Here is a 112,623-nt window from a genome sequence, read left to right as displayed (position 1 = left end):
GCTGCCTCCGGCCGAGGTCGAGTACGTGGAGAAGCAGCCCACCCTGGAGGACGTCTTCTTCGCCATAGTCGGCGGCGACGGTGCCGCCGCAGGCAACGGCACGAGCAGCGAGGACAAGCGATGACCAGCCACTTCTTCAGCGACACCGGCGTCCTGACCGGGCGTTCCCTGACCCACATCCTGCGCAGCATGGACACTATCCTCACCACCGCGGTCACCCCGATCGCGATGATGCTGATGTTCGTCTACGTCTTCGGGGGTGCGATCGAGACCGGCACGGACAGCTACGTCAACTACCTGCTGCCCGGCATCCTGATCATCACCGTCGCCTCAGGCATCGCCTACACCGCGTTCCGGCTCTTCATGGACATGCAGGGCGGGATCTTCGAGCGGTTCCAGTCGATGCCCATCGCCCGGTCGTCGGTCCTGTGGGCGCACGTGCTGACCTCGATGGTCGCCAACCTCGTCTCGATCGCCGTCGTGATCCTGGTCGCGCTCCTGATGGGCTTCCGATCCGGCGCGGGCCTCCCGGCCTGGCTCGCCGTCGCGGGCATCCTTGTCCTGTTCACGCTCGCGCTGACCTGGCTCGCCGTCATCCCCGGGCTCACCGCGAAGTCCGTCGACGGCGCGAGCTTCTTCTCCTACCCGCTCATCTTCCTGCCCTTCCTCAGCTCGGCCTTCGTGCCGACCGAGACCATGCCCGGCCCTGTGGGGTGGTTCGCCGAGAACCAGCCCGTCACCTCCATCGTCGACACGATCCGCGCCCTCCTGGCCCAGCAGCCGGTCGGTACCGACATCTGGGTCGCCCTGGGCTGGTGCGTCGGCATCCTCGTGGTCACGTACTACTTCGCCATGGCCGCCTACCGCCGCAACATCTCGTAGGGCACGCTGAACAGCATGCTGACGATCGGCCAGGTGGCGTCGTACGCCGGGGTGACGGTGCGCGCGGTGCGGCACTATCACCAGATCGGGCTGCTTCCGGAGCCGGAGCGGGACCACTCCGGCTACCGGTCGTACGACGCCGCCACGCTGGTCCGGCTGATCCGGATCCGTACCCTCGCCGAGGCCGGAGTACCCCTGGCCAGGGTGCAGGAGCTGCTCGACGCCTCCCTGGAGGAGTTCGCCCGCGCCGTCGAGGAGATCGACACGGAGCTGCGCGCCGAGATGCGGCGGCTGCGGGAGCACCGCAAGCGGATCGCCAGGCTGGCGGCCGGCGAGAGCCTCGCGCTCCCGCAGAGCGTCCTGGACTATCTCGACCGGCTGCGTGGCCTCGGGGTCGAGGAGCAGTACATCGTGCTCGAGCGGGACGCCTGGATCATGATGGCCGCCCGCATACCGGACGAGATCGATGCCGTGATGGCGATGAAGCACAGGCAGCTTGACGACCCCGACATGGTGCAGCTCTACAAGCTGATCACCGAGGCCCTCCACTGGCCGGCCGACGACTCGCGGATCGTCGAGCTCGTCGACGTCATGGAGCGGCTCGCGCGTCGGGCCATCGAGGCCGGCGAGGTGGTCGGGGCCGACGACGACGGCCTCGACCAGCCGTTCGTGGACCTGCTGGACGCGCTGCCGGCCGAGTCGCCGGGCGGCAGGCGGGTCATCGAGCTGCTGGAGGAGCGCGGCTGGACGGGCTGGACCCGGATCGAGCAGGTGCCGCAGAGGTAGCCCGTGGCAGAATTGCCCGGTGCAGATCGGGATGATCGGGACGCTCGAGGTGCGCTTGGACGACGGCGTCCTCGCCGAGGTGCCTGGCTCGCGGCTGCGGGCGCTCCTGATCGCCCTTGCGCTCGACGCCGGCCGCACGGTCCAGAAGGCGACGCTCGTCGACTGGATCTGGGGCGAGCAGCCGCCGTCCGACGCGACGAATGCCCTGCAGCGCCTGGTCTCCCGCCTGCGGAAGGTGCTGCCGGACGGCTCGATCGAGGGACAGCCGAGCGGCTACCGGCTGCTGCTGGCTCCCGACGCCGTCGACGCGCTGCGGTTCGAGCGTCTCGTGGACCGGGCGCGCGCCGCCGACGGTCCACGGCGGGTGCAGCTGTTGCGCGAGGCGCTGCTGCTGTGGCGCGGGAAGGCCATGCAGGACGTCGACCTGGAGGGCAGCGCGGCGTTCGACGCAGCGGTCACCCGGCTCGAAGGGCTGCACCTGACCGCCCTGGAGGACCGCTTCGACGCGGAGATCAGCCTGGGCCACGGTGCCGACCTGGTCCCGGACCTGACGGATCTGGTAGCAGCCCACCCGCTGCGCGAACGGCTCGTCGCCGCCCTGATGCGGGGGCTCGCCGCCGCCGGCCGCGACACGGACGCGCTGCTCGTCTACCAGCGCACGGGAGCGGCCCTGGCCGACGGGCTCGGCGTCGACCCCTCGCCCGAGCTGTCCGCGCTGCACGTCGCGCTGCTGCGCGGCGAGGTCGGACGGCGGGACGAGAGCCGGAGAACCAACCTGCGTGCCGAGCTGACCAGCTACGTCGGCAAGGAGGCCGACGTCGCAGCGGTCCGCGCCATGGTCGGCGAGCACCGGCTGACCACCCTGACCGGGCCGGGTGGTGCGGGGAAGACCAGGCTGGCCACGGAGGCCGCCCGCACGCTGGTCGACGACCTCCCGGACGGCGTCTGGCTGGTCGAGCTCGCGGTCGTCGGCAGCGACGGCGACGTCCCCCAGGCGGCGCTCGCCGGCCTCGGCCTGCGGGACACGCTGCTCGGCGAGGCGACGGACCTGGAACCGGTCGAACGGCTCGTCGCCGCGCTCCGTGAGCGGGAGATGGTCCTGGTCCTGGACAACTGCGAGCACGTCATTGAGCAGGCAGCGGCGTTCGCCCACCGCCTCCTCGGGGAGTGCCGGCGGCTGCGGATCCTGGCGACGAGCAGGGAGCCGCTCGGCATCACCGGCGAGGCGCTGTGGCCGGTGCTCCCGCTGGACCTGCCGGCGCCGGACGCCGATCTCGGTGAGATCGAGTCCGCACCGGCCGTCCGGCTGCTGCGCGAGCGGGCGAGGGCGGCCCGCCAGGACCTCGCGGTCGATGCCGCGACGCTGGCGACCATGGCCCGCATCTGCCGGTTGCTGGACGGGATGCCCCTGGCGATCGAGCTGGCCGCGACCCGGCTGCGCACGATGTCCGTCGACCAGCTCGCCGACCGGCTCGACGACAGGTTCCGGGTGCTGACCGGCGGCAGCCGCACCGCGCTGCCCCGGCATCGCACGCTGCGCGCGATGGTCGACTGGAGCTGGGAGCTGCTGACCGACGCCGAACGAACGGTCCTGCGCAGGCTGTCGGTGTTCGTCGGCGGGGCGAGCCTGGACGCGGCCGAGCGGGTCTGTGCCGGCGAGGCTGCCGGGGAGGAACAGGTGCTCGACCTGCTCACGGCCCTGACCGAGAAGTCGCTGCTGATCGCCGACACCGACGCTGACGGCAGCCCGCGCTACCGGATGCTCGGCACGATCAAGGAGTACGCGGCACAACGCCTCGCGGAGGCGGGCGAGTCGGACCTGGCCCGCCGGGCGCACCTGGACTGGTTCGTCGAGCTGACCGAGAGCACCGAGCCGCAGCTGCGCCGGCCCGAGCAGCTGCAAGGGCTCACCACGCTCGCGGGCGAGCACGACAACATCGGCGCCGCGATGCGCGGTGCGGTCGCAGCGGGCGAGGCGCGCGCCGCGATGCGGCTCGCGGCCGGGGCCGGCTGGTACTGGTGGCTCAGCGGGCACAAGACCGAGGGCCTTGAGCTCATCACCGCGGCCGCCGAGCTGCCCGGCGAGGTCGACGACCGGACCCGGGCCGCCGTCTACTCGCTCGTCGTGATGTTCGCGAGCTCCGGGCGCGCCGCCGACGAGCGGCAGGCAGCGGACTGGATCCACAAGGCCTACGAGATCAGCCTGCGCGACGGACCCCACAGCCCGCTGCTGGGGCTGGTCGTACCCCTGGAGCGCATGCTGCAGGGGTACGATCCCCTGAGCGCGTGGGAGTCGGTGCTGGACAACGACGACCCCTGGGCGCGGGCGCTGGGCCGGCTGCAGCTCGGCAAGATGCGGGTGGTGCTCGGCCGTCCCGGACAGGACGCCGACGCCTACCTCGAGCAGGCGCTCGCCGAGTTCCGGGCGCTGGGTGAGCGGTTCGGGATCTCCTTCGCCCTGACCGAGCTGGCGGACCGGGTAGCGACGCGCGGCGACTTCGCCGCGGCATCCGGGTACTACGAGCAGGCGGTGGCGGTAGTGGCCGAGGTCGGCGCCGTCGAGGACGTCATCCGGATGCGGTCGGGGCAGGCGCGGCTGTACCGGCTGCTGGGCGACGAGGACGCGAGCGCTGCGGCGATAGCCGAGGCCGCGCGGCTCGCGGAGCGGGTCACGTGGCCGGAGGCGCTGGTGGAGGTGGCCCTTGCCAAGGCGGAGCTCGCACGGTGGGCCGGCGACGTCGAGGAGGCTCGACGGCAGCTCGATCTCGTGCTGACGCGGCTGGGCGACGGGGCGGCGAATCTCAGCGCGGTGACGCACCACCAGCTCGGCTACCTCGCCGAAGACCTCGGCGAGGCCCGCGCGCATCGAGCCGCGGCCTGCCGGGCCGCCGCCGAGGCGGGGTACGCGCCGATGCTCGCGCAGAGCCTCGTCGGGCTCGCGGACCTCGCGCTGCGGTTCGGGCGCCCCGAGGAGGCCGCACGGCTGCTCGGGGCCGGAACCGAGGTGCGCGGGCTGCCGGACCGAGCCGACCCGGACCTGGCCCGGATCGAGAAGGTGGCGCGGAGTCGCCTCGGCTCCGACGGGTTCGCCGAGGCGGCACGGGTGGGTGCGCAGACGGGCTGGGAGCGGCTGGTCGCGGTACTGCTAGATGAGGCCAAGGATCAGGGCCAGGGTGCCGAACGTCGACAGCAGGAGGGTCGTGCCGACGTGCATCCCGATCGACAGGCGGAGGTCCCGCTTCTTCCAGACGAACCAGGGCCCGGGGAAGAAGAAGATGACGCGGGACAGGAACACCCACGGTGACCAGAGGTGGTACAGCGAGAAGAGGACGGTGCTGAGCACCGGGGCCCATGCGCCCAGGTGCTCCAGCCGGGGCATCAGGAACCCACGGAAGTAGTACTCCTCGATGAGCGGGAGCGAGAACCCGGTGAAGGGGATGGACGCTGCCAGGACGATGATCATGACCGTGCGGCTGTTCCCGTCGAGGTAGGTGGTGGCGCTCGCGCCGACGTCGTCGAACGGGAGCCACGTGAAGAACGCCTCGAAGACGACGGCGTCCAGGGCGGTGAGCGCGCTCGAGACCGCGACGAACCACACGATGAGCCCCGCGACCATCGCCACGAGCCTGCCGCGCGGCACGGGCTTGTCCAGGTAGCCCAGCACGCCACGCAGCGAGTACCGCCCGGTCCGGCGTCGGCCCAGCCAGAGCAGGCCGAGCTGGAGCGGGAAGAGCACGACGGTCAGCGCGATCGCCCAGCCCAGGAACGACGGGAGGTCGAGGGCCCGGACCAGAGGCTGGGCGAGGGCGAGGTAGACGGCGACGATCAGGACGCCGGGTACGAGGTGGAGCGCTATGGACAGCGGCAGCGAATGGCGGTCGGCGAGCAGCAGATCGACCATCCGGTTCGATCGGGTCTCTGGTGCGGAGGCTGCGAGGCCTTGTGTGTTCTCCATGCCGGAGATGTTCGCCCGGTCCGCGGACACCGTCCTGACACGGCGCTGACACGGCCGCCGGCACCGCCTCCGAGGCAAAGTTGAGATCGATAATGGTTATCACTACTGTCACGGCGTGACCGCACGCGCACCCGCCTCTGTGGCGCCGACGGAAGACGTGCAGCGCGCCGCCGGCGCGGCGGGGCTCGACGACCCCGGCGTCGGCCTGCCGCTCGGGCTGGACACACCCGTCGGTGAGCACGGCACGGGCCTGTCCGGCGGGCAGCGCGCCCGCGTCGCGATCGCCAGGGCGCTCCTGCGCGAGCCGCGGGTCCTCGTGCTCGACGAGGCGACCGCCTCGCTCGACCACGAGGCGGACACCGCGATCATGGACCTGCTGAACCGCTCGCGCGACCGTGCGGTCCTGCTCATCGCGCACCGGCCTGCCACCATCGCCCGGGCCGATCGCCAGGTCGCGCTGCGCCAGTGGTCGTCCGCTCCGCGGGCCTGAACCCGCGGCCGAGGTCGGGTCAGGACTCAGGCGCTCACGAAGCGGGCACGTCGAACCTCGCCGTGGCCCTCAGCAGACCGCTGACGTCACCGCGCACCTCCCGGGGAGCCGCCCCACGCGTGAACACGACGGCTGGACCCGGCGCCGTCCGGCCCACGGCGGTCCCGCCGACGTGCGCGGCGCCGTCCTCGACAAGGAGCCAGGTTCCTTCGCGGAGGCCGAGCACGGTCACGTCGTTGACCTCGAGAAACTCGGCCAGGCGCTGCTCGCGGGTCTCGCCGGCATGGGTGCTGGCGGGGTCCGCGTCGACGAAGTGCGCGTTGAGCTGGAACGGCACCAGGCCCAGCGCGTCGAACGACGCCGGCTGCGTGATCGGCATGTCGTTCGTCGTGCGGATGGTCGGGCTCGCGATGGCCGTGCCGGCGCTCGCGCCCATGTAGGGCAGCCCGTCGCGGACGCGCGTCGCGAGCGTGCCGAGCAGGCCGAGGCGTTGCAACGTGTCCAGCAGGCGGAAGGTGTTCCCGCCGCCGACGAACACGGCCTCGGCCTGCTCGACGGCGGCCCGGGGGTCGGCGGCGTCGTGCAGCCCGCTCACCCGGACGCCGCGGGGCGCGAGGACCGCTGCGACCTTCGCGATGTAGGCGTCGTGGTCGGCCAGCGCGTAGGGGACGAACGTGACGGTCGCGCCGTCGAGGAAGCCGAGCGCGGCGTCCAAGGCATGTTCCAGGTAGCCGCCGGCGTGGTTGGTGGAGTTGGACAGGAGCAGCAGCCGCATCGTGCCTACTTTCTGACGAGGGGAGCCGGGACCGTCTCAGAGGTGAGAGTAGTTTTTACCGACGTCTTGCCGGCATCCTGTGCACCGGCCCCACAGCTCGATGCGCGGCTCGATGTCGCTGAAGCCCTGCTGCGTCGCGACGGCGCGGAACCAGGGCGCGAGCTCGGCCGCCGGAACGGTGGCCGCTGTGCGGCATCCCGTGCAGACGAGGTACGGTCCGGCCGCCTCCGGGGGCCGCAGGCGGTAGGCCTGCCCGGTCGCGGGCAGATGGACGACCTCGACCGACCCGGAGTCCGCCAGCATCGTGAGCGTCCGGTACACCGTCGACAGGCTCGCTCGCTGCTTCCGGTCCGCCAGGGCGAGATAGATCTCGTTCGCCGTGCGAAACCGATCGCTCGTCGCCAGCTCTCGCTGGACCAGTGAGCGTGGTGATGACCGGCGGGTGTGCGCCGGCTCGCTCATCGCACCGTGGCGCTCGGTGGGCCGAGGAGTGCGCGGCGCCCCGCTCTGAAAGTGATCCTCATCAGGCGTAGTGAACCAGATCTGAGAATCATTCTCAATAGCGGGATGGTGATCGACTGTGCCGAGCTGCTCGTGTCGAGACGCATCCGGTGCGGGTGAACTTGTAGGGCTCGCTCTTGATAATGGTTCTCACTACTGCTTCACTCCTCGCGTGCATGAGAATCGTTCTCATTTGTCCGCGTTCGGGCGTGCACCGAGATGGAGGAATCAGATGATGATCGAGCGAAAGAGCGGGCGTCGGATCGCCACGGTGCTGGTCACGATGGGTGCGACCGCTGCCATGGCAGGGGCCCTCGCGGCACCGGCGGCCGCTGCCGACCGCACCTCTGGTCATTTCGACGTCGCCGCTGAGGTCGAGTGCGATGCGTTCGGCGGGGTGACCGACGTCGCGGTGCACGTGCACGAGCACGTCGGTGGCACCGAGGTGGAGCTGCCCGCGGGTGACTGGCTGACCTTCACCGGCACCACCGGACCCGAGGTCGGCTTCACGGTCGAGCCGGGTGCGTCGTGCGGCAGCCTCGACGTCGAGTTCGAGCCGAACGTGCTCGCCGCGTCGAGCACGGGCGGACGGGTTACGGGCTCGGGCGGCGCGGGCAGCTTCACGGCCACCAGGACGGCCGCCTCCGGCGGTCTTGTGCTGGACGGTTCCGGGCACGAGGACCTCGCGTGGTCCTTCAGCCGCACCGGGACCTACCGGCTGACGTTCGACGTGAGCGTCAACGGCGGTGCGTCCGTGCTGTCCGAGACGCTTCCGCTCAAGCGCTCCTGACCTGGGCGGGGAGGGCGGCCGTACCGCCCTCCCCGCACTACCCGGGCCTTGTTGGACAGGTCCGCACCGAGATACCCGCACCGAGATACCCGCACCGAGAGGAACGCCCTTCGTGGTCAGAACGTCCGTACCGGGTCGCCGCGCCGCGGCTGCCGCGCTTGCCGTAGGGCTCGTCGCGGCAGGTATGCCTGTCGCAGCATCCGCCACGGCCTGGTCGGCGATGGCCGGCACCGAGAGCGAACCCTCCGCCCGCACGGTCCTCGACGAGGGCAACGCGTTCGTGAACGCCCTGCTCGTGGACGGCGAGCCGGTGATCGACGTCGGCTGGTCCGCCGAGGTCGGTCCCGCCACGATCTCCGACCGGTACGCCCCGGACGACGTGGTCGTCTCGGTGCCGCGGCCCATCGCCCTCACGACTCCGGACGACGCGGGGCTGGCGCCGCTCGGTCCGCCCGGCACGCCGCTGTGGGCCACGAGCCAGGACTTCCCGACGCTCGGTTACGCGGGGACCGACGTCGTGCCGCGCCTGAACAACTACGGCCTGCCGCGCGACCAGGTCGCCCGGAACGGCGTCGCATGGGAGATCACCGGGGTGCGCGGGGGCGGGCTGGTCGCGATCGGCGGCCCCGTCCCGATGCCCGACGTGCCCATGAGCCGCGTCTGGTACGCCGGGCACGGGCTGCGCTCCGACGTCACCTGGACGCCGAGCACGACGAGCATCTCGCCGCCGCAGGCTCAGGGCTGGCTGTTCTCGGAGCTGGGCCTGCACTGCCTGGACCTGCGGGTCTCGGTGACGGGTACCGACGGACAGGTCCGGACCTCGCCGACGGTGACGGTGCGCGTGGCCGTCGGGAACGTGCCCGACGCTGCGACCGCCGAGTGCGGCGCTCCCGTCGACCCCGACGTCCCGGTGCTCCCGCCCGACGGCCCTGACCCCGACCCCGACCCCGACCCCGGCACCCCGGACCCGGACGACCTGACCGACCCGCGGAACAACGTGCTGCTGCCCGCCGCGCACTCCGACCTGTCCCTGCGGCCCGGCTCCGACGAGCTGCGCCTGCTGGTGCGTGAGTCCCACGGCAACACGCTCAGCTGGTACGACCCGGCGACGCTCGTGGTCCATGTACCCGACGCGGCACGCGTCACCGTGCCGGAGCCGACGGCGTCCGCCGACTCGACGTTCCTCGCGCCGGCGGGTTCGGTGATCCACCGGCTGCCCAAGGTGCCGAAGGCCGGCCTGCCGTGGCTCGGCGTCTCCTCCGAGACGTTCAGCGCGCAGGACTACGAGAGCCTGCCGATGCTGCGGCTGGAGAGCGTGACCGACGCGGACGGCGGCCCGCCGCCCGGCGAGTTCTTCCTGGGCGCCGACGAGGACCACGTCCGCTCCGGAGCGGCCCCCTGGTTCTCCACCCGGCAGGGTCTGCCCCAGGCCCACCCGGCGCTCGCGCCCGCGCTCGCGCACCAGCACCTGAGCTGGGACTTCACCGCCCCGGGCACGTACTGCGTGCGGCTCACCTCCACCGCCGCGGCCGCCCAGGGCGGCGTGCGGGACGACGACGCCGTGCTCACCTTCGTGGTCGGCGGCACTACCTACGATCCGACGTCGGCGCCCACCTGCATGCAGCGCGATGTCGACCGGGCGCGCAGCCATGACGACACCCCGGAGGATGCGGTTCCGGGCGAGGTGACGCGCGTCCCCGCCCCGGAGGAGCAGGGGAGGGCGTCCTTCGCCGCGCTCGCACCGCGCCTGGCGGACGGCGACCTGCGTGCCGACCTGGTGACCGGGGACCTGCGCGGACACGGCGTCCGCCACGACCCGGCGGACGTGGTGCTCGCGACGGGCACCACCTCGCGCGGCCTGCACGTCGAACGCCTGCTCGAGAACTGGCGCGACGCCGAGCAGGAGTACGTGGACGGGTACCAGCTGGGGCCGGGTTCGGGCCTGCTCAACGCGGTGGACCTCGACCTGGCGCACCTCGACCGGGACGCGTGGCGCGGGGACCTGACCTGGACGCTCGACCGGGCGACGGGCCCCGGCGGGTTCCTCGTGGTCGACGACCAGCAGGCCCTCGTGGCTGGGCACAAGGGGGCGCTGCTCAGCACCGTTCCGGGTTACGAGGCGGCGGGCTCGACGGTCAGCCCCGGCGGGGTGCACCTGCTGCGCTGGGTCTTCACGGAGCCCGGCCGGTACTGCGTGACGACGACGCTCGCGGGTACCACGGCTGCCGGGACCGCGACGGCGGCGACCACCACGCTGACGATCGCGGCCGGCGTCGACCCGGCAGGGGTGGAGCCGTGCCCGCCCGGCGGCGACCCCGGCGATCCGGGCCCGGGCGACCCCGGCGATCCAGGTGACCCTGGTGATCCGGACGGCTGGCCCGTCACGGACCGTACGGTCCTGCGCAGCGGCCACGTCGACCTCCTGGCCCGCATCACCGACGCCGGCCTCACCACGGTGGTGCGCGACGACGCCGCTGTCCCGTCCGAGGAGCACGACCCGTCCGACGTCGCGTTCGCGGTGCCGGACGGCGCGGGCGTCGTCGTACCCGACGACGAGCGGTACGCCTTCCTGGGCGAACCCGGCGACCGGATCTGGGTGCTGCCCGAGACCCCGACCCCGGACCTCGTCTGGCCGGGCTGGAACCTCGACGTGGCGGACGGCGTCGCCGCGGACGCCGTCCGCTGGGCGCTGCTCTCCGTTGACGGGCCCGGCGAGTTCGTGCTCTTCGACTCCGGCGGTGACGGCTTCGGCGCGCCCCGCGTGCTGCTCGGCTCCGGCACGGACCGGCTCGACTACGCACAGCACGCGCATGGCTCCTGGGCGTTCGACGTCGCCGGGGTGTACTGCCTGGACGTCTCGCAGACGGCGCTCGACGGCGACGGCCCGACTGCCGCGACCGACACGATGACCGACACGTTGACCGACACGTTGACCGACAGAGCGACCCTGCTCTTCGCCGTCGGCGTGGACGCTCGCCGCGTGACGGAGGAGCACTGCGGCCTCACCGCCGAGGAGTTCGACGCGGGCCCGAACGGGCCCGGCCCGAGTCCCAGTCCCAGTCCGAGCCCCGGACCGGACGGTCCGGGCGGTGACGACGACCCGGCGCCCCCACCCGGCGCCTCGCCGACCGGGAACGAAGGGACACCCCCGACCGCCGCTGCGCCGGACGGCGGGCACCTCGCGGCGACCGGATTCAGCGCCGGCACGGTCGTGCTGCTCGCGATCGCGCTCGTCGGAGCGGGCCTCGTGCTGGTCGGATTCCGGCGCTGGTCACGAGCGCGGCACCGCCCGCTGGCCGGGTGAAATGCCACATTCGTGCTTGATAACGATTCTCAGTACTGGTTCACTGCGATCCGTGACTGAGAATCGTTCTCATAAATTCGGAGCCCTGGCGGCCGCCGTCGCGCTGCTCAGCGCGTTGATCGTCCCCGCGCTCGGCCCGACGGCGCTCGCCGCTGGGCCGGCGTCCGCCGCGGTGCCCGACCGCCAGTTCGTCCTCGACCGCGGCCACGTCGACGGCTTCGAGACCACGTACGACGCCGGCACGGGCAAGCTGGTCCTGTCCGTCCGGGACGACACCCGGATCTACGACGGCGGGCCCGTCTTCCGGACCCCCGGGTCGACGACGTTCGCCTACGAGGACGCGCAGAGCCAGGTCACGCTCCCCGCGGCCGAGGGCGGCTGGGCCTTCCTCGGCGAGTACGGCGGAGCCACCGTATGGCTCGGCTCGCAGACCGGCGACGACCAGGCGTACAGCCCCTGGGTCGGCTGGAGCACCGAGCGGCTCCTGGACTCGCTGGCCGGGACCGGGATCACTCCCGCCTCGGGCCAGCCGGTGTCGCTCGACGTCGCCGTCGACGGACCGGGTGACGTGTTCACCTTCCAGAACGACTCGTTCGGCCAGCCGGTCAACCGGTACGTGGACACGACGACGTCGGACGGCGGGACCATCCCCGTGGCGGCGAACGCGCACGTGCACAGCAACTGGGTGTTCACCGCAGAGGGTGACTACACGCTCACGGTGACGCCGTCGCTCGCGACGTCGGACGGCGCAACGGTGACCGGGGACGCCGCGACCTACCACGTGCGGGTCGGCGAGCGGCCGGAGCCGACTCCGTCTCCGACGCCCACCCCGACGCCGACGCCCACACCCACGCCCAGCGCGACCCCCACACCCACGCCGACTCCCAGCCCGACGCCGACCCCCACACCGACGCCGAAGCCCACGCCCAGCCCGACGCCGACCGGCCCGGGCACCGCCCCGGACCAGGACCGCCGGTTCGTGCTGGACCACGGGCACGTCGACGCGTTCGAGACCAGGTACGACGCCGCGTCCGGGCGCCTTGCCCTGTCGGTCAAGGACGACAGCCGCATCCACGCCGACCGCACCGTCTACCGCTCGCCGTCGAACGTGACGCTGGCCTACGAGGACCCACGCGGCCAGGTGGAGCTGCCCGAGGCGACGGGTGCCTGGGCGTTCCTCGGTGAGCACGGCGGCAGGACCGCCTGGCTCGGTTCCCAGACGGGCAGCGACCAGGAGTACCTGCCGTGGGCCGGCTGGAGCACCGAACGGCTGCTTCCGTCGCTCGCGGGAACGGGGATCACACCCGCCGCGGGCAGCCCGGTATCCCTGGTCGTGAAGGTCACCGGCCCTGGCGACGTCTTCACGTTCCAGAACAACTCGTTCGGACAGCCGGTCAACCGGTACATCGACACCAGGGCGTCCGACGGCGGGAAGATCCCCGTGGCCGCGAACGCGCACGTGCACACCAACTGGGTGTTCACGGCGGCGGGCGACTACCGCCTGAAGGTGACCCCGCGCCTGCGGACGTCCGACGGCCGCACGATCACCGGGCCCGCCGTCGACTACCACTTCCGTGCTGGAGCTGAGCAGACCGACGACCCCGACGGCGACGGCCCCGGCAAGGGCCCGGGCACCGATCCAGGCACCGGTCCGGACAATGATCCGGACAACAACCCGGACAACAACCCGGGCGACGACCCGAGCGACGGCGGCGATCCCGGCAACGGCCCCGGAGCCGGCGGGACCGGTCAGGGCGACCCCCAGTGCGTCGCCCAGCCGGTCACCAGCGAGGTGAGCACCCCCTCCGTTGGCGGTATCGAGTCCGGTCACTTCGACTTCGGCTCGATGGTGGAGGACGGCAAGCTCGTCGCCCAGGTCAAGGACGACCGCGAGCAGCCGTCGTCCTGGGTCGACCCGGCGTCGCTCACCTTCAAGCTGAGCAAGGCCGCCGAGGACAAGGTTCCGGCGGGCAGCGAGTTCGCGTTCCTCGGCACGGCCGGCTCGACCATCTGGTCGGTCGGTCAGGTCCAGGAGTCCGGCGTGCCGTGGATCGGCTGGAACACCCAGCACCCCAGCCTGATCGAGGCAGCGGACGGCCCGGTCACCTTCATGCTCGACGGCGTCGACGGGCCCGGCGAGCTCGGGGTGTACGCGACGGGCACGTTCGGGGGAGTGGGGGCCAAGAACTTCGGCACCCTGGAGGGTTTCCCGAGGTCCATGTCCGTGCCGCTCAACCAGCACGTGCACGCCAACTGGGCGTTCACGAAGCCCGGCGTCTACTCGGTGACCATGACGCAGTCGGTCCCGCTCAAGAGCGGTGGCACGGCCTCGGACGCGGCGACGCTGAAGTTCTCCGTCGGTGACACCGCGGGGACCACCACGAGGACGACCTACGTGGGGCGGACGTCGTCGGGCGAGGAGTGCGAGCTCAGCGCCGCGCAGCAGGCAGCCCTGGCGAGCACCGGTGCGAGCGTGTTCCAGCCGCTGGCGCTGGCGGGTCTCCTGATGCTGGTCGGTGGGACGCTCGTCGTCGTCGCGCAGCGGCGTCGCCGGGCATGACCACGACCTCACGAAGGCGGGCCGCCGCGGTCGGCATGATCGCGGCGGGCTCGCTGGTTCTCGCCGGCTGCGCCGGCAGTGCCGGCGCAGCCGACGACGGCCGGCTCCACGTGGTGACCACCACCGCGATCCTTGCCGACCTGGTGCGGAACGTCGCCGGCGACTCGGTGGACGTCACCTCGATAGTGCCGCCCACCGGCGACCCGCACTCCTACGACCCGACGCTGCGGGACGTGCGCGACGTCGTCTACGCCGACGTGGCCTTCAGCAACTACCTGCTGCTGGAGGACCACTCGGTGGTCACGACCCTGGACGCGAACCTGCCGGACGGCGCCCCGAACATCTCCCTGGCGGAGTCGGCAACGAAGTACGCCGCCGAGGTGATCCCGCTGGTCGAGAACGTCAACCTGGACACCATCTGGCTGGGCCTGCGGGTCAGCGGAACGGGCGAGGAGCTCGGGGCGACGCGGGCCTCCGAGGTGCGCCTGCGCGCGACGGACGTCGAGGGGCCGGGCCGCCTGGCCGGGTACCTGACGGAGACGTTCGGCCAGCCGCGGGTGTACTTCGACTCGGGCGACGGGTTCGACGCCGCCGACGGGTACGCCCGGGACACAGCGACCCTGCCCACCGACGCGCACACGCACATGAGCTGGGCGTTCACCGAACCGGGCATCTACCGGGTAGCGATGGGGTCCGACCTGGTGGTCGAGCCCGGCGGGGACCCGGTGCCGCTGGCGGAGACGACAGTGACCTTCGCCGTCGGGGTGGACCCGCACTCGGTACCCGGGATGACGGGCGCTCGGGTGCTCGACGGCGGCCATGCGGACGTCGCGGTGGACCTCGACGACGGGGCGATCGTGCTGCAGGCCGACACGCCGGTAGGCGAGGAACCCACGGACGGCCGGGACGAGCACGACCCGCAGCACGCCCACGTCGAGGTGCTCGACCCTGCCGACACGGTGGTCTCGGTGCCGAGCAAGGCGCTCGCCCCGGTGCCCGCCCAGCCCGGCTTCGGGTTCCTGGGTAGGCCGGGGGAGCAGATCTACCTGCTGCCGCAGGCGGTCCTCGGCAAGCACGTGCACGGCGAGATCGACCCGCACCTGTGGCAGGACGTGCGCAACGCGCAGGCGTACGTCGAGGTCATCCGCGACACCCTGGCCGCTGCCGCACCCGACCAGGCGGCCGAGTTCCGGGCGAACGCCGAGGCCTACCTGGCCGAGCTGCGCGAGACGGACGCCTACGTGGAGCGCACCATCGCGGAGATCCCCCGCTCGCGCAGGCACCTGGTGACCACGCACGACGCGTTCGCCTACCTCGGCAGGGCCTACGACGTCGACATCGCGGGCTTCGTCACGCCGAACCCAACCGCCGAGCCCAGCGTGGCCGACCGGATCAAGCTCACCCGGACGGTCCAGGCGCTGGACGTTCCGGCGGTGTTCCTGGAGCCGAACCTCGCGGCCCGGTCCACCGTGCTCACCGAGGTGGCGCACGAGAACGACCTGCAGGTCTGCGAGATCTACTCCGACGCGTTCGACGACCGCGTCACGACCTACGTCGAGCTGATGCGCGCCAACGCGGACAGCCTCCGGCGGTGCCTGACATGAAGGAGTACCCATGACATCCCGGACCACGCGGATGACCTCCCGAACCACGCGGCGCCGCAGGGCGGTCGCGTACACGGCGGTGCTGATTGCCGGACTGACCCTCGCCGTCGCGCCGGTCGCCCTGGCCGACGCCTCGTCCGCCGGCTCGGACGACGCCGGGCTCCAGCAGACGGTCGAGCCGGACGAGGAGGTAGTCACCGAGGACGCGGTGGTGACCGACGGGCACGTCGACGTCGGACCGCGGTTCCTGGATGGTGAGTGGACCATGCTCGCGCGCGACGACCGCGAGGTCCCGTCCGTCTGGCGCGACCCCGAACGCACAGTGCTGCACCTCGGCGACCCCGCGGTACTGCCCGCACCCGAGGGACCGGACTACGAGTTCCTCGGCGTCGAGCCGGGCACGCCGCTGTACGTCGTGCCGCAGACGCAGGCGCCCGACGTGGTCTGGCTGGGCTGGAACACGCAGGACCCCGAGGTCGTGGACGAGATCGAGCAGGGGGCGACGCTGCGGCTCGACGGCCTGGACGGCCCCGGCGAGCTGTTCGTGTTCCTGCAGGAGGGTGTGTCCGGACCGCCGAACGTGCTGTGGAACTCCGCCGAATCCCTCCCGCAGGAGCTGTGGATGGAGGTCAACACCCACGTCCACGCCAACTGGGTCTTCACCGAGCCGGGTATCTACCGGCTGGACGTGACCATGCTGGCCGACCTGGCCGACGGGACCCAGGCCGAGGACCAGAGCACCCTCGTGTTCGCCGTCGGGGAGGACACTGATCCGGCCGAGGCGCTGGACGTGGTGGCCGATGCGGCGTCCGACGAGCCGACGGCGGACGCCAGCGCGTCGCCCGACGACTCGCCGTCCGAGGCCACGGCCCCGGCGGCGACGGACGCGCCCGAGGCGAGTGCACCGTCGTCCGACAGTGGCTCCGCCGCGCTGATCTGGGGAGCGGCGGCAGCCGGTGTGGTGCTGCTCCTGGTGGTCGTCGCCCGGGTCGTCGGTGCCCGCAGGGCGCGTGCCGCGGTCGAGCGCGACGCCGGGGACGAGTCGTGACCGCGACGGTCGCGGGCGACACGAGCACCTCGGCTCGGCCCACGGCTCCAGCGGTGCTGGAGGTGCACGATCTCGCCGTCGTCCTCGGTGGCAGGCCCGTGCTGAAGGATGTCCGGCTCGCGGTCGCCGAGGGCGAGCTGCTCGGTCTGGTCGGTCCGAACGGGGCGGGCAAGACGACCCTGCTGCGGGCCGTGCTGGGGCTCGTGCCGTCGTCCGGCCGGATCAGCATCGCGGGCCAGGACGTGCATCGTGGGCGCAAGCGCACCCGGTCTGCCTCGGTGACGCGCTCGATCGGCTACGTGCCCCAGCGGCACGAGTTCGCCTGGGACTTCCCGGTCACCGTCGAGGAGGCCGTGCTGACCGGGCGGGTCACCCGTATCGGGTGGCTGCGCGGAGCCCGGACGGAGGACTACCGGGAGGTGCGGAGGGCCTTGGACCGCGTCGAGATGACGCACCTGCGCAAGCGGCCCGTCGGCGAGCTGTCGGGGGGTCAGCGCCAACGGGTCCTGGTTGCCCGCGCACTCGCCCTCGATCCTCGGATCCTGCTGCTCGACGAGCCGTTCACGGGCCTGGACGTACCCACCCAGGAGCACCTGACCGAGCTGTTCCGCGAGCTGGCGGACGAGGAGCGAGCGGTGATCATGACGAACCACGACCTGGTCGGCGCTGTCCATGCCTGCGACCGGCTCTGCCTGCTGAACCGGACCGTCGTCGCGTCCGGCACCCCGGCGGAGCTGGCGGGTCCGGAGCCGTGGATGAGGGCGTTCGGGGTCTCGGCGGGCTCACCGCTGCTCACGGCGATCGCGCAGGTGGCCCAGGGCCGGACCACCGACTCGTCGGCAGGGGGTGAGCGCTCATGATCTCGCCCGTCGACTTCGTCAACGACCTGCTCAACCCCGACCTCGCGTTCCTGCCCAAGGCGCTGCTCATGGCGGTGCTCTCCAGCGTGGTGTGCGGCGTCGTCGGCACCCACGTGGTGCTGCGCGGCATGGCCTTCATCGGCGACGCCGTGGCGCACGCGGTGTTCCCCGGCCTCGCGATCGCCTTCGTGCTGCAGGGTTCGCTCGTGCTCGGCGGTGCCATCGCGGGCATCACGACGGCGCTCCTGGTCGCGCTGTTCTCCCAGAACCGCCGGCTGCGCGAGGACTCCGTGATCGGCGTCTTCTTCGTCGCCGCGTTCGCGCTCGGGATAGTGATCATCTCGGCCGCCCCTGGCTACGCGGGGTCCTTGCAGGACTTCCTGTTCGGGTCGATCGTCGGCATCCCCGACGAGAACGTGCTGATCGCCGTCATCGTCGGGCTCGTCCTGATGGCCGTGCTGTTCGCGTTCCACAAGGAGCTCGTCGCGGTCAGCCTCGACCGGGAGACCTCGCGTGCGCTCGGACTGCCGGTGATGCGGCTCGACCTGCTGCTCTACGTGGTGGTCGCGGCCGCCATCGTGATCTCGGTGCAGACCATCGGCAACGTGCTGGTCCTGGCGCTGCTGGTCACGCCCGCCGCCGCGGCCCGGTTCCTGACCGACCGGCTCGGCCCGATGATGCTGCTCGGCCCGACCATCGGCGGCGGCTCGGCCCTGGTCGGCCTGTACCTGTCGTGGAGCCTGGACCTGCCCGTCGGCGGCACGATCGTGCTCGTCGCCACCGCGGTGTTCCTGCTCGCGTGGCTGCTCGCGCCCCGGCACGGGGTGCTGACCCGCGCCCTGGTGCGGCGCGACGACGAGCCGGAGCGCGCGGCGTCTCCCGTGACGGCACCTCAGCCTCGTTGAGTGCTGGGTTTTTGCGCCTTCCGGCCACCCTGGAGCGCAGAAACCCAGCACTCAACGGGTGAGCCTGACCGGCGTCGCGCTCCGGCCGTTCTACTCTGCCCTGCATGCCCCACGCCGCTCTCCCTGGCCTGTCGTTCACCGCGATCGACTTCGAGACCGCCAACCCGAAGCGGGCCTCGGTCTGTGCCGTCGGGGTCGTCAAGGTGCGGGACGGCGTCGTCGTCGACACGCTGGAGACCCTGGTCCAGCCGCCGCCCGGCCACGAGTCGTTCGGCAACTTCAACGTGGCGGTCCACGGGATCACCGCATGGGACGTGATGGGCGCGCCCACCTGGGACGTCGTCTACCCGAAGGTCGCGGAGTTCGCCGGCGGGGACGCACTCGTCGCGCACAACGCGTCCTTCGACCGCTCGGTGCTGACACAGGCGAGCGCTGTGCACGGGATCGCCGTGCCGCGCTCGCAGTGGCTGTGCACACGCGACACGGCGCGGTCGGTGCTGGACCTCCCGTCCTACAAGCTGCCCGACGTCTCGCGGGCGCTGAACATCGCCGCGCACTCGCACCACGACGCCGGAGCGGACGCGCGGCAGTGTGCACTGGTGCTCATCGAGCTGTGCCGACGGCTCGGCCCGAGCTGGGCGGGTCAGCTCGGGCAGCACCTTCGGACGTGGTGAGCCGGCGCGTCGGGTAGCCGGGCGCCGCCCAGGGCAACCTTTCGCCCAGACTCTCCGTAGTGGATGGCATGAGGCAGGAGAGCGGGGCGACCGTGAGCGAGTTGGGGACGAGCATGCCGCCGGACGACGACGGGGCGCACGACGTGCGGGTCGAGGTGTCGCGCGACCGGGACGCGGAGTTCACCGCCTTCGTCCGGGACTCCGGCGCGTACCTCCAGCGCACCGCGTACCTGCTGTGCGGGGACCGACACCGCGCCGAGGAACTGGTCCAGTCGACGTTCGAGCGGGTCTACCGCACCTGGGCCAAGGTGCGCCCGGGGACGGAGCGGGCCTACGCCCGCCAGATCCTGGTCAACCTGCGGATCGACGGCTGGCGGCACGGCCGGCGGGAGTTCTTCCCGGGCGACGACAAGCTTCCCGTCGGCGCGACGCCGGACCATGCGGGTCGCCTGGTGCTGCGGGACGAGCTGGTCCGAGGGCTGGCCCAGCTACCGGTCAACCAGCGCAAGGTCGTCGTCCTGCGGCATCTGCTGGACCTGCCCGAGGCGGACGTCGCCCGCGAGCTCGGCATCGCCGTCGGCACGGTGAAGGCGGCGAACTCCCGTGGACTGGCCCGGCTGCGCGACACGCTCAGGGCGAGCGCGGAGGCCGTCGAGCCGCCCGAGCTCGACGAGAGCGTCGTGCTCGACCGGAGCCGCGCCGCACTGCGGCGGCGCCGGACCGGGCAGGCGGTGGGCGCTGCATGCGTGACCCTCCTGCTGGCACTCGGGGTGCTGACCCGCGGCCCGGTAGAGCTGCCCTGGGTCGGGCCCGTGGTGCTGCCCGGCGGCCAGCTCATCACGTCGCTGTTCGACGTGGGACCCACCGACGCGCTGGGACCCGACCGCGGGCCGGGAAACACGCCACTGGAGTGCCCAGGGCAGCTGCCCGGCCCGCCGCCGACCCGTGCCGCCGAGCCCGGTGACGACGTCGGCCCGCTCGATGACCCCGTCATCGTCGACGCCGCCGATACCCGCCCTCTGACCTGCCACGACGTCAACATCGAGGCGGTAACGGGCGGATCCATCGACGGTTTGGGCCTGGCGGTCACCGATCGCGATGAACCGCTGCCCGAGCCCCACGGGATCTCGGAGACGGGCAAGATCTGGCACTTCAGCACCGCGGAGCTCCTCGACGACGACGACGAGACCGATGCCGCCCACATCCAGACGAGGACCTGGGCAGGCGACGGGTCGAGCTCCGCGAGCAGCCTGACGCACTACCAGGGCAGGAGGACGTTCCCGACCGACCTGGCGGTGACCGGGGATCGTGTGGTCTGGAGCGAGCGCGCGGCGGAGGAAACGTCGCCCCGCAGGAGCTTCCTCCGCACGCTGAACGCCTCCGGCGACGGCGTCACCACCCTGATCGATCCTCTGGTCAGCACCGAGGAGCGGCTGTGGCTCCTCGCCACCACCCAGGACCGCGCCCTATGGACCGCCGGGGTCACCGACGACGAAACCCGCTTGTTCGCCATCTCGCACGACGGCGGAAACACGCCGACGCAGCTCGCGGTGGGAGTCACGGCGCTCGCGGCGGACGGCGACGAGGGAGTCGCCGCCGTCCTGGTCCCTGGTAGCGGCCCGATCCGCGTGACGGTGATCCGGCTGTTCGACGATCTGGTGGGCGGGGGCGACTTTGGCACCGATCTCTTCGAGATCGAGCACGACTCGTCGGCCGAGGTCACCCAGATCGCCATCTCGGACGACGTCATCGCGTGGACGGTCGTGCCCGTCGGCGGTGGATCCGGTGCCCTGTACGTCCACGACCGGCTTGGTGACGGCGACAGCGTCGTGCAGCTCCCCGACGGCATCGTCACGGACCTCCGCGCGTCGGGCAGCCTGGTCTCGTGGACCAGCAGCACCGACACCGCGGACGAGAGCCCGGCGGACGTGTCGTACCTGTACCGCGCGACGGCGTCAGCCTCCGGCTACGACGGCCCCGACCTCGCGCGCTTCCCGGGCGGATCGGTGACGGCGAGCTTGGCCGGCGACCGCACCGCCTGGCTCGAGAGTGCCGTGCCGCGCCAGTGGCTCGTGGAGGGCGCGATCGTCCCGGTCCTGGAGCGTGGTTGAGCCGGCTTCGCCCATGGAACCGGAGCCCGAGCCCCAGCCCGGCTCCGGTTCCAACCCGAGTCCGGGCCCAGCCCCGGATCGGGTCCCGACCCGAGTCGGAACCCAGGCCTCTACCCTGAGCGGAGCCTACGACGGAAGCCCGGTTTTGGGCCCGCTTGAAGCAGGTGAAGTCCGGATCGGGCTCAGGAGACGCGCAGCGTGGGGCCTTCGACGTCCACCGGCCCGTGCGCGGCCGGATGCTCGATCTGCAGGTTCACGGTGCTGCGCGACGTCGGGATCACAGCGAGCTGGGCCTCGTCGCCGCTGGTGTTGATGGCGCGCACGTGCAGATGCCCGTCCTTGAGCTTGAGCGCGAACTGGTGGGCCCCGGAGACGAAGCGCACCTCGCTGTCGTCGCTGATCACGGTGGGGCTCGAGGGCAAGGTCTTCGGCATGTGTACAGCATGCCTCGCGTGGCAAGGAACGCTCGCTGACGCCCACCGTGTGACACGTGCGGGAGCTCTTGCGGTCAGGGGTTTGGCCTACGTGCTCGCGGGCGGGAGCGTGTCGAGGGTCTCCGTCCACGGGAAGTCGTCCGCTGCGTCGTCGCCCGACTCGTGCGGCTCGCTCGGGCCGATCACGACGTGCACACCCCACTCCTTGAGGGTGGCCAGGCTTCCCTGGTAGGTCGGGTGGTTGGCGAACCGGACGCTGAGGTAGGGCGCGACGGTGATGGGGACGCCGCGGCCGACCTGTTCGGCCAGACGCGTCAGGACATAGGTGTCGGCGATGCCCAGGGCCCACTTCGTGACCGTGTTGTAGGTGGCCGGGGCCACGATCACGGCGTCGGGGTCCGGGAGCGAGTACCCGACGGCGGTGTGGAAGTCGGTCCGCACCGGACGGCCCAGGACCGCAGCGATCTGTGCCACCGCCTCGGGGAAGCTGCGCGCCGCCTGATCGGTGGCGAGGACGTGCACGTCCCAGCCCCGTTCGAGAGCCAGTGGCAGAAGCCGTGTCGGCACGTGCCGGATCGCGCCGGCACCGGCCACGACGACGTACAGCACAGGTGAGCTCACGATCCCGAGGTTACTGGTGGCGGTGGATATCGATGTGGACGGCAACCCGTGCGCCCGCCACACTGCACAGTGAACGCTCCCGTCCCGGTCAAGATCCAGGGACCACTCCAGTGCCCTCGAGGAGAGGTTCACGGCCGCGCGTCTCGCACGCGTCGAGGCGGCCAAGGATGAGCCTTGACCTGACGATCCTCGCTACGGCAATCGACGCGTCCGACGACGAGATTCGTGTACAGGCCTTGCGGTGCTCCGCGTGGCTGGGCCATCCGGACGGCGACCTCGACGCGCGCATCGTCGCGTTCTACGAGGAACTCCGGGAGGTGTACCCGGATAGCGGCCCGGCACCGCGCCGGGAGGAAAGCCCATGGGCGGACTCACCGCTGGGTACCGGAATCGACCACGTGACCGTCAGTCTGCGACACGGCGAGACGAGCAATGCCATCGCCACGATCCTTGACTTGGCAGCCCGCCACGATCTTGTGGCTTTCGATCCGCAGGACGAAACGGTGATCGGTCCGCCTGCCAGGCATCACGACTCGCCACGGACTTAGTCGAACGTGGGCGTCAGGTGGTCCCGCGGATCACCAGCTCGGCAGGCAGTAGCGACCGTTCCACCGGTGTGCCGAGCAGCAGTCCGTCGACCTGGTCGATGGCGAGCTGGCCCATCCGGCGTTTGTCGATGTGCAGGGTGGTGAGCGGCGGGTCGAGCAGTTCCCCAAAACTGAGGCCGTCGAAGCCGAGCAGAGCGCAGTCCTGCGGCATCGTGAGACCCAGACGCCGGGCTGCACGGTGGGCGCCGATGGCGACGATGTCGTTGTATGCGAACACCGCGGTGAGCTCAGGGTGCGTCGAGCGCAGCTCCGCGAAGGCTTCCTCTCCGCTGGCCACTGATTCCGTGCTCGTGGTGATCCACGTCTGATCGACCGGCAGGCCGAGTTCCTCCATCGCCGCCAGGAAACAGTCCCGCCGGCTCAGCCCGTACTCCCACGGGCAATCGATCATGCCGATCCTCTGGTGGCCACGATCGACGAGATGTTGGATGCCTTGCCGCACGCCGGTCTCGATGTCGACGTCGACCACGCCGTGACTCGTCTGCTGATGGCGGTCCATGAAGACGAGGGGCACGCCCTCGAGATAGGGAGCCAGCTCGGCGTCGGAGTAGCTCAAGAAGCCGATCAGGGCGTCGACCTGACGACCCAACGAGCGCACCAGTGCCAGCTCACCGTCACGATCGTTCTGGGTGCTACCGACGACGACCTGCCACCCCCTCTTCTCCGCCGCTTCGATCACACCGGCCATGACCTCGGGGTAGAACGGGTTGACCACGTCCTGGACGATCAGGCCCACCGTGGTGGTGTCCGGCCGGACCAGCCCGCGCGCGAACCGGCTGGGCCGATACCGCAGCTCACGAGCCGCGTCGAGCACGCGCCGTCTGGTCTCGGGATCGATCTCGCCCTTGTCGTTGATGGCCCGCGACACGGTCTGATGCGAGACGCCTGCCGCCTGGGCGACGTCCTTGAGAGTGACTCGCCGAGGAGGCCCTGACCCGGCCGGATCGGCTGCACCGTGCTGCTGCTTCGTCATGATGACTCGAATCGTAGTCGCCGGGTGACTGTGCATCACCCGGGCACCGTTGACGCCGTCCGGGTCTTCTGAGAGGCTTCGTTAGCGCTCACGTTAACGTTAACGTGATCGCTAACGGAGTCATAGTCCTTGATTCGGAGGTTTCAGCCATGGACCTGTTCGCCGGATGGTTCGCCGTCCACGTGTCGAGCGATGACGCCAGATCAGCGCTGCCGCACGCCCCTGTCCAGCCGGACCGCCGCGGTCGGCGGCTCGACACCGTTCGGAGCAGGTCGGCCACCGCACTGCGGTCTCTGGCCGAGCGCCTCGATCCGTACCAGGAGTGCCCTGTCCCGCATGCGACGACCTAGGGCCAGCGAGACCCGGTGATCACCGCCTCGACGGTCCCCAGAACGCACGGAAGCCCAGGTCAGAGACCACCTCTGACCTGGGCTTCCCCACAGCTCGCGCGTAATCTCTCGAACGCCCGACCTTCGGCTACGAGTTCGGGGTCACGACGAGTGTCCAGCGCAGGTAGGGGTCGGGCAGCGCGGGTGCGAGGAGCTTGGCGGCCGCACCGTCGCCGTCGTCCTCCCCGGGCATTCCCAGGGTGAGCATGTTGAACCGGTTGGTGACCACATAGCCGCCCGACTCGGTGCGGGTGAGGGCCCAGTGCTGCTGGAAGGCACGTTCCTCGGCGGCCGTGCCGACGTCCGCCCCCGACGCGCGCTCGGTCCCGACGAGAGTGAGCAGGTCCCGCGTCTCGAGGTTCACGACGCACCAGTAGTTGTCCTCCGCCTTGCGCAGGATCCAGTGCTGCGCCGGCGAGGCCTCGGTGGCGGCCTGGACGACGCCGTCGGGCGTGGCCGTGAGCGACAGCCCCGACCCGACGTTGTCGAACCGGACTCGGCGTCCGACCAGGGGATGGCGCCGACGGACCGGCTTGCGCCTGCGCCCGCCGATCTTGACGCCGTTGACGTTCGAGTAGCCGCCGGCACCGGCCAGCGCCTCGAACTTCACGTAGGCGACGTCGCGCGGCGTCCACTCCAGGGTCTTGGGTCGCGGGTTCGCGCCCCATGCGGCGACGGCGACCTCCTCGTAGTGGACGCCGTCCGTGGACACCGACACGCGCGCCTGGGTGATGTCGCCGTCGGTGCTGTTGGTGCGACGCCACTGCTTGGGGAGGTATTGAAAGGTGCTGATGTTGCTCCACGTGCCGCCCAGATCCAGGATCAGCGAGGCAGGCAGGGCGAGGCCTTCCGTGCCGGGCCAGGTGGACCAGCAGGTCTCGAAGTCCCGGTCCCCTCGCCCGTCGATCGCGTGGTACGGCGGTTCGGGAGCCCGGTAGGCCGTCGCGTGAGCGGCGACCGGGACGACGGGCCACTCCACCTTGGCGGGCTGTTCCGGTAGTGGCGGCCGGCTCGCGTCGGGCGCCCAGGCGCTGCCGACCTCGGCCAGCCGGTTCACGATGTTGTCGTCGAGCCGCCCGTCACGGTTCGGCGGGCAGTTGAGCAGGAACGAGGTGTACTTCGGTTCGAGGTCGGCGAGATGCCCGGTGATGTCCGCGACCGACATGACCGGCGACGTCGGCGTGCTGGGGTGCCAGAACCAGCCGTTGCTGATGGTCTGGCCCTGGAGGCCGGCGTCGGTGTTGCCGGCAGGCGCCCGGATCCCCAGCGGCTCCTCCCAGAAGATCATGTCGCCGAGCCACGGCTGGGTCACTGCGCAGATGTCGGTGAGCAGGCAGTCGGGCTGGAGCTCCTTGACCAGCTCGTGGATCCGCCGGTAGTCCACCTGCTGCATGCCCATCTGCCAGGTGTAGCCGTCGGTCATCAGGACGTCGATCGGGCCGTATCCGGTGAGCAGCTCCGTGATCTGGCCGAGGATCACGTCCATGTCGGCAGGCTCGACGGACTTGGTCTGGTCCGAGACGTGTCCGCCGAAGGACTGGATCGGCTCGGTGCGGTCCCAGATCGAGAAGTAGAACCCGACGCGCAGTCCCTCGGCACGGAACGCGTCCACGTACTGCTGCACGACGTCGTTCCGGTAGCCGCTGTGCATGACGTTCTGGGTGCCGTAGGCGGTCGGCCACAGGGAGAACCCGTCGTGATGCTTCGTGGTCAGCACCGCGTACTCCATGCCGGCGGCCTTCGCCGCACCGGCCCACTGGGCGCAGTCCACGCTCGGCGGCGCGAACACGGTGGGGGACTGGTTGGGCGCCGCCCACTCCTCGTCCGTGTAGGTGCCCAGGCTGTAGTGGATGAACATGCCGAAGCGCATGTCGACGAAGCGGGAGAGGAGATCCTGCATGTCGTCGCTCGGTTGGTGGGCGGCCATGGCCGATGGCGCGCCGGACGCGGGCGCCGGGCTCAGGTGCGGCAGCGCCGCCGCACCGGTAGCGGCGGCGCTGGCCGTGGCGATGAACTGGCGGCGAGACAGCGGGGCGGCGGACGACGACATTGTGACCCTCCCGAGGGATACGACCGTGGTGTGAGCCACATCGTGATGATCCGCCGGGGGCTATGTCAAGTAATACGTCCTACCTTTAATCAGATCTTCGGCCGTCGGGACCCAAAGCGCCCGTCAGTACAGGCCGTCCAGCAGCAGATTGATCCGATGTTCGCGAACTCGCGACGCCGCAGGCTACGCGGTCCGAGGGTGCGGGTAGTCCGCCTTGCGATCCTGGAAGCTCAGGATGCTCGGGTTCTGGATCACGCCGTCGTGGATCTCGATCGCACGGGAGATGGTGAGGTCCTCCGCCCATGCGGCAGGTCCTTCCATGACCGTGCGCAGGAACGGCAGGGTCGCCTCGCTGATCTCCCAGGTGGCGGAGTTCCAGAGGTACGAAGGGCTGTGGTCGACGGCGTAGTAGTCCACGTCTCGGCCTACCTTGAACATCGGCTCGTCGAACGTGGTGGGCCTCGCCCAGTCGAAGCCCATGCCTTCGTCGCACGAGACGTCGATGATCAGCCCTCCTGCGGTGAACCGCTCCAGGTCCTCGGTCCGCAGGTAGGTCAGCGGCGCGGCGACGTCCTGGAGTGTGCAGTTGACGACGATGTCGTGCGAGGCCAGGAACTCCGGGAGCAGGACGTTGCCGGTCTTCGTGAGGACCTCGCTGAGGTGGGTGGGGCCCTCGTCGGTGTTGAGCTGGGTGATGTGTGCGGTGTGGATCGGGGACCCGACCGCCGCGACACCACGCTGTGTGAGGACCTGGATGTCGTGGATCCCGTGCGCCTTGAGCGCGGTGACGGCACCGCGTGCCGTGGCGCCGAAACCGATGACGACCGCGCTGAGCCGCGGCCCGTAGTCGCCGGTCGAACCGACCAGGCTCAGTGCGTGCAGCACGGAGCAGTAGCCGGCGAGCTCGTTGTTCTTGTGGAACACGTGCAGGCTGAAGTCGCCCCCGCGGGTCCAGTGGTTCATCGCCTCGAAGGCGATCAGCGTGAGCCGGCTGTCGATCGCCGTCTGCGTCATTCCGGCGTCCTGCACGCAGTGCGGCCACCCCCACAGGACGCGGCCCTCGGGGATCGCTTCGACGTCGGCCGCCTGGGGCTTCGGCAGCAGCAGGACGTCAGCGGACCGGAGTACCTCGGAGCGTTCCGCGACCCGGCCCACGCGCGACTCGAGGTAACCGGGTTCCAGCCGGAAGTCGGCGCCGTAGCCACGCTCGACGACCATCCGGGCGCGCAGGTCCGGGTCGATCAGGTCGAGGTGATGGGGGTGTATCGGCAGTCGCCGCTCGTTCTCCATCGAGGAGTTCGCGAGCAGCCCGAGGGTGAGCAGATCGCCGCTCGGTGATGAGCTGCTCGACGACGTGGTCGGGACAGCAGGGGAAGGCTGAGTGGCGTCGGAAATCGTGATTCCCATCATTGGGGAACTGAGGCCAGTTCCTTCCTCGACTGTACGCCGATCTCTCGCGAGCCATGACCAATGGGGTTGCTGGGGTCACGTTATGGTCTTCTTGCAGGCGGAATGTGGGATTGCCCACGGAAAAGCTGTACAGCCCGCGGGGCAGTGTGCTGGGGTGGCCGGTTTACGGCCTCCCACCTGGACTGCCGGCACGGCCTCTTCCCAGGAACGACCAGTCTGAGAGACTGCGCTCATGGAGACGCCGGCATCGTGAGAGACCCTGACGAGGGCGTAACTTCAGCTGGCGTCATTCGCACCGGAGCGCGACGCGACCGTGTGCCGTCGGTCTTCGAGCCGATCCTGTCTGCCGCAGTAGCTGCCGTGGGCGATGCCGCCGCGACGCTCTACGTCTACGGGTCGGTCGCTAACGGGACCGCCCGCCCGGGAGCCTCGGACGTCGACCTGCTGTCCGTGAACTACCCGCACTCGGCCGAGCTGAGCGCCAACCTCACCCGCCGATTTCCGATGGCCTGCCGGTATGTCGAGGTCGCTGCGATGACGTCGGCCGACCTCCAGGGCGATACCGATGAGGCCCACGGAATCCGTGTCTTTCTGCGGCACTACTGCGTCCATCTGACGGGAACGGACGTGTCTGCCGGTCTGCCCGTTTTTCGCGCCGACGCTCGCGCGGCGCGGGGCTTCAACGGCGACCTCGGCCGGCACTGGCGCACGTGGCAGGAGCAGCTGGTGACTGCCGGAACGGACATCGGCGTTCTCGGTAGGCGAGTAGCGCGCAAAACCCTTCTCGCCGTCGCCGGGATGGTCAGCGTGCACGACAAGACCTGGACTACCGATCGCCTGCATGCTGCCGATCGTTGGAGCGAGATCGAGCCCGCACTGGGCGCCCATCTCGCGCAGCTGTGGTCCTGGGCGGACGGTGCGCAGCTACCCGCTCTTGGCACTCTGGCAAGCATGGTGGCCGACGGCGGCCCTGTCGCCACCGTCGTCCAGCAGTTCGACGCAGTCGCCGGGCTCTGGACCAGTTCTCACAGGTAGCCGCCGTCACAACCCCGGCCGGTCGCGGCACCGCGGGCTCACTGAGCAGGCGGTGCCGCGGGCTATTGCGCCGCCATGGGGAGCTGTCAGTCGTAGTCCCAGGGAAAATCAGCGTGCCACCAGCGGTGGTAGTGGTCGAGCTGCGCTGGGAACTTCGTCAGGATACGTCGGTCGAGCTCGTGAACGAGGTCTCTCAGCTCTCGTGCGGGGCCGCGTGGCAGGCGGTGCATCATTCGCTCAAGGAGGTCGCGATCGTCGAACGGGCTGCCACAACACCCCGGTTCTCCGCAGCCATAGCCCGGCTTGCCCCATGGCCGATGGTCGCGGGCTTTGCGGTCCCATCTCCGAAGAGCGGCGAAGACTTCACCGGGTGTGGTCTCGTCGAGCCGTATTGCTGCGTGCGTCGAGCCTGAGAGCCGACCGTCTTTGACAGACCGCAATGGGACGGGGCCCGGTCGGTACTTGGGGAGTCGACGTGCGGCGTGCTGCCGCACCTGAATGGGGCGCCTACGCGGCATATCCCTTCGTGTTGGTCATGCCGCAGATCCTAGCTGGGCCGAGCTACCCAACGGACAGCTCACCAGGTTCGCCGATGCGAACGAAGCCTGCTCACATTCTTCGTTCTGTGGACGTCAAGGAGAATCGGGCCCGCGACCGTCGAACGTTCCGAGTGGTCCGAGGTCGGCGCCATCGATCTGGCTTGCGGTCGATCGAGCAAGACCGACCAGCTCGGCCATAGGCACGACGGCGCGGCTGGTGGCCTCGAGGTCCTTGTGAGCTTCTCTGGTCCAGAGCGGCGGGAAGAAGTTCAGGCCGCGGTCACCACTCAGACCGCGGGTCTCGGCGTCCCACCCGTTCCACCGAAGCCCGTCCGTGAAGTCGGTCAGGCCGCCGTCGAGTACCCAAGCGAGCCAAGCGGAGTGCCCGCCCTCGAGCCGCTCCCATTGGATTGTGTCGGGAGCAAGGTAGATCATCTCGCCAGGCCTTCCCGGTCGGGCGACGGCCTCAGGATCGTGCCCGTTGAGTACATAGGTACCGCCGAGGACATCATGGGCGACAACGAGTCCGTGTGCGGGGAACCAAGAGTCCTCGGGTGCCGGCGGGAAGTCGTTCACCGCGGCCAGGCTGGGCATCCGGCCGGGCTCGTCCAACGACGGGCTTCCGTAGATGCGCAACCAACCGTTGTCGATCAGGAGTCCGCCGGTGTGGACGACGATGGCGCCGAGATAGGACCTGGTAGTGACCTGGAGCTGTTCGAGCGTGCGACGGCCGATCGCTTCGTCAGGGGCGATAACCTCGACGGTGACCGACGCCCCCCTGACCAGGCGTTGTAGCTCTGGCCAGGCTGGTTCCGGCGTCGCGGTCAGGTTCTCGAACAGTCGCACAGGCTGGATCGTAGCCCCGTTGAGGTGATCGAGGGCCGGCTCAGGCGGCGTGGGCGTCGAGCCGCACCGGCATGAGGAGTACGACGGCGTCAGGTCCGTGCACAGCGGCGAGCCGGATGGCGTCGCGCTCACTGACTGTCAGCCGCAGATCGGCGTCGCCGAACGAGCGGACGGCGTCAGTGAGGTATTTGCGGTCGAAGGCGACGGTGCGGGGCGCGTCGCCGATGCGGACCTCGGAGGGGTCGAGGTCGATCGTGACCAGGTCGTCGCGGGGCCCAGCGTTCAACCCACTCCCGGCCTCGGCCCGTATGACCTGTTCCAGCAGGTCAGATGCCGTCACGGCAACGCCGGCGGCGACCGGCGACTGCCCGCGCGTGCCCTCGGGATGGGATTCGTGCGCAACGAGGAGCGCCCGGTAGTCGGGGTAGATCGCGTCGATCGGCGTGCCGTCCAGGCCGCCGAGCGTGACGCGACCAGGGGCTAGTGACACGCTGACTCGTGGCGTCTCTGAGCGATCAAGGAAGGCGTCCACGACGGTGACCGGCGCGATGACGCGCACCGGCGGGCCCTCCACGCCTGTCACTGGCAAGGCACTGACGGCCAGTCGGTGGCGATCGGTGGCGACGAGTCGGAGGGTGGCGTCGTCGACGTCGAACAGCACGCCACGCAGTGCGCGCCATGAGGAGTGATCTCCGACAGCGCGCCGGACGGAGCGGAGCGCGGCACGCAGCTCGGCGGCGTCGACCGTGAGGCTGGTGGTTGCCGCGAGGAGCTCACGCACGTCGGCGAGACGAGCGGTCGCCGTGGCGAGCTCGGCCTCCAGGCGACGGTGGTGGGCATCGACGACCCGTCGGGCGGTGATGGGATCGGTAGTCGTGACGCGGCAGATGTCGGCTACCGGCATGCCGGTCTGGCGCATCTGGGCGACGAGGCTGGCCCGTCCTACCTGGTCCGGCGTGTACCAGCGGTAGCCGGTGACCGGGTCTACATGCGCGGGCCGGAGCACGCCTGCGGCGTCGTAGTAACGCAGGGCGCTGACAGGCAGACCCGAGGCGCGTGAGAACGCGCCGACGGTCAGCATCGTTGCGTGGTGCACGGCTACAGCATGGACCCTCGACCAGGTCGAGGGTCCAGACGAGGTCACAGCGACGCCTGTTCGCGGGCCGCCGCACGGAGCCGGGTGGCGGCCACGGCACACGCCCCGAGCGCTGCGGCGCAGCAGTACAAGGCGGCCCCTGGGGAAGCCTGTTCGGCGAGGGCGCCGAGCAGGTTGTTCGAGACCACAACAGGCGCGAGCTGCGCGAGTGTGGTCCATGCCTGGACCCGTGCCAGGTGCGTGCGTGGCGCGCTGCCCAGCACGAAAGGCCCAAGGTGCGCGACGGCGACACCCGTGCCGGCCCCGACGACGACGGCCGCGCCAGCGGCCAAGGCCATCGTGCTCCCGGCTCCGAACGGGACAAGTGCCACGCCTCCCGCCGCTGCGGCCAGCCCCAGCGCCACGGCCCGCCCGGTCCGCCGCGCTGTCCCGGCCCGGGCAACGACGAGCGCGGCGCCGATCGACCCTGCCGCCTGAGCGCCGACAACGATCCCTGTCGTTCCTGCGTCCCATCCGGCCGCCCGCCCGAGAAGCGGCACGAGCAGCGACGACACGGGCAGCACGACGGCGGCCACGGCGCCGGTCAGTACGAGCGCCCCCGCCAGGCCGCGCGTACGGGCGACGACGCGGGCGCCATCGGACAGGGAACGCCAGAGCGGTCCCGTAGACGGGTCGACGTGGCGCCTGGGCCGGAGCACTGCCAGGACGACGAGCACCACGGCAAAGCAGACCGCGTTGGCGACCGCGACAACGGGCAGGCCGACCGTGACGACCAGGATTCCGCCGAGCGGCGCGCCGGCAAGCAGCACCGCCTGGCCCAGGCCTTGCCGCAGGGCCATCGCGTGCGGGAGTGCGGCGTCGTCCACCAGGAGGCGGGGCATCGAGCCCAGTGCGGGCAGGGAGAATGCCGAGACCACACCGGATGCCAGGCCTGCGGCGGCAAGGAGCCACGGCGTCGGACCGGTGGCTTGCAGGCTGGCAGCGAGGGCGAGACAGACCATGACCATGGCTGACTCGGTACACAGGAGCAGCCGCCGGGCGCCGACGCGGTCGGCGACGGAGCCGCCTACTAGCACCAGGAGAAGCCGAGGCAGGCCGGACGCGGTAAGCACGAGCGCCGCGACCTGGCCGCCATGTGCTGCTGCGGCCCAGCCCAGGGCGAACCAGAGGACTGAGTTGCCCAGCTGGCTGAGCGTGCTCGCGGCGAGGAAGACGAGCCAGGCGCGGGGGAGCGGAGTAGACATGCCCGTGACCCTGAGGGGTCGACCGGGTCGAGGGTCAACGGCAGCGCGGCGACGGGCGAGGCTGTGGCCTCGCCCGCCGCGTACGGCGTCAGGCAGGGATCACGAGGTCGTGATCGCCCAGACCTGGTTGGTGCTGCCGGTGTTGCAGGTGATCTGCTTCAGGCGGGCGCTGTTGGCAGTGGATGCGCCCAGGACCTCGATGCACTTGCCCGAGTTCCGGTTCTTGAACTGGTGGTCGCTGCCCACGCTGATGCGCTCCCACTGCTGGTTGGCGCCCGCGTTGCAGGTGTACTGCGTGATGCTCGCGCCGTCGGCCGTGGACGCGCCGGGGACCTCGATGCACTTGCCGGAGTGCTGGGCGACGAGGTTGTAGTAGCCGTTGCCGAGGTCGTTCAGCGCGATGCGCTGGTTCGTCCCGGTGCCGCAGGTGTACTGGGCGACCTCGGCCGAGTTCGACATCGAGGCGGTGACGACGTCCATGCACTTGCCGGAGTGCTTGGCGGCGATCGTGCCGACGCGGGACCCGGAGCCGGTGCCCCCGCTGGGGTTCACGTTGTCGCCCATGGCATACCGGTACTGGTTGCCGCCCGAGTAGTTGCGGATCGTCAGGTCGAGCGCCGTGCCGCTCCCGCTCTTGACGTACATGGAGTACCAGTCGTAGCCGATGCTGCCGAGCTTGCCGCCGGCGGCCGGCCAGTACACGCCACCCATGGAGTTGTCGCGCATGACCTGCGCGACCGCCCGCAGGTACCGGACCATGTTGTTGGTGCTGCCGCTGTCGTTGTAGTTCAGGCCGCTGTTCATCGCGGAGCCGAACTCGGTCACGATGGCGCGCGACGCACAGTTCCCCAGGCGGGTCGTGATGTGCGACCGCCAGGCGTCGTAGGTCATGGCGCCGTACATGAACGTGTACGTGTGGAACGACAGCAGGGTGCCGTTGAAGCGCGAGTCGTTGCAGACGTCGCGCAGGTCCTGGCTGTAGCCGGTGCCGCCGATCAGGACCCGGCCGTCGGGGGCGTTGCTGTGCGAGCTGAGCCAGGCAGCGGCCGTGTCACGCCATGCGGTCGAGGTGTAGCCGTGCGGCTCGTTCATCGGCTCGAAGTAGACGAGGCTGTTCGAGGCGTACTGGGACAGGACCGTGTCCCACATGGAGTTCCAGGCGGCGGTGTTCGTGACCCTGCCGCCGGAGGCGGCGCCGTCCTCCCAGTAAGCGACGATGACCTTCCACCCGCGGGCAGTGGCCGCGTCGATCGTGCCGCGGTAGGCACCCCACCAGGCTGTGCCGACCGTGTGGGTGTTGACGGGCAGGCGGACCGTGTTGACGCCGAGCGTCGACCCCATGTCGCCGTAGAGCGCGTTGGCCTTGGCCCGCACGGTGTCGTAGCTGTCCGACGACGAGAGCCCGTCGAGCACCAGCGGGCTCGTCGAGAAGTTGTCACCGGCGACCCCCCAGTTCATGCCGCGGAACTGGGAGGTGGCCGCGGCTGCGGGAGCGCTGCTCGCGACGGCGGTGAACGGCAGGAGAGTCAGGGTCAACAGGGCGGCAGCCAGGCGAGCCCGGGGCCGCCTGGCGCGTGGAGAGGTTCTGCGGAGTGTCGTCACGGTTCAACCCATCTCGCGCTTCATTGCGCGTGTTCGTCGATGAACTGGCAGAGGGCTTCGATGCTGATCGTTTCCGAGGTCAGCATCGCCGTAAGAGTCCCACCCGAACAGTAGGTGGTCAAGAGTGGGTTGTAAACGATCAGAAACGATCAGCCTGCTTGTCGCTTGGACTAGTCGAACGTTCCGAGCGGTCCGAGGTCGGTGCCATCGATCTCGTCTGCAGTCGACCGAGTAAGTCCGACCAGTTCGGCCATCGGTACGGCAGCGCGGCAGGTGCGCCGAGGTCTTCGTGAGCTTTCTGGCCCAGAGCGGCGGGAGGAAGTTCAGGCCGCGGTCAGCCCGGCGCCCCCTCATGGTTGTGTCGCCTTCGGAGGCGATGACCGAACCGTCAGAGTGCGGGACACGGTGTCGGGCGGGACAACGTCGACGGTCCGGTGCAACCACGGGTCCCGACGTTACGAAGGCCCGCCGAGCAGTCGACAGATCCCGATGTCGAGGACGGCAAGATTCGGCATCTCGCGGCCGTCCCACCACGCGATCTGCTCGACCTCGCTGTTGGCCACGAACGGTGTCGTTCCGCTCAAGCTGGCGACGTAGACAGCGGCGTACTCGAAACGGCGGTCCGGCATCAGCCGAAACGTCGCCACGCCGGAATACTCAACCTCGGGAGCAGGCTGTCCGGTTTCTTCGACGAATTCGCGGATCGCTGCCTGACGCGGGGTCTCGCCCGGGTCGATCATGCCGCCGGGCAGTTCCCAGAGCTTTCGCCACCGGTTGAACACGAGCAAGGTGCAGTCGTCGTGGCGAGCGACCACCAGCGCCAACGGGAGAGGGATCCCGGGATCCAGGCAGTCAAGTTCATCCTCTGATCCGCATTTGAATTCGACGAGTTCGTTGCGCTGAGCGTCAGTGATGAGCGGTGAGGGCACAGCCAAAGGTTCTACTGCCGTGACGGTCCTCGCAACGAGATTTCGGCCCTCCGGCGACCCTCGTCTGAATGAACGCTGTTGTCGTGGATCTTCGGACGGGGATCCCGGCCAGGACGTTGGGCGTCTGCGTCCTCACGGTCACATAGTGGGCAGCCACTCCCAGGGCGGGCACCGCCTTTCGCCGGGGACCGGTACTCAGCTGCTGCCGTCCTCGCCATGAGAGGGTGTCCGCCGCAGCCAGTACCACCCGATGACGACGCACACGAGACCGTTGAGCACCCCGACGACGACGTCGCTCGGGTAGTGCATCCCCCGGTACAGCCGGGAGTAGACGACGAGCAGGGGCAGCAGGAACAGCACGACGGTTACGCCCACGCGCAGCCACGTGCGCTCGATCCGCTGGGCCATCAGCGCCAGCGACAGGTAGAGCGCTATCGAGGCGCCGGAGTGCCCGCTCGGGAAGCTCGACGTCGGTGGCGCGTGGTCGAGCTGCTCCACCTCGGGGCGTTCGGCGCTCACGACGAGCGCCGCCAGCATGAAGACCGCGGCCTGGACGGCGACGGCGATCGCCGGGACCACTGCGTACCACCACTGCCCGGTACGCCACCAGACGACGCCGGACACGACCAGGCAGATCCCGATGATCGTCTCGGTGGTCCCCATCACGCCCCACACCTCGGTGAGGGTGTTGAAGGTCGCCGTGCGCTGCTCGACGAACCATTCGTTGACCGCGTTCTCCCGCTCCTTGAGCCCCGCGAGCGGGCCGGCGAGCAGGAGGCCGAGCCCTACTACGATCACCCACCACGCCACTGCCGGAATTCCTACACGCAGCCCCAGGGCTCGTCGCACCTCGGGACTTCCGGGTGGTGATGTGTCGTCCGCCCACCGCTCGAGGTCAAGCATCAGGAGTCCGGACCGGGCTCGGGGCGCGGCGTCGGCCAGTGCCGGTAGGCGAGGTACGAGGACAGCACAAAACCGACCCCGAAGAGGATGCCGGCCACCACGTCGGAGGGGTAGTGCACGCCGAGCATGACCCGGTCGACCGCTGTGGCGACCGTGAGCACCGCGGCCCCGACCACCGCAGCGGCCCGCAGGACCCGAGATCTGAGCGACGGCCACACGAGCACCACAAGCGCCGTCATCATTGCCGCGGTGTTCGCGGCGTGCCCCGACGGGAACGAGTAGCCGGCCGCGCTCTCCACCGGATGGTCCAGCACGGGCCGCGCGCGGTGCACGACCACCTTCAGCAGGTTGGACAGTCCCCAGGCGGTGAGGATCGTCGAGAGCGCCCACCAGGTGCGCGTGGCGTTGCCGGTGCGCCACCAGTAGCCGAGGCAGATCGCGGCGACGGGCACGAGCAGATGGATGGCAAGGAAGGCCCACTGCCAGAGGATGAGCGCGCGCAGCAGCTCGGGGTGCTGGGCGGCGAGCGCGGCACCCTCCGTCACGGCGCGCTCGTCGAGCTGGACGAGCGGCGGCCACTGCTCGCGCACGAGCAGTGCGATGACGATGAGGGCGACGCCGGTCGCGATGCCGGTCAGCGCGGCGCGTAGGAGGCGACGGGCGCGGCCTGTGGGCGGTCGCGGTGGCGTGGCGGTCTGCGGGTCGTGGCCGGGACTTCGGTGCAAAACGGGCCTCATGCCGACACGCTGCCACAGGGCGGCGCCACTAGCCCGTCGTTACCCGGACGCTCGATCAGGAAACGTGGATCGTGGCGTGCACGGAGACCTTGAAGCCGTACCCATTGGTGCCCGCGATCTCGAGCACGTGGGTACCGGCAGCCAGGGGCTGGATCATCGCCCAGACACCCACCACGTACCTGGATGCGGGCCAAAAGTTCTGCGTGACGGGATTGCCCAGTGCCCCTCGGATCCGTACCTTGCTGGTCGCTGCCCGTATGGTGTCGAGATCCTGGCCGTCAACGCGGACCGTGCCCCAAGCGTGCTCCATATGGGACAGCGCGAGCGGCGCAGGGCTCCACATGCAGAACGCTGGTCCGAAAAGCGGCCGCCCCAGCGGCACGTTGAACTCACGTTGGGCCGCGCCACCCATCGTTCCACCAAGGAACCAGACATCTGCGGGCTGTTTGCGGCCCGCGTCCTCGCCGCTCTCGTCCAGCAGAGGGCTGTTCACGACGCTTGTCCCGGCTACCCACTTCATCCACCGAGCTGCGAACTCTTCAGCACGGGCGGTCGCCTCGACATCGATCATGCGGCAGATGCTACTGCCCCGGCTCGCACCCTTTGCACCGTATGCGACGACGGCTAGGGCGTAGGTTCCCGAGGAAGCCTCCTGGTGCTGAGGCACCGCAGCAGCCAGCCTATGGACACCCGCTGGCAGAAGGGGGCGTCATGCCTCTGAGCGCCACTCCGCCCGGTAGTCCGAATGATCGGCGTACACCTCGGCGTGGGCCTTGACCGCGATCATGAGCCCGGCGAACAGGTCCCGGACGCCGGTCGCTTCAACGCCGTCCCCGCTGTCCGGCGACTGTGTCAGGAACTTCCCAAGCTCCTCGAACGCCTCCACGATTGTCCGCTTGGCTGCACACTCGGCGAGTGCCCGCACTGGGGACCAGCGGGCCATATGCCGCGAGTCAATTCGGACCTCTTCGATGTCGATTCCTCCTCGCACAGTCACCACATCACCGGTCGGGGTGCGCGCGACGATGGCTTCGAGGTCCTCGTCGAACTCCCAGAGGCCGGAGTCTGGCGCGTAGTCCAGCGCGGCCTGCGCCGCCGCCTCGTCCTCGGCGATACGGGCCAGTACGAACTCGGTGATGATCATGCCGCGGATCCTTCCATGTGGCCCGGGTCTCGTGCCGCGCGAGGAGAGGGAGCGCGTCGGCGACCATGCCACGACCACCGTTTGTGCCGCTCCCCGCGCGTACGCGCGTCTGGGGCAAGCAGAGACCGAGCCGGTCCGCCAAAGGAACCGCGAACAGCCAAACCTCGGCAACGTGGCGTAAGTCAATCGGCGTCGCCGTCGACCACCTCGGTGCGCAACCGGGTACTGACACGACGGGTAGGCAACGGATAGCTCCCCACCCAGCCGCAAGATCAATGAGGGAACGGCTACAGGCCACTCAGGGGCAGTTCGAACCCGGCCGGGCCGCCACCAGTGACGCTGCGCCACTGAGCGCGACGTCGGCCCTCGTCGCCACGCGGATAGGGCAGCCCTGCCTCTAGCGCGGCGGTCTCGATCGCGCGCATCGTGATGCCCACGCCGGACGGAATCGGTGCGTGCCTGACCCAGCGGCCGTCCTGGAGGGTCCACGCCTCACAGCGGCACAGGTCCGGTCCGACGCCGTGCCAAACCCGCAGCACGACCGGCCCGGGAGCGGTCCGCTCGGCGGTGGCGATCTGCGCGGCCAGCGGGGAGAGCGAACCGTCCACAGCAGGAACAAGAGAGGCCAGGACAGGCAGGGCACCGGCTTGGTTGATGGTGCCGGTGGTTTCGTCGGCGGCGCTGCGGACGATCGGTGGCGCGTGCCCCATCGCGACTGAGCGTTCCGCCCAGGTCAGCATGTCTAGGTCGTTGACGCCGTCGCCGACAGCCACCGTTCGATCCGCAGGGATGCCCAGGTGGGTTCGGACGACGTCGAGCGCGGCGGCCTTGTTCACGCCGGCGGCGGTGATGTCGAGCCAGTCCGCCCGTTGCGGGGCCACCGTGACCCCCGTGGCGCGTAGGGCGTCGGTACAGCGGCGGAGATCAGGGGCGGTGAGCGCGATCCGGGTCGCAGGCTCTGCCATCAGATCGGGCAGCAGAACAGCCTTCTGCTGCCCGTTGAGTTCACCTGGTTCAAATGGGCTGCTGGTGCGCCAGCCCCACCCGACCTCCTCGATCGCCACTCGCACGCTCGGCGCCACGTCCAAGGCGCGTCGGATGACTGGTGCGGGATCGAACATTCGGGCCTCGACGATGTCGTAGCCAGACGGCGCGGACGGGTCCAGGTGAACGGTCAGAGCACCGTTGGAGCACACCGCCCACCCGGTGGTGAGACCCAGCCGGGTAGCGATCGGCAGCAGCCCGGCCAACGACCTGCCCGTGGCGAGCACAACCTCGTGGCCGGCCGCACGAACCAGGTCCAGCGTCTCGACCGTCCCGGGTGGAATCCGTCGCTCGCTGTCTATCAGCGTGCCGTCAATGTCCAACGCCACCAGCAGGCTCGTGGCGGTGACGGCCGCCGTCGCTGCCTGCGTCCTGAGGGCTGTGTTTCGCATGCTCCCAGTACGCCAGGCATACGTCGGGAGCGGGAGGAGTTCGGTGTCCGGGGAGAAGGGTTCGGTGTCCGGAACTTGGTGTCAGGCGGACTGTTCGGCCAGAGCAAGGGTGCGGCGGTACTCGCTGCTCCAGCCCGCTGCCGTCCACTCGTCCGGCAGTGCGTCCAGCCCAGATCGGAGGTTGTCGACGGCGTCCAAGTCATTCCCGAGGGCGTGGTGCACCAGGCCGAGGGGTAGCTGTAGCCACGTCGGCGTCAGCCAATAGGTCGACGGTGCTGTTTCATCGCGTTCGGAGGAAGCGATCAGGTCTTCTGCAGTACTGATCATGTTGGTCGCTGCGGAGGTCTCACCCAACATGGCCATGCCGTGCGCTGCCTGGATCGCGGAGTCCGCACGGTGCAGGTCGCCGGTCCCCGGGGTTTCGTACGCAGCTTGGAAGTGGCGGGCGATGCCGCGAGGATTTCGGCGACGGCGCTCCACGTACCCGCGGTAGTTCTTCGCCTGGGACGACAACGTCGCGTCGCCGATCTCGTCAGCCATCGCCACAGCCCGTCGCAAGGTCTGGACTGCCTGAGCGTCAAGGCGTGTCTGTGCGTACAGCCACCCGAGGAACTGGGTCCACTCTGCGGCCAAGCGACGGACCTCGACAGCGTGAGGCCCTGTTGCGTGTTTTGCGAGGGCCTCGACCGCGGAGCACTGCGCCGCGGTCGAGGAGACGATCATCTGCGGGTCGACGACGTCGTCGAGATGACGTTGTGCGGCAAGGACGGCGGCCAGGGCGGCAACGGTCGCGGCGTCCACGCGAGAGGGCTGCTCGGTCACCTTCGAGAGCTCTGCGGCGTGCTCGTCGGTCACAGTCGACTGAACCACCATCGCGGCCAGGACACCGCCAGCCTCGAGGACGTCGTCGAGGTGGGCCGCCATGTCGGCGCTCGGGCGCATGCGTCCGTTCTCCAGCTCCGACACCGTGGACTTGCCGATGAACGACGCCCGGGCCAGGTCGCGCAACGACATGCCACGCTCGGTGCGAAGCCGGCGCAACGTCTGTGCGAATCTCGGGTCGACCACGCGCATGATCACTCCTGCTGTGTCTCGTTCTGCACCCACTCCAGGTACTTCTGGTGTCCGCCGATCACGGGCGTCACCAGAACCTCCGGGACATCGTAGGAGTGCTCACGCACGATGTACTCGGTGAGCCGGTCAGCGAGGGCGGCGGTGGTCTTGAACGTGACGCGCCATTCCTTGTCCTTCTGTACCGCGCCGTCCCACCGGTACACGCTCGTGACCGGGCCCTCGGCCTGCGCGCATGCCGCGAGCCGCGCCTCGACGGCAGACGAGGCGAGAGCCTCGGCCTCCTCCACAGCACCAAACGTTGTGGCCACCTGCACGAACTCGACGTCGACCGGGTTGCTCGCCATGCGATGAGCGTACCGGCGACCTCCCGCCGGGGCGCCTCGCTCTGCGCGGTGCGCCTAGACGTCGGGTTTCGCCGCGATCGCTAGTGAGGTCCTCAGCTGGATCAGTCACCCCTGGGTACTGAATTAGGCATCGGTGTCAGCGATGTTTCGCCGATACTCATGCCATGGCCCAAGCCTTCGAGCCCAGCGCAGGCGATCCGAAAGAGGGAACTGCTGCGCGGGTTGCTGGCGTCCGCTCGGAGATCCCGGAATATCGATGGTCCCAGGTGATCGAGGCTTCGTTGCGCGAAGCGGCGAGTCGGGTAGCCCCGTCGCTGTCGACCAAGCAGTACGACGACGTCGTTGACCTCCTCGACCACGGAGAGCCAGGCATCGCGCTCGAGTCGTTGTGCAGCCATCTGTACGAGGACGACATCGTGGTCGACGACGCGGTCCGCTGGCAGATCGCGAATGCCGGGAACCTGATGGGAATGAACCCACTGTTGTGGGAACGTCTCACGCCGGCCCCGTGGCCCGAGGTCGACGCCGACACCTGGTGGACTTTGACGACCGGAGAGCCAGACGACATCGAGCACCTGTCAGTCTTGCGGCACGAGTTGGAGCAAGAGATCGGCGTAGGCCATGTCCTTTATGGCGAACCGTTCGACGTGCTCGCGCGATTCGTGGGGGCCGACGAGGTTCTCCTCCGGTTGACCAGTGGTCGATTCGCGATCGTCCATCCGACGTGGAGTCGGAGGCTGGAGCCGCCGCAGTGGCCCGTTGTGGTGGTGTGTGCGGACGTTGACGCGGCGCAGATCGAGGTTGATCGCATCGGGCGGTGAGTCGGGCCGCCCCGGGAGAGGCGGGTCGCGGGCGGAGCGTTCCTGGCAGGATGCGTTCGCGTGAGGACCTCACCCCCGCCGTCGGACATCACCGCCATCCTTCCCGAACTGCACCGCCTGACGAAGAGTTCATGGTCGTATGGCGCCGCTCGGGCGACGTCGACGACGTCCTGACCGACGTGCCGCACCCCGGTGAGGACCAGATCTTCCTGGACGGCTACGTCCCGGTCCCGTGTGTACTCGCTGCGGAGCAAGTCACCGAGTTCCCTCCTGCATGGGTACTCGGACGAGCCTTCCATGACCAGGTCACGCGACGTGATGACGAGCTGGGAACCAGCTACGACTCGGTGCGGTCGTTCGCCGACGGGTCCAAGGTCGGCGGATGGCCGGCAGACAGCGACGTCGGAGGCCCGTACTTCGACGCCTTTGCGTGCGCCTGCGGTAATCCGTTGAGCACGCTTCTCAGCCTGGCTAGCACTGAAGTTGCCCATACCCATCGGACGACCGCGACGACCTACCTGGTGCCGCCGGCCGACGAACCGCGCGGCCCCGAGTGTGGCGAGCCGACTGGGCTGGTCCTCGGTAATTGGACCAACCTGCAGCTCTTCTACTGTGCCGTTTCCTGGGACCACCCGGTCCAGCGCTTCGTCATGTAGTGGTACCGGAATGCAGTGACGGCATGGTCAAGGGGACCCAGCCCCGTGGCCACGGGCCTGCTGCACAGATCGGTGACAGGGCGAGGTCGGCGCACAGTGGAGGATCAGCCGATCCCGCGGTGCGTCGTCGACCGTATACGACGCCGCCGGCGCGAAACGCCATCCCGGCCCGGAACAGTTGTGGTCCAGAATGGGTGGCGATGACATCGCGCACCCCGTCCGCCCGGCAGCGTCTCTACGAGGCTGCGACCCGCTGGTCCTTCGACCGAGGTGTCGACAATGCGTTTCTGGTCGAGGCCGCCACAGCCGCTCTCGTTTCGGGTGTCGACTCGCCCACCCTTCGTGAGCTCGCCGGCGCTCCGCGTCACGTGGACACCGAGGACATGCGTGTGTTGCTCGATTCTGCCCTTCGAGAGCTGATGCTGCCGAGCCCACGCGGGATCGCGCTCTCGGATGTTGTGGCGGACGACGGCACGGTGGTTTCGCGCATGCCTGCCGAGACGATCCGGTTCGAGGTGGTGGCAGCCGACGTGCATGACGACTTCCAGGTGCTGGTCTTCGTCGACGATGTGGAGATGACGAGCCGTGCTGCGGGTGCCGGCATGGGGCCGGGCAGCTTGTTCGTTCCGGAGAACCGGCTGGTCGCGTCCACCGAACCGCGTGTCGTGCCGATCGCTCGATGCGAGTGCGGCGAGTACGGGTGCGGAGTCACCGATGTCCGGATCCTGCGTCAGGGCAACGCGGTGCACTGGGACTGGCTGCATGAGACGCCCATGGATCACGGCGTGACGTTCCGTGCCGACCAGTACGACGCTGCGGTCGCCCGCGTCGCTGCCGACCACTCCTGGGAACGCCCGCAGGACACCGCCCGGCGCCAGATCTTGACCGCCGCCGACAAGGAACGGCTGCGCGCCGAGGGCTTGACGCTGCGATCGTGTTATCCCGTCCACGACGACCCGTCGACCTACCGGGTCGCGCTACAGACCGTCGACAACGTCTACCAGGTGTTCTTGGACTTTCCGCTGGACGGGCGGGAGCCGACGGCAATCGTCCCCGACGCGCTTCGAGCACTGGGTGAGCCACCATCGAGCTGGTCCGCGCAGTTCCGCGCGATACCGGCCGCAGTCAAGGAGCGACCTGCCATCGCCGGCCGGCGCTGGACGAGGGCGGACCTCGGCTGGTCACGGCGGAGGAAGTGATCGCCGAGCCACACGAGGTAGGGGCGGACGCCGGTCATCGTCCCGCCGTTGGACGACTGCACGGTCACGTAGCGCACGGGGGAGTCTCGCACGGCGACGTTGTCCGAGCACTACCTTTCTGCGCGGGGATACCGAGCCCTGCGGGTGACGTCGATTCGAGAGCCGTTACAGGCTGACGTAGCTGTCGGTGAAGAACCCGTCGCGACGTGCGCGGCTGGGGGAGAAGTAAATGCGGACGTCGAAGCGTTCGTCGATCACCACGACGGCTTGTCGGCCACGGTCGAGGTCGCGTAGCACCAGTCCTCCCAGGCTCAGCGCGCTGGACGGGCCACCGTCCTCCGGACGCCGTTCGGGCCACCAGAAGGTCTCGATCTGAGTGATCGTGCGCGGACCACGTCGGCGCCAGTGGCGAGTGACGTGCCAGATTCGGGCGAGCTGCAGGTGGTTGGGCATGAGCGGCTCGGCCCGGATCCCGAGGCCGGCGCTGCTTCCGCCCTGTTCCCAGATCACTGACCAGGTCGAGCCGTCGTCGAGGTCGAGCTCCAGTCCATGCCCGACGACGTCGCGGTCGCCCTCGTGCCAGTACGGCACTTCGTGCTCGTAGTCCAGGTCGGCGTAGCGCACCGCCCTGATCGCCCTGCCTGTCAGTACCTGCCGGAGGGCGTCTGTAACCATGGCGGCGTCAGCGCCGTTCGTGACCCAGGCCGTCCAACGGAGCAACGGGCGCGCCCACGCGGCCGGTGGTGGCTCCTGACCCGCGAGGCCGGCGGCCTCGTACATCCGGCGGGCACACATGCGACAGTCGGAGCGCCCACGGCCGTCGAACGGGTGCCGGTAGATTTCGATCAGGTCTGGGGACAAGCCACAAAACGTGCTGCCGTCATCGGTGATGCCGTGGTCTCCACCCAGATGTTCGGGTTCAACGATGAGCCGCGCGGCTGTCGTCCAGGGGCCGTCGGCGTCCATGATCACTTGTACGCTCCCTCAGTCCGATCGCAGGCGGTGAGCCGGAGAGTACAGGGCTTGGCCGGTGCAAGTCCGCGCCGCATGCGTCCAGCAGGTTCGATCATGATGTACAACGAAACGAGGTCATCCAGTGACAATTGAGGAACTGCGGTCGGAGTTGCGGCGCAGGAAGGTACCAGGGTTCGCGTACAGCATCGGGCGCGACGAGAACGAGACCTTCTGTCTTGTCCAGGAGCCTGACGGCTGGCACATCTTCTACAGCGAACGAGGCATCAGGAGCTCTGAGAGGGTGCTTGCGTCAGAGTCGGCGGCCTGTGAGGAACTCGTACGGAGGGTGCTCGGCGATAGTGTCGTCCAAAGCTGGATGGACGAGCACAGCACGTGAGCCATCGTGGGCCGGCCAGCGCCGCTTCCAGCCCTCCAGAATGCACGAAGCCCAGGTCAGAAACACTCTCTGACCTGGGCTTCCGTACTCTGAGCGGGCGACGGGAATCGAACCCGCGTAATTAGTTTGGAAGACTAGAGCTCTACCATTGAGCTACGCCCGCACGGCCGCGCTTGATGCGCGGTGCGGGGAACACACTAGCAAACCTCGCCGGGGGTTCCACCCCGCACCCGCCGCGCTCACCCCTTCACCGAGCCTGACGCGAGCCTCGCCAGGACGTCCTGCTGCAGCGCCGTGTATGGATGGTCGTGACCACCGTCCCGGCTGGTGGTCCGCGCCTCGACCCTCGGCGACGGCTGACCGGCCGGTTCGCCCTCGAGTGAATGTCAACGGACGACGCTGCATCTCCAGCTCGCTTCGTACGCTTCCGCGAGCGGTCCCGGTTCGGGCGGGACCGGTGTGTTGACCATCATCGTCGTCATCCCCGCCAACTGGACGAAGGCTCTCAGGTTCTTGAGCGGGACATCCTTGCTCTCAGCGCTGCTGGCCACGAGCTCCCACGAGGACTTGGCGCCCTTCACGGCCTTGCGGAAGTCGGCGACATAGGCCTGTGCCTCACGTGTCGGTGGTTCGGGAAGATCGCTGAGCAGGTCGAGCCGGGTGTCGTACAGGTCGGCCGCCGTCTGGGCGAGCTCAGCGAGGGCCGCGCGGTTGTCCGCACGGACAACAGTGGGGTCGATGATCTCCATGGGCTCGCCGGGGCTCATCGAGATGCACGCAAGCGTCATCCATTCGACAAGGTCGATGGCGTCATGCGACGAGCTGCTGTCCGGAGCAGGGGGCGCGGGGCTGTCCGACGTCGAAGACGGGTCTGACGAACTGGTCACCGCCCCTGAAGGTGCCGCGTCCGACGGGGCGGACGCCGAGCAGGCTGCTGGCAGCACGGCTAGGACGACGGCGGTAAGGGCTGCTGTGCATCGCGAGTCGAGCTTCATGGCGCCTCCGGTCATGAGTGCGCGGAAGTCCCCGCATCGATGCAGTGAACACGCAGGTCGCCGGGAGGGGTCCCGGTGGAACGAGCCGGCCGTGCGACTGCCGCACTGAGCGCCAACCGGCCCGGCCCGGAGACCTTTGCGCGGCGCCCCTGAGCGACGTACGATCTGTACATCATGTACAGGAGGCGATCGACGTGACACCCACCGAATTCCAGACCGCAACCGAGGCCCGTGCAAAGTTCAAGGATGTCCTGGATTCTGCGGAGTCGGGCGTGACCGTCACGATCCGTCGCGACTCGGCGCGCTCGTCTGTCGTGGACACGGAGCGGCTGCGCCACACGCTGGCGATGCTCGTGGTCCCGGACACCCAGGTGTTCAGCGAAGACGGGGAGTGGGGAGCGTTCGTTCCCGGAGTGCCGTCGGTGTCCGCCACCGGTGACACGCTCGACGAGCTGCTGGACGATCTCGTCGTCGCCTCGCGCGATTACGCCAAGGCCTGGAACGACCGCCTTCGGCGCGCACAGAACCATGTAGAGAACTGGGGCTTCGTGCAGGTGGTCATGTTGTCCGACGACGATCAGCTACGCACCTGGTTGGGGGCATGACGCCACCGCCACCGGGGCTGCCTCCGGTCACCCGCACTGCTCACAAGGATTTCTGCGAGGCGGAGCGCTGGAACCTGGTCACGGACGCCCGTGGCCGGGCTGTGGCGCATCACGTCACCTACGAGTTCCCGCACCCGGACGGGCGGTTGCTCCGCACCCGGATCTCACGGCCTGTCAAGCCTCAGCCCTATGGCCCCAGCATGGCCGCGCACATCCTCCGTGCCCAGCTCGAGGTGAGCCCAGAGGAGTTCTGGGCGTGCGTGAACGACGGCGTCCTGCCCCAGCGTGGAAAGCCGGAGGCGCCCAAGGAGGCGATCCCCATGGGGTTGCTGCGCGTCCTGCGAGAGGACCTGCATCTGGACGAGGACAAGCTCAAGTCGTTGACCAAGGAACGAGCCATAGCGCTCGTCAACGAGTACTGGTCGCAGGCCGGCGGCGAGTGATCCGCAGGGCCGGTGCCGAATCGGCACCGCCCCGCAGGTTCGAACTCTCAGGGCGCAGGAACCAGCACGTCCCGCACCAGCGCGTCCAGCTGCGCATCCGCGTCGAGGAACTGACGCAACGTCCGCCGCGCCGGACCAAACCCAGCAAACTCCTCAGGCGCCAGCCCATCAGGCTCATAAGCGGCCCGGAAGTCCGGCAGCGCTCGCGTGAGCAAGTCGAGGATCTCCGGATCCACAGGAACATCGATACGAGACGGCAGCGCAAGAGAGTTCCGGTTGATCGAGTCCTGCCACTCGAACGGCGGCGAGATCACGAGGTCACCGCCCACCAGCTCCGACAGGTGCAGGTGCGTCCGGAACGCCGCAGACAGCACCCGGGTGCGATAGCCCCGCTCCTGGAAGATCCGGTACGCATTCTTCAGAGCAGCCACCCCCGCCCAGTCGAGCACGCCCGGCGGCACCAGCAGACCCTCACGCGCCGCGACGATCTTGAGCCAGTCGTCGAGCCGGCCACCCATGATCGTCGCGACAGCCCCCATCTCCTCGACCGGCAGACCCTCGCGCTCACGGCGATCGAGTCCACGCTCGACGGCCTCGGCCACGGCCACCGCCTGCGCCACGGTGAACGACACCGTCGCGTTCACGCTGATGCCGCGGTAGGTCACTTCCTCGATCGCCTCGACACCCACCTGCGTCGCCGGGATCTTCACGATGATGTTCGGCGCCAGCCCTGCGAACTGCTCCGCCTGGCGCACCAGGGCACCGGCGTCCCGGTGCAGGCGCGGGTCGGTCTGGATCGAGAGCCGCCCGTTCCGGCCGCCGGACTCCTCGAAGGCCGGCAGCAGCAGGCGGGCCGCCTCGACGCTCAGCTCCTCGACCACCAGCCAGCCGAGCTCCGACTCCGTGGCGGTGGGCCGGTCCTCGGCGAGCGCGCCCAGCCGGGCCGTCCAGCGCGGCAGGTCCGCCTTGATCGCGGCGAGCGCGATCACCGGGTTGCACGTCGCGCCGACGGCGCCCCAGGCGATCGCGCGGCCGAGCTGCACCGGGTCTGCCGAGTCGTTCCACAGGGCGGTCTGCGGGTGCTCCCGCGTCATGCGCGCCAGGGGGGTCTCCCCGTCGGCGCCGTCGGGTGTGGCGGTGTCGAGCGTTTGGGTCACGAGATCCTCCGGAGGCGTAGGCCGACAGTGCGCGTCCGCACCCGAGCCCGCGTCGTCGCAGGGTTCGGCGTGACTCCATTCGACAGTGCGTCCAGGCAACCTGTCAACCGAATGTCAGGACAAATGAGCGCGAATATGAGACCGGCCGCGGAACAACCGGCCGGTCAGCTCGCGAACAGCATGGTGTCGAACATGTACCGGGACGCACGGTAGATGTGCTGCCCGAACTCGATGCCCTTGCCGTTGTCGTCGTACGCCGTGCGCTCCATCGTCAGCAGCGCCGCCCGCGGCTTCTCGCCGAGCGTGCGGGCCTCGGCCGCCGTCGCCGAGCGCGCACCGATGCGCTGCCGTGCGACCTTGGGCTTGGCACCCCGCGAACGCAGCAGGTCGTACAGCCCGCTCGCCGCGAGCTCGTCGACGGTCGGGGCGATGTCCAGCGGAACGTAGTTGGTGAGCACGGCCAGCGGCTCGCCGTCGGCCATGCGCAGACGGCGGATCATGACCACCTCGGTGCCCTCCGGCAGCTCGAGCGCCTCCGCGACCTCGGCGCTCGCCGACACGGTCCGGTGCTCGAGCACCTCGGTGCTGGGCTTGCGGCCGGTCTTCGTCAGGTCGTCGTGCAGGCTCGTCAGCTCGACGGGCCGGCGCACGCGCGCGGGGGCCACGTGTGTGCCGACCCCGCGCTGGCGTACCAGGCGTCCGCGCTCGACCAGGTCCTGCAGCGCCTGGCGTGCGGTGGGTCGCGAGATGCCGAGGCGCGCCGCCAGTGCCACCTCGTTCTCGAGGAACTCGCCGGGCTGCAGCCGCCCGTCCTCGATCGCTGCGTCGATAGCGGTGGCAACCTGGTGGTACAGGGGCACCGGGCTCGACCGGTCGAGGTCGATGCGCAGCGTCTGGGGCACGGAGGGCCTCCTCGTTGGGGTCATCTTGTCGAACGAGAGTCTAGCCGTCGGTGGTACTGAGGACGGGATGTTCAAATGTCAGGACAAAGCATTGACAGGAGAGCGCGTCGGAGGCAGGGTCAAGGTACCTGCCGCACGAGCTGGTGCGCGCGGTTCCGCGATGATGGGGACGACGATGGTGATGGGAATGGGGACGAGGCCGCATGACACGACGCGTTGACGCCTGGGCGCCGGACGTGCTGGCGATCGGCCGCATCGGGGTCGACCTGTACCCGCTGCAGAGCGGCGTCGGGCTGGAGGACGTGCAGTCCTTCGGCAAGTTCCTCGGGGGCAGCCCGACGAACGTCGCGGTCGCCTCCGCCCGGCTCGGCTATGCCACCGCCCTCGTCACCGGCGTGGGGGAGGACCCCTTCGGCCGGTACGCGCGCCGCGAGCTCCGCGGGTTCGGTGTCGACGACCAGTACGTCGTCGTCGTGCCCGAGCTGCACACCCCCGTCACGTTCTGCGAGATCTTCCCGCCCGACGACTTCCCGCTCTGGTTCTACCGGTCGCCGTCCGCCCCCGATCTGCGGATCACACCGGAGGACGTCGACATCGACGCCGTCCGCTCGGCGCGCCTGTTCTGGCTCACCAGCACCGGCCTGAGCCAGGAGCCCAGCCGCTCGGCGCACCTCGCGGCCCTCGAAGCGCGCGGCCGGTCCGGCCACACGGTGCTCGACCTGGACTACCGCTCCATGTTCTGGCCCGACGCCGAGACGGCGCGCGAGCAGATCCGCGCCGCACTGCCGCACGTGACGATCGCCGTGGGCAACCGGGAGGAGTGCTTCGTCGCCGTCGGCGAGAAGGATCCCGACCGGGCCGCCGACGCGCTGCTCGCCGCCGGCGTCGAGCTGGCGGTCGTCAAGCAGGGTCCGCGCGGGGTGCTGGCCAAGACCCGCGACGAACGGGTGGTCGTGCCGCCGGTCGCCGTCGACGTCGTTAACGGGCTCGGCGCGGGGGACGGGTTCGGCGGGTCGCTGTGCCACGGGCTGCTGCAGGGCTGGTCGCTCGAGCGGACGCTGCGGTTCGCCAACGCCGCCGGCGCGATCGTCGCCGCCCGGCTGGAGTGCGCGGCGTCGATGCCGACGGTCGCCGAGGTCGAGTACCTGCTGGCCACGGGCCGGGTGCCGGAGCAGCGGACCGATGCCCCTATCGAGATCCGCGAGCGTGCGACCGCGCCGTCGGCCGACACGGGCGACGCCGTCGCCGCTCACGAGGCATCCGCCGAGAGCGCCGCGCGGCCCGCCCTGAGCGTCGACGCCGTCGCCGAGCTGCGGCTGAGCGACCCGCGCGCGCTGCGCGAGCGGCTCTTCTCCCGGCCACGGCATCCGGGTTCGGTCCCGGGCGAGCGGTTCCTCGTCATCGCCGCCGACCATCCGGCGCGCGGCGCCGTGGCGGTGGGGGGCGACCCCATGGCGATGGCGGACCGGCGCGACCTCCTGCGCCGGACGGCGATCGCGCTGGGCCGGCCGGGCGTCGGGGGCTTCCTCGGCACCGCCGACCTCGTCGAGGAGCTCGCCGCGATGGGCGCGCTGGACGGCAAGCTGGTCTACGGGTCGATGAACCGCGGGGGCCTTGCGGGCTCGTCGTTCGAGCTGGACGACCGCTTCACCGGCTACGACGCGCGCGGCATCGCCGAGGCGGGTCTGGACGGCGGCAAGATGCTGCTGCGCATCGACCCGCAGGACCCCGCATCCGTCGTCACGCTGGAGGCGAGTGCCCGCGCCGTCGACGAGCTCGCCGACCGCGGCCTGGTCGCGATGGTCGAGCCGTTCATCTCCCGCCGGGTCGAGGGGCGCGTGCGCAACGACCTGACTCCCGACGCGGTGATGCGGTCCATCGCCATCGCGTCCGGCCTGGGCCGCACGTCGGCCTACACGTGGCTCAAGCTGCCCGTCGTGGCGGACATGGAGCGGGTCCTTGCGGCGTCCACCCTGCCAGCGCTCATCCTCGGCGGGGAGGTCAGCGGGGACCAGGATGCCGCCATGGCCGGCTGGGCCAAGGCCCTCGCCCTGCCGACGGTACGCGGCCTGGTGATCGGCAGGTCCCTGCTGTACCCGCCGGGCGGCGACGTCGCGGCGGCCGTCGACGACGCGGTGCGCCTGCTGTGACCGACGCCGTTCCGAACCTGCCTCCCGCGAACCACTCAGCCGTGAAGGAAACCTCTGTGAACGATCTGATCCTCCGAGCGAGCGTCCCCGACGCACGCACCGGCGGCGCCGTCGCCGAGGTCACGCCCGAGCGGGCCGGCTGGGGCTACAGCGGCCTTCTGGTCCACGAGATCGCCCCGGACGGGCACCTCGACCTGGAGCTCACCGCCGACGAGGCGGTCGTCGTACCGCTGCGCGGCAGCCTGCGCCTGGACGTGACCGACCCCGGCGGCGAGCGGCACGACCTGCGGCTCACCGGCCGCGCGAGCGTCTTCGCCGGCCCGGCGGACATCGCCTACCTGCCGGTCGGCTCGACGGTGACGCTGCGGCCCGACGGCGGGGACGTGCCCGACGGCGGAGGCACCCGCGTAGCCATCGGCACCGCACGCGCCGGCCGGGCGCTCCCCGTGCAGGTGCTGCGGGCGAGCGAGGTGCCGGTCGACCTGCGCGGCGCGGGCCGGGCCAGCCGCCAGGTGCACAACTACACGATCGGCACCGCCATCGACGTCGACCGCATCCTGGTGTGCGAGGTGCTGACCCCGGGCGGCAACTGGTCCAGCTACCCGCCGCACAAGCACGACGCGCACAGCGACGTCCCCGGTCACGAGGAACGTGAGCTGGAGGAGATCTACTACTTCGAGGTGGCCGACGGACCGTCCGGCCCGGGGCTCGCGCACCACCAGGTCTACGGCACGGCGGACCGGCCGATCGACGTCCTGGCCGAGGTCCGCACGGGCGACACGGTGCTGGTCCCGCACGGGTACCACGGGCCGTCCGCGGCGGCCCCCGGCTACGACCTGTACTACCTCAATGTCATGGCAGGCCCGGCAGACGACGGCACCTGGCTGTCCGTCGACGACCCGGCCCACCACTGGGTGCGCGAGACGTGGGCGTCGGAGCCCGTCGACCCGCGCCTCCCGCTCGGCGCGAGCCCCGCCCCCGCACCCACCACAACCCCGACCACGGAACTCACCGAGGAGCCCACGTGAGCAGTACGACCCCGACCCCGGCCCCGACCCCGGACGCCGAAACCGCCACCGTCCGCCTCACCGTCGGCCAGGCCCTGGTCCGCTTCCTCGCGCACCAGCACACCGAGCGCGACGGCGTGACGCAGCGGCTGTTCGCCGGCGCGTTCGGCATCTTCGGGCACGGCAACGTCGCGGGGTTCGGGCAGGGGCTGCTGCAGGCGCACGTCGAGGCCGCCGAGTCCGGCGTGCCGGTCGGCGAGACCGGACCCGACGAGCTGCCGTACCTGCTGGCCCGCAACGAGCAGGGGATGGTGCACGCCGCCGTCGGCTACGCCCGTACCAAGGAGCGGCTGCAGACCTTCGCGTGCACCGCGTCGATCGGCCCCGGCTCGACCAACATGATCACCGGCGCGGCGCTCGCGACCATCGACCGGATCCCCGTGCTGCTGCTGCCCTCCGACGTCTTCGCGAACCGGCTCCCGGACCCGGTGCTGCAGCAGCTCGAGCACCCCGGCGGCCCCGACGTCACGGTCAACGACGCCTTCCGCCCGGTGTCGCGGTACTTCGACCGGATCTGGCGGCCCGAGCAGCTCCTGTCGAGCGCGCCCGCCGCGATGCGCGTGCTGACCGACCCGGCCGAGACCGGCGCCGTCACCATCTGCCTCCCGCAGGACGTCCAGGCAGAGGCCTACGACTGGCCCGTCGAGTTCTTCCGCGACCGCGTGTGGCACGTCGCGCGCCCGGTCCCGGAGCCCGCCGCGCTGGCACGCGCCGTCGAGATCATCCGCTCCGCGAAGCGGCCGCTCGTGGTCGCGGGCGGCGGCGTCGTCTACTCCGAGGCGAGCGAGGCGCTGCGCGCCTTCGCCACCGCGACCGGCATCCCCGTCGCCGACACGCAGGCCGGCAAGGGCGCCATCAACTGGGACCACCCGCTCGCCGTCGGGGGAGTGGGCGCCACGGGCAACGACGCCGCCAACGCGCTCGCGGCCACCGCCGACGTCGTCATCGGCGTGGGCACCCGCTACACGGACTTCACGACGGCGAGCCACACCGCCTTCCGCGACCCGGGCGTGCGGTTCGTCAACGTCAACGTCGCCGCCTTCGACGCCGCCAAGCACTCGGCGGAGATGCTGGTCGCCGACGCCCGCGAGGGGCTCACCGCGCTCACCGACCTGCTCGCCGGGCACCGTACGGACGCCGAGTACCGCGCCGAGGTCACGCGGCGCGTGGCCGACTGGCAGGAAATCACCGAACGCTGCTACCACCTGGGCCACGGCCCGCTGCCCGCGCAGACCGAGATCTTCGGGGCGCTCAACGAGCTGATGAGCGACGAGGACATCCTCATCAACGCCGCCGGCTCGATGCCGGGGGACCTGCAGGCGCTGTGGCGGGCGCGGACGCCGTCGCAGTACCACCTGGAGTACGGCTACTCCTGTATGGGCTACGAGATCCCCGCGGCCATGGGCGCGAAGCTGGCGGCGCCCGACCGTGAGGTGGTGGCGATCGTCGGGGACGGCACGTACCAGATGCTCCCGCAGGAGCTCGCGACCATCGTCTCCGAACGCATCAAGGTGATAGTGGTGCTGCTGCAGAACCACGGGTTCGCCTCGATCGGGGCGCTCTCGGAGTCGCGTGGCTCGCAGCGCTTCGGCACCAGGTACCAGATGCGCAACCCCGAGACCGGTCTGCTCGACGGCGACGACGTACCCCTCGACCTGGTGCGCAACGCCGAGAGCTTCGGCGTCGACGTGCTGGTCGCCAAGAGCGTCGAGGACTTCCGCGCGGCCTTCCGCACCGCCGTCGCCTCCGACGCCGCGACCCTCATCCACGTCGAGACCGACCTGTACGGGCCCAACCCGCCGGGTTCGAGCTGGTGGGACGTGCCGGTGAGCGAGGTCTCCACCCTGTCCAGCACCCGTACCGCGCTCGCCGAGTACGAGGCGGGCGGCGCGGCGCAGCGGCACTACCTGTGACGCCCCGACCCGCCGGCACGGCCCGCCCCATCGATCCGGCCGCCCCGACAGACCCCACCCAGCACGAGCGAGGTATCTGATGTCCCTGATCACCCACTGGATCCACGGCAAGCCGGTCGACCCGTCCGGCGAGCGCACCCAGCCCGTCTTCAACCCCGCGACGGGCGCCGAGATCGCGCGCCTCGGGCTGGGCACGGCCGCCGACGTCGACCGCGCGGTCGCCTCGGCTGCCGAGGCCTTCGAGACCTGGTCGCGGTACCCGCTCGGCAAGCGTGCCGCGGTGCTGTTCCGGTTCCGCGAGCTGCTCGCCGCGAACACCGACGAGCTGGCGCGCCTGGTCAGCCGGGAGCACGGCAAGGTCGTCTCGGACGCCGCGGGCGAGGTGGGCCGCGGCCTCGAGGTCGTGGAGTTCGCCTGCGGCCTGCCGCACCTGCTCAAGGGCGAGTACTCGGACCAGGCCGCCACGGGCGTCGACGTCTTCTCGTTCCGGGAGCCGCTCGGGGTGGTCGCGGGTATCACGCCGTTCAACTTCCCCGTCATGGTGCCGCTGTGGATGAGCCCCATGGCGATCGCCACCGGCAACACGTTCGTGCTCAAGCCCTCCGAGCGCGACCCGTCGGCCTCGCTGTTCCTGGCCGACCTGTGGCAGAAGGCCGGTCTGCCCGACGGCGTGTTCAACGTGGTCCAGGGCGACAAGGAGGTAGTGGACGCGATCCTGCACCACGACGACGTCGCGGCCGTCTCGTTCGTCGGCTCGACCCCCATCGCCAAGTACATCCACGCCACGGCGTCGGCGCAGGGCAAGCGCGTCCAGGCGCTCGGCGGCGCCAAGAACCACGGAGTGGTGCTGGCCGACGCCGACCTCGACGACGCGGTGAACCACCTGACCGCCGCTGCCTTCGGCGCGGCGGGCGAACGCTGCATGGCGATCTCCGTAGCGGTCGTCGAGGACTCGGTGGCCGACGCGCTCGTCGAGAAGCTCGCCGCCAAGGCCCGCGCGGTCAAGGTGACGGCAGGCGACCAGCCGGGCGCCGACATGGGCCCTGTCATCACCGCGGCCGCGAAGGAGCGCATCGAGGGCCTCATCGGCTCGGCCGAGCGCGACGGCGCAGAACTCGTGGTCGACGGCCGCGGCCACACCGTGCCGGGCTACGAGAACGGCTTCTTCGTCGGCCCGACCGTCATCGACCGCGTCGCACCGGAGCATGAGGTCTACCGCGAGGAGGTCTTCGGGCCGGTCATCGACGTCGTGCGCGTGTCCGGCCTGGCCGAGGCGATCGACGTGATCAACGCGAACCCCTACGGCAACGGCACTGCCGTCTTCACGAGCTCGGGCGAGTCCGCCCGCACGTTCCAGCGCGGCGTGAAGGTGGGCATGATCGGCGTCAACGTGCCGATCCCCGTCCCGGTCGCCTGGCACTCGTTCGGCGGGTGGAAGGACTCCCTGTTCGGCGAGAGCCACGTCTACGGCCCCGAGGGCATCAAGTTCTACACGCGCGGCAAGGTCGTCACGCAGCGGTGGCCGCACCGCGAGCAGCGCGCCGACGCCTCGTTCCACTTCTCCGGCGACTCCCAGAAGTAAGGTTTGACCGGTAGTAAGTATGTCTTGACATGGGCTCTCGCAGCGGTAGCGTGGGTCACTCAGATCCTTCACAACGACGTGACCCAAGGAGCCCAGACGTGAACAGAACACCCCTCGCCCGTGCGCTCGCCCTCGGTGGCGCACTGGCGCTGTTCCTCACCGCATGTTCGGAGGGCGGCAGGCAGCAGGAGGACGACGCCGCTCCCGCTGCCGCCGCCGAGAAGACCATGACCGCGGTGATGGTCACCCACGCCGCACCGGGTGACACGTTCTGGGACATCGCCCGCCGCGGTGCGGAGGCAGCGGCCGAACGGTACGGCGTCGACCTGCAGTACTCGGGCGACCCCGACGCCGCCCGCCAGAGCCAGCTCGCCCAGCAGGCGGTGGACCAGGGGACGGACGGGCTGGCGCTGACCTTCTCCAAGGGCGAGGCGCTCCAGGGCGTCACGCAGAACGCCGTCGACGCGGACATCCCCGTCGTCGGCTTCAACGGCGGCATGGAGGACGCGCTCGACTACGGCGCGTTCACGTTCATCGGCCAGGACGACGGGCTCGCCGGCGAGGCGCTCGGCGACCTGCTCACCGAGCAGGACTTCACGCACCCGATCTGCGTGATCCACGAGCAGGGCAACGTGGGCCTGGAGGCGCGCTGTGCCGGCGTCAAGGAGAAGCTGCCCGACACCGAGACGCTCTACGTGCAGGGCACCGACATGACGCAGGTGAGCTCGACGGTCACCGCCAAGCTCCAGTCCACCGCGGACGCCGACGTCGTCATCGGCCTCGGCGCACCCTTCACGCTCACCATCGTCGACGCGGTGGCGGAGACCGGGTCGGAGGCGAAGGTCGCCTCGTTCGACCTGAACGCCGACCTCGCGCAGGCGGTGGCCGACGGCGAGGTGCTCGCCACGGTCGACCAGCAGCCCTACCTGCAGGGCTACCTGGCCATCGAGTCGCTCTGGCTGCAGCACAACGGCGGCTTTGTGCTCGGCGGCGGCCAGCCCGTCTTCACCGGCCCGGCGATCATCGACAAGGACAACGCCGCCGACGTCCTCGCGGGTGCCAAGGACGGCATCCGCTGATGGTCGCGGAAGCCACGCCCGCGCAGGAGGCGGCAGCACCACCGCCTCCGGCCGACGAGCGCGTAGTGCGCCGCTCGCCGGTCGCGCGGCTGCTCGTGCGGCCCGAGATGGGCGCCGTCGTCGGCGCGGTCGCGGTGTTCGCGTTCTTCGCGACCGTCGCCCCGGTGTTCACGCAGCTCTCGTCCGTCGCGACGGTGCTGTACGGGGCGTCGACGATCGGCATCATGGCGGTCGGCGTCTCGCTGCTCATGATCGGTGGCGAGTTCGACCTGTCCACGGGCGTCGCCGTCGTGTTCTCGGCGCTGACCGCCGCCCAGTTCTCGTGGTTCCTCGGCACGAACGTGTGGGTCGGCGTCGGCGTGGCCCTCGTCGTGTCGCTCGGGCTCGGGTTCCTCAACGGCTACCTGCTGATCGTGACCAGGCTGCCCTCGTTCATCGTCACGCTCGCGACCTTCCTGATGATCACCGGCGTCAACCTCGGCGTGACGCGGCTCGTGGCGGGCGGGGTCTCCAGCCCGTCGATCGCGGCGATGGACGGGTTCGAGTCGGCACGCGCGATCTTCGCCGCCAAGATCAGCTTCCTCGGCGTGCGCTGGGACGTGACTGTGGTGTTCTGGCTGGCCCTCGTCGTGATCGCGACCCATCTGCTGGTCCGCACCCGCGTCGGCAACTGGATCTTCGCCGCGGGCGGGGACGAGCTGGCGGCGTCCGCGGTGGGCGTCCCCGTCGTCCGCACCAAGATCGGCCTGTTCATGGGCGTCGGACTGTGTGCCTGGCTGCTCGGCATGCACAACCTGTTCGCGTTCGGCACCGTGCAGTCCGGCGAGGGCGTGGGCAACGAGTTCCTCTACATCATCGCCGCGGTGATCGGCGGCTGCCTGCTGACCGGCGGCTACGGCTCGGCGGTCGGCGGCGCCCTCGGCGCGCTCATCTTCGGCATGGTCAACAAGGGCATCGTCTACGCGCAGTGGAACCCCGACTGGTTCAAGTTCTTCCTCGGCCTCATGCTGCTCGTAGCCACTATCGTCAACCTCGTCGTCAAGAAGCGGGCGGAGCAGCGATGAGCACCACCAGCGGCGGCTCCCTCGTCCGGATGCGCGGGGTAGGCAAGCGGTACGGCAACATCCTCGCGCTGCAGGACGTCGACCTCGACGTCGAGGCCGGCAGCGTCACCTGCGTGCTCGGCGACAACGGGGCGGGCAAGTCCACGCTCATCAAGATCATCGCCGGCCGCCACCAGCACTCCGACGGCGTCCTGGAGATCCACGGCGAGGAGCGCACGCTCGGCTCACCGCGCGAGGCCCTCGACCTCGGCATCGCCGCCGTCTACCAGGACCTCGCGGTCGTCCCGCTCATGCCCGTGTGGCGCAACTTCTTCCTCGGCTCCGAGCTGACCAAGGGGCGAGGCCCGGCCCGCATCCTCGACGTCAAGCAGATGCAGCGCATCACCAAGCAGGAGCTGCTCGACATGGGCATCGACCTGCGGGACGTGAACCAGCCGATCCACCAGCTCTCTGGCGGGGAGCGGCAGTGCGTGGCGATCGCGCGCGCCGTCCACTTCGGCGCCCGGGTGCTCATCCTCGACGAACCCACCGCGGCCCTCGGCGTCAAGCAGTCGGGTGTGGTGCTGCGCTACGTGGTGCGGGCGCGCGACCGGGGGCTCGGCGTCGTCTTCATCACCCACAACCCCCACCACGCGTACCCCGTCGGCGACCGGTTCCTGCTGCTCAAGCGCGGCCGCCCGCTCGGGTACTACGCGAAGAAGGACGTGACGCTCGACGAGCTGACGTCGCAGATGGCAGGCGGCGCCGAGCTCGCGGAGCTGGCACACGAGCTGGAGCAGACAGGCGGCGACAGCTCGCTCATCGCCGACGTCCGGGCCGCGGAGGCGTGACCCAAACCTTGACCCGAGGCCTGACCCAAGAAATGAACCAAGGAGAAACCATGCGCATCGCGCTCATCGGCGCCGGACGGATCGGCGCCGTCCACGCCCGCTCGATCGCCGCGTCACCCGACGCCGAGCTCGTGCTCGTCGCGGACCCGGTCGACGGCGCCGCGGCGCGCCTCGCCTCTGCCCACGGCGCGGCGGCCACCACCGAGGTCGGCGACGTGTTCGCCGACGACACGGTGGACGCCGTGGTGGTCGCATCCCCGACCGCCCACCACGTCGAGCAGATCCTCGCGAGCGTCGAGGCGGGCAAGGCGGTACTCGCCGAGAAGCCCGTGGACCTCGACCTGGCCCGCGCCGACCGGTGCCTGGCTGAGGTCGGCGACCGCGCGCACCGCGTCATGCTCGGCTTCAACCGGCGGTACGACGCGGGCTTCGCGGAGATCCGCCGCCGTGTGGCCGCCGGCGAGATCGGCGACCTCGAACAGCTCACGATCATCAGCCGCGACCCCGCCGCGCCGCCCGTCGGCTACCTCGCGGGGTCGGGCGGCATCTTCCGCGACATGACCATCCACGACCTCGACATGGCGCGGTTCTTCCTCGGCGACATCGTCGCCGTCCAGGCGGTCCCGCAGCGCCTGGACCCCGCCTTCGCGGAGATCGACGACTACGACGCCGCGATCGTCACCCTCACCGCCGCCTCCGGCGCCGTGGCGACGATCATCAACAGCCGGCACTGTGCGGCCGGGTACGACCAGCGGCTCGAGGCGTTCGGCCCGCGCGGCGCGCTGCGCGCGGAGAACCACACGGCGACGTCGGTGGTGCTGGACGCCGCGGGATCCTCTGGCGCCCGCGGCCCGTACCTCGACTTCTTCCTCGAGCGGTACGCCGCGGCGTACACGAGCGAGCTCGCGGCCTTCGTGGCCGCCATCCGCGAGGGCTCCGCACCGACGCCGTCGCTGCTCGACGGACGCCAGGCGCTGGCGCTCGCCGACGCAGCGACCGAGTCCGCCCGCACGGGCCGCAGCGTCGCCCCCGCCCCGGTGCCGTCGCCGGCGTCGTCGGCCGCCGTCTGACCCCTGCCGGACCCCATACCCCACCCCGGACGAGAGAGAACGAGATGACCAGCGAGACGACGTCCTCCGGCGCTCCCACCAGCAAGGCGCGCAACACCGACCCGCGGTTCAGCAAGCTCACCGTCGGCGTCTGCCCCGATCAGTGGGGCGTGTGGTTCCCCGACGACGAGAAGCAGATCCCCTGGGAGAAGGCGCTGGCCGAGATGGCCGAGGCCGGCTTCGAGTACATGGAGACAGGCCCGTACGGCTACTTCCCGACCGACCCGAAGCGCCTGCAGAAGGTGATGGACGACAACGGCTTCACGGTCGTCGCAGGAACCGGCTGGGGCGTGCTGCACAAGGCCGAGGCCTGGGCCGAGACCGAGAAGACCTTCCGAGCCATCGCGGAGACCCACGCGGCCGTCGGCGCGGAGTACATAGTCCACCTGCCCCCGCTGTTCCGCGACGACAAGACCTGGGAGTGGACCGACGACCGCGTGCTGACGCCGGACGCCTGGAAGCTCTACACCGAGAACGCCAACCGGCTCGGCCAGATCCTCAAGGACGAGTACGGGCTGAAGATGGTGCTCCACCCGCACGGGGACAGCCACATCGAGACGCCGGAGGACATCGCGCGCGTGTTCGACGCGACCGACCCCGACTACGTCAACCTGTGCCTCGACACCGGCCACATCGTCTACGGCGGAGGAGACCCGCTGGAGATGATTCGTACCTACCCCGACCGCATCTCCTACGTGCACATCAAGGCCTTCGACGTCGAGCTCACCGAGCAGGCGCACAAGGAGGACTGGCCCTTCGGCGAGGCCGTCGCGCGCGGCGCGTCGGTCCGGCCCCCGGCGGGCGCCCCCGACATGAAGTCGCTCGTCGCCGCGCTGGCCGGCCTGGACAAGGACCTGTACGTCGTCACCGAGCAGGACCTGTACCCGTGCGACCCGCGGCTGCCGCTGCCGAACGCCGTCATGACCCGCCAGTACCTGGCGTCGTGCGGCCTGGGCCTGCTCTGACAGGGCTGGAGATACCGACGTGACGGGACGACGGCGGATCGGCGTCGGGCTCATCTCCGCAGGCTGGATGGGCGCCGTCCACTCGCACGCCTACCGGGCGCTGGGGGAGCGGTACCCGGAGCTCGACGTCGACGTCGTCCCCGTCATCGTCGCCGACACCTCCGCGCCGAACGCCGAGGCGGCGCGACGCCGCTTCGGCTACCGGGAGACGACCGCCGACTACCACGACGTGCTCGCCCACCCCGAGGTCGACGTCGTGTCGATCTGCAGCCCCAACTACCTGCACCGCGAGCATGCGCTCGCGGCCGCGGCGGCCGGCAAGCCGTTCTGGGTGGAGAAGCCCATGGGCACCTCCGTCGGGCAGTCCCAGGACATCGCCGACGCCGCGCGGGACGCCGGGCTGGTCACCGCTGTCGGGTTCAACTACCGGCATGCGCCGGCGGTGGAGCACCTGCGGTCGCTGGTCCGTTCGGGCCGGCTCGGCCGGGTCAGGAACGTCCGCGTGGTGCTCGACGCCGATTACTCTTCGTCGCCGTCCGGGCCGCGGACCTGGCGGTTCGTGCGCAAGACGGCGGGGTCGGGGGTGCTCGGCGACCTGCTCAGCCACGGGTTCGACCTGGCGCGGTACGTGGTGGCTCCGGTGAGCGAGGTGACGGCGCTGACCGAGACGTTCATCGGCTCGCGTCCGGCGCCGGCGGGTGGCGGCGGTGTTGGGCATCAGGCGCGCGGTGATCTCGACGGGGAGCTGCTGCCCGTGGAGAACGAGGACTACGCGGCGGTGCTCGCGCGGCTCGACGGCGGTGCCGTGGCGACCTTCGAGTCGTCCCGCGTGGCCGTGGGGCCGCGGTGCGGATACGGGATCGAGGTGTTCGGGAGTCTTGGCACCGCGCGGTGGGACTTCGAGCGGATGAACGAGCTCGAGGTCTGCCTCGGGCCGGGGGACGCCGGGTACGGGTTCACGCGGGTGCTGACCGATGGGGCGCACGGGGAGTTCGGCCGGTTCAATCCTGGCGGGGGCATGGGGTTGAGCTTCGAGGACCTCAAGGTCATCGAGGGGGCGGAGTTCGTGACCTCGGTGCTCACTGGGGAACAGCTGGCGCCGTCGGTGGCTGATGGGCTCCAGGCGGCGCGTGTGGCGGCGGCTGCGGAGGCTTCTGCTGTTGACGGGCGGTGGCATGCGGTGGAGGTCGGGTAACGACTGGCGTCTCTGCCGCACCTACCGGATAAGATGAGGCACGTCGGACACGGAGCCTGTCTGGAGAACCCCAGGGTGACCCATGATTCCGTGCCGTTCCGCGGGCTGTGGCGCAGCTTGGTAGCGCATCTGCTTTGGGAGCAGAGGGTCGCTGGTTCGAATCCAGTCAGCCCGACCCCCGCCCACCAGCACTGATACACCTTGGTGCTGGTGGGCATCGTCGTTTCCAAAGGCTGTGGCCGATGCTCGGGGCGGGAGCCCTAGGCGCTACTGCTCGCCGGCCCCGTCGAGTCCCGCCAGATGATCGTGTTCAGCGGGCCCTCCGACGGCGCAGCCCCCAGCTCGGGGCGAAGGGTGGCAACGAGCCGGGACATGGCCGCCCGGCCGAGTCTGTGGTGGTCGACCTGCACAGTGGTGAGTGTCGGCGCGAGATAGGCACCGAGCAGGTGGTTGTTCCAACCCGTCACGCTGAGGTCGCCGGGGATCGACCAGCCGCGCTCCCGAGCGCCCTGCACCACCCCCGCTGCGCTGGCGTCGTTGCCCGCGATGATGGCGGTGGGTCGGCCCTCGTCCGGGAGCGCGAGCACCGCCTCGCGCCCGGCGTCCGCCGACCAGTCGCCCTCGTGGACGAGCGCCGGACCGAGCCCCAGGCGTTCGACGGTCGCCACGAACACGTCGCGGCGTCCGCGGGCGGACGCGTAGTCCAGGGCTCCGGTCACGTGGAGGAACCGCCGATGGCCCAGCTGGGCGAGTCGTTCGACGAGCTCGGCGACAGGTGAGCCGTCGGCGAGCTCGCCCACGGCGCGGAACTTGTCGTCGTAGTCGGCCGAGACGACGATCGCCGCCCGGTCGGGGAACCGGTGCTCGGACTCGGGCGGCAACGGCGCGAGGGCGAGGACGCCCTCGACCTGGCCCGAGTCGGAGAGCTCCAGGACCCGCTCGAAGCGGTCCACGGGCGTGCCCTCGACGCTGAACGCCTCGATCGTGTAGCCGTGCTCGTGGGCGACCTCCATGACGCCGCCGAGGATCTGCGGTGGACCGTACGACCCGACCCCGGGCAGCAGGACGGCGATGCGTCCGCTGCGGCGGGTGCGCATCGACCGTGCCGCCAGGTTGGGGCGGTAGTCGAGCTCCGCCACGGCGCGGCTGATGCGTTCGATCGTCTCGGGTCGCATCTTCGTGTCGCTGCGCAGGTACCGCGAGACCGTCTGGTGCGAGACGCCCGCAGCCTTGGCGACCTCCCAGATCGTCGAGCGCCGAGGCGCGGCCGCGCCCTGGTCGTGCGTCGAGCCCTGGTTCGTCATGCCCCATCCTCACCGGTCAAGGACCGTACTGCTGTGGTCCGCGGTCATTCTGGCACTCATCGGTAGATCTCATCAGCGAAAGAGCCTCTTGCGGAGTGATCGATCACCTCCTACGGTAGCCCAGACAGTGATCGATCACTCTGCAACGGAGCAGCACGTGGGACAACGGCTTACACGAAGACAGCTGAGCTGGTGGCAACGGCTGGTGCGGGACCGGGCGATCCTGCTGCTGGCCCTGCCCGGCATCGCCGTCATCATCGTGTTCCAGTACCTGGCGCTCGGCGGTAACGTCATCGCCTTCCAGGACTATCAGCCCTACCTCGGTATGGGCCGCAGCCTCTGGGTGGGGCTGGAGAACTTCGCCATCCTGTTCTCCGGCGATCCCGCATTCCTTGGCGCGCTGCGCAACACCCTCGTGATCACGCTGCTGCAGACGGTCCTGGTCTTCCCGGCGCCGATCGTGCTCGCACTGATCCTGCACAGCCTGGTCTCCAACCGCGTGCGACAGCTCGTGCAGTCGGTGCTCTACCTACCGCACTTCCTGTCCTGGGTGATCGTCGTGGCGGTCTTCCAGCAGGTGCTCGGCGGCGCGGGCCTGCTCAACAACTTCCTGCGGGCGCGCGGGTGGGAAGCCGTCGGCATCATCGGCAACTCCGACGTCTTCTACGCGCTGATCACGTCGCAGGTCATGTGGAAGGACACCGGCTGGGCGACCATCCTCTTCCTCGCGGTACTCGCCGGGATCGACAAGTCGCTCTACGAGGCCTCCGCCGTCGACGGCGCATCGCGGTGGCGTCAGACCTGGCACATCACGCTGCCCGGGATGCGGCCGATCATCATCATGCTGCTCATCCTCAAGCTCGGCGACTCCCTGAGCGTCGGGTTCGAGCAGCTCATCCTCCAGCAGCAGGCAGTCGGCCTCGGCGTCTCAGAGGTGCTGGACACCTATGTCTACAACCAGGGCGTCATCGGCGGGTACTGGGGCGTCGCGGCAGCCGTCGGGCTGGTCAAGGGAGTGCTTGGGCTCGTGCTGGTGCTCGTCGCGAACAGGGTCGCCCACGCGTTCGGCGAGGAAGGCGTCTACCGAGCATGATCGACACCCGACGACGAGCACAGCCGCGGGGAAAGCCCCAGGTGATCGACGGCGTGGCGCTGCCAGGACCCGTCGAGCGCGTGGTCAAGGGCATCATCCTCACCGTCGCGTGCGCACTGGTGATCCTGCCGTTCGTCGGCATCATCTCCACCAGCCTCGCCACCCCGGAACAGGTCACGCAGGCCGGCGGCTTCGTCTTCCTGCCGACAGGTATCGACCTGGGCGCCTACCGCATGATCTTCGCCGGCGGCGTCGTGACGCAGGCCCTGTGGATCAGCGTGCTGGTGACCAGTGTCGGCACCGCCATCAGCCTGGCCCTGACGACCACCCTCGGCTGGGCGCTGAGCAGGCGCGGAGCCTTCGGCGTGCGCGCGATGCTGCTGCTTGTCCTGGTCAGTCTGCTCTTCAACCCCGGCATCATCCCGAGCTACCTCGTGGTGCAACAGCTCGGGCTGCTGGACAGCCTGTGGGCGCTGATCATCCCGACGTCCGTCTCCGCGTTCAACGTCGTCGTCGTGCGGGCGTTCTTCGTCCGGCTCCCGCACGAGATCATCGACAGCGCCCGCATCGACGGCGCCTCCGAGTGGCAGCTCTTCACCAGGATCGGGCTGCCGCTGTCGAAGCCCGTGCTCGCAGTGGTCGGGCTCTTCTACGGCGTCGGCTACTGGAACGCCTTCTTCAACGCCCTGCTCTACATGTCGGACGCGAGCAAGTGGCCCCTGCAGCTGGTGCTGCGCACGTTCGTGGTCGACGGCACCCAGCTCGGCGGCCAGGACCTGGGCATCGACGCCGGAGCCCTCCCGCCGCAGACCTCCCTGCAGATGGCGATCCTCGTGGTCTCCGTCGTGCCGGTCCTGCTGGTCTACCCGTTCCTGCAGCGGCACTTCGCCCAGGGCATGCTCACCGGCGCCGTCAAGGGCTGACCCTGCCTGTTCGACCTGTCACTGGACCTACCCGCTCAACGAGGAGCCGTCATGAACATGCTGCCCATCGACCCCCGCATCACCCGGCGCAACCTGCTGAGAGGAGGCCTCGGCCTCGGCGCGTTCGCCGTGCTCGGCCTGGCCGGCTGCAGCAACGAGGGCCGCGGCGGGGGAGCCCTGGCTACCAGCGCCAGCGTTGCCCTGCCCACCTATATCCCGTTCGAGGGCATCGCTGTTGACCTCAAGGGCGCCGACGGCGTCAGCGACACGATGCTCGCCTACCCGGCGAACCCCAAGACCTTGACCGACGGTCCGCCCGGCGACGGGCAGGACATCCGCGCGCTCGCCATGACGAACACGTCGATCCCGCCCTCCGCGGACCGCAACGAGTTCTGGCAGGCGCTGAACGAGCGCCTGGGCTGCTCCTATGCCGTCTCGCAGGTGCTGGCGGGCGACTTCACCGACCGGTTCCAGACCGCCGTCGCCGGAGATCAGCTCCCCGACCTGTTCACCATCCTCCCGGGCCAGGTACCCGGCCTGCCCGGGCTGCTCGCAGAGCGCGCGACGGACCTCACCGACCTGCTCTCCGGCGACGCCGTGGCGAAGTACCCGTTCCTGGCGAACATCCCGACCGAGAGCTGGAAGTCCACCGTCCACGGCGGAAAGATCTACGGCATACCCATCCCGCGCGGGCCGGTGAGCAGCCGGGTGACGTACGCCAGGCAGGACCTCCTCGACGCACAGGGCATCCCGGCGGAGGTGAGCTCGCTGGACGACTTCCACGCACTCTGCAAGGAGCTGACCAGCTCGTCCGGCCGCTGGGCGCTCGGCCAGGTTCCCCGGGAATACCTCCGCCAGATGTACGAGGTCCCGAACGGCTGGACGGAAGCGGGCGGCAAGCTCGTCAGCGCGAACGAGCACGAGGGCCAGGAGGCGGCTCTCGAGGAGGGCCGCCGGCTGGTCGCCGACGGCCTCGTCCACCCCGATGCGTTCTCCGTCGAGCAGCCACAGCGCAAGACCTGGCTCGTGAACGGGACCATCACCCTGCTCGACGACACGTTCAGCGCCTGGTCCGACTTCTCGAACTTCCCGATCAGCGACGAGTTCCGCCTCGCCGTCGTGCCGCCGCCGGGACGGCGAACATCTGGCTCGCCGGCGCGACGCACAACCTCACGTCGATCAGCACGAAGTCCGCCGACCGGGCCGAGGCCCTGCTCGGGGTCCTCAACTACCTCGCAGCCCCCTTCGGCAGCGCCGAGCACCTCTTCAAGAACTACGGCATCGAGGGCGTCCACCACGAGCTGAAGGGCACCGACCCGGTCCTGACCGACAAGGGCCGCAGCGAGCTGCAGCTCTCGCTGAAGTACCTCGCCGAAGGCCCATGGGTCAACTTCCTGGCTGGTAGCCCCGACGTCGCGCAGGCGCAGTACGACGCGCAGACCGCCACGGTGCCCACCGCCGTCCGCAACCCGACGGAAGGGCTGTTCAGCGAGACCGGCAGCCGGCGCGGCCCGCAGATCGGCGAGTCGCTCGCGTCGGTCGAGACCGACATCATCGCGGGCCGTAAGCCCGTATCCGCATGGGGCCCGGCCGTCGAGGCCTGGAAGCGTGGCGGCGGCGACAAGATCCGCGACGAGCTCCAGCAGGCGCTCGCCGAGCGCGAGAGCTGACTGTCCTGGTGATCGTCACCTGGTTGGCCCTGGGGGAGCGAGGCAAGTGCGGGTCGGCCCAGGGCGCACAGGGCCGACCCGCACAGCAGCGCTCACACTCGTCACGAACTCTTCGACGCGTGCCGCTCACGTCCTGGCGCGGGCCCGGTCGTGGCCGGGCGACGGTCCTGGGTGCCCGACGTGGGGAACAACAGGGCAAAGGTCGCGCCGGACCCGGGAGCGCCGTCGATCGTCAGCGTGCCGCCGTGGGCGCTGACGATCTCGTTGACGAGTGCGAGGCCGAGTCCGAGGCGTACCCTGCCCGCTTCTTTCTTCGACCCGCGGCGGAACCGTTTGATCAGTTCGCGCGCGCGTGCTGGGTCGAGGCCTTCGCCGTCGTCGATCACGGCGAGGCCTACCTCGGTGCTGCGTGACTGCAGGGCGATCACGACCCGGCCGCCCGGGCGCACGTGTACCAACGCGTTGTCGACGAGGGAGGACACCGCGCGTCGCAGGGCGCTGGTGGTGCCCTTGACGACGTAGCTGGTGCTGGATCGCGCGTCGACGACGAGGTCGACGCCCGCGATCTCGGCCCGGGTGGCGAACGAGGCTCGCACCTCCTGCGCGAGAGCGTTCAGGTCGACGGGCACCTGGGGGATGGGCCGGTGCTGGATCTCGGCGGTGAGGAGGAGGTCGTTGACCACCTCTGCGGCGATCTTGGCGTCCTGGGCCAGCTGCTCCAGCTCCAGTCGCTGTGCTTGGTCGACCGTCGATCCGCGGAGCAGGAGCTGGGCGCGGGTCAGCACGATGGCCAGTGGAGTCCGAAGCTCGTGGCTGACATCGGCGACGAAGTGTCGTTGCGACGCCAGGGCTTCGCCCAGCGAGCGGACGGCACGGCGCCCGAACGCCCAGCCGAGCACCGCGGACGCCAGGACGCCGAGGGCACCGGCTGCCAGGGAGAGCCGGGCGAGGCGTTCGGTCTCCTCCTGCTGTTCGACGAAGTTCATGATCGCGGTGACGCGGGTGCCGTCGGCCGCTTCTCCGACATAGGCGAGGAACGGGGTGCCACAGATATCGACGCGTGACTGGCCGTCGGGCAGACGTGCTGCGGTCTCGCGCACATGGCGCTCCGGGCAGTTCGTGGGCATGCCGTCCAGGACCACGGTGTCCGTGCCGTCCAGGGTCACATGGTGGTCTCCGGCCTCAGCGACCTTGGCGTGCAGCTTGGTCTCGGACGCATCCCGTCGTGCCTCGAGACCGACCGCGTACACCAGGGCGATCACCGCGGACACCACTATCGCGACCGCTGCGCCGGTCTGGAGCGCAACGGCGAGTGACGCCCTGCGCAGCAGCCGACGGTCGCTGACCGCAGCGGTCACGACGGCCCGAGCCGGTAGCCGAGGCCGCGTACCGTGCGGATCATGCCGTGGCCGAGCTTGCGTCTCAGGTAGTAGACGTAGGTGTCGACGGCGTTCGGGCTGTCCGCGTTCTGGAAGACCCGTCGATGGAGCTCCTCACGGGTGCGGACGCGGCCCGGGTTGGCGGCGATGACGCGCAGCAGCGCGCACTCCTGGGCGGACAGCTCGACGGGTTCGGCGTCGGGTGACAGCACCCGACGTGTCGCGACGTCGAGGCGGCGCCCGCCGAGATCGATCATGGTCGACGTGTCGGCATGCCGGCGCAGGAGGGCACGCAGGCGCGCCAGGAGCTCGTCGCTGTCGAAGGGTTTGACGACGTAGTCCTCTGCGCCGGCGTCGAGGCCCTCTACCCGGTCCTCGGTGGTGCCTCGTGCGGTGAGCAGCATGATCGGCGTCGTGATGCCACGGCTGCGGAGGCGGCGGACCAGGTCGACCCCCTCCATCGCGGGAAGCGTGCGATCGATGACCAGCGCGTCCCACCGGCCGGTCAGCCCGTGGTGCAGCCCGGCCTGGCCGTCGAAGACGGGCAGCACGTCGTAGCTCTCCACGGTGAGCAGGCGGACGAGCAGCTCCGACAGGCGCCTGTCGTCCTCGACCAGCAGCACACGGCGAGCGTCGAGGTCCATGCGCCGATTATTTCACCCGCTCTCTGAGGTTGCTCTGAGATTCGGTCCAGAGACTTGATCTCAGCCGGGACTTGTCGGTTCCCGGTCGCGATCCGCTGTGGGTCGCCGTGCACCTCACCTACCCAGCGTTCTGCACCACCGTTGACGACCGATGCGCCAAGGGGGCGCACAGGGGGTATCTGATGCAGCATCTTCTCGACCACGCCCGTTCCTTTCCCAACCGGGTCGCCCGGCAGCGCGACCATTTCGACGAGCTCGCGCACGGGCAGTCTCCGCAGGTCCTGTTCCTGACTTGTTCCGACTCCCGGGTGATCCCGTCGCTGATCACCGGGGCCCGTCCCGGCGAGCTCTTCGAGCTCCGGACGGCGGGCAACATCGTGCCCCGTCACGACCGGCCTGCGGCGGCCGGCGAGACGGCGACCATCGAGTACGCCGTCGAGGTGCTCGGGGTCTCCGACATCGTGGTGTGCGGGCACTCGCACTGCGGCGCCGTGGGCGCCATGTCCCGTGGGGACGACCTCTCCGCCGTACCGGCCGTCCGCTCGTGGCTCGAACACGCGACGCCGCTTCCCGGAGCGACGGCGGGTGACGGACCGAGGCTGACGAGCGCGGTCCAGGCCCATGTCATGGACCAGGTCGAGCGCCTGCTGAACTACCCGTGCGTCGCCCCGCGTGTGAGCGACGGCAGGCTGAACCTGCACGGATGGTTCTACGAGGTCGACACCGGGACCGTGCTCGCGCACCGCGCGCACGCCGACGAGTTCCTGCCGCTGTGAGCGCCCTCCAGAGTGCGGCGGTGCACGCGCCGTCGTCGAGACGCGAGACGTTCCTGGCCGACCTGACCGCGTCGTTCGTGGTCTTCCTGGTCGCGGTGCCGCTGTGCGTCGGGGTGGCCGTCGCCTCCGGCGTACCGGCCGAGCTGGGCCTGGTCACCGGCATCGTCGGTGGCCTGGTCACCGGGTTCCTCCCGGGGAGCAGCCTGCAGGTCAGCGGCCCGGCCGCCGGCCTGACGGTGCTGGTCTACCAGGCGGTGCAGCAGTTCGGCATCTCGGTGCTGGGGGTCCTGGTGCTCGCCACCGGGCTGCTCCAGCTCTTGATGGGTGCGCTCCGTCTGGGCCGCTGGTTCCGGGCCATCTCGGTCGCGGTCGTCGAGGGGATGCTCGCGGGGATCGGGCTCGTGCTGATCGCCGGTCAGCTCTACTCCATGGCGGGGCTCAGCGCGCCCAGCCAAAGCCTCGCCAAGATCGCCGGACTACCCGGCATGCTCGTCGACACCTGGGGCTCCAGGGCCGCGCTGACGTCGTTCGCGCTCGGCCTGGGCACGATCGTCGTGCTCGTCCTGTGGAAGAAGATGCCGCAGCGGCTGCGGGTCGTACCCGCGCCCCTGGCCGCGGTCGGGCTGGCGATCGTCGCCGGCGCGCTGCTCGGGCCGTCGGTAGCCAAGGTGGAGGTGCACGGCCTGCTGGACTCGATCCAACCGCCCGGGCTCAGCGACTTCAGCCGGCTCGCCGAGTTTGGGGTGATCGGCACGATCCTCGCCTTCACCCTGATCGCCTCGGCCGAGAGCCTGTTCAGCGCCGCCGCCGTGGACCGCCTGCACGACGGGCCACGCACGCGGTACAACCAGGAGCTCATGGCGCAAGGAGCGGGCAACGCGGTGTGCGGTGTGCTCGGTGCCCTGCCGCTCACGGCGGTGATCGTCCGCAGCGCGGCCAACGTCCACGCCGGTGCGAGGACCAAAACGTCCCGGGTGCTGCACGGAGCCTGGCTGCTCCTCTTCGCCGCCCTGGTGCCTGCGGCTCTCGGCCTCATCCCTGTCGCGGCTCTGGCTGGGGTGCTGGTGCATGCCGGCTTCAAGCTGATCCCGCTGGCAGAGATCCGCCGGTTGTGGCGGACGCACCGCGGCGAGGCGCTCGTCCTCATGGCGACCGCGCTCGCGATCGTCTCGGTGGGCATGTTCGAAGGGGTGCTGGTCGGACTGGCCCTTTCGATCATCAAGACCGCCTGGGACACCTCCCGTGTGCACCTGGAGGTGAGCGACGACGGCCACGGCCCGATCGTCGCGCGTCTGATCGGCAGCGCGACGTTCCTGCGCCTCCCCAAGCTGCTCGACCAGCTAGAGGCTCTGCCGCAAGACCGGCCCGTCGAGGTCGATCTGTCCGGCCTGCATCATCTCGATCATGCCTGCCGCACCTCGCTGGAGAACTGGGCCGCGCGACACAGCGCCGAGAGCGTCCAACCGGTGCAGCTCGCCCGGAAGCCGTGAGCGAGTCCTCGGACTGCTGCTGCGAGTCGTCGACAAAGAGGCTCTCGTGACATACGCCGCGAGGCGTTCGTCCGGACACACTCCCAGTGGCCGAAGAAACCCCTGTCGCGTCTGTGCGGTCGGGGCCTTTCGGCGCCGGACCGGTCGTCCCCGCTTCTTGAGGGCGCCCGGAGGCTCGTGAGAACGCTACAAGCGACGCGGGTCGTTTCGCTTCCCGGAGAGGGGGTGAGGAGAGGGTGAAGTCCGGGCGAGAGGACCAGGTCGTGTTCACCGAGCACGAGCCGTAGCTTGGTCGCCACATTCAGCCCGGCCCTACGACGTGCCTGTCCAGGGGTGCGATGAATGCGGAGTGCCGCCCGCTGCGTAGGCTCGCGTCATGGCCCGCATCCTCATTACCGGCATGTCGGGGGCCGGGAAGTCGACGCTGCTCGGCGAGCTCGCGCTGCGGGGGCACCGCACGGTCGACACGGACTACGACGGCTGGGAGCTGCCGGGCGCCCTGTGGGACGAGGATCGGATGAGCGAGCTGCTGACGCGTCACGACGACGTGGTGGTCTCGGGGACCGCCGAGAACCAGGGCCGTTTCTACGACCGGTTCGAGCAGGTCGTGCTGCTGAGCGCTCCGGTCGAGGTACTGATCGAGCGCGCGTCGACCCGCACGAACAACCCGTACGGGCGCTCGGCGGACCAGCAGGCCGAGATCCGCGAGTACGTCGTCGAGGTCGAGCCCCTGCTGCGCCGCGGCGCGGACATCCAGCTCGACGGTCGCCGCCCGGTCGCCGATCTGGCCGACGTGGTCGAGGGACTTATGTGAGCGACCCCTACACACTGCATGCGACACGCCGGTGACGCCATGCAGTGTGTAGGGGTCGCGGACCGAGTCGGTCAGCCTTCCTTATCGCCTGCGCTGTGGGTGTCAGCCATGGCTGGCCCCCATCCCGATATCAACCTATGTTGCCGCCCCCACGCCAACGCCGGTGCGCCTGGGTCACAGGGTCGGCTCGATCGGGACGATCGTGCCGTCGGTGCGGAAGGTCATCCGGTCGATGGCGACCTCGCGGTTGGTGCCGTTGCCAGCGGGGACGGCGAACCGGTGATAGGCGACGTGCCAGGTGTCGGTGCCGGGTGCCTGCACCACCGAGTGGTGGCCGGTGCCCTTGATCCCGAGGTCGAGGCGTTTGCTGAGCACGACCCCGCGCTTGGTCCACGGGCCGAGCGGGGACGTGCCGGTGGCGTAGGCGACCTGGTAGTTCTCGTCCCGCGTGTCGTTCTCGGACCACATGAAGTAGTAGGTGCCCTGGCGCTCGAACACGAACGACGCCTCCCGGTAGCCGCTCGGGGTGATGTTCTTGACCTTGGCCGGGTCGAACGACGTCATGTCGGCGTTGAGCGGCACGACCCACGCCGTGCCGTTGCCCCAGTAGAGGTAGGACTGGCCGTCCTTGTCGGTGAACACCATCGGGTCGATGGCCTGCCCGGAGTAGGCGCCGGCGCGCACCAGCGGCTTGCCGAGGGCGTCGCGGAACGGGCCGGCAGGAGAGTCGGCCACGGCTACGCCGAGGTGCTTGGCCGTGTCGCCGGACGCTGCGCCGCCGCTGAAGTACATGTAGTACTTCCCGTTCTTCGCGACGACGGCGGGCGCCCAAGCCGAGTTGTCGGCCCAGGACACGTCCGGCCCGAGGTCGAGAACGACGCCATGGCTGGTCCAGGTCACGCGGTCGGTCGAGGACCAGGCGGTGTACGACGGCGACGACCAGCTCGCGTAGCCGTCCGTCGTCGGGTAGAGGTAGTACCGGCCGCCCAGGTAAGTGATGTGCGGGTCGGCGAAGAGACCGGGAATGACCGGGTTCTTGTTCGTCTTCGGCGCCCATGGGGACCGGAGCTGGAATGAGCTGTCGGCCCGGAAGAGTGCCGTGTCCTGGTACGTGTCCATCCAGAGCTCGGAGTCGCGGTGTCGAAGGCGCCGCTGCGGGAAGTTGTACGACGTGAACGACACCGAGCCCGAGATGGAGCCCGACTCGGCGCAGAACGTGGCGTCGCCGCGGAACGTGGCTGAGCCGTCGTTCGTCTCGAGGCGCACCCGGAAGTCACGGTGCCGCAGGAACTGGCCGTTCACTGCCTGGAACGAGTAGCACGACGGAGACGCGAGACCCGGCACGATCGTGAGCGACGCGTCCTGCTTGAGCTGTGCGGAGCTGGAGGACGTCACGGGATCGACCCGGCCCAGCCAGTCCTGGTGCCGGACGAAACGCCCCGGCTGGTTGACCGACTCGATCGAAGCGCGGCCGAGTGCGATCGTGACCGGGGCGGCCTGAGCCGAGGGCACGAGCGTGGCAGACATGAAGATGAGTGCGAGCAGGGCGGCGAGACGGATCTTTCGGGGTGGCGTATTTCTCATGGTTCTCTCCTTTGAGGACCTGTGAAAGCTCGGGCGGCAGCACCCGACCCGCAACAAACTTTCGCCATGTTAGCGCTCACACCGTGTGACGGGAAGGTGACCACGGGACGAGGGGCTGCCGGTGGTCCGCCGTGTCGGGTCGCGCTAACGGCGGAGAACAAGGGTGGCGCGGCGGTCGGCGTACTGCCTGACGAGGCTGGGTAGACGCCCGGTGCGTAGACCGGCTGGTGGGTCGTCCGCAACTGTCGCAGACCCTGGTGAGCGGCAGGATGACGAAGCAGGCCGCGCGGGTTAATTGCGCGCCGGCCCAGGATCAGAGGGTCGCTGGTTCGAATCCAGGCAGGCCGACCCGCGCCACCAGCACTGATACACATTGGTGCTGGTGAGCTTCGTCGTCCCTGAGGACGTTGCGTATCCGCAATCCACCGGAGGGATAGGTCATGACAGGACAGTTCGGGCTCTACGTGCGACACACGCTGAAGGAAGGAGCCGTCGAGGCGTTCGATCGACTCGTGGCGGTAGCCGCCGAGGGGATTCGGGAGGAGCCGGGAACCCTCGTCTACGTGAGCCACATCGTCGAGGGACAGCCCAACGTGCGGGTGTTCTACGAGCTCTACCGCGACCGCGCAGCGTTCGACGAGCACGAGCGCCAAGAGCACACCCGGCACTTCCTGACCGAACGCGAAGCGCTCGTCGACAGCATCGAGGTGGACTGGCTCACGTCGATCACCGGGAAGGCGCCACGGTGACACAGGCGCCCGCCCTCGTGGCGTTCCGTGCTCGCGTGGCGCGCCTGCCCAAGCTGTGCAGCCTGTCGCAGACCGAACTTGCCTGAGCGATCAACCGCTCAGAGTCGTAGGTCTCTCAGGTCGAGCGGGCGGAGATCAAGGTCGATCGAATGTCCGTGCTCCAATCCGTCTGCACGCGACACACGTAGGGCCCGGGAGAATCTTCCTGGAGCCCTACGTGTGTCGCCCTGGCGTGGCTCGGTCGCCGAAACACCACGTAAGCGACACTCTCCATGTATGGCGAAAAACGACGATGACGCGAGGCGGTTCTTCGATCCCACCCCGGAGTACGACTTCGACCCCACGGACGACTACGCGGACAGACTCGGAATCACCTTCGTTCCCGTTAACTACTTCGATGAAGTACAGGGAGACGAATGGGTCGCGATCCAAGCTCCAGGAGCAGCGTGGAAGCGGGGCTGGCTCGACCACGCGATTGAGCGCGCATCTGATCCCGAATCCAAAGGCCCAGCCCTCCTCCTTCGTGAGAGCCGAACACGTACCTCATGGGGTGCCGACGGGTCGGGGGTTGAGTACCTCGCACACGTAGGTAGCACCCTGTATGAAGCAGCGGTTGCGTATGGCGTGGGGAAGTTACTTGAGGAGATGGGCAGGCGACTTGCCGAGCGGTGGCGAGGCTCTGACGTTGAAGACCTCACGATCAGTGAGGAGGAAGCGGAGGACGCCGCTCGTTGGCGTCTCGCCACTCGCTACGAGGTTCGAAGTGACGACTTCAGCCTCGAATCGATCGAGACGGAAGGGTCTACTGCGACTATGCGCCTATTGCACCGCGAGACTGGCGCAGAGTACGAAGTCACCGTTCAGAAGGGGCGCGGGGGTACGCACCTAGTCCGGTGCAAGCGGAGCGGGCCACCGACTCCCTGAGGCCCCCGACGGCCTACCGGCCTCAAGCATGAAGAAGATGGTCCTGACACGAGTCGCCCGCCTGTTTCGCGATGCCACGAGGCCCCCGACGCCAGTCGGGAGGTTAGCGTCGACGAGAGCGGTGATCCAGGTCCGGAAACGTGGGTCTTTGTCTATCCGAGGAGGGAGAACAGCACGGTCGCTGCTCCGTTGTCGTCGAGGGTTCCAGTGACGTGGTCCGCACCGGCGATCACGAACGGCGGCGCGTGACCCATAGCCCAGCCGTGTGCGGCCCAACCCAGCATCTCCACGTCGTTCTCCGAGTCGCCGACGGCGACCGTGTCGCCCGGCTCGACGCCGAGCTCGGTGCGCACCTTCTCCAGTGCCGTCGCCTTGGAGATTCCGGCCGCCGTGACGTCGACCCAGTCGCGTCGGGTGGCGATTGCCGTCAGACCGAGCGCACGCAGGGCCCACACCAAGCGGTAACCAGACGGGCCTTGCAGGGCAATGCGGGGAGTCGGGTGTGTCCACAGCTCCTCAAGCCCGCGCACGCTGTGCTGGGCGCCGTTGAGCTCGTAGTCAGCGAACGGGATGTTGACCCGATAGCCGGTGCCCACCCTCTCGGCCGCGATGCGCACACCAGGAGCCGCCGCGACGGCGACGCGGATCGCGGCTTCGGCGTCGAGGTTGTGCTGCTGGGTGACCTGGTAGTGGTCACCCACCAGGTGTGCGGTGACCGCGCCGTTGCTTGCCACGATCCACGCGTCGTCCAGCCCGAGCTGCAGTGCGACGGGCAGCGCGCCCACGAGGGAGCGTCCCGTCGCGAGCACGATGTGATGGCCGGCCGCCCGAACCTGAGCAGCCGCGGCGCGCACGGCGGCCGTGGCCGGACTGCCGGTACGGACCAGGGTCCCGTCGATGTCGCATGCGACGAGGAGCGGCGCGGAAGTTCTCATACCTGGAAGCATTTGTCAGCCCGGTGCTCGCGGGATAGGTGAGAGGTGGGGAGACGTTCACCTCCCCTCTGGTTGCCTGTCTGTGGCGTGGGGCACCATGGGGGCCATGAGTACACGGCCTGCCTGGGCGGATCGGCTGCGGCGCGAGCGTGAAGCGCGCGCCTGGTCGCAGGCGCGCGCCGTGGCGAACCTGCAAGCGGTGTACGCCCGTTCCTCCGGGAAGGAACCGCCATCGGCGGAGTCGCTCGTGCGGCAGTGGAAAGAGTGGGAATCCGGCCGTGTCACCCCACGCAGCTGGGCGCCACACATCGCGACCGTCTTCGGCACGGTCACCGCCGACCTCTTCCCACCGGCTGCCCCTGCCGGAGAGACCTCCTTGCTCCTGGAAGCGGGGATGGACACAGCCGAGCTGATCGCCCGGCTGCAACGCTCGTCGATCACCGACGCCACCGTGACCGCCGTCGAGGTCACCGTCGAACGACTCTGCACGGAGTACCGCTATCGCGAGACCCGCGAACTGCGCGCCGAGGGGCTGGCCTGGCTGGGCCGCATCACCCGGCTGTTCGACGAGCGCCTCTCCTTCGCCCAGCACCGCGACCTGCTGTCCCTAGCCGGACGCCTGGCGCTCCTGGTCGGCTGCGTCGAGTACGACGCCGGACAGCACGTCGCCGCGGAGGCAACCCGCCGCTACGCGCTCAACCTCGCCAACGAAGTCGACGACCACCACGTCGGCGGCTGGGCCCACGAGATGAGCGCATGGTTCGCATTGACCTCCGGCGACCTGCACCGCGTCGTCGCAGCAGCCGAGCACGGCATCGAAGTCGCCGGCGCTCGCAGCGTCAGCGCCCAGCTGGCCGCCCAGGCTGCCAAGGCCTGGGCGCGGCTCGGAAATGCTCACCAGGTCGAGCTGAGCCTCGAGCGCGGTCGCACGGTTCTTGAGGCCCTGCCGATGCCGTCGAACCCGGACGACCATTTTGTGGTCGACCCTGCGAAGCAGACCTATTACGAGATGGACGTGCATCGGAACGTCGGCAACGACGACCGGGCGGTGCTGTACGCCGAGGAGGTGCTGCGCGCCGGTATCCGGCCCGACGGCGTTGAACGCAGCCCGATGCGTAATGCTGAGGCCCGTATCACGTTGGCCGTCGCTGCGGCTCGTGCGGGGGACGCCGACGCCGCGCTCGACTACGGCATCGAGGCGCTGACCGGCGATCGCCGATCGGTACCGAGCCTGGCCCTCGTCGCCCACGAACTGACTCGCGAGTTCGACCGCGCCAATCTCTCTGACGACCCGCGCGCCCGCGCCTATGCGGACGCTCTGATCGACATCGGCAACTGAGACAGCGAAGCGCGCTGACCAAACGGGGACGGCGGCACCCGCTGGGAGTGTCAGGCATGGCGGAGGCAAAGACCCGCAGGGGAGTAGGTGGCACCGCGTGGCTCCCCACCAAAGGGACCCCCGCCGAGCGTGTGAGCCGTACGCCCGGCAGGAGTCCCGGTCACCGCCTCAGAAGCGCCGTCCCGCCCGCGCCAGGATGTCGGCCGCCGCCGGGTCGGCCTTGATCGCCTCGTCGAAGGTCTCCTTGGGCAGCACGGTGTTCCCGGCCACGGTCACCGTCTTGGGCGGGTCGTCGTAGCCGTCGGGCAGGACGTCCCAGAAGTTGCCGATGAAGGCGACGTTCTCCAGCGGCGGGCCCACCTGCAGCACGATCGGCGTGTCGGCCCGGCACACGATGTTCCCGATGACGGTGATCCACGCGGCGCCGTAGTCGGTGTAGAGCCCGAAGTTGTACGACGTCAGGACATCGCGGATCACGTTGCCCCGGACCACCGCCCCGCCGGCGAATGACGAGCCCTGTGGCGCGGACAGGTAGATCCCGCCGCCGTCCATCAATACGCCCATGCTCCGTTCGACGAGGTTCCCGATCACCTGGGTGCCCTTGGCCGGCTCGCCGCCGACGATCACTATGCCGTTGTGCGGTACGTCGTGGATCTCGTTGTGCGCCAGGGTGGTCTCCTCGGAGACGAAGACCAGGATGGCGGGCGAACCGCGGTACTCGGTGCCGATGTGGTGGACGAGGTTGTCCTCGACAGCCACGCGGGTGGAGCCCTGGACGGCGATCCCGCTGCCCGAGATCTCGTCGAAGACGTTCCCCCGGACCTCGACGGCGGTACTGACGTCGATCGCCAGTCCGCCGGCGCCGAGGCGAGTGAAGTGGTTGCCCTCCAGCACTATCCGGCTGACCGAGTCCAAGATGACGTTGGCCGGTAGCTGGGTCGATGACGCTGGAACGTGGACATAGCCGACGTCGGCACCCATGTCGATCTTCTGGAACCCGCCCTGCTCGTGGCGTCCGTTGCCGTGATAGTGCAGGTAACCACCAGAACGGGTGGGACCCGACCACTGCGCGTCGGCGAAGGTGAAGCCGCGCAGCACGATGTCGTGCACGCCTTGCCCGCTGACGAGCGTCTCGAGAACGGGCACGATTGCAGCGGTCCTGCCGATCTCCTCGCCGGGGCGCGGGCGGTAGTGCAGGACGTGTCCGCCCGGTTCGGAGCGGTCGACGGCGAAGGTGCCCGGCTCGCCGAGGAAGGCCACGTTGTTCTCGAGCACGGACGGTGCGGCGAGGCCGTCCCAGGTCCCGTCACCTCCTGCGCCGTACCACTTCGAGTCGTAGAGGGACTTGGCGTTGTCGAAGGCGGGCTGGGCCATGGTGATGGTGGTCGAGGAACCGTCTCCGGAGATCGCGGCGACCGCCAGGCGAGCTTCGGCCCACGGATAGACGCCCGGGTAGACGAGCTCCAGTCCTGAGGGATCCGGCCACGACTGAGGTTCCACGCTGTCCGTGACGTAACCGGTAGCGGTTTTCGTCACGTTTCCGGGAAGCCCGGTGGTGCGGGCCGCCCGGGTGGCTGGGCGGTCGTCGACGGAGAGCCTGCGTGGTTCCAGGTCGCCGATCGGGGCGGTCCAGACGCCGTCGGCGCCCGCGGACCAGGCGGTGACCTCGCGGCCGCCGCTGAGCACTACCTTCTCCTGGTCGGCCGTTCCGTAGCCGTGTGCCTGGTAGGCCACCCGGAAGCCGTTCGTTCCGGAGTCGGCCTGCGTGTCGTCGAACGTGAGCGGTTCTTCGAGGCGGTAGACACCGGCTCGGAAGGTGACGACGATGTCGCCGGTCATCTCGGCGGCGAGAGCGCGGACGGCTCGCTGCGCCGCGTGCGGGCTGGCGAGCGGCCGGTCGAGGGTGCCCGGCCAGTCGTCCTGGCCGTCAGGGGACACGTAGAACCTGTTTCCGGGCATGATGAAGCGGCTCCTACGAGTTGATTTATGGAATATACTGAGGTTTATCAGTTAAACAGGATAGTGTGACGAGCGTCAAGGGAGTTGTGGTGGCTGAAGACGGCGTGCAGCCGGATCCGGAACGTGCGATCGAGCTGCTGTGGGGCGCGCACGAACCGGCTCGCCCCGGGCTGAGCCTCGGCCGGATCGTCGCAGCGGCGATCGAGGTCGCGGACGCCGACGGGCTCGGAGCGCTGTCCATGCGCAAGGTCGCCGAACGGTTCGGCACGACGACGATGTCGCTCTACCGCTACGTTCCCGGCAAGGCCGAGCTGGTGGAGCTCATGCGCGACGCCGTCTACGGGGAGGTGTCCCTGGAACCCGCGGACGGGCTGGACTGGCGCGCCGGCCTCGAACGCTGGGCGCGCCGGGCATGGTCGATCTACCAGCGGCATCCTTGGCTGGTCCACAGCGCGGGAAGCCGCCGCCTGCCCGGCCCGAACATCATGGCCGGGTACGACCACGCGCTCGACGTCGCCTCACGCGGCGCTCTGGCGCCGGCTCAGGTGATCGCGGTAGTGAATCTCGTGGGTGGGTTCGTCGAGTCGGTCGCGCGTCAGGCGGGGGAGACCGCCGAACTTCAGCGGCGCACAGGGATCTCCCATGAGCGCTGGTGGAGCGAACGCGAGTCCCTGTTCGAGCGACTGGACGCCTATCCGGCCCTGGGGAGACTGTGGGAGAGCGGCGGGATGGATGAGCCGCTCGACCCGTTCGAGTTCGGGCTGCAGCGCACGCTCGATGGCGTCCAGGCGCTCGTCGAAAGCCAGGGTGGTGAGGTAATGCGTGACGAAAATAGTGGGACGAAGTGCATGATGTGCGGGAAGCCGCTGGACGGGGGAGGTCGGGGGCGGCCACGGGACTACTGCTCGAGAGCCTGCCAGCAGCGTGCCTATCGCCGGCGCCGGTCGACTCCGTCTGATCCTGGCCACCTTGGGTGAACGAGGCGCCGTCCCGAGGACACCACCTACCCGTGAGGAAATCCGTATGTTCACCGGACTCAGTGCTTTCCCTCTGACCCCGCTCGCACACGACGCCGTCGACGAACGGTCCTTCATCGGCCTCGTCGAGCGGCTCGCGGCCTCGGGCGTGGACTCGATCACAGCACTCGGCTCAACCGGCTCCTACGCCTACCTCTCAGCCGAAGAACGCGCCCGCGTCGCTCGTCTCGCCGTCGCGCACGCCGGACCCACACCCGTGTTCGTCGGGGTAGGAGCGCTCCGCACCTCAGCGGTCCTCGCGCACATCCGCTCCGCGGAGGACGCCGGCGCGGCAGGCATCCTGCTGGCCCCGCTGACGTACCAGCGACTCACCGCGGCCGACGTCTTCGAGCTGTTTCGCACGGTCAGCGAGCAGACCGATCTGCCGGTCATCGTCTACGACAATCCCGGCACCACGCACTTCACGTTCACGACCGAGCTGTACGGGCGGATCACCCAGCTGCCGGGCATCGCATCGATCAAGATCCCGGGGGTCCCCGCCGATCCGGACGAGGCACGGAAGCGGGTGGACGAGATCCGTGCGGTGATCCCCGACCACGTCACGATCGGGGTCTCCGGCGACGCCTTGGCAGCGACAGCCCTGAACGCCGGGTGCGACACCTGGTACTCCGTCGTCGGCGGCACGATCCCGGAGCCCGCGCTGCGGATCGTCCGTGCCGCCCGAGAGGGGCGAGCAGCCGATGCGGTCGCGGAGTCCGAACGGCTCGACCCGCTCTGGGCGCTGTTCGCCGAGCACGGCGGCAGCATTCGTGTGATCGCGGCGATCGCCGAACACCTCGGCCTCGTCGGGGACCGGTGCCTGCCGCTCCCGATCCAGGGCCTGGACGAGAACCAGCGAGCACGCGTCGAAGAGATGGTTGGCGACCTGCGCCTCGATGGGTAGGCGGGTCCGGATGAACAGAGACGTACGCCGGGCAGGGCCGCCGGCCGTCAGGCGAGCGGATTCCGCTGCGCGTGCACCACCAGGACAGGGCACGGCGCGGCCCGCAGCACCGCGTCGGGGATGCTGTGCTGCCTCCGGCCCGGGGCCGGCGAGTGCTGTCGCCCGCCGACGATGACGACGTCGTCCGCGGTCAGGTCGTGGAGCAGAGCGGAGGCAGGGGCTCCGTGCCGGATCACCATGGTGCAGGTGACCTTCGGGTACTTCTCCGCCCACCTGGCCACCTGATCGGCCAGGTCGACGGCGGCGGTCGGGTCGCTGCCCGTCACGTGCAGCACCTCCAGCGGGCAACCGCGGACTGCCGCCTCGGCGAACGCGGTGCCCAGGACACCCGGCTCCTCCTCGCGGCCTACCCCCACCCGGATCCGGCTGGGGTCCCCGGTGGTCGCGCCGGCAGGGATTACGGCCACCGCGCCAGGTGCGGACGCCACCAGCGCGGACGACGTCGAGCCGAGCAGGGTGCGGTCGAGTACGCCCAGGCCGCGCCGTCCCACCACGACCAGGTCGCAGGTCATGGACCGCTGGCTCAGCGCAGGGGCGGCAGAGCCGGGCAGGACGAGCACCTCGACGTCCCGACGCCCTGGCCGGTGCCGGCCGAGCCTGATCTGCGCGGCCTGTGCCGCGTTGCGTGCCGCGCCCTTCGCCGTGCTGGCGAGGTCGCCGTATCCGGGGGCGAGCGTGGTCGGCAGAGGGTAGGTCGCCACCACCGTGAGTCGGGCGCCGTGCATGTCAGCGGTGCGTGCCGCCCAGTCCAGCGCAGCCAGGCTCTCGTCCGATCCGTCGACCCCGACGGCGATGCCCCGGTACCACGTGTTGTCCATGATCGTCCTCCTGTGCCGGTCGCCCCTGCGCTCGTCACCAGGACACCAGCCGCAGAGGTGGGTGGGGCAGAGTCCGGTGGCCCGGAGTGCCGGGACCAACGTCCCGTATGTCGCTATACAGAGGCCCGCGCTACCGTGAGGACCGGGAGGTGCCGATGGCTCCGACGGGTACCCCGCGCGACCGCACCAACCTGCTGCTCGAAGTGGTCAGCACTCTCGGCCGCGGCCTGGAGCTGGAGGCACTGCTGCACCGGATCGTCGAGGCGGCGGTCGAGCTCGTCGACGCCCGGTACGGGGCCCTGGGCGTGCTGGGCGCCGACGGCCGGATCGCCCGCTTCCTCACCGTTGGTATGCCCGACGACGTGGTTGCCGCGATCGGCCCCTACCCGACCGGTCACGGTGTGCTGGGTGAGCTGATCCGTGATCCCGTGCCGTTGCGCCTGCACGACCTGTCCACCCACTCCGCGTCGGTGGGTTTCCCTGCACACCACCCGCCGATGCACACCTTCGTCGGGGTGCCGCTGCGCGTGCACGGATCGCCGTTCGGCGACCTCTACCTCACCGACAAGCGGGGCGGGAGCGACTTCTCCGCCGAGGACGAGCGGGTGCTGGAGGCGCTCGCCGCGGCGGCGAGCGTGGCGGTGGAGAACGCTCGCCTGTACGGCGTGGCGCGGCTGCGCGAACGCTGGGCCCGCGCGAACGACTGGATCTCGCGAAAGGTTCTGTCCGGGTCCATGCCAGGTGACGTGCTGACCTTGATCGGTAGCCAGGCACGGGAGGTGGCCGACGCGGACCTGACGATCATCGCGGTGCCGGACCCGGAGACCGGACGTCTGGTGCTCCAGTCGGCGTCCGGGCTGGGCTCCGAGGCCCAGGTCGGTTCGGTGCTCTCCGCCGACGGCACGTTCGCCTCGCTCACCTTCCGCACCGGCGTACCGATCATCACCGACGAGGCGACGACCGATGAACGGGCCGCAGGTCTGTCGCTGGACCTGCCGGTCGCGCTCGGCCCGCTCGCCGTCTGGCCGCTCGGTGAAGCGGGTAGTGCCCGCGGCGTCCTGGCCGCTGCGCGTGCCCAGGGCCGCGAACCGTTCTCGTCGGTAGTGGTCGAAGCCCTTGGCGCGTTCGCCGCCCAGGGCGCCGTCGCCCTGGAGCTGGCGGAGGGGCGAGCCGACGCCGAGCGCGTCGCCCTGCTCCGTGACCGCGAACGCATCGCCCGCGACCTGCACGACCTGGCCATCCAGCGGCTCTACGCGACGGGACTGTCGTTGCAGCGTGTGGCGCGCACCGCGCCCCCGGAGGTGGCGAAGCAGCTTGCCACGGCGGTCGACGAGGTGGACGAGGCCATCACCCTGGTACGGACCACGATCTATCGGCTGCAGCCGGTAGATCCGCTGGTCGGCGCTGGGGGTCGGCGGGTCGGGCTGCGCTCACGGGCTATCACGGCGGTCGACGCCGCGGCGACGGCGCTCGGGTTCGATCCACGGCTGCGGTTCGAGGGGGCGGTGGACACCTTGGTGCCTCCCGACGTCGCCGAACACGTCGTGGCCGTCCTGAGCGAGGCGCTGTCCAACGTGGCTCGGCACGCATCCGCGTCCCGGGTAGACGTCCGGCTCACCGTGGCTGATGACGTGTGCCTCACGGTGAGCGACGACGGCGTCGGGATCGCGGCGGACGCCCAGCACAGCGGCCTGCGTAATCTCGCCCGGCGTGCGGACGAGCTCGGCGGCAGCCTCGGCGTCGGGCCAACGGACCGGGACACCGCCCCGGTGGGGACTCGCCTGGTGTGGCAGGTGCCGCTCCCGGAGGACGAGCCGCTGGGGTGATCCCGCGCTCCGGCCCCGGTGCTCGCCCGGCTGGTCAGAGATTGCGCGGTGTGTCGCGGCGCTCCTGCTGCTCCAGCCGGTCGGCGAGGACGGCGGCCTGCGCGCGGCGCTCGAGGCCGAGCTTGGCGAAGATGCTGGAGACGTAGTTCTTGACGGTCTTCTCGGCGAGGAACAGCTCGCTGCCGATCTGCCGGTTGGTCAGACCGTGCCCGATGAGCGCGAGGATTCGCCGCTCCTGGTCGGTGAGACCGGTCAGGGGGTCGGGCTCGTGGTGGGCGTCGGTCCGGAGGCGTTCCATCACGCGGGCCGCTGCTCGTGGGTCGAGCACTGACCCGCCACCCGCGACGGTCAGGACTGCCTGGACGAGGTCGGTGCCGCGGACCTGCTTGAGCACGTAGCCGGCGGCACCCGCGAGGATCGCGTCGTAGAGCGCCTCGTCGTCCGCGAACGAGGTGAGCATGAGGCAGGCGAGATCCGGCATGCGGGAGCGCAGCTCGCGGCAGACGGTGACGCCGTCGCCGTCGGGCAGCCGCACGTCGAGCACCACGACGTCGGGCGCCAGCGCCGGGATCCGGGCCAGGGCCTCGCGGGCGGTGCCCGCCTCGCCGACCACAAATACCCCGGGCTCGGACTCCAGCAGGTCGGCGACGCCACGGCGCACCACCTCGTGGTCGTCCACGAGGAACACCCGTACGTCCATGTGCCCCACCGTAACGGGAGCGCCCGCCCCGGTCGCTACCGGGACGGGCACCACGGGGTGAAGCGTCATCGCAGTACGGGGTACTGCTTGACCAGCGGCAGCTTCGCCCACCGGCGGCCGAGGCCGAGGGTGTCACCGGCCAGGAACGCTGCCAGCCCGATGAGCAGGACGGCGTCGACCAGGTGGTAGTCGACGAACAGGTTGTTCTCCAGGGGCAGGACGGCCAGCCACATCAGGAGCATGAGCAGGGCGCCGGTGCCCGCGGCGAGCCGCATCCCGATGCCCAGTGCGAGTGCGACGCCGATCCCGAGCAGGCCGAGCATGAACAGCCAGTCGATGACCGGGTTGCCGACCAGGGCGCCGAAGAAGCCGGCGAACGGTCCCTCGACATGGCTGAGGAAGCCCTCCGTGGGGGAGCCGCCGTTGATCCAGGCGCCCTCGACCGGCGTGGACCGGCCCCAGCCCAGGAGCTTGTCGCCGAACGCCCAGAGGAACTCGACGGCGAGGAGCAGCCGGACTCCCGCGAAGGAGTACCGGGCGACGGACGCACCCGTGGTACGCGCTGCGACTGCGGTGCGCTTGCGAGCGGTCGTGCCATTCGCCGACGTCGCGGGGTGGTGACTGACCGAGCTCATGGTGTCCTCCTGGTGCTTGCCCCGGATACGTTCCGGCGCCTGGGACCACAGTGCCGCCGGCCGGGGGCGTCCGGCAGAGTCGCCTGCCCCTCGTGGACGGGACCTTGGTCCCCATCACCCCGGGGCGCGGGTCACCAGAAGGCCCGGGTCGGTCCCGGACAGTCGGTCCGTCCGATATGCGGGGGCCGAAGGTCCCGTGGACCGGGGGCGCACGGCCCTGACGCCAGAGCGGGTCCGAGGAGGAGTGTGGGGTCACCAAACCTATGGAGGTAGAAGCGATGCGTGCACTCGTGGTCTATGAGTCCATGTTCGGCAATACCCAGGCGATCGCCCAGGAGATCGGGGACGGGATCGAGGCGTCGATGCACGCCGATGTCGTCGAGGTGGGTGCGGCGCCTGACATCGTGCCCCGGGACGTCACCCTGCTGGTGGTCGGCGGGCCCACCCATGCGTTCAGCATGTCCTGGCCCTCGACCCGGCGTGATGTCGCAGGACGATCCCCGAGGATCATCTCGCGTGAGCGCGGCATCCGGGAGTGGCTCGGAGCCCTTCCCAGCCTGATGACCACCACTGAAGCGGCGGCGTTCGACACCCGGGCGATCTCGCGTGCCACCGGTTCTGCCGCGCGCGCGGCGAGCCGCCGGCTGGCCCGGCTGGGCTATCCCCTCGTCTCCGGGCCCACGAGCTTCCGCGTCGCCGGCGTGACCGGTCCTCTGGCCGGTGGCGAGCTCGGCCGCGCCCGGGCATGGGGAAGGTCCGTCGGCGTCGAGGTCGCCGCGCGGCAGCTCAGCAGCACCACGTCCTGATTCTCCGCAGCTACCGGCCCGGCTACCTCACCGGGTCGGGCTCCTGGTGGGGCGGCTGCGCTCCGCCGCCCACAGGGCCAGGAGCCGCAGGCTGTCGTGGGAGGGCGTGCCGGGCTCCGCGGTCCAGGCGATGATCTGCAGGTCGGGTTCGGCGGCCCAGGTGACGGCGTTCCAGTCGAGGCGCAGGTCGCCGACGACGGGGTGGTGCAGGTGCTTCGTCCCGGTGTCCCTCGTCGCGACGTCGTGGGCGGCCCACCACCGGCGGAACTGGCCGTCCAGGCCGGAGAGCTCGCGCACCAGGGCTGCCAGACGTTCGTCCCCTGGATTGTTGGCGTTGTGCATCCGAACCTGGGCGATGGCCAGCCGGCTGACGCCCTCCCAGTCCGCGTACAGGTCGCGCATCGCCGGGTTCGTGAAGAGCAGCCTGATGAAGTAGCGCTGTTCCGCGGGGATCTCCCCGAAGTCCGTGATCAGGGCGGCGCCCATGGCGTTCCAGGCGACGATCTCGGTACGTGGCCCGATCACGAACGCGGGCGTGTGCGGCATGTCGTCGAGCATGCGCTGCAGCTGCGGCTGAGCTGTGCTCCGCGGGAGGCGAGGAGTCGGACGGCGGTCGCCCCTGGCGGCGAGCTCGTAGAGGTAGGCGCGCTGGTCGTCGTCCAGCCGCAGCGCCCGTGCCAGCGAGTCCAGCACGGACCGTGACGCCTGGATGCGGCCCTGCTCGAGGCGGGTGTAGTAGTCGGTGCTGATGGCGGCCAGTGCCGCGACCTCTTCCCTGCGCAGCCCCGCGACGCGCCGGGCGCCGCCTGCGGGAAGCCCGACGGCGTCGGGGGACAGCTCGGAGCGCCGCGCCCTGAGGAAGTCACCCAGGTCGTCGTGATGGGGATCGCGGGTCATCTGCTCAGCCTGCCACCGGTAGTCAATTCCTGTCGGGTTCTCGCCGACAGCGCACTGAGTCGACAGCGGCGCGTCAGAGGACGCCGAAGAAGTCCACCAGCTTGGTGACTGCCTGATCCATGTATTCGGGGACGTCGTACATCGCGATGTGGGTCGCCCCGTCGACGACGAACAGCGCGCAGCGGGTGTCCTCCACGCGGGCGGTGGGGTCTTCCAGCAGACGCGGTTCACCACCGCTCTCGCCCTGGTAGGAAGCGTCGAAGACCACCGTGACGAAGCCTTGTGCGGCGAGCCTCTGCGCGTAGGCACCGATGGTCTGTTCCTTGACTCCGCCGGCCGGATGAATACCGACGAGAGCCGGATATGTCTTGCCCTCGGAGAAGCCGTCCGGCAGATGCAGGTCACGTATCCCTGCCGTGGCGGTGCATCCAGTCCGTGTGGACGGCTGATCGTGCGGCCAGCGACCGACAGTCGGCCGCCACGCCTCGCGGGGCGGCCGACTGGCCTTGGCGACAAGGTCGGAAGAGGACCGAGCGGGTATCAGTGGGTGAGCAGGACTGCGTCGCGGTGGGACCAGACGTCGTCGGAGGCAGCCCGCAGCATGAAGTCCGCGACGTCGGCACGGCTGATGCGGTCGCCGACCTTGCGTTGGGGGACCTCGACCGCGCTGTACGAGCCGGTGTGCGGCCCGTTGGTCAGGATCGCCGGGCGAACCAGCGTCCAGCCCAGTCCGCTCGAGCGGACCAGGTCGTCGGCCACTGCCTTGTCGGCGAAGACCGTGCCCATCAGTAGCTTGCCGAAGAGCCTCGGCACAGCCCCTGCGTGCGTGGCGGTCGTGCCCGAACCCAGGGCCGAGAGCACGACCACCCGCTTGGTGCCCGAGAGCTCGGCGGCGGGGATGAGCGCCCGGGCGGCGCGGCTGGCGATGTCGGACTTGAGGTCGCTGCCCGATCCCAGGGCCGAGATCACCGCATCGCTTCCGGTCAGGGCCTGCCGCACGTCGCTGGTCAGGGTGGCGTCACCGGTCAGGACGGTGACGCGGTCGCGGGCCGACTGCGGCAGCCGGTCGGGGGTGCGGACCAGGACGGTGACGTCGTGGCCCGCAGCGAGGGCCTGGTCCAGAACCTGTTGGCCCGTAGGGCCGGTTGCTCCAAGGATCGTAAGTCTCATGTCTTGACGATATGCCGCCCCAGCTGGACGACCAATGCCCGAAAGTCCGGATAACTTGGCCTTACGTCTTGATGCCCAGACTCTCGGCTAATGTCGCGAGATGGACGTCTTGAGTGAGGCGATCACCGCGATGCGCCGCGGCCGGCCGGAGTCGTTTCTGTCGACGGCCTCGGCGCCATGGGGGCTGCGCTTTGCCGCCAGGGACGGTGTCGCGTTCCACATGGTGTTGCGCGGCTCTTGCTGGCTGTTGCCCGGCGAGGGCGGGGCGCCGGTCGCGCTCGGCCCGGGCGACGTCGTCCTCCGGCCGCACGGCACCGAGCACGGCATCGCCGACGACCCTGCGACACCGCTGACGGACATCTTTCAGCAGCCCGACGGCCAATGGGCGGTCAACGGGGAACTGGACGGCACGGGCGCGACGACGCGCATCCTGTGCGGTGCCTACCGCCTCAGCCGCAACCGGCAGCATCCGCTGCTGAGCGGACTGCCCGACCTCATCCACCTGCCGGCTGACATCGGCGCCCACCCCGAGCTGCGCGCCGCCGTCGACCTGCTGGGCCGGGAGCTGGAGCGACCCGGCCCAGGCTCGGACGCGCTCCTGCCCGCGCTCCTCGACACCCTCCTGCTCTATGTCATGCGGGCGTGCCTGAACGATCAGGCCGCGGGCGCGTCCACCGGCTGGGCGGCCGCGCTGGCTGATCCGGCGATGAGCGCCGCCCTGCATGCCATCCACGACCGGCCCGCCGATCCGTGGACCGTTGAGTCGCTCGGGTCCGAGGCGGGGCTCTCCCGGGCGGTCTTCGCGCAGCGCTTCACCGCGACCGTGGGCCAGCCGCCGATGGCCTACCTGACCTGGTGGCGTCTGACCCGCGCCGGTCAGCTCCTCACGCAGAGCGACGCACCCCTGCGTTCCGTCGCCCGGGAGTGCGGCTACTCGTCGGAGTTCACGTTCGTCAGAGCCTTCACCCGCGAGTACGGGACGTCCCCCGGCCGATACCGCAGAGCACAGGGCACGCCTGCGGCCTGAACCCCGACGAGCGTCAGCTCACCGGCCGGCGGTGTCCAGGAGGGTGCAGTCCTTGAAGACGAGCACGTCGTCCCCCTCGCTGAACATCCGGCACTCGCCCGACACCCGCAGCCGCTGACCCGGCTGCACCGAACGGAGCCGGTCGAACGAGGCGTCGATGCGCCCGTCGAACGGCAGGACGAAGACCGCCAAGGTCTCCCCGTCGGCGTTGGCGGCGCCTTCGACGATGGGCGTCGAGTACCTGCTCGCCCCCGCACTCAGCGCGTACGCCTCGACCGTCAGGACCTTGCCGAGGTACTTGCGCTCCGCCGACCGGCGGTCGCGCAGGAACTCGCCATGAACCACTCGGATGCTCGTCATCGTCGTGTTGCTCAGCTCACGGTCCGGTTGTGGATCTTGTACTCGTAGACGTCTGTGTCCGTCTTGTCGATGCCGAAGCTGATGATCCGGCGCGGGTGGATCCGGATGATCGAGGCGTCGAACCCGGTCTGGGTGAGGTCGACGTCCCAGGGGGAGTCGGTGGGTTCGGCGATCGCCTCGCCCGTGCCGCGGATCTCCACGCAGCGGGGGCGCCAGGGCTGGACCGAGGCGAGGTCGTCGATGACGAACGCGACCTGGCCGTTCTCGGCGACGTTGCGGAACTTGCGGCTGACACCCATGGCGTGGCCGGCGATGTCGATGGTGCCGGTCCGGTCGTTGTAGCGGAATCCGACCGGGCTGACCTGGAGCGTGCCGTTGGTCTGTACGGTGGCGAGCCGTCCCAGGTGCTGGCCGGACAGGTACTCGATCTCGATGTCGGTGAATGACATGGCAGTCCTCTTTGTGGTGCGGGTGGGTCTACCCGTTCACCGTAGCCAGCCGCTTGTCGCATATCAAGCGTTTGATATGTGACAAGGCAGACCGTGAGTCGCCGTTGCACCCTGCGCCTACCTGGTGTCCGCCAGCCGGGGGAACAGGTCGCGCGCGTTGGCGGTGGTCAGCGTCCGCCAGGTGGCGCCGTCGACCGGCGGCTCGGAGGCATCGACGGCGGCGAGGTGCGCGGCGACGACCGGGGGCGGCGTCCAGCAGTAGTCGCTGCCGAACAGCAGCCGTTCCGGGGCGGCCAGCCCGAGCAGGGCCGGCACCTCGCGCGGGAACGCGGGGCCTGCGATGTCGTAGTGGAGCCTGCGGAGCTGCTCGACGGCGTCCGCCGTCGGCTCGGCGTGCGCGCCCAGGAACTGCCTCATGAACTCGCCGATCCGGTCGGCGAGGACCGGCAGCGCACCACCGCAGTGGGGAACGATGACCGTCATGTTCGGATGACGTGCGAGCGCACCCGACGTCAGCAGGTCCGTCACGGTCCGCGTGGTGTCAAAGATGTACTCGATCATCGGGCGCGGCTTGCCCAGCGCCGACCGTTCCCAGCCCGCCGGCGAGGTGGGGTGCAGGAACACGACTGCCCGACGCCGGTCCAGCTCGGCGAGGACCGGCTCCAGGTCGGGGCTGCCCAGGTAGGTCCCGCGGAAGTTGCTCATCAGCACCACGCCGTCCGCGCCGAGATCGTCGAGCGCGTAGCTGATCTCGGCGAGGGCGCCGTCGACGTCGGGCAGCGGGAGGCTCGCGAAGAACCCGAACCGGTCCGGGTGGCCGGCGACGACCGCTGCCGCGTCCTCGTTGACCTCCCGAGCCAGCCGGCGAGCGGCGGCATCGTCTCCGAAGTGCACGCCCGGCGAGGACATCGACAGCATCGCCGTGGCTATGCCGTGCCGGTCCATCAGCTCCAGGTGCTCCTCGACCGACCAGGTGGGCCACCCGTCCATCCCGTCGGGATGCTGGTGGCCCGCAGCCGTGGCCTGGCGGACGTAGGAGTCGGTGACGAAGTGGCTGTGGACGTCGATCAGGCCGGGCTCAGAGGGTGTCATGGTGTCCGTTCCGGTCATTCGCTCGGTGGCGCGGGGGAGAGGCGGATGTCTTCGAGATCGAGCGCGGTCTGCACCTGGCGCAGGACCGTGTCGTCGATCTGTCGTTCGTCGCGCAGACGGACCACCGTCTCGCGCATGTGGGCGGTCAGCGCCAGGTACAGCGCGGTGTAGTGCTCGTCGTGACGCACCGCCGGGTGATCGGTGGTGCCCTCGCGATGGGCCTGGAGGACCTCGATCCGCTTGTCGAGCTCGAGGCGCATGCGGTCGACGACGTCGGGGTCGGTGCCGAGCTCGGCGGACAGCCGGGGCAGTGCCTCCAGCGCCTCCTCGGCGGCGCGCGTCTCGGCGAGATGGCGTTCGGCCTCCACCGCGGTGTCGGCGGGCAGGCGGGCCCAGCGCACGATGCCCGGCAGGATCAGGCCCTGGCACAGGGTCAGCACGATGACCCCGCCGGTGACGAACACGATCATGTCCCGGTCCGGGAACGGTGCGCCCGAGGCGAGCTGCTGCGGCACGGCCAGCGCCGCCGCCAGGGACACCGCGCCGCGGAAGCCGGAGAGTGCGCTGACCAGCCGCGGCCGGTGGTCGGCGTGACGCTGCTCCTGCTGCGGGCGCCGGTCGAGCAAGCGAACCAGAGAGGGCACCGTGAACAGGAACACCAGCCGCACGGCGATCACCATCGCCGTGACGACCGCTACCAGCACCAGTGCGCGCACCAGGTCGGCGCTGTTCAGGCTGCGGACGGCGGACTGGAGCTCCAGCCCGACCAGGACGAACAGGGCGGCGTTGAGGAGGAACGTCGTGACGGTCCAGAACGCCTGTGCCTGGATGCGCATCTCGGCGCGTACCACCCGCGGCGCGGCCTGGCTCATGATCAGCCCGGAGACGACCACCGCCAGCACGCCGGAGGCTTCGATCGCCTCGGCGAGCAGGAAGGCGGTGAACGGGATCAGCACCATGGTGACCTGCCCGGTCAGCGGGTCGGACTGGCGGCTGCGGACCTGTGCCGCGAGCCAGCCGACGACTGCCCCGACCAGGATTCCACCCGCATAGGCGAGCAGGAAGAGCCAGCTCACGTGCGCGGCGCCGAGCTGCTCCTCGCCGACCGTGACGCCTACCGCCAGCCCGTAGATCACGAGTGCCGTGCCGTCGTTGACCAGGCTCTCCGCGCGCAGCACGGTGACCTGCCTCCGGGGCAGCAGGCGCGCGACCACGCTGACCGCCGTGGCGTCCGTCGGGGCGACGGCGGCGCCGAGCACCCACGCCGGACCCCACTGCATGCCGAGGCCGTGCGCCACGACGGCGACGGACGCGGCGGTCGCGATCACCAGCACGGTGCTCAGCAGGACGATGCCGCGCAGGTTGGCCCGGATCTCGCGCAGCGACGTCGTGAGGCTCTCCCAGTACAGGAGCACCGGCAGGAACAGCAGCAGCATCAGCTCCGGTGGCAGGTGCACCGAGCGCAGCGACGGCACGAAGCCGAGCAGTATGCCGGCGGCCAGCAGGAGGATCGGCGGGGCGATCCGGAACCGGGCGGCGGCGACCCTGGTCAGGAGGATCGCCAAGCCGAGCACGACGACGAGTTCGAGAGCGAGCAAGGTGTGACTCCTGGTGGAGCTGGGCGGTGGGTCCGCACCGCTGCGGACCCGGGGCGAATTCGCGGCACTACGGCCAGTATCGCGTGAGAATGCCACGCGCGCCGGGAGTTGTGCAGGGGAGAAAACTCTCCCCCTCGTGCCACGGGTGTTACGTATGGCTTTGTGTGATCCTGACGACTACCGGACTGTCATTTTTCGGAGGAAGAACCCATGTCAGAATCACCGAACATCGCTCTAGCACGCCGACTGTACGACTCGAATGCCGACCCGGCCGTGACAAAAGAAATCATGGCGCCCGATATCGTCTGGGACATCACCCCGGGCTTTCCCTTCGGCGGGGTCTATGACGGATACGACAGCATGATGAACGACTTCTTCGGTTCGCTGCTGCCGAACTTCGACTCCTTCGGCGCCAAGGCCGAGGAGTACTACGCGACCGACGACGACCACGTGGTGGTGCTGGGGCACTACCACGGTGTCACCACGGCGGGCGAGACCGCCGACGCGCGGTTCATCCACCTGTGGACCGTCCGGGACGCAAAGCTCGCGCGCCTGCAGCAGGCCGCAGACAGCTATGTCCTGCGGCACGCGCTGAACAGCTGAAGGAGAGAGCACGATGACGAAGAAGATCCTGTTTGTGATCACGGCGGCCACGCACTGGACGCTTGCCGACGGGACCAGGCAGCCGGCGGGCTTCTGGGCCGAGGAAGCGCTGGGCCCGTACGAGGTGTTCACCGACGCCGGGTACGAGATCGAGGTGGCCACCCCGGGCGGAGTCCCGCCGACGGCGGACCTGCTGAGCCTCACTCCCGAGTTCAACGGTGGCCCCGAGGGCGCCGAGCGGATGAAGGCCCTGCTGCGCGACGCGACCGAGCTGGCGCACCCCATGCCCATCGAGGACGTGCGCATCGATGACTACGCCGCGGTGTTCTACCCCGGTGGCTGGGGCCCGATGGAGGACCTGCCCGACGACAAGGCCTCGGGGCGGCTGCTGACCGACTGGCTGGCCTCGGGCAAGCCCCTGGCCCTGGTCTGCCACGGCCCCGCGGCGCTGCTGGCGACCGTCGACGCCGACGGGAAGTCCCCGTTCACCGGCTACGGTCTGACCGGCCTGAGCAATGCCGAGGAGCGCCTGAACGGCCTGGCCGACAGGGCCAAGTGGCTGCTGCAGGACCGGCTGATCAGCGACCTGGGCGTGGACTACCGCGAGGGCGCGCCGTTCGAACCCCACGTCGAGGTGGACCGCACGCTCTACACCGGGCAGAACCCGACGTCGGCGGTCCCGCTGGCCAGGGCGCTGACGAAGGCCCTGGGCTGACGCCTGTCCGCCCGGATGGCGTGGCGCCGGTGGGGGCTCGGCCGTGGACGGCCGAGCCCCACCGGTATGTCGGTACCGGTGGGGCGTCGTCGGCGTAAGAGCCCGGCGTCAGGGAAGCAGGAGCGCCTTGATCGCGCGCCGCTCGTGCATGGCCCGGTAACCCTCGGCGGCGTCCTCGAGGGGGAGCGTGAGGTCGAAGACCTTGCCGGGATCGATGGCGCGGTCCCAGACCAGCCGGATCAGCTCGGGCAGGAACCGGCGCACCGGGGCCGGCCCGCCGTGCAGGTGCACGCCGGAGAAGAACAGTGCCTGGCCGGGCAGCTCGACGCCGTGGGACACACCCACGTAGCCGACGTGCCCACCCGGACGTGCGGAGCGGATGGCCTGCATCATCGACTCCTGCGTGCCCACCGCTTCGACCACCGAGTGCGCGCCGTACCCGCCGGTGAGCTCCTTGATCACGGCGACGCCCTCGTCGCCACGCTCGGTGACGATGTCGGTGGCACCGAACTCGAGGGCGAGCTTCTGCCGGGACTCGTGGCGCGACATGGCGATGATCCGCTCGGCGCCCAGCTGCTTGGCGGCCAGGACCGCGAGCAGGCCGACCGCGCCGTCACCGACCACTGCCACGGTCTTGCCGGGGCCTGCCTCGGCGGCGACGGCGCCGAACCATCCGGTGCCGAGCACGTCGGAGGCCGCGAGCAGGGACGGGATCAGGTCGGCGTCGGGCTGCCCGGGGGTGGCGACCAGGGTGCCGTCGGCAAGCGGGACACGCAGGTACTCGGACTGGGCGCCGCCCGCGCCCGCGTACTCCACGTGCGCACACAGCGACTGGTAGCCGGCCAGGCAGGTCTCGCAGGTGTTGTCCGAGGCCATGAACGAGCCGATGACGAAGTCGCCGACCTTGACGTTCCGGACGTCCGAACCGATCTCCTCGACGACCCCGACGTACTCGTGCCCCATCGGCGTCGGCTCGCTGGTCGGGTCCTCCCCGCGGTACGGCCACAGGTCCGAGCCGCATACGCAGGCGGCGCTGACGCGGATGACCGCGTCCGTCGGTTTCACGACGACCGGCCTCGCGCGCTCGTCGACACGTACATCCTCGGGACCGTAGAGAACTACTCCACGCATGAGAGCCAACTCCTCTTGCTTCGATTGGTCTCATCATCTGCGCGCCTTGCGGGGCGTGGGAGGGAGAGTTTTCTCCTAGGTAGTACTCACCATGTCGGGTCAGGGTTCACCCGCAGTCCGTGACCACCGAACGTGGGCCCGTGGGTTGACGACCGGCAGGAATCGGATCGCTTGGATGGGAAGCATGAGCACAACCACTGCACTTGCAGCGGCTCCGCGGGCAGAGACGCGGCAGCGCTGGCACTTCATCGACTCGCTGCGCGGGTTCGCGGTCCTCGGGATCCTGCTGGTCAACGCGATCGACATCATCAGCCCCGGGAGGGACCGCATGCTGGCGGGCGGTGCGATCGTCCCGGACCCGGTCATGGACGCGCTGTACCTCACCGTCCAGACCCGCTTCGTGCCCATCTTCTGCTTCCTGTTCGGCATGAGCCTGTGGATAGTGCTCGACGGCGCCCGCGCCCGGACCCCACGCCCGGGCCTCGTGCTGGTCCGTCGGCTGCTCGGGCTCGCGGCGATCGGCGGGCTTCTGATGTTCGTGTACGACGGCAACGTGCTCGTGGACTACGCGGTCTTCGGCCTGCTGATGCTGCCGGTCGTCCGCTTCGCACCGCGCTGGGTGACCCTCGGGGCGGGCGTCGCGCTCACAGGCCTGGCATATGTCGGGCTCGGCGGAGGCCTTTTCGCGACCCCCGGTCTCATCCTGCTCGGCGCGGGTGCTGCGGCCTACGGTCTGCCCCGCGTCCTGGAGACCTCGCGCAAGACCGTCGCCATCGCGTTCACTGTTGCCGCGGTGCTGACCGTGCCTGCTCTGATCTGGCAGGTGACTACCGCTCCCGGCGACCCGCGGTTCTCGAACGCGGGCGGGATCGCGGGCCTGGTCATGGCCGGGCTGTACGTCACGGGCCTGGCGCTGCTGTGGCACACACCCGCGCGGCGGGCGATCGCCGCGGTGTTCGAGCCGCTGGGCCGGATGGCGCTGACCAACTATGTAGGGGCGGCGATCGTGATGGCTCTGGTCGCGCAGCTGTGGGACTTCGGGCAGATGACCAGCGTGACGCCCGTCGTCGTGATCTCCCTCGTGGTGATCGCCGTGCAGTCCGTGCTGAGCCGTCTCTGGCTCAAGCACTTCGTCTACGGCCCGGTCGAGTGGCTGTGGCGCAGCGTCACCTGGCTGCGACCCGCAGCATTCCGCCGCCTGTCCTGACTGCCGGTGGGCCGACGTCGCCGCACGGCCCGTCCCTCAGGACGAGCCGTGCGGCGACGCTCACTTCGGGTGGGTTCTGGTCGACGTCGTCACGCGACCAGGACCACCTTCCCGCCCGGGTGGCCGGTCGCGCTCAGCTCGTGGGCTTGCCCGGCGTCCGCGAGCGGGAAGTTCGCGGCGACGCGGACCTTGAGCCTGTGGTCCGCGACGAGCTGGGCGTAGCCGGCGAGCTGTGCCCCGAACCGCCGGCTGCTGCCAGAGAACACGATGCCCAGCTCGAAGGCCCGGAGGTCGGTGACCGTCACTATCCGGTCGGTGCCGCCGCGCAGCTCGATCGACACGTCCAGGGCGTCCTGCCCTGCGACGTCGAAGACCGCGTCGACGCCCTGCGGCGCGAGGGCCCGGACCCGGTCGGCGAGCCCGTCGCCGTAGGTGACCGGGATCGCACCCAGCGAGCGCAGGTAGTCGTGGTTGCGCGGTGACGCGGTGCCGATGACGGTGACGCCGCGGGCCACCGCGAGCTGGACGGCGAACGCGCCCACCACGCCGGCGGCGCCGTGCACCAGCAGCGTCTCTCCGGCGGTCACCTCGAGGGTCCCGAGCACGCGGTCGGCGGTCTCCAGGGCCACGGGCAGCGCCGCGGCGGTCTCCCAGCCGAGGCCTGCCGGCTTGAGTGCGAAGTCTTCGGCCAGGGCGTACTCGGCGTAGGAGCCCGTCACGGTCGGGGCCATCACCTCGTCGCCCACCGCGACGCCGCTGACGCCCTCCCCGACCTCGTCGACCACGCCGGCCGCCTCCATGCCGAGGATCGCCGGGAAGGACGCGGGTGCCATGTCCGGCATCCAGCCGTTGCGGATCTTGTAGTCCACCGGGTTGACGCCGGCGGCGGCGACTCTCAGCCGGATCTGTCCGGATCCGGCGTGCGGCTCCTCGACGTCCTCCAGTCGCAGCACTTCCGGACCGCCGTACTCGGCGTAAACGATCGCCTTCATCTTCACTCCCAGGGTTGGTGATGACTCCATCCTGGAGATGGACCGGCGCCGATCTGGCCGGCCGTTCGGCCAGTTCTCGCTGGTCGTTCGGCCAGGCCGGCAGAGGGGTCACCTGGTTATGCTCGGATTCATGGACCTGATGTCGGCAGTCGAGGTGATCCGGGCGCCGCTGAGCGAGACGCAGACGCGGCTGTCCGAGGTCTTCGCCGAGGCGATCCCGCACCGGACGCTCACCCAGCTGGCCGCCAACTGCCCGTTCGCGCCGTTCAAGACCTACGGTGAGTCGCCCGGCGCGCCCGGGTCGTCGGTCACGACCGCCGACCTCGCCGCCATCCGGCCGCTGATGCCGGCACGGGGCACATGGCAGGGCCGGGCCACGATGGCGGGCGTCGACGTGCCGGTGCTGGCCCTGACCAGCGACGCCACCGATCAGGGTGCGCTGCTGGTGCTCGTGCTGACCGAGGGCACCCCGGTGCCCGAGGAGGACCAGCAGCGCGCCCTGGCGATGTGGGACATGGTCACCGCCCACCGAGAAGGACTGCGGAACGAGGCAGCGCCCGAATGGCTCGCCGTGTCCCGTGCGGCCTCCGCGGCGCGCGCCGTCGCCATCTCCGACCTGGGCGACGCGCACCGGGCCGGGCTGACGGCGCTGCTCGGCGCCCTGCGCGACCGTTCGCTGAGCGACGGCGATGCCCGGACCCGCGCCGTCGACCTCGCCGTCACCGCGCTGGTCGAGCTGCGTTCCCGGGCCGAGCTGGACCACGCGATGGCCGAGGAGCGGGTCGGTGACGCGTTCGACCGGCTCGCCGAGTCGCTGAGCCGTGTGCTGCGCCCCCTCGGCGTCGTCCTGGAGCTTGGCACGCCCGGCGCGGAGGAAGGCGCGGACCGGGTGGTGGCCGCCGACGTCGCCGCCACTGCCCGTGCGGTGGTCCGGGCCGTCGTGCACGCGATGCTGGACGACCAGCGGCAGGTGCGGCGGATCCACGTCGGCTGGAAGATCGGAACGGCCGAGCTGAGCGCCACCGTGCGCGACGACGGCCCGGGCGCAATGTCCCGCGGCTCCCTCGACACACGCCGGGTCACCGAACGGCTGGGCCCGCTGGGCGGACGGCTGGAGGTGGATGCGGTGCCTGGCTGGGGTACGACGGTGACCGTCGAGATCCCGCTCGGACCGCCGGACACCCCGCGCGAGGACCCGTTGACCGCGCTGGGCGCGCGGGAGCTGGAGGTGCTGGGTCAGCTGGCCCGCGGCCGGCGCAACCGGGAGATCGCGCACGACCTGCACATCAGCGAGTCCACGGTGAAGTTCCACGTGGCGAACATCCTGGACAAGCTGGGCGTCGGCTCGCGCGGCGAAGCGGCCGCGCTGGCCCACGAGTGGGGCGCGACCGTAGCACGCGCCTGACCGGCGCTCCGCCGCGCGTGATCACTCCGTTTCGCGGACCGCGTCGATCACGCCGTCGAGAAGTCTCGTCAGCCGGGCCGCTTCGTCGCGGCGCGGGATGACCTCGACCTGTTAAGCCTTTTCCTGCGGCGTGGCGGCAAGGATGAGCAGCGGCCACGTCAAGGCCGCCATCTCGGCCGGCGTTCGCGGGCATCCGCGCTGGAGCCAGTCGGTGGCCACGCCGATGAGCGAACCAGCCACGAACGCGGCCGGTACATCGTGAGGGATGTCGCCGGGCGGCAGATTGTCCGGTGCTTCGCTGTCGGTGGCGTCGGCCAGGCGCACGGCGATGTGGACGGCCGCGGCGATCCGGCGGCGGATGTGGTCGATCACCCGAGCGCTGCCCTGCGGTCCCAACAGGCTGCGGTAGAGGCCGGCGTGCTCGGCGAGGTTGGTGAAGAAGTCCAGGAGCGATCCCTCCGGGCCCTCGGGAGTATCGATCAGACCGGGGTCGAGCACGGGGACAGACTCGATCAGGCTGTCGATCATGGACGTGCAGGCGGCCTCGGCCAGCTCGTGCACGTCCCGGTAGTGGTCGTAGAAGGTCGAACGGCTCACCCCGGCCGCTTCGACGACGTCGGAGACGCTGACCTGGCCCAGGTCCTTCTGCTCGACGAGCTGGATCAGCGCGCTGTGCAGCGTTGCGTGAGTGCGGCGCACGCGCCGGTCGGCCGTCGGCTTCTCTCGATTCGTGACCACGACCTCCACCTTACCTTGGCCGACATTTATAGGTTAGCCTGCATCTGTTGGTTAACCTACAGGTGTCCGGTAACCGTGCTGAGCGCCGCAACCGCTCGGCCGAGGGAGGAGTCGACATGAAGGTCGTCGTGGAGGAGCCAAGGTGCGTGGCAGCCGGGCAGTGCGTGCTGATCGCGCCGGAAGTATTCGACCAGCGTGACGAGGACGGCATAGTGATCCTGCTGGAGGAGTCGCCCGGCCCGGAGCTGCACGACGCCGTCCGCGAGTCGGCCGTCGCGTGCCCGGCCGCCGCCATCCACACGGTTGCGTCGTGAACCGGGTAGCGGTCATCGGCGGGTCGGCGGGCGGGCTGCTCGCGGCGGAAGCGCTACGCCGCGCCGGCTTTCAGGGCTCGATCGCCCTCGTCGGCGACGAACCGCACCTGCCGTACGACCGCCCTCCGCTGTCCAAGCAGATCCTGAACGGACAGTGGGACGCGGACAAGGTCACGCTGCGCTCACGGGCGGCGATCGACGCGCTGGGCCTGGACCTGCGCCTTGGCGTTGCCGCCACCGGACTGGACGCGGACGCGCACACGGTGCTGCTGGGTGACGGCACGGACCTGCACTACGAACGCCTGATCGTGGCGACCGGCGTGCGAGCCCGCCGTCTACCGGGTGCCGAGGGCCTGCAGGGGGTCCACACCCTGCGCACGCTGGATGACGCTCTGGCGTTGAAGGCACGCCTGGGACCGGGACGTCGACTGGTGATCGTGGGGGCCGGATTCGTCGGGGCGGAGGTCGCCGCAGTGGCCCGCGGGCTCGGAGCGGAAGTGACCATCCTGGAAGCGGGCCCGGTCCCGATGGCAGCGGCGATCGGTGAGCACGCCGGGCGGTTCCTGGCCGCGAAGCACCAGGAACACGGTGTCCATATCCGCACCGGGGTCGTGGTCACCGAGGTGCTCGGTGTCGACGGCGCAGTGGGCGGCGTCGTCCTGGCGGACGGAGAAGTGGTCCCCGCCGACGATCTCCTCATCGCCATCGGCTCGACACCCAACACCGAATGGCTCGCCGACAGCGGGCTGGACACCACCAACGGGCTCGGGTGCGACCAGTACTGCGCCGCCGCACCCGACGTGTACGGCGTCGGAGACGTCGCCTCCTGGCACAACCCGCTGTTCGACCTGGCTATGCGGGTCGAGCACCGGACCAACGCCGCGGAGCAGGCCCTGAACGTCGCCGGCAATCTGCTCGCCCTTGGCGCGCGGAGGCCCTATGCGCCAGTGCCCTACATCTGGTCCGACCAGTACGACCTGAAGATCCAGACGTTCGGATACCTGCGCGACCACGACGAAGACCTCGTCCTGGAAAGCGACAGCTCGCTCGCCCGGTTGGTGGTGGCCTATCGCAGAGGGGACCGGCTCACCGGAGTGCTCGCCATGGGCAAGTCGCCAAAGGTCCTGCGTGCCTGGCGGGCGCTGATCGCGTCCGGCGCGGCATGGGAGACCGCCATCTCGGAAACAGCATCTGTCTGACCACCGCAAGCACATGTCCAACCAGCATGAGGAGAGATGACCATGAGCAGCACGACGCACGTCAACAGCACGGAGCTTCCCGCGTTCCCCGGCACACGGCTGGCACGTTGCCCCCTCGACCCACCACCCGAGTACTCGGACTGGCGCCAGGCGCAGGGCCTGACGCGGGCGCTGTGGCGCGGCAAAGAGGTCTGGGTGGTGAGCCGGTACGCCGATATCCGGCAGGCGCTGTCCGACCCGCGGATCAGCGCGGACGACCGCACGCCCGGCTTCCCCATGCAGGCCCCGCCCACGTCGGGGATCCCCCAGGCGTTCGCCCGGATGGACGACCCGGAGCATGCCCGCCTGCGTCGCATGCTCACCGGCGAGTTCACGGTCAAGCAGGTGCGTAACCAGCGGCCGCACGTCGAGGAGCTCGTCGACCACTTCCTGGAGAAGATGGTGCGCGAGGGGCAGCCTGCCGATCTGGTGGATGCCTTCGCTCTGCCGATCCCTTCGATGGTGATCTCTCAGCTGCTGGGTGTGCCCTACGCCGAGCACGAGTTCTTCCAGCAGCACAGCGCCACCCTCATGAGCCCGAGCACGGCCGAGGCCCAGGAGGCGGCCTCCGCGGCACTGTTCGGCTACCTGTACGAGCTCGTCGCACGCAAGGAGCAGGCACCGGCGGACGACCTGATCAGCCGGCAGCTCCAGCGCGTCGCCACGGGCGAGATCAGTCGCGAGACGGTAGTCGTGAACGCCCTCTCGCTCCTGATCGCCGGCCACGAGACCACTGCCAACATGATCTCGCTCAGCACCCTCGCCCTGCTGCAGAACCCCGAGCTGGCAACCCGGCTGCGGGACACCGACGACGCCGCCTTGATCGCGAACATCGTCGAGGAGCTGTTGCGCTACCTGACGATCCCGCAGGACGCCGTCTTCCGCGCCGCCACCGAAGACCTCACCCTCGGTGGCCAGCCCATCAAGGCAGGCGACGCCCTGATCATGAACCTGCCCTCGGCGAACCGGGACGAGGCATTCACCGCCGATCCCGACCTCGTCGACGGCGACCGCAACCTCAGCGGCCACCTCGCGTTCGGCTACGGCACCCACCAGTGCATCGGGCAGAACCTGGCACGCGTCGAACTGCAGATCGCACTGCCCGCACTGCTGCGCAGGCTGCCGAACCTCCGACTGGCGGTTCCGCCGGAGGAGCTCGAGTTCCGCAACGGCACGATCACCTACGGGCTCCACCGACTGCCGGTCGCCTGGTAGCGCACACCCGTTGGAGAGCTATCTCCCCTTCTTTGCTCGCGGCCTGCTTCGTGGGCTCCGTGTTGTCAGTGCTGCATCCGCCACGCGAACGCTAGGTCGTGGGCACTACCGTCCGGGTGCGGCGTCCTCGCAGTGTGCGATGCGCCAGAGGGCGACGGCGACGGCGGCGCGCTGGCGTCCGCCGGGCCGCGTGAGCCCGATGTCGATCCGGTTCTCGACCCACGCGAGGCGTTCCTGAAGTGTGGAGTGGTGCACGTGCAGGCTGTTCGCGGCCTGCCGGAGGCTGGTCTGGTCGAGCGCGGCCTGGAGGGTGTCGACCACCCAGGGGTGGGTGGCCAGCGCCTCGTCCAGGCTCTGGACGTCGGGGACGGCAGCGGCGTCCTGCGGTGTGAAGCGTTCAGCGAGCGCCGCACACGCGCCGAGGTCCTCGTAACCCAGCAGGGAGGGACCCGGTCCGTCGAGGCGGTCGGTCAGCCGGAACGCGGCGGCGGCCCGGTCCAGGGTGGCCGGCAGCTCCGCGAGATCCTTCGCGACGGCGGTGCCCGCGCGCAGGCCGAAGGGAAGAGCCGGAGCTTCGGCGGCGAGTGCGACCGTGTACCGGCCCATCGTCGTCGCGTGCGGCACCGGTAGTCCGGGAGAGGTGCTGACGACGACGGTCACGGGCGCGGAGAGGCCGAGCGCCTGCGCGGCGCTCCGCCGGTCGCTCTCCGTGGTGTCGGGATCGCAGGCGACCCGGGCAAGGGAGTCGGGGGTGCGGGAGATGGACCGGTGGAGCGCTTGGACCGTGCGGGCGGCACGCTCCAGGATGAGCGAGTCGAGCGAGCCGGCCTGCTGCGTTCCGGGTCGTTCGATCCAGACCCAGGTGCCGATGCGGCCCGGCACCGAGAGCCGCGCCGACGCGGCCTGCTCGGTACCGGGCAGCTGCTTGCCCTCGGGGTCGAAGCGTCGGACGTCACCCCGTTCGCCGTCGTGCAGGCCGGCGGGGCAGCCCGCAAGTGCCGCCGTCGCGCGGACCACCGCCGTGATGGTGGCTCGTTCCTCGACGAGGTGGTCAAAATGGTCGATGACGCGCAGGGCGGCGGCCGCGGGGTCGTCGCTGGACTCCATCGCCCCGATGAGCTCACGCACGCGAACCTCCGACGACGCCAGGCCAGGATCCCTGCCAGGTAGTGAAGGCTATCTCCCGTCAGGCTTCGAGCGCTCGCCGGATGAACTCGTCCCGGGTCGCGATGGAGGCCTGAGAGACGGCCGCATGGGTCGCCATGTCGGAGCCGTGGAACGCACCGCCCCACATGTGCAGGTCGACGCTGACTCCCGCCTGGGAGAGCCGGGTCGCGTAGTCGACGGCCTCGTCACGGAACACCTCTACCGAGCCGGTGTCGATGTAGGTGCGCGGCAGGCCGGCGAGGTCCTGGGCGCGGGCCGGTGCGGCGTACTGCGACACGTCCGGGCCGCCACGCCGCTCCCCGAGCAGGCTGGTCCAGCCGAACAGGTTGGCGTTACGGTCCCAGACCCCCTCGCCGTCGAGCATCTGGCTGCTGTGCGTCACGAAGCGGTCGTCGAGCATCGGGCAGAGGAGCACCTGGTGGCTCAGCGCCGGGAACCCCCGGTCGCGGGCCAGGAGCGCCGTCCCCGCGGCGAGGCCACCACCGGCACTGCCGCCGAGGACGATCAGCCGGTCCGGGTCGATACCGAGCTCGACCGCGTGCTTTGCCGTCCATGCCAGCCCGGCGTAGCAGTCCTCGACGGGCGCGGGGTCGGGGTGCTCCGGCGCGAGGCGGTACTCGACCGACACCGCTACAGCGTTCCCCTCGGCGACGTACGGCAGGAGCAGCTCCATCCCGGTCCGCCGGCTACCGCTGATCATGCCGCCGCCGTGGATGTTGAAGATGCCGGCTACGGGGGCGCGGTCGCCGACCGGGCGGAGGATCAGCAGCGTGACCTCCGGTGCTCCGTCGGGACCAGGGACCTGGCGCTCCTCGACGTGGACACGACCGTCCGCCGTCAGGTCTGTCGGCACGGTTCCCGGGATCGTGCCTCCCGAGACAAGAGCCCTGAGTGCCGGCAGCGTCTCGATCGTCGGCGCTTCCCCGACGCCCCGCAGCATCGCCTCCGCGGGAACGAGCTCGGGGTCGAACGGCGGGCGGGTCGTCACAGCACCGAACACATCGGTCGACGTCTCATCGGGCATCTGGTCGGGCATGGTGCACTCCTTGGGGTGAGCAGGTTGATCCTGCACCTCATCCTCGATCCTCCTCGCCCGACCCGGCACCCGCAGATGGCGGGAGATCGGACCACTGGACCCGCCAGGTGGCTGTCAGGAGCAGATCAGATCTGGCGGTCGGCTTCATCGAAGCTTCATGCACTGAGTGGTGCGTGCTTTATGAGGCGGCTGTTGCCTGGCACTCAGGCACATGCTCCCCACACAGATTGAAGCGAGGAACTGAAGATGAGTCTGCGACGGAACATCTCGCGTCGAACACTGCTCGGAACTACCTCGGTCGCGGCGCTTGCCGCGGCGGTAGCCCCGGTGCCAGGTGCTGCGGCCAGCTCAGGGGCAGCACAGTCCGGCGCCGGGCTGCCGAAGGACAACTGGCGTATCGACACCCACGCGCACTACTCGCCCGACGTGTACAACGACTACCTGCAGCGCTACGGCCTCCTCGGCGCTATCACCGGGGCGTACGGTCCGTGGTCGGTCGATCGGCACCTGGCCTTCATGGACCAGTACCGGATCCAGGCCAGCGTCCTGTCGTTCGGCGACCTCCAGGTCACCGTCGGCCCGGTCGCCGACCGGCGCACCACCGCCCGCGCGGTCAACGACTACGCCTACGACCTGGTGCAGACCCGTGGTGACCGGTTCGGAGCCTTCGCGGTCACCCCGATGCCCGACATCGAGGGCTCGGTCGCCGAGGTGAACCGCGCGCTCGGCGACCTGGATCTCGACGGTGTCTGCCTGCTCACCAACTATGGAGGTACCTACCTGGGTGATCCTTCGCTCGCGCCGCTGTACGAGGTCCTCAACGAGCATGGTGCCTACGTCTACGTCCACCCGACCGGCCCTGAGGTCAACCCGGCCCCGAAGCTCTTCTTCGGCCCTGACATCCCGGCCGGGAACAACGTCTTCGAGTACACGTTCGACGCCACCCGTTCGATGACGAGCCTGATCTACAACGGTGTCCTTCGGGACTACCCGAACATCCGCTGGCACTTCACGCACTGCGGCGGGGCGCTGCCGTTCCTGGCCTATCGGCTCGCGACCCGGCACTCGGCCTTCCCGCCGTTCAACGAGGTGCTGCCGGAAGGCCCTCTCACGTACCTCTCGCGGATGTACTTCGACGACGCACAGGCATTCACCGCCGCGCAGCTGCAGCCGCTGTCGTCACTGGTGCCCGCCGACCACATCATGTTCGGCAGCGACTGGCCTGCGACCCGCCATCTCTATGCGGCCGACAACGTCGAGACGATGCCCTTCCTCGAGGGACAGCTGCCGCTCCTGCGGACAGGCGACCCCGAACCGACCGTCGACAAGATCTACAGCCGGCGCCAGCGGATCGCGCTCGAGCGGACGAACGCCCTTGCCCAGTTCCCGAAGCTGCGGCGGCGAATCGACCGTGCCGGCTCGCGCTGAGGCGCCCTGTGCACGGTCATGGCCGGACGGATGAGGATGGCCCGCCCGCAGATCGGCGGCGGCCACGACGTACCTCGTAGACTGGCCGCAGTCGAGGCCCGCTGCTCCCGCCGGTCGACCCCGCGGTCATGACGGCCCTCACCAGCTCAGTGACCGAAAGTGAGCACGATGGGTACGCAGTGCGTTCTGGTCGTCGACGACGAGCCCAAGATTCGCATGACCGTGCGCGGCTACCTGGAGGCGGACGGGTTCGACGTCGTCGAAGCCGCGGACGGACCGTCCGCACTCCGGGCGGTCGCCGAGGGCCGACCGGACCTGGTGGTGCTCGACGTGATGCTTCCCGGGCTGGACGGATTCCAGGTCCTGCGCCGTATCCGCGAGGCGAGCCAGGTTCCGGTCATCATGCTCACCGCCCGGGACGAGGAGGTCGACCGGCTGATCGGCTTCACCACCGGCAGCGATGACTACGTCACCAAGCCGTTCAGCCCCCGTGAGCTGGCGCTACGGGTGCGCGCCATCCTGCGGCGCGCGGAACCGGCCCAGGAGGACGGCGTCCTGCGCTTCGAAGGGCTGGCTGTAGATCCCGCGACGCGGACCGTGCTGGTCGATGCCGACCGGACAGTGGAGCTGTCGGCTCTCGACTTCGATCTGCTGTTCGCGATGGCCCGGGCGCCGGGGCGGGTCTTCACCCGGCGCGGACTGCTGGCCCAGGTGTGGGGCGAGGACTTCTTCGGTGACGAGCGCGTCGTGGACGTGCACATCCGCACTCTGCGGCGCGCGCTCGGCGACGACGTGAGCGCAGCGCGGTTCGTAGGAACCGTCCGCACCATCGGCTACCGGTTCGTCGGGTCTCCCGCCTAGCGGCAAGGAAGGACACTCGCCCATGCCGCCGTCCGATCACAGGTACCGTGCGCGGCTGCGCCGGTTCCAGCAGCGTCTGTCGCTGCGCAACCGGTTGGTGCTCTCGCACGTCATGGTGCTCCTGCTGGCACTGCTGTCCATGGCGGTGACGAGCGCGCTGATCGAGGAGTGGCTCGGGCTCGGCGACATCGAGGGCGACGTGGTCCTGCAGGTCGGCCTCTGGCTCGGACTGGCCGCGGCCGTCCCGGTGTCCATAGCCCTGTCGCGGTTTCTGCTGCGCCCGCTCGACAGGGTGCGTACCGCCACACGTCGGCTCGCCGAGGGACACTACGACGACGTCCTCGAGCTCCCCGGCGAGCCGGGCCTGGCAGCGCTGGTCGACAACGTCAACATGCTGTCAGCAGCCCTCGCCGACACCGAACGCCGCCGCGCCCGCCTGATCTCCGAGGTGGCCCACGAGATGCGGACCCCCATCACCATCCTGCGCGGCCAGATCGAGGGCATGGCCGACGGCGTCTTCCTCCCCGACGAGGCGATGTTCGCGTCGCTCGCCGACGACCTGGACCGGTTGCAGCGCCTGACGGGCGACCTCTCCAGCCTGTCCCGGGCGGAGGAAGGCGCCTTCGACCTTCACCGCGAGCTCACCGACGTGACCATGGTGGCAAGGAAGACCGCCGAGCGGTTGCGCCCCCAGTACGACGACCAGCTGGTGAACCTCGTCGTCGACCCGGGCCTCTCTGCCCTCGCTCTCTGCGACCCGGACCGGATCACCCAGGTCCTGGTGAACCTGCTCGGGAACGCACTGGCCGCCTGCGATCCGCACGGGCGCGTGGCGCTGTCCGTGCACACCGAGTCGCGCCCCGGGAACCACTTGATCGTCCGGGTCACGGACGACGGCGTCGGCATTGCCGAACACGACCTCGAACGCATCTTCCACCGCTTCGAACGCCTCGAGCATCCCGGCAGGCCCGCTGCCGCCGGCGGCAGCGGCATTGGCCTGGCCATCGCCCGCGGCATCGCCCGGGCCCATGGTGGAGACATCACCGCGGAATCCGCCGGGCCCGGCAAGGGAGCAACGTTCACCATGCGCCTACCGCAGGAGCCCGCCCCAGGAGGCGCCGTACGTCCGGTCTCCCGCTGACTCCAACGTCCGAACGGCCCGGGAGTCCTTGGCCCACGTTCGGTGGTCACGAACTACGGGGAACGCGGATCGAGGCGTTGCCGCGGGTACGAAGGGGGCACGCTCATGCGGGCCCGGGCGAGGTGGGTGTGGTCTGCGCCAAGGCACCCACGACGAGGTCCTGCACGGGGCCGATCAGGTCGTCCGGTCGAAGCTGGCCACGCGTCATCCGGTCGGCGGCGGTACGCATGATGCCGCTGAGCAGCCAGGCGGTCAGGGGGACGTCGTCCACGGCGCGGAACTCGCCGCTGCGGATACCGTCGCGGATGACCTTGTCCATGGCGTCCGGGACGGCCCCGAAAGGGCCTTCCCGGACGTCCACGGCGTCGAGCGGACCGGTCGCTGCCGCTGCCGGCTGCAGGATCAGGCGGAAAGTGCTGCTGGTGAAGGCGTGCAGCAGCTCGCTGATGATCTGCCGGGTTCGTTCGGCAGCGGGTTCCGGCGCGTCGGCGATCGCGGTGACCTTGGCCAGGACGGGCCGGCTGGTTCGTTCGGCGATCGCCAGTACGAGGGAGGTCTTGTCGCTGGCGTAGTTGTACAGGGTGTTGCGCGCCAGGCCGGCGCGCGCGGCGATGTGGCCGAGGTTGATGCTCTCGTAGTCCCGCTCGGTCAGCAGCTCGCCCAGGGCGTCGGTGACGGCCTGCCAGACGAGCTCGTGGTGCGCCTCCACGCTCGGGGCCTTGATCCGTGGCATGGCCCCAGTATCACCGCCCGCCCGGCGCGCTCCCGACGTTCTCACCGGTCGTCACCTCGCGTGTTGCCGGCGCTCCCGGCGGGGTGCTCGAGGAGGTGGTGCTCGGGCCGGCGCCGGGCAGGCGTGACTTCAGGTAGTTGACCGCGGCCAGGGTGCGCAGGGCGGTGTTGCGCAGGGCCTCGCTGATGCGCCCGGTCGGGACGAAGAGGTGCTGCACGAGCCGAGCCCGCTTCTGGTGCGTGGTGATCAGTGGCCGCAGCTGCGCCTCCCAGGCTGTCAGGGCCGCGTTCAGGTCTTCCGGGTGGTCCTTCAGCGCCTGGCCGAGCGCCGCCCCGCCCCGCAGCCCTGCCGACGACCCCATGCCGGAGTACAGGTTCAGGCACCATGCGGAGTCGCCCACCAGTACGACGTGCCCGCGGTGCCAGGTGGGCATCTTGACCTGGTGCACCGAGTCGAAGAGGTAGTTCGGCGCGGTCCGGAGCGTCTGGAGGCCGTGCGTGACGGCGGGGTGGTCCAGGCCGTCGAACGCGGCCTCCAGCGTCTCCAGCGGGGGGCGTACGAACTGGGCGTCCTCGTCGTCGGTGCGGTAGGTGAACAGCATGGTCGGGGTGTGGTCGCTGAATCCGAACGTCCAGGCAGCACGCCCGGCCCGGGCCACGATGACGCCGTCCTGCGGGCCGTAACCAGGCACCTGCTCGTCCAGCTCGAACGCGCAGATGATCGCGTTCCACGACTCCATGAACTCCTGGTGCGGACCGAAGACCATGGCGCGCACGCTCGAACGCAGCCCGTCGGCGCCCACGACCAGGTCGAAGGTCTCCCTGCGACGCTCTCCGGTGGCGTCCTCCAGCACGACGTCCGCCGCCTCGGCCTGGTCGATGATCTCCACCGGGCGAGTGCCGAACCGCACCTCGACGGGTTCGAGCTCGGCGTCCTCCCGGAGCGAGTGCCACAGCGCTGCCTCGATGTCACCGCGCAGGACGGCGGCCGGCTCGCCCGGCTGGTCGAGGAATCCGGGCCACTCGTGGTGCCGGCCGCGCCGGTCGATCGACCACTCGGTGCCGGACACAGGGTTGCGGGTGTGCAGGTGCTCCTGCACACCCAGGTCCTTTGCGGCCTGCTTGCCCTCGGGGAACAGCCCGACGAAGTACCCGCCGGTCCGGCGCTCGGGTGAACGCTCCACGAGCACCGGCGTCCAGCCTGCCTCGCGCAGCCCGACCGCTGCGGACATCCCCGCGATCCCGAGGCCCACGACCAGTGCCCGTCTGTTCGTCCTCTGCTCCATGCGTTCGTCCCCTTCGCATTGCCGCGACACTCTGTCGTAAAAACACATTACGACGGAGTGTCGCAAAAAGGAAGCAGGCTGGAGATGTGCCCTGCATCACATGCGGGGCGCCGGCCGGGTCGCACCGTCCCAGCCCCGGTAGAGGCGCTCGGAGTAGGCTCGCTCGGCCGCAGCACGCACCTGCTCGAAGGAGAGAACGGAATGCACCTGGCCGCAGCAGCCGCAGGCGTCTCACGCAGCCGGTTCCAGGCGTGGACCGCACCGCTCGCGCCGTCCGAGGCGATCACCGGCACCGGCGGGCGACTGGTCCCAGGGCCGACGCACCTCAGCAGGGCCGGCCGTCCGGTGATCCCCGTCTCCGGTGAGCTCCACTTCTCCCGCGTGCCCCGCTCCGACTGGGACGCCAGGCTCCGGCTCATGCGCGCCGGTGGCGTGACGGCGGTCTCGACCTACGTCATCTGGATCCATCACGAGGCCGAGCGGGGCAAGGCGTCGTTCGACGGCGGTCTCGACGTCGCCGCGTTCATCGACACGGCGGAGGCCGCGGGGCTGGACGTCGTCCTGCGCATCGGGCCCTGGGCCCACGGCGAGGTCCGCAACGGCGGCCTGCCCGACTGGGTGCAGGAGCTCGACGTCCGGCATCGCAGCGACGATCCCGGCTATCTCGACGTCGTCCGGGGATGGTTCGGCGCACTCGGCGCTCACCTGGCGGGTCGCGTCCGACCGGGCGGGCCCGTCGCCGCGGTGCAGATCGAGAACGAGCTCTACGACCAGCCCGGGCACCTCAGGACCCTGATCGGTCTGGCCCGCGAAGCCGGGATCGAGGCGTCGATCTGGACGGCGACCGCCTGGGGCGGCGCCGAGCTGCCGAACGAGGTGATCCCGCTGTACGGCGGGTACGGCGACGGGTTCTGGGTGCCGTCCGACCACCCGTGGGACGCCAGCTTCCGGGCGCACTACTTCTTCGGCCACGTCTGGGACGACCCCGGCATCGGCTCCGACCAGCGGGAGGACGCCGGTGCGCCGACGCCGACGCCGGCGTCCGAGCACCGCGGCCCCGCGGCGACCTGCGAGCTCGGGGGCGGCATGGCGACGTCCTACCACCGGCGGCCCGTGCTCCAGCCCGCGGACATCGCGGCGATCGCCCACACCAAGATCGGCAACGGCTCGGTCTGGCAGGGCTACTACCTGTACGCCGGCGGCAGCAACGTCTGGCGCGGCCCGGACCTGCAGGAATCTCTCGCTACCGGGTACCCCAACGACCTCCCGGTGTTCGACTACGACTTCCACGCGCCGATCGGTGCCGCGGGTTCGAGGTCGCCGTCGTTCGACCTGCTGCGTGACCAGCACGCGTTCCTCGCCGCCTTCGGTGACCGCGTCGCGACGATGTCCGCGTCGATGCCGGAGACCCAGCCCGCGGACCTGGACGACGCGGGCACGCTGCGGTGGGCGCTGCGCAGCGATGGCACCAGCGGTTTCGTCGTGATCGGGCAGCACCAGCCGTACATCGAGATGCGGGACGCCGAGCCGACCCGGTTCGCCGTCGAGCTCACCGACCGGGTCGTCGAGCTCCCCACCGCGCCGGTGGCGATCCCCGCGGGCACGATGGCGCGCTGGCCCGTGGGCCTGCGCCTCGCCGGCGCGCCCGAGATCGAGTGGGCGACCGCGTCGGCGGTCACTATCCTCGACGACGATGCCGACCGGGTGACCCTCGTGCTCCGCGCGGAACGAGGCATCGACCCAGCGCTCGCGTTCGCCGATCCGGCCGTGGACGTCGTCGCACGGACGGGAGCGGTCGCTCTCGCCGATGGCGCCTGGGCGGTCACCGTGGACGACAGCGCGCTGCTGGAGGTCCGCACCACCGGGACGGCGCTCGACGTCCTCGTCCTCGGACCGGACCGGGCGGCCCGGACCTGGGTGCTCGACCGCGGCGGTCGCCGCACGCTGCTGGTCGCGGACGACGATCTCTGGACCGCTGCGGATGGCTCGCTCGCCGCGCGGACGACCGGCACGACGGCGGGTGTGGTCGAGCGCTGGGAACCGGCGTCGGGCCAGTTCGTGCGGCTCGCCGGCCCGGACGCCGAGCCGCGTTCGGGCGGGTGCGCCATCGTCGCGGAACGTCCGTCCGGCGAGGTGCCAGCGGGCTACGGCGGCACGAGCACGCGCGGCGCCGCCCCGAGCCACGACCTCGTGCGCCGGACGGGCGCCGTCTGGACCGTCGAGCTGCCCTCGTGGACCGCGGAACCGGGCGTCGACGCCGTCATCGACCTGGAGTGGGCGGGTGACGTGGCGCTGCTGGAGGTCGACGGCACGGTCGTCGCCGACAGGTTCTGGGACGGCACACCGTGGCGGCTCGACCTCGGGACGCTCGGCGCGCTGCCGGCCGAGCTGCGCCTCGTCGTGCTCCCGCTGCATCCGGACAACCCCGTCTGGTTGCCGTCGGCGGCCGAGGCGAGACGGCGCGAGACCGACGGGCAGCTCGCGGCGCTCGACTCGATCAGCGTCACCGAACGCATCACCTGGACGGCCGCACGCGACTAGCGCCGGATCTCCGCAGCTCGTCTTGTCAGTTGTGGTGCCGCAAGATCGGTCAGATGCACGCGGCCTGAACTGAGTTCGGTCGGTTGCTTCGAGATCGGTCGTTTAATGGACCGATCTCGAAGTACTGCCCGCTGCCCCAGTAGTTGGTGATGGTGTTGGTCATCGACACCGCCCTGCCGTCGGCGTCGAC

General features: G+C 70.1%; 103 protein-coding genes, 2 tRNA genes and 3 pseudogenes (1 of these 108 only partly in view). 59 read left to right on the top strand and 49 right to left on the bottom strand.

Annotated elements, in window-relative coordinates; all coding sequences use genetic code 11:
* From AB0F70_RS10630 to AB0F70_RS10615, 4 genes and pseudogenes are all read left to right on the top strand, one after another.
* A protein-coding gene (locus AB0F70_RS10630) for an ATP-binding cassette domain-containing protein (RefSeq protein WP_357447339.1) crosses the window boundary here: on the top strand, positions 1-124 show its 3' end. It extends 713 nt beyond the left edge of the window; only the last 124 of its 837 coding nucleotides appear in the window; its start codon lies beyond the left edge, outside the window; the stop codon is at positions 122-124.
* Positions 121-882: an ABC transporter permease gene (locus AB0F70_RS10625; RefSeq protein ID WP_357447337.1), complete on the top strand. Its 762-nt coding sequence runs from the start codon at positions 121-123 to the stop codon at positions 880-882. Before AB0F70_RS10630 ends, AB0F70_RS10625 begins: the two co-directional genes overlap by 4 nt.
* Positions 883-897: 15 nt before the next feature.
* The gene (locus AB0F70_RS10620) at positions 898-1,668 is read left to right on the top strand and encodes a MerR family transcriptional regulator (protein ID WP_357447336.1); all 771 of its coding nucleotides are present in this window, start codon (positions 898-900) and stop codon (positions 1,666-1,668) included.
* A gap of 31 nt (positions 1,669-1,699) precedes the next feature.
* Positions 1,700-2,842 (top strand): annotated as a pseudogene (locus tag AB0F70_RS10615) (BTAD domain-containing putative transcriptional regulator); the annotation flags it as partial.
* 1,971 nt (positions 2,843-4,813) lie between these two features.
* Here the strand turns inward: AB0F70_RS10615 and AB0F70_RS10610 are convergent.
* Positions 4,814-5,623, bottom strand: a complete 810-nt coding sequence (locus tag AB0F70_RS10610) for a CPBP family intramembrane glutamic endopeptidase (RefSeq protein ID WP_357447334.1) — start codon at positions 5,621-5,623, stop codon at positions 4,814-4,816.
* 115 nt (positions 5,624-5,738) lie between these two features.
* On the opposite strand from AB0F70_RS10610, the gene AB0F70_RS10605 reads away from it, so the two are divergent.
* Positions 5,739-6,113: an ATP-binding cassette domain-containing protein gene (locus AB0F70_RS10605; protein WP_357447332.1), complete on the top strand. Its 375-nt coding sequence runs from the start codon at positions 5,739-5,741 to the stop codon at positions 6,111-6,113.
* Positions 6,114-6,147: 34 nt separating this feature from the next.
* On the opposite strand, the gene pepE is transcribed toward AB0F70_RS10605, so the two are convergent.
* Positions 6,148-6,888 (bottom strand): dipeptidase PepE, encoded by a 741-nt coding sequence (gene pepE / locus AB0F70_RS10600; protein WP_357447330.1) that lies wholly within the window; start codon positions 6,886-6,888, stop codon positions 6,148-6,150.
* Positions 6,889-6,924: 36 nt separating this feature from the next.
* Entirely contained in the window at positions 6,925-7,350 is a 426-nt protein-coding gene (locus tag AB0F70_RS10595) for a transcriptional repressor (protein WP_357447328.1), read from the bottom strand.
* Positions 7,351-7,621: 271 nt separating this feature from the next.
* Here AB0F70_RS10595 and AB0F70_RS10590 point away from each other — a divergent pair, with 271 nt between their 5' ends.
* The 9 genes from AB0F70_RS10590 to AB0F70_RS10550 all read left to right on the top strand — a co-directional run bounded on the left by AB0F70_RS10590 (position 7,622) and on the right by AB0F70_RS10550 (position 21,245).
* Positions 7,622-8,179, top strand: a complete 558-nt coding sequence (locus AB0F70_RS10590; protein ID WP_357447326.1) for a hypothetical protein — start codon at positions 7,622-7,624, stop codon at positions 8,177-8,179.
* A 112-nt stretch (positions 8,180-8,291) separates the two neighbouring features.
* The gene (locus AB0F70_RS10585) at positions 8,292-11,483 is read left to right on the top strand and encodes a choice-of-anchor M domain-containing protein (protein WP_357447323.1); all 3,192 of its coding nucleotides are present in this window, start codon (positions 8,292-8,294) and stop codon (positions 11,481-11,483) included.
* A 52-nt stretch (positions 11,484-11,535) separates the two neighbouring features.
* Positions 11,536-14,043 (top strand): TIGR03773 family transporter-associated surface protein, encoded by a 2,508-nt coding sequence (locus AB0F70_RS10580; protein WP_357447320.1) that lies wholly within the window; start codon positions 11,536-11,538, stop codon positions 14,041-14,043.
* Positions 14,040-15,647: an anchored repeat ABC transporter, substrate-binding protein gene (locus AB0F70_RS10575; protein WP_357447317.1), complete on the top strand. Its 1,608-nt coding sequence runs from the start codon at positions 14,040-14,042 to the stop codon at positions 15,645-15,647. The genes AB0F70_RS10580 and AB0F70_RS10575 overlap by 4 nt, the downstream gene beginning before the upstream one ends.
* Before the next feature lie 10 nt (positions 15,648-15,657).
* Positions 15,658-16,695: a TIGR03773 family transporter-associated surface protein gene (locus AB0F70_RS10570; protein ID WP_357447314.1), complete on the top strand. Its 1,038-nt coding sequence runs from the start codon at positions 15,658-15,660 to the stop codon at positions 16,693-16,695.
* A complete protein-coding gene (locus tag AB0F70_RS10565; protein ID WP_357447311.1) occupies positions 16,692-17,555 on the top strand; it encodes an anchored repeat-type ABC transporter ATP-binding subunit in 864 nt (287 codons plus the stop codon). Before AB0F70_RS10570 ends, AB0F70_RS10565 begins: the two co-directional genes overlap by 4 nt.
* Positions 17,552-18,460 (top strand): anchored repeat-type ABC transporter permease subunit, encoded by a 909-nt coding sequence (locus tag AB0F70_RS10560; RefSeq protein ID WP_357447308.1) that lies wholly within the window; start codon positions 17,552-17,554, stop codon positions 18,458-18,460. The genes AB0F70_RS10565 and AB0F70_RS10560 overlap by 4 nt, the downstream gene beginning before the upstream one ends.
* 104 nt (positions 18,461-18,564) lie before the next feature.
* Complete coding sequence (locus AB0F70_RS10555) at positions 18,565-19,134, top strand: exonuclease domain-containing protein (protein WP_357447305.1); 570 nt, start codon at positions 18,565-18,567, stop codon at positions 19,132-19,134.
* A 92-nt stretch (positions 19,135-19,226) separates the two neighbouring features.
* Positions 19,227-21,245: a SigE family RNA polymerase sigma factor gene (locus AB0F70_RS10550; protein WP_357447302.1), complete on the top strand. Its 2,019-nt coding sequence runs from the start codon at positions 19,227-19,229 to the stop codon at positions 21,243-21,245.
* Between the two features lie 182 nt (positions 21,246-21,427).
* On the opposite strand, the gene AB0F70_RS10545 is transcribed toward AB0F70_RS10550, so the two are convergent.
* Both AB0F70_RS10545 and AB0F70_RS10540 read right to left on the bottom strand, forming a co-directional pair.
* Positions 21,428-21,679: a hypothetical protein gene (locus tag AB0F70_RS10545; RefSeq protein ID WP_357447299.1), complete on the bottom strand. Its 252-nt coding sequence runs from the start codon at positions 21,677-21,679 to the stop codon at positions 21,428-21,430.
* A gap of 87 nt (positions 21,680-21,766) precedes the next feature.
* Positions 21,767-22,300, bottom strand: a complete 534-nt coding sequence (locus AB0F70_RS10540) for a flavoprotein (protein WP_357447296.1) — start codon at positions 22,298-22,300, stop codon at positions 21,767-21,769.
* A gap of 167 nt (positions 22,301-22,467) precedes the next feature.
* On the opposite strand from AB0F70_RS10540, the gene AB0F70_RS10535 reads away from it, so the two are divergent.
* Positions 22,468-22,848 carry a hypothetical protein gene (locus AB0F70_RS10535; RefSeq protein ID WP_357447293.1) on the top strand — a complete coding sequence of 127 codons (381 nt, stop codon included), beginning with the start codon at positions 22,468-22,470 and terminating at the stop codon, positions 22,846-22,848.
* 13 nt (positions 22,849-22,861) lie between these two features.
* Here the strand turns inward: AB0F70_RS10535 and AB0F70_RS10530 are convergent, their stop codons facing one another.
* The 4 genes and pseudogenes from AB0F70_RS10530 to AB0F70_RS10515 form a co-directional block, all read right to left on the bottom strand.
* Positions 22,862-23,644 (bottom strand): substrate-binding domain-containing protein, encoded by a 783-nt coding sequence (locus tag AB0F70_RS10530; protein ID WP_357447599.1) that lies wholly within the window; start codon positions 23,642-23,644, stop codon positions 22,862-22,864.
* 51 nt (positions 23,645-23,695) lie between these two features.
* Positions 23,696-23,881 (bottom strand): annotated as a pseudogene (locus tag AB0F70_RS10525) (LacI family DNA-binding transcriptional regulator); the annotation flags it as partial.
* 477 nt (positions 23,882-24,358) lie between these two features.
* Positions 24,359-26,320: an alpha-L-fucosidase gene (locus AB0F70_RS10520; RefSeq protein ID WP_357447290.1), complete on the bottom strand. Its 1,962-nt coding sequence runs from the start codon at positions 26,318-26,320 to the stop codon at positions 24,359-24,361.
* A 183-nt stretch (positions 26,321-26,503) separates the two neighbouring features.
* Positions 26,504-27,610: a N(5)-(carboxyethyl)ornithine synthase gene (locus AB0F70_RS10515; RefSeq protein ID WP_357447596.1), complete on the bottom strand. Its 1,107-nt coding sequence runs from the start codon at positions 27,608-27,610 to the stop codon at positions 26,504-26,506.
* Between the two features lie 480 nt (positions 27,611-28,090).
* On the opposite strand from AB0F70_RS10515, the gene AB0F70_RS10510 reads away from it, so the two are divergent.
* The gene (locus AB0F70_RS10510) at positions 28,091-28,765 is read left to right on the top strand and encodes a nucleotidyltransferase domain-containing protein (RefSeq protein WP_357447287.1); all 675 of its coding nucleotides are present in this window, start codon (positions 28,091-28,093) and stop codon (positions 28,763-28,765) included.
* 632 nt (positions 28,766-29,397) lie between these two features.
* On the opposite strand, the gene AB0F70_RS10505 is transcribed toward AB0F70_RS10510, so the two are convergent.
* The 12 genes from AB0F70_RS10505 to cutA all read right to left on the bottom strand — a co-directional run bounded on the left by AB0F70_RS10505 (position 29,398) and on the right by cutA (position 40,659).
* The gene (locus tag AB0F70_RS10505; RefSeq protein WP_357447284.1) at positions 29,398-30,150 is read right to left on the bottom strand and encodes a DUF2625 family protein; all 753 of its coding nucleotides are present in this window, start codon (positions 30,148-30,150) and stop codon (positions 29,398-29,400) included.
* 40 nt (positions 30,151-30,190) lie between these two features.
* Positions 30,191-31,246: a MerR family transcriptional regulator gene (locus AB0F70_RS10500; protein WP_357447281.1), complete on the bottom strand. Its 1,056-nt coding sequence runs from the start codon at positions 31,244-31,246 to the stop codon at positions 30,191-30,193.
* Between the two features lie 44 nt (positions 31,247-31,290).
* Positions 31,291-32,490, bottom strand: coding sequence for an MFS transporter (locus tag AB0F70_RS10495; RefSeq protein WP_357447278.1), 1,200 nt, complete (start codon positions 32,488-32,490; stop codon positions 31,291-31,293).
* A 99-nt stretch (positions 32,491-32,589) separates the two neighbouring features.
* The gene (locus AB0F70_RS10490; RefSeq protein ID WP_357447276.1) at positions 32,590-34,026 is read right to left on the bottom strand and encodes a ricin-type beta-trefoil lectin domain protein; all 1,437 of its coding nucleotides are present in this window, start codon (positions 34,024-34,026) and stop codon (positions 32,590-32,592) included.
* Between the two features lie 521 nt (positions 34,027-34,547).
* Positions 34,548-35,021 carry an NUDIX hydrolase gene (locus tag AB0F70_RS10485; RefSeq protein ID WP_357447273.1) on the bottom strand — a complete coding sequence of 158 codons (474 nt, stop codon included), beginning with the start codon at positions 35,019-35,021 and terminating at the stop codon, positions 34,548-34,550.
* A 195-nt stretch (positions 35,022-35,216) separates the two neighbouring features.
* Positions 35,217-35,819 (bottom strand): phosphatase PAP2 family protein, encoded by a 603-nt coding sequence (locus AB0F70_RS10480; RefSeq protein WP_357447270.1) that lies wholly within the window; start codon positions 35,817-35,819, stop codon positions 35,217-35,219.
* A 104-nt stretch (positions 35,820-35,923) separates the two neighbouring features.
* On the bottom strand, positions 35,924-36,661 hold the full coding sequence (locus AB0F70_RS10475) for a phosphatase PAP2 family protein (protein WP_357447267.1): 738 nt from the start codon (positions 36,659-36,661) through the stop codon (positions 35,924-35,926).
* A 55-nt stretch (positions 36,662-36,716) separates the two neighbouring features.
* Positions 36,717-37,232, bottom strand: a complete 516-nt coding sequence (locus tag AB0F70_RS10470; protein ID WP_357447264.1) for a hypothetical protein — start codon at positions 37,230-37,232, stop codon at positions 36,717-36,719.
* A 138-nt stretch (positions 37,233-37,370) separates the two neighbouring features.
* Positions 37,371-37,805, bottom strand: coding sequence for a DUF6221 family protein (locus AB0F70_RS10465; protein ID WP_357447261.1), 435 nt, complete (start codon positions 37,803-37,805; stop codon positions 37,371-37,373).
* A 287-nt stretch (positions 37,806-38,092) separates the two neighbouring features.
* Positions 38,093-39,241 (bottom strand): HAD family hydrolase, encoded by a 1,149-nt coding sequence (locus AB0F70_RS10460; protein ID WP_357447258.1) that lies wholly within the window; start codon positions 39,239-39,241, stop codon positions 38,093-38,095.
* Between the two features lie 81 nt (positions 39,242-39,322).
* A complete protein-coding gene (locus tag AB0F70_RS10455) occupies positions 39,323-40,315 on the bottom strand; it encodes a helix-turn-helix transcriptional regulator (protein ID WP_357447255.1) in 993 nt (330 codons plus the stop codon).
* Positions 40,316-40,317: 2 nt separating this feature from the next.
* Positions 40,318-40,659, bottom strand: coding sequence for a divalent-cation tolerance protein CutA (gene cutA / locus AB0F70_RS10450; RefSeq protein WP_357447252.1), 342 nt, complete (start codon positions 40,657-40,659; stop codon positions 40,318-40,320).
* Positions 40,660-40,823: 164 nt separating this feature from the next.
* On the opposite strand from cutA, the gene AB0F70_RS10445 reads away from it, so the two are divergent.
* From AB0F70_RS10445 to AB0F70_RS10435, 3 genes are all read left to right on the top strand, one after another.
* Positions 40,824-41,480, top strand: a complete 657-nt coding sequence (locus AB0F70_RS10445) for a MafI family immunity protein (RefSeq protein ID WP_357447249.1) — start codon at positions 40,824-40,826, stop codon at positions 41,478-41,480.
* Between the two features lie 131 nt (positions 41,481-41,611).
* Positions 41,612-42,136, top strand: a complete 525-nt coding sequence (locus tag AB0F70_RS10440) for a hypothetical protein (RefSeq protein ID WP_357447247.1) — start codon at positions 41,612-41,614, stop codon at positions 42,134-42,136.
* 368 nt (positions 42,137-42,504) lie between these two features.
* Positions 42,505-43,335: a hypothetical protein gene (locus AB0F70_RS10435; RefSeq protein WP_357447245.1), complete on the top strand. Its 831-nt coding sequence runs from the start codon at positions 42,505-42,507 to the stop codon at positions 43,333-43,335.
* Positions 43,336-43,500: 165 nt separating this feature from the next.
* On the opposite strand, the gene AB0F70_RS10430 is transcribed toward AB0F70_RS10435, so the two are convergent.
* Positions 43,501-44,010: a hypothetical protein gene (locus tag AB0F70_RS10430; RefSeq protein ID WP_357447242.1), complete on the bottom strand. Its 510-nt coding sequence runs from the start codon at positions 44,008-44,010 to the stop codon at positions 43,501-43,503.
* Between the two features lie 421 nt (positions 44,011-44,431).
* On the opposite strand from AB0F70_RS10430, the gene AB0F70_RS10425 reads away from it, so the two are divergent.
* Positions 44,432-44,686: a hypothetical protein gene (locus AB0F70_RS10425; RefSeq protein WP_357447239.1), complete on the top strand. Its 255-nt coding sequence runs from the start codon at positions 44,432-44,434 to the stop codon at positions 44,684-44,686.
* Between the two features lie 92 nt (positions 44,687-44,778).
* Here the strand turns inward: AB0F70_RS10425 and AB0F70_RS10420 are convergent.
* Positions 44,779-44,849 (bottom strand) — tRNA-Gly (locus AB0F70_RS10420).
* A gap of 223 nt (positions 44,850-45,072) precedes the next feature.
* A complete protein-coding gene (locus tag AB0F70_RS10415; protein WP_357447236.1) occupies positions 45,073-45,474 on the bottom strand; it encodes a hypothetical protein in 402 nt (133 codons plus the stop codon).
* A gap of 401 nt (positions 45,475-45,875) precedes the next feature.
* On the opposite strand from AB0F70_RS10415, the gene AB0F70_RS10410 reads away from it, so the two are divergent.
* On the top strand, positions 45,876-46,286 hold the full coding sequence (locus tag AB0F70_RS10410; RefSeq protein ID WP_357447233.1) for a hypothetical protein: 411 nt from the start codon (positions 45,876-45,878) through the stop codon (positions 46,284-46,286).
* A gap of 200 nt (positions 46,287-46,486) precedes the next feature.
* On the top strand, positions 46,487-46,729 hold the full coding sequence (locus AB0F70_RS10405; RefSeq protein WP_357447230.1) for a hypothetical protein: 243 nt from the start codon (positions 46,487-46,489) through the stop codon (positions 46,727-46,729).
* A gap of 47 nt (positions 46,730-46,776) precedes the next feature.
* Here AB0F70_RS10405 and AB0F70_RS10400 read toward each other — a convergent pair whose 3' ends face one another.
* Positions 46,777-47,886 carry a transaldolase family protein gene (locus AB0F70_RS10400; protein WP_357447227.1) on the bottom strand — a complete coding sequence of 370 codons (1,110 nt, stop codon included), beginning with the start codon at positions 47,884-47,886 and terminating at the stop codon, positions 46,777-46,779.
* A gap of 164 nt (positions 47,887-48,050) precedes the next feature.
* On the bottom strand, positions 48,051-48,788 hold the full coding sequence (locus tag AB0F70_RS10395) for a GntR family transcriptional regulator (protein WP_357447224.1): 738 nt from the start codon (positions 48,786-48,788) through the stop codon (positions 48,051-48,053).
* Positions 48,789-48,991: 203 nt separating this feature from the next.
* Between AB0F70_RS10395 and iolC the strand changes: the two are divergent.
* The 11 genes and pseudogenes from iolC to AB0F70_RS10340 all read left to right on the top strand — a co-directional run.
* Positions 48,992-49,948, top strand: a pseudogene (gene iolC / locus AB0F70_RS10390) (5-dehydro-2-deoxygluconokinase); the annotation flags it as partial.
* Positions 49,949-50,994: 1,046 nt separating this feature from the next.
* Complete coding sequence (iolB, locus tag AB0F70_RS10385) at positions 50,995-51,966, top strand: 5-deoxy-glucuronate isomerase (protein WP_357447221.1); 972 nt, start codon at positions 50,995-50,997, stop codon at positions 51,964-51,966.
* On the top strand, positions 51,963-53,918 hold the full coding sequence (gene iolD / locus AB0F70_RS10380) for a 3D-(3,5/4)-trihydroxycyclohexane-1,2-dione acylhydrolase (decyclizing) (protein ID WP_357447219.1): 1,956 nt from the start codon (positions 51,963-51,965) through the stop codon (positions 53,916-53,918). The genes iolB and iolD overlap by 4 nt, the downstream gene beginning before the upstream one ends.
* A 79-nt stretch (positions 53,919-53,997) precedes the next feature.
* Complete coding sequence (locus AB0F70_RS10375; protein ID WP_357447216.1) at positions 53,998-55,500, top strand: CoA-acylating methylmalonate-semialdehyde dehydrogenase; 1,503 nt, start codon at positions 53,998-54,000, stop codon at positions 55,498-55,500.
* A gap of 98 nt (positions 55,501-55,598) precedes the next feature.
* Positions 55,599-56,579 (top strand): substrate-binding domain-containing protein, encoded by a 981-nt coding sequence (locus AB0F70_RS10370; RefSeq protein WP_357447213.1) that lies wholly within the window; start codon positions 55,599-55,601, stop codon positions 56,577-56,579.
* Positions 56,579-57,643: an ABC transporter permease gene (locus tag AB0F70_RS10365; protein WP_357447210.1), complete on the top strand. Its 1,065-nt coding sequence runs from the start codon at positions 56,579-56,581 to the stop codon at positions 57,641-57,643. The genes AB0F70_RS10370 and AB0F70_RS10365 overlap by 1 nt, the downstream gene beginning before the upstream one ends.
* Entirely contained in the window at positions 57,640-58,473 is an 834-nt protein-coding gene (locus AB0F70_RS10360; RefSeq protein ID WP_357447208.1) for an ATP-binding cassette domain-containing protein, read from the top strand. Before AB0F70_RS10365 ends, AB0F70_RS10360 begins: the two co-directional genes overlap by 4 nt.
* Positions 58,474-58,523: 50 nt before the next feature.
* On the top strand, positions 58,524-59,543 hold the full coding sequence (gene iolG / locus AB0F70_RS10355; protein WP_357447205.1) for an inositol 2-dehydrogenase: 1,020 nt from the start codon (positions 58,524-58,526) through the stop codon (positions 59,541-59,543).
* 44 nt (positions 59,544-59,587) lie between these two features.
* Positions 59,588-60,547: a TIM barrel protein gene (locus AB0F70_RS10350; RefSeq protein WP_357447202.1), complete on the top strand. Its 960-nt coding sequence runs from the start codon at positions 59,588-59,590 to the stop codon at positions 60,545-60,547.
* Between the two features lie 19 nt (positions 60,548-60,566).
* Positions 60,567-61,742 (top strand): Gfo/Idh/MocA family oxidoreductase, encoded by a 1,176-nt coding sequence (locus AB0F70_RS10345; RefSeq protein ID WP_357447199.1) that lies wholly within the window; start codon positions 60,567-60,569, stop codon positions 61,740-61,742.
* 101 nt (positions 61,743-61,843) lie between these two features.
* Positions 61,844-61,917, top strand: a tRNA-Pro gene (locus AB0F70_RS10340).
* Between the two features lie 85 nt (positions 61,918-62,002).
* Here the strand turns inward: AB0F70_RS10340 and AB0F70_RS10335 are convergent.
* Positions 62,003-63,046, bottom strand: coding sequence for a LacI family DNA-binding transcriptional regulator (locus AB0F70_RS10335; protein WP_357447196.1), 1,044 nt, complete (start codon positions 63,044-63,046; stop codon positions 62,003-62,005).
* A 157-nt stretch (positions 63,047-63,203) separates the two neighbouring features.
* Here AB0F70_RS10335 and AB0F70_RS10330 point away from each other — a divergent pair, with 157 nt between their 5' ends.
* From AB0F70_RS10330 to AB0F70_RS10315, 4 genes are all read left to right on the top strand, one after another.
* The gene (locus tag AB0F70_RS10330) at positions 63,204-64,139 is read left to right on the top strand and encodes an ABC transporter permease subunit (protein WP_357447192.1); all 936 of its coding nucleotides are present in this window, start codon (positions 63,204-63,206) and stop codon (positions 64,137-64,139) included.
* The gene (locus AB0F70_RS10325; protein ID WP_357447189.1) at positions 64,136-65,062 is read left to right on the top strand and encodes a carbohydrate ABC transporter permease; all 927 of its coding nucleotides are present in this window, start codon (positions 64,136-64,138) and stop codon (positions 65,060-65,062) included. The genes AB0F70_RS10330 and AB0F70_RS10325 overlap by 4 nt, the downstream gene beginning before the upstream one ends.
* 51 nt (positions 65,063-65,113) lie before the next feature.
* The gene (locus AB0F70_RS10320) at positions 65,114-66,367 is read left to right on the top strand and encodes a hypothetical protein (RefSeq protein ID WP_357447186.1); all 1,254 of its coding nucleotides are present in this window, start codon (positions 65,114-65,116) and stop codon (positions 66,365-66,367) included.
* 143 nt (positions 66,368-66,510) lie between these two features.
* A complete protein-coding gene (locus AB0F70_RS10315; protein ID WP_357447183.1) occupies positions 66,511-66,732 on the top strand; it encodes a hypothetical protein in 222 nt (73 codons plus the stop codon).
* A 101-nt stretch (positions 66,733-66,833) separates the two neighbouring features.
* Here AB0F70_RS10315 and AB0F70_RS10310 read toward each other — a convergent pair whose 3' ends face one another.
* A complete protein-coding gene (locus AB0F70_RS10310) occupies positions 66,834-68,090 on the bottom strand; it encodes a HAMP domain-containing sensor histidine kinase (RefSeq protein ID WP_357447180.1) in 1,257 nt (418 codons plus the stop codon).
* The gene (locus tag AB0F70_RS10305) at positions 68,087-68,755 is read right to left on the bottom strand and encodes a response regulator transcription factor (protein WP_357447177.1); all 669 of its coding nucleotides are present in this window, start codon (positions 68,753-68,755) and stop codon (positions 68,087-68,089) included. Before AB0F70_RS10305 ends, AB0F70_RS10310 begins: the two co-directional genes overlap by 4 nt.
* A gap of 182 nt (positions 68,756-68,937) precedes the next feature.
* Here AB0F70_RS10305 and AB0F70_RS10300 point away from each other — a divergent pair, with 182 nt between their 5' ends.
* The 3 genes from AB0F70_RS10300 (at position 68,938) to AB0F70_RS10290 (ending at position 71,835) form a co-directional block, all read left to right on the top strand.
* Positions 68,938-69,531: a carbonic anhydrase gene (locus tag AB0F70_RS10300; RefSeq protein WP_357447174.1), complete on the top strand. Its 594-nt coding sequence runs from the start codon at positions 68,938-68,940 to the stop codon at positions 69,529-69,531.
* Entirely contained in the window at positions 69,528-71,021 is a 1,494-nt protein-coding gene (locus tag AB0F70_RS10295) for a SulP family inorganic anion transporter (RefSeq protein WP_357447171.1), read from the top strand. Before AB0F70_RS10300 ends, AB0F70_RS10295 begins: the two co-directional genes overlap by 4 nt.
* Positions 71,022-71,397: 376 nt before the next feature.
* The gene (locus AB0F70_RS10290; protein WP_357447168.1) at positions 71,398-71,835 is read left to right on the top strand and encodes an AAA family ATPase; all 438 of its coding nucleotides are present in this window, start codon (positions 71,398-71,400) and stop codon (positions 71,833-71,835) included.
* A 174-nt stretch (positions 71,836-72,009) separates the two neighbouring features.
* Here the strand turns inward: AB0F70_RS10290 and AB0F70_RS10285 are convergent, their stop codons facing one another.
* On the bottom strand, positions 72,010-73,419 hold the full coding sequence (locus AB0F70_RS10285) for a family 43 glycosylhydrolase (protein ID WP_357447165.1): 1,410 nt from the start codon (positions 73,417-73,419) through the stop codon (positions 72,010-72,012).
* Between the two features lie 440 nt (positions 73,420-73,859).
* Between AB0F70_RS10285 and AB0F70_RS10280 the strand changes: the two genes are divergently transcribed.
* Together AB0F70_RS10280 and AB0F70_RS10275 are read left to right on the top strand one after the other, a co-directional pair.
* Positions 73,860-74,168 carry an antibiotic biosynthesis monooxygenase gene (locus AB0F70_RS10280; RefSeq protein WP_357447162.1) on the top strand — a complete coding sequence of 103 codons (309 nt, stop codon included), beginning with the start codon at positions 73,860-73,862 and terminating at the stop codon, positions 74,166-74,168.
* Between the two features lie 276 nt (positions 74,169-74,444).
* Positions 74,445-75,092 carry a hypothetical protein gene (locus AB0F70_RS10275; protein WP_357447160.1) on the top strand — a complete coding sequence of 216 codons (648 nt, stop codon included), beginning with the start codon at positions 74,445-74,447 and terminating at the stop codon, positions 75,090-75,092.
* 152 nt (positions 75,093-75,244) lie between these two features.
* Here the strand turns inward: AB0F70_RS10275 and AB0F70_RS10270 are convergent, their stop codons facing one another.
* Positions 75,245-76,027, bottom strand: a complete 783-nt coding sequence (locus AB0F70_RS10270) for an HAD family hydrolase (RefSeq protein WP_357447157.1) — start codon at positions 76,025-76,027, stop codon at positions 75,245-75,247.
* Positions 76,028-76,133: 106 nt separating this feature from the next.
* Between AB0F70_RS10270 and AB0F70_RS10265 the strand changes: the two genes are divergently transcribed.
* A complete protein-coding gene (locus tag AB0F70_RS10265; RefSeq protein WP_357447154.1) occupies positions 76,134-77,366 on the top strand; it encodes a hypothetical protein in 1,233 nt (410 codons plus the stop codon).
* 168 nt (positions 77,367-77,534) lie between these two features.
* Here the strand turns inward: AB0F70_RS10265 and AB0F70_RS10260 are convergent, their stop codons facing one another.
* Positions 77,535-79,325 (bottom strand): right-handed parallel beta-helix repeat-containing protein, encoded by a 1,791-nt coding sequence (locus AB0F70_RS10260; RefSeq protein ID WP_357447151.1) that lies wholly within the window; start codon positions 79,323-79,325, stop codon positions 77,535-77,537.
* Positions 79,326-79,414: 89 nt separating this feature from the next.
* On the opposite strand from AB0F70_RS10260, the gene AB0F70_RS10255 reads away from it, so the two are divergent.
* Together AB0F70_RS10255 and AB0F70_RS10250 are read left to right on the top strand one after the other, a co-directional pair.
* Positions 79,415-80,302, top strand: coding sequence for a TetR/AcrR family transcriptional regulator (locus tag AB0F70_RS10255; RefSeq protein WP_357447148.1), 888 nt, complete (start codon positions 79,415-79,417; stop codon positions 80,300-80,302).
* A gap of 46 nt (positions 80,303-80,348) precedes the next feature.
* The gene (locus AB0F70_RS10250; RefSeq protein WP_357447145.1) at positions 80,349-81,245 is read left to right on the top strand and encodes a dihydrodipicolinate synthase family protein; all 897 of its coding nucleotides are present in this window, start codon (positions 80,349-80,351) and stop codon (positions 81,243-81,245) included.
* A 47-nt stretch (positions 81,246-81,292) separates the two neighbouring features.
* On the opposite strand, the gene AB0F70_RS10245 is transcribed toward AB0F70_RS10250, so the two are convergent.
* On the bottom strand, positions 81,293-82,123 hold the full coding sequence (locus AB0F70_RS10245) for a universal stress protein (RefSeq protein WP_357447142.1): 831 nt from the start codon (positions 82,121-82,123) through the stop codon (positions 81,293-81,295).
* Positions 82,124-82,278: 155 nt separating this feature from the next.
* On the opposite strand from AB0F70_RS10245, the gene AB0F70_RS10240 reads away from it, so the two are divergent.
* Positions 82,279-83,949, top strand: a complete 1,671-nt coding sequence (locus tag AB0F70_RS10240) for a GAF domain-containing protein (protein WP_357447139.1) — start codon at positions 82,279-82,281, stop codon at positions 83,947-83,949.
* Between the two features lie 34 nt (positions 83,950-83,983).
* Here AB0F70_RS10240 and AB0F70_RS10235 read toward each other — a convergent pair whose 3' ends face one another.
* Positions 83,984-84,649, bottom strand: a complete 666-nt coding sequence (locus tag AB0F70_RS10235) for a response regulator transcription factor (protein ID WP_357447593.1) — start codon at positions 84,647-84,649, stop codon at positions 83,984-83,986.
* Positions 84,650-84,714: 65 nt separating this feature from the next.
* Positions 84,715-85,284: a hypothetical protein gene (locus AB0F70_RS10230; protein WP_357447136.1), complete on the bottom strand. Its 570-nt coding sequence runs from the start codon at positions 85,282-85,284 to the stop codon at positions 84,715-84,717.
* A 278-nt stretch (positions 85,285-85,562) separates the two neighbouring features.
* Here AB0F70_RS10230 and AB0F70_RS10225 point away from each other — a divergent pair, with 278 nt between their 5' ends.
* The gene (locus AB0F70_RS10225; protein ID WP_357447133.1) at positions 85,563-86,090 is read left to right on the top strand and encodes a hypothetical protein; all 528 of its coding nucleotides are present in this window, start codon (positions 85,563-85,565) and stop codon (positions 86,088-86,090) included.
* Positions 86,091-86,117: 27 nt separating this feature from the next.
* Here the strand turns inward: AB0F70_RS10225 and AB0F70_RS10220 are convergent, their stop codons facing one another.
* From AB0F70_RS10220 to AB0F70_RS10210, 3 genes are all read right to left on the bottom strand, one after another.
* Entirely contained in the window at positions 86,118-86,987 is an 870-nt protein-coding gene (locus tag AB0F70_RS10220; protein ID WP_357447130.1) for a helix-turn-helix transcriptional regulator, read from the bottom strand.
* A 73-nt stretch (positions 86,988-87,060) separates the two neighbouring features.
* Positions 87,061-87,255 carry a hypothetical protein gene (locus AB0F70_RS10215; RefSeq protein ID WP_357447127.1) on the bottom strand — a complete coding sequence of 65 codons (195 nt, stop codon included), beginning with the start codon at positions 87,253-87,255 and terminating at the stop codon, positions 87,061-87,063.
* A gap of 272 nt (positions 87,256-87,527) precedes the next feature.
* Complete coding sequence (locus AB0F70_RS10210) at positions 87,528-88,157, bottom strand: NAD(P)-binding oxidoreductase (RefSeq protein ID WP_357447124.1); 630 nt, start codon at positions 88,155-88,157, stop codon at positions 87,528-87,530.
* A gap of 100 nt (positions 88,158-88,257) precedes the next feature.
* Between AB0F70_RS10210 and AB0F70_RS10205 the strand changes: the two genes are divergently transcribed.
* Positions 88,258-89,184: an AraC family transcriptional regulator gene (locus AB0F70_RS10205; protein WP_357447121.1), complete on the top strand. Its 927-nt coding sequence runs from the start codon at positions 88,258-88,260 to the stop codon at positions 89,182-89,184.
* A gap of 18 nt (positions 89,185-89,202) precedes the next feature.
* On the opposite strand, the gene AB0F70_RS10200 is transcribed toward AB0F70_RS10205, so the two are convergent.
* The 4 genes from AB0F70_RS10200 to AB0F70_RS10185 form a co-directional block, all read right to left on the bottom strand.
* Positions 89,203-89,544 (bottom strand): hypothetical protein, encoded by a 342-nt coding sequence (locus tag AB0F70_RS10200; protein ID WP_357447118.1) that lies wholly within the window; start codon positions 89,542-89,544, stop codon positions 89,203-89,205.
* Positions 89,545-89,555: 11 nt separating this feature from the next.
* On the bottom strand, positions 89,556-89,993 hold the full coding sequence (locus AB0F70_RS10195) for a PPOX class F420-dependent oxidoreductase (RefSeq protein ID WP_357447115.1): 438 nt from the start codon (positions 89,991-89,993) through the stop codon (positions 89,556-89,558).
* A gap of 117 nt (positions 89,994-90,110) precedes the next feature.
* Positions 90,111-91,085, bottom strand: coding sequence for an amidohydrolase family protein (locus AB0F70_RS10190; RefSeq protein ID WP_357447112.1), 975 nt, complete (start codon positions 91,083-91,085; stop codon positions 90,111-90,113).
* A gap of 14 nt (positions 91,086-91,099) precedes the next feature.
* Positions 91,100-92,683: a Na+/H+ antiporter gene (locus tag AB0F70_RS10185; RefSeq protein ID WP_357447109.1), complete on the bottom strand. Its 1,584-nt coding sequence runs from the start codon at positions 92,681-92,683 to the stop codon at positions 91,100-91,102.
* A 210-nt stretch (positions 92,684-92,893) separates the two neighbouring features.
* Here AB0F70_RS10185 and AB0F70_RS10180 point away from each other — a divergent pair, with 210 nt between their 5' ends.
* Together AB0F70_RS10180 and AB0F70_RS10175 are read left to right on the top strand one after the other, a co-directional pair.
* A complete protein-coding gene (locus tag AB0F70_RS10180; RefSeq protein WP_357447106.1) occupies positions 92,894-93,286 on the top strand; it encodes a nuclear transport factor 2 family protein in 393 nt (130 codons plus the stop codon).
* 13 nt (positions 93,287-93,299) lie between these two features.
* Entirely contained in the window at positions 93,300-94,001 is a 702-nt protein-coding gene (locus tag AB0F70_RS10175; protein WP_357447103.1) for a type 1 glutamine amidotransferase domain-containing protein, read from the top strand.
* Between the two features lie 108 nt (positions 94,002-94,109).
* On the opposite strand, the gene AB0F70_RS10170 is transcribed toward AB0F70_RS10175, so the two are convergent.
* Positions 94,110-95,132 (bottom strand): zinc-dependent alcohol dehydrogenase family protein, encoded by a 1,023-nt coding sequence (locus AB0F70_RS10170; RefSeq protein ID WP_357447100.1) that lies wholly within the window; start codon positions 95,130-95,132, stop codon positions 94,110-94,112.
* A gap of 184 nt (positions 95,133-95,316) precedes the next feature.
* On the opposite strand from AB0F70_RS10170, the gene AB0F70_RS10165 reads away from it, so the two are divergent.
* The gene (locus tag AB0F70_RS10165; RefSeq protein WP_357447097.1) at positions 95,317-96,339 is read left to right on the top strand and encodes a DUF418 domain-containing protein; all 1,023 of its coding nucleotides are present in this window, start codon (positions 95,317-95,319) and stop codon (positions 96,337-96,339) included.
* Between the two features lie 89 nt (positions 96,340-96,428).
* Here the strand turns inward: AB0F70_RS10165 and AB0F70_RS10160 are convergent, their stop codons facing one another.
* A complete protein-coding gene (locus tag AB0F70_RS10160) occupies positions 96,429-97,331 on the bottom strand; it encodes an NADP-dependent oxidoreductase (protein ID WP_357447094.1) in 903 nt (300 codons plus the stop codon).
* Positions 97,332-97,461: 130 nt separating this feature from the next.
* Here AB0F70_RS10160 and AB0F70_RS10155 point away from each other — a divergent pair, with 130 nt between their 5' ends.
* Complete coding sequence (locus tag AB0F70_RS10155; protein WP_357447091.1) at positions 97,462-98,736, top strand: LuxR C-terminal-related transcriptional regulator; 1,275 nt, start codon at positions 97,462-97,464, stop codon at positions 98,734-98,736.
* A gap of 111 nt (positions 98,737-98,847) precedes the next feature.
* Here the strand turns inward: AB0F70_RS10155 and AB0F70_RS10150 are convergent, their stop codons facing one another.
* Positions 98,848-99,483, bottom strand: a complete 636-nt coding sequence (locus AB0F70_RS10150; protein WP_357447088.1) for a TetR/AcrR family transcriptional regulator — start codon at positions 99,481-99,483, stop codon at positions 98,848-98,850.
* 107 nt (positions 99,484-99,590) lie between these two features.
* Here AB0F70_RS10150 and AB0F70_RS10145 point away from each other — a divergent pair, with 107 nt between their 5' ends.
* From AB0F70_RS10145 to AB0F70_RS10135, 3 genes are read left to right on the top strand one after another with little or no spacing between them, the layout of a single operon-like run.
* Positions 99,591-99,788, top strand: a complete 198-nt coding sequence (locus AB0F70_RS10145) for a ferredoxin (protein ID WP_357447085.1) — start codon at positions 99,591-99,593, stop codon at positions 99,786-99,788.
* The gene (locus AB0F70_RS10140; protein WP_357447082.1) at positions 99,785-100,987 is read left to right on the top strand and encodes an FAD-dependent oxidoreductase; all 1,203 of its coding nucleotides are present in this window, start codon (positions 99,785-99,787) and stop codon (positions 100,985-100,987) included. Before AB0F70_RS10145 ends, AB0F70_RS10140 begins: the two co-directional genes overlap by 4 nt.
* A gap of 42 nt (positions 100,988-101,029) precedes the next feature.
* A complete protein-coding gene (locus AB0F70_RS10135) occupies positions 101,030-102,241 on the top strand; it encodes a cytochrome P450 (protein WP_357447079.1) in 1,212 nt (403 codons plus the stop codon).
* A gap of 105 nt (positions 102,242-102,346) precedes the next feature.
* Here the strand turns inward: AB0F70_RS10135 and AB0F70_RS10130 are convergent, their stop codons facing one another.
* A complete protein-coding gene (locus tag AB0F70_RS10130; RefSeq protein ID WP_357447076.1) occupies positions 102,347-103,369 on the bottom strand; it encodes a helix-turn-helix domain-containing protein in 1,023 nt (340 codons plus the stop codon).
* Positions 103,370-103,427: 58 nt separating this feature from the next.
* Positions 103,428-104,444 (bottom strand): alpha/beta hydrolase, encoded by a 1,017-nt coding sequence (locus AB0F70_RS10125; RefSeq protein ID WP_357447073.1) that lies wholly within the window; start codon positions 104,442-104,444, stop codon positions 103,428-103,430.
* Between the two features lie 246 nt (positions 104,445-104,690).
* Here AB0F70_RS10125 and AB0F70_RS10120 point away from each other — a divergent pair, with 246 nt between their 5' ends.
* The 3 genes from AB0F70_RS10120 (at position 104,691) to AB0F70_RS10110 (ending at position 107,874) form a co-directional block, all read left to right on the top strand.
* Positions 104,691-105,872, top strand: a complete 1,182-nt coding sequence (locus AB0F70_RS10120; RefSeq protein ID WP_357447070.1) for an amidohydrolase family protein — start codon at positions 104,691-104,693, stop codon at positions 105,870-105,872.
* A 168-nt stretch (positions 105,873-106,040) separates the two neighbouring features.
* Positions 106,041-106,733 (top strand): response regulator transcription factor, encoded by a 693-nt coding sequence (locus AB0F70_RS10115; protein ID WP_357447067.1) that lies wholly within the window; start codon positions 106,041-106,043, stop codon positions 106,731-106,733.
* Between the two features lie 22 nt (positions 106,734-106,755).
* Positions 106,756-107,874: a HAMP domain-containing sensor histidine kinase gene (locus AB0F70_RS10110; RefSeq protein WP_357447064.1), complete on the top strand. Its 1,119-nt coding sequence runs from the start codon at positions 106,756-106,758 to the stop codon at positions 107,872-107,874.
* A gap of 103 nt (positions 107,875-107,977) precedes the next feature.
* Here AB0F70_RS10110 and AB0F70_RS10105 read toward each other — a convergent pair whose 3' ends face one another.
* Positions 107,978-108,607: a TetR/AcrR family transcriptional regulator gene (locus AB0F70_RS10105; RefSeq protein ID WP_357447061.1), complete on the bottom strand. Its 630-nt coding sequence runs from the start codon at positions 108,605-108,607 to the stop codon at positions 107,978-107,980.
* 10 nt (positions 108,608-108,617) lie between these two features.
* Positions 108,618-109,892 carry an FAD-dependent monooxygenase gene (locus AB0F70_RS10100; protein WP_357447058.1) on the bottom strand — a complete coding sequence of 425 codons (1,275 nt, stop codon included), beginning with the start codon at positions 109,890-109,892 and terminating at the stop codon, positions 108,618-108,620.
* A gap of 201 nt (positions 109,893-110,093) precedes the next feature.
* On the opposite strand from AB0F70_RS10100, the gene AB0F70_RS10095 reads away from it, so the two are divergent.
* The gene (locus AB0F70_RS10095) at positions 110,094-112,433 is read left to right on the top strand and encodes a beta-galactosidase (protein WP_357447055.1); all 2,340 of its coding nucleotides are present in this window, start codon (positions 110,094-110,096) and stop codon (positions 112,431-112,433) included.
* The last annotated feature ends 190 nt before the right edge of the window (positions 112,434-112,623 follow it).

The sequence above is a fragment of the Promicromonospora sp. NPDC023805 genome (assembly GCF_040639635.1).
Lineage (GTDB): Bacteria > Actinomycetota > Actinomycetes > Actinomycetales > Cellulomonadaceae > Promicromonospora.
Note: the sequence above shows the minus strand (reverse complement) of the source record. Positions and strands in the feature narration are given on the sequence as shown.

Excerpts from the sequence above, each read along its gene's own strand:
- AB0F70_RS10260 (WP_357447151.1), bottom strand. The coding sequence starts at position 79,325 with ATGCCCGGAAACAGGTTCTACGTGTCCCCTGACGGCCAGGACGACTGG.
- AB0F70_RS10375 (WP_357447216.1), top strand. The coding sequence starts at position 53,998 with ATGTCCCTGATCACCCACTGGATCCACGGCAAGCCGGTCGACCCGTCC.
- AB0F70_RS10155 (WP_357447091.1), top strand. The coding sequence starts at position 97,462 with ATGGACCTGATGTCGGCAGTCGAGGTGATCCGGGCGCCGCTGAGCGAG.
- AB0F70_RS10285 (WP_357447165.1), bottom strand. The coding sequence starts at position 73,419 with ATGAGAAATACGCCACCCCGAAAGATCCGTCTCGCCGCCCTGCTCGCA.
- AB0F70_RS10360 (WP_357447208.1), top strand. The coding sequence starts at position 57,640 with ATGAGCACCACCAGCGGCGGCTCCCTCGTCCGGATGCGCGGGGTAGGC.
- AB0F70_RS10195 (WP_357447115.1), bottom strand. The coding sequence starts at position 89,993 with ATGTCATTCACCGACATCGAGATCGAGTACCTGTCCGGCCAGCACCTG.
- AB0F70_RS10465 (WP_357447261.1), bottom strand. The coding sequence starts at position 37,805 with ATGATCATCACCGAGTTCGTACTGGCCCGTATCGCCGAGGACGAGGCG.
- AB0F70_RS10170 (WP_357447100.1), bottom strand. The coding sequence starts at position 95,132 with ATGCGTGGAGTAGTTCTCTACGGTCCCGAGGATGTACGTGTCGACGAG.
- AB0F70_RS10175 (WP_357447103.1), top strand. The coding sequence starts at position 93,300 with ATGACGAAGAAGATCCTGTTTGTGATCACGGCGGCCACGCACTGGACG.
- AB0F70_RS10430 (WP_357447242.1), bottom strand. The coding sequence starts at position 44,010 with ATGGTTACAGACGCCCTCCGGCAGGTACTGACAGGCAGGGCGATCAGG.
- AB0F70_RS10440 (WP_357447247.1), top strand. The coding sequence starts at position 41,612 with ATGGTCGTATGGCGCCGCTCGGGCGACGTCGACGACGTCCTGACCGAC.
- AB0F70_RS10610 (WP_357447334.1), bottom strand. The coding sequence starts at position 5,623 with ATGGAGAACACACAAGGCCTCGCAGCCTCCGCACCAGAGACCCGATCG.
- pepE (WP_357447330.1), bottom strand. The coding sequence starts at position 6,888 with ATGCGGCTGCTGCTCCTGTCCAACTCCACCAACCACGCCGGCGGCTAC.
- AB0F70_RS10545 (WP_357447299.1), bottom strand. The coding sequence starts at position 21,679 with ATGCCGAAGACCTTGCCCTCGAGCCCCACCGTGATCAGCGACGACAGC.
- iolG (WP_357447205.1), top strand. The coding sequence starts at position 58,524 with ATGCGCATCGCGCTCATCGGCGCCGGACGGATCGGCGCCGTCCACGCC.
- AB0F70_RS10275 (WP_357447160.1), top strand. The coding sequence starts at position 74,445 with ATGGCGAAAAACGACGATGACGCGAGGCGGTTCTTCGATCCCACCCCG.
- AB0F70_RS10365 (WP_357447210.1), top strand. The coding sequence starts at position 56,579 with ATGGTCGCGGAAGCCACGCCCGCGCAGGAGGCGGCAGCACCACCGCCT.
- AB0F70_RS10555 (WP_357447305.1), top strand. The coding sequence starts at position 18,565 with ATGCCCCACGCCGCTCTCCCTGGCCTGTCGTTCACCGCGATCGACTTC.
- AB0F70_RS10290 (WP_357447168.1), top strand. The coding sequence starts at position 71,398 with ATGGCCCGCATCCTCATTACCGGCATGTCGGGGGCCGGGAAGTCGACG.
- AB0F70_RS10220 (WP_357447130.1), bottom strand. The coding sequence starts at position 86,987 with ATGACCCGCGATCCCCATCACGACGACCTGGGTGACTTCCTCAGGGCG.
- AB0F70_RS10135 (WP_357447079.1), top strand. The coding sequence starts at position 101,030 with ATGAGCAGCACGACGCACGTCAACAGCACGGAGCTTCCCGCGTTCCCC.
- AB0F70_RS10245 (WP_357447142.1), bottom strand. The coding sequence starts at position 82,123 with ATGGACAACACGTGGTACCGGGGCATCGCCGTCGGGGTCGACGGATCG.
- AB0F70_RS10515 (WP_357447596.1), bottom strand. The coding sequence starts at position 27,610 with ATGGAGAACGAGCGGCGACTGCCGATACACCCCCATCACCTCGACCTG.
- AB0F70_RS10455 (WP_357447255.1), bottom strand. The coding sequence starts at position 40,315 with ATGCGCGTGGTCGACCCGAGATTCGCACAGACGTTGCGCCGGCTTCGC.
- AB0F70_RS10205 (WP_357447121.1), top strand. The coding sequence starts at position 88,258 with ATGGACGTCTTGAGTGAGGCGATCACCGCGATGCGCCGCGGCCGGCCG.
- AB0F70_RS10230 (WP_357447136.1), bottom strand. The coding sequence starts at position 85,284 with ATGAGCTCGGTCAGTCACCACCCCGCGACGTCGGCGAATGGCACGACC.
- AB0F70_RS10100 (WP_357447058.1), bottom strand. The coding sequence starts at position 109,892 with ATGGAGCAGAGGACGAACAGACGGGCACTGGTCGTGGGCCTCGGGATC.
- AB0F70_RS10120 (WP_357447070.1), top strand. The coding sequence starts at position 104,691 with ATGAGTCTGCGACGGAACATCTCGCGTCGAACACTGCTCGGAACTACC.
- AB0F70_RS10405 (WP_357447230.1), top strand. The coding sequence starts at position 46,487 with ATGGCCGCGCACATCCTCCGTGCCCAGCTCGAGGTGAGCCCAGAGGAG.
- AB0F70_RS10225 (WP_357447133.1), top strand. The coding sequence starts at position 85,563 with ATGCGTGCACTCGTGGTCTATGAGTCCATGTTCGGCAATACCCAGGCG.
- AB0F70_RS10190 (WP_357447112.1), bottom strand. The coding sequence starts at position 91,085 with ATGACACCCTCTGAGCCCGGCCTGATCGACGTCCACAGCCACTTCGTC.
- AB0F70_RS10105 (WP_357447061.1), bottom strand. The coding sequence starts at position 108,607 with ATGCCACGGATCAAGGCCCCGAGCGTGGAGGCGCACCACGAGCTCGTC.
- AB0F70_RS10520 (WP_357447290.1), bottom strand. The coding sequence starts at position 26,320 with ATGTCGTCGTCCGCCGCCCCGCTGTCTCGCCGCCAGTTCATCGCCACG.
- AB0F70_RS10560 (WP_357447308.1), top strand. The coding sequence starts at position 17,552 with ATGATCTCGCCCGTCGACTTCGTCAACGACCTGCTCAACCCCGACCTC.
- cutA (WP_357447252.1), bottom strand. The coding sequence starts at position 40,659 with ATGGCGAGCAACCCGGTCGACGTCGAGTTCGTGCAGGTGGCCACAACG.
- AB0F70_RS10240 (WP_357447139.1), top strand. The coding sequence starts at position 82,279 with ATGGCTCCGACGGGTACCCCGCGCGACCGCACCAACCTGCTGCTCGAA.
- AB0F70_RS10335 (WP_357447196.1), bottom strand. The coding sequence starts at position 63,046 with ATGACGAACCAGGGCTCGACGCACGACCAGGGCGCGGCCGCGCCTCGG.
- AB0F70_RS10495 (WP_357447278.1), bottom strand. The coding sequence starts at position 32,490 with ATGTCTACTCCGCTCCCCCGCGCCTGGCTCGTCTTCCTCGCCGCGAGC.
- AB0F70_RS10200 (WP_357447118.1), bottom strand. The coding sequence starts at position 89,544 with ATGACGAGCATCCGAGTGGTTCATGGCGAGTTCCTGCGCGACCGCCGG.
- AB0F70_RS10415 (WP_357447236.1), bottom strand. The coding sequence starts at position 45,474 with ATGACGCTTGCGTGCATCTCGATGAGCCCCGGCGAGCCCATGGAGATC.
- AB0F70_RS10320 (WP_357447186.1), top strand. The coding sequence starts at position 65,114 with ATGAACATGCTGCCCATCGACCCCCGCATCACCCGGCGCAACCTGCTG.
- AB0F70_RS10620 (WP_357447336.1), top strand. The coding sequence starts at position 898 with ATGCTGACGATCGGCCAGGTGGCGTCGTACGCCGGGGTGACGGTGCGC.
- AB0F70_RS10280 (WP_357447162.1), top strand. The coding sequence starts at position 73,860 with ATGACAGGACAGTTCGGGCTCTACGTGCGACACACGCTGAAGGAAGGA.
- AB0F70_RS10165 (WP_357447097.1), top strand. The coding sequence starts at position 95,317 with ATGAGCACAACCACTGCACTTGCAGCGGCTCCGCGGGCAGAGACGCGG.
- AB0F70_RS10210 (WP_357447124.1), bottom strand. The coding sequence starts at position 88,157 with ATGAGACTTACGATCCTTGGAGCAACCGGCCCTACGGGCCAACAGGTT.
- AB0F70_RS10445 (WP_357447249.1), top strand. The coding sequence starts at position 40,824 with ATGGCCCAAGCCTTCGAGCCCAGCGCAGGCGATCCGAAAGAGGGAACT.
- AB0F70_RS10570 (WP_357447314.1), top strand. The coding sequence starts at position 15,658 with ATGACATCCCGGACCACGCGGATGACCTCCCGAACCACGCGGCGCCGC.
- AB0F70_RS10475 (WP_357447267.1), bottom strand. The coding sequence starts at position 36,661 with ATGAGGCCCGTTTTGCACCGAAGTCCCGGCCACGACCCGCAGACCGCC.
- AB0F70_RS10270 (WP_357447157.1), bottom strand. The coding sequence starts at position 76,027 with ATGAGAACTTCCGCGCCGCTCCTCGTCGCATGCGACATCGACGGGACC.
- AB0F70_RS10145 (WP_357447085.1), top strand. The coding sequence starts at position 99,591 with ATGAAGGTCGTCGTGGAGGAGCCAAGGTGCGTGGCAGCCGGGCAGTGC.
- AB0F70_RS10235 (WP_357447593.1), bottom strand. The coding sequence starts at position 84,649 with ATGGACGTACGGGTGTTCCTCGTGGACGACCACGAGGTGGTGCGCCGT.
- AB0F70_RS10125 (WP_357447073.1), bottom strand. The coding sequence starts at position 104,444 with ATGCCCGACCAGATGCCCGATGAGACGTCGACCGATGTGTTCGGTGCT.
- AB0F70_RS10595 (WP_357447328.1), bottom strand. The coding sequence starts at position 7,350 with ATGAGCGAGCCGGCGCACACCCGCCGGTCATCACCACGCTCACTGGTC.
- AB0F70_RS10590 (WP_357447326.1), top strand. The coding sequence starts at position 7,622 with ATGATGATCGAGCGAAAGAGCGGGCGTCGGATCGCCACGGTGCTGGTC.
- AB0F70_RS10470 (WP_357447264.1), bottom strand. The coding sequence starts at position 37,232 with ATGATCGATGTCGAGGCGACCGCCCGTGCTGAAGAGTTCGCAGCTCGG.
- AB0F70_RS10300 (WP_357447174.1), top strand. The coding sequence starts at position 68,938 with ATGCAGCATCTTCTCGACCACGCCCGTTCCTTTCCCAACCGGGTCGCC.
- AB0F70_RS10460 (WP_357447258.1), bottom strand. The coding sequence starts at position 39,241 with ATGCGAAACACAGCCCTCAGGACGCAGGCAGCGACGGCGGCCGTCACC.
- AB0F70_RS10095 (WP_357447055.1), top strand. The coding sequence starts at position 110,094 with ATGCACCTGGCCGCAGCAGCCGCAGGCGTCTCACGCAGCCGGTTCCAG.
- AB0F70_RS10115 (WP_357447067.1), top strand. The coding sequence starts at position 106,041 with ATGGGTACGCAGTGCGTTCTGGTCGTCGACGACGAGCCCAAGATTCGC.
- AB0F70_RS10110 (WP_357447064.1), top strand. The coding sequence starts at position 106,756 with ATGCCGCCGTCCGATCACAGGTACCGTGCGCGGCTGCGCCGGTTCCAG.
- AB0F70_RS10325 (WP_357447189.1), top strand. The coding sequence starts at position 64,136 with ATGATCGACACCCGACGACGAGCACAGCCGCGGGGAAAGCCCCAGGTG.
- AB0F70_RS10535 (WP_357447293.1), top strand. The coding sequence starts at position 22,468 with ATGAGCCTTGACCTGACGATCCTCGCTACGGCAATCGACGCGTCCGAC.
- AB0F70_RS10250 (WP_357447145.1), top strand. The coding sequence starts at position 80,349 with ATGTTCACCGGACTCAGTGCTTTCCCTCTGACCCCGCTCGCACACGAC.
- AB0F70_RS10350 (WP_357447202.1), top strand. The coding sequence starts at position 59,588 with ATGACCAGCGAGACGACGTCCTCCGGCGCTCCCACCAGCAAGGCGCGC.
- AB0F70_RS10575 (WP_357447317.1), top strand. The coding sequence starts at position 14,040 with ATGACCACGACCTCACGAAGGCGGGCCGCCGCGGTCGGCATGATCGCG.
- AB0F70_RS10180 (WP_357447106.1), top strand. The coding sequence starts at position 92,894 with ATGTCAGAATCACCGAACATCGCTCTAGCACGCCGACTGTACGACTCG.
- AB0F70_RS10305 (WP_357447177.1), bottom strand. The coding sequence starts at position 68,755 with ATGGACCTCGACGCTCGCCGTGTGCTGCTGGTCGAGGACGACAGGCGC.
- AB0F70_RS10160 (WP_357447094.1), bottom strand. The coding sequence starts at position 97,331 with ATGAAGGCGATCGTTTACGCCGAGTACGGCGGTCCGGAAGTGCTGCGA.
- AB0F70_RS10265 (WP_357447154.1), top strand. The coding sequence starts at position 76,134 with ATGAGTACACGGCCTGCCTGGGCGGATCGGCTGCGGCGCGAGCGTGAA.
- AB0F70_RS10625 (WP_357447337.1), top strand. The coding sequence starts at position 121 with ATGACCAGCCACTTCTTCAGCGACACCGGCGTCCTGACCGGGCGTTCC.